The 115,343-nt window shown below is 72.5% G+C and carries 90 protein-coding genes and 3 pseudogenes (1 of these 93 running past the window's edge); 57 read left to right on the forward strand and 36 right to left on the reverse strand.

Features of this window, described 5'->3' with window-relative positions:
* The coding region (locus ACWD4B_RS04990; RefSeq protein WP_451419443.1) for a cytochrome c oxidase subunit I at positions 1-686 on the forward strand (686 nt) is incomplete at its 5' end.
* A 17-nt stretch (positions 687-703) separates the two neighbouring features.
* Positions 704-1,135: a hypothetical protein gene (locus tag ACWD4B_RS04995; RefSeq protein WP_451419444.1), complete on the forward strand. Its 432-nt coding sequence runs from the start codon at positions 704-706 to the stop codon at positions 1,133-1,135.
* A gap of 234 nt (positions 1,136-1,369) precedes the next feature.
* Here the strand turns inward: ACWD4B_RS04995 and ACWD4B_RS05000 are convergent.
* Positions 1,370-1,723 (reverse strand): annotated as a pseudogene (locus ACWD4B_RS05000) (zinc ribbon domain-containing protein); the annotation flags it as partial.
* On the opposite strand from ACWD4B_RS05000, the gene ACWD4B_RS05005 reads away from it, so the two are divergent.
* Positions 1,632-2,357, forward strand: a complete 726-nt coding sequence (locus tag ACWD4B_RS05005; protein ID WP_451419445.1) for an ATP-binding protein — start codon at positions 1,632-1,634, stop codon at positions 2,355-2,357. The pseudogene ACWD4B_RS05000 and the gene ACWD4B_RS05005 overlap by 92 nt on opposite strands.
* Here ACWD4B_RS05005 and ACWD4B_RS05010 read toward each other — a convergent pair.
* The 3 genes from ACWD4B_RS05010 to ACWD4B_RS05020 form a co-directional block, all read right to left on the reverse strand.
* A complete protein-coding gene (locus ACWD4B_RS05010) occupies positions 2,346-3,584 on the reverse strand; it encodes a cytochrome P450 (RefSeq protein WP_451419446.1) in 1,239 nt (412 codons plus the stop codon). The genes ACWD4B_RS05005 and ACWD4B_RS05010 overlap by 12 nt on opposite strands.
* Before the next feature lie 67 nt (positions 3,585-3,651).
* Complete coding sequence (locus tag ACWD4B_RS05015; protein WP_451419447.1) at positions 3,652-5,046, reverse strand: NAD(P)/FAD-dependent oxidoreductase; 1,395 nt, start codon at positions 5,044-5,046, stop codon at positions 3,652-3,654.
* Positions 5,036-5,278, reverse strand: coding sequence for a ferredoxin (locus ACWD4B_RS05020; RefSeq protein WP_451419448.1), 243 nt, complete (start codon positions 5,276-5,278; stop codon positions 5,036-5,038). The genes ACWD4B_RS05015 and ACWD4B_RS05020 overlap by 11 nt, the downstream gene beginning before the upstream one ends.
* Positions 5,279-5,391: 113 nt before the next feature.
* Here ACWD4B_RS05020 and ACWD4B_RS05025 point away from each other — a divergent pair, with 113 nt between their 5' ends.
* The gene (locus ACWD4B_RS05025; RefSeq protein WP_451419449.1) at positions 5,392-7,227 is read left to right on the forward strand and encodes a glycoside hydrolase family 15 protein; all 1,836 of its coding nucleotides are present in this window, start codon (positions 5,392-5,394) and stop codon (positions 7,225-7,227) included.
* On the opposite strand, the gene ACWD4B_RS05030 is transcribed toward ACWD4B_RS05025, so the two are convergent.
* A complete protein-coding gene (locus tag ACWD4B_RS05030) occupies positions 7,187-7,891 on the reverse strand; it encodes a hypothetical protein (protein ID WP_451419450.1) in 705 nt (234 codons plus the stop codon). The two genes, ACWD4B_RS05025 and ACWD4B_RS05030, sit on opposite strands and share 41 nt — an antisense overlap.
* Positions 7,892-8,054: 163 nt before the next feature.
* Here ACWD4B_RS05030 and ACWD4B_RS05035 point away from each other — a divergent pair, with 163 nt between their 5' ends.
* Entirely contained in the window at positions 8,055-8,588 is a 534-nt protein-coding gene (locus ACWD4B_RS05035) for a hypothetical protein (RefSeq protein ID WP_451419451.1), read from the forward strand.
* A gap of 26 nt (positions 8,589-8,614) precedes the next feature.
* Here the strand turns inward: ACWD4B_RS05035 and ACWD4B_RS05040 are convergent, their stop codons facing one another.
* The gene (locus tag ACWD4B_RS05040; protein ID WP_451419452.1) at positions 8,615-9,622 is read right to left on the reverse strand and encodes a 2-hydroxyacid dehydrogenase; all 1,008 of its coding nucleotides are present in this window, start codon (positions 9,620-9,622) and stop codon (positions 8,615-8,617) included.
* Positions 9,623-9,650: 28 nt separating this feature from the next.
* Here ACWD4B_RS05040 and ACWD4B_RS05045 point away from each other — a divergent pair.
* The 4 genes and pseudogenes from ACWD4B_RS05045 to ACWD4B_RS05060 form a co-directional block, all read left to right on the forward strand.
* Positions 9,651-9,788, forward strand: a pseudogene (locus ACWD4B_RS05045) (BON domain-containing protein); the annotation flags it as partial.
* 261 nt (positions 9,789-10,049) lie between these two features.
* The gene (locus tag ACWD4B_RS05050; RefSeq protein WP_451419453.1) at positions 10,050-11,465 is read left to right on the forward strand and encodes a family 2B encapsulin nanocompartment shell protein; all 1,416 of its coding nucleotides are present in this window, start codon (positions 10,050-10,052) and stop codon (positions 11,463-11,465) included.
* A 61-nt stretch (positions 11,466-11,526) separates the two neighbouring features.
* Complete coding sequence (locus ACWD4B_RS05055) at positions 11,527-12,723, forward strand: family 2 encapsulin nanocompartment cargo protein terpene cyclase (RefSeq protein WP_451419454.1); 1,197 nt, start codon at positions 11,527-11,529, stop codon at positions 12,721-12,723.
* A gap of 27 nt (positions 12,724-12,750) precedes the next feature.
* Positions 12,751-13,611, forward strand: coding sequence for a geranyl diphosphate 2-C-methyltransferase (locus ACWD4B_RS05060; RefSeq protein ID WP_451419455.1), 861 nt, complete (start codon positions 12,751-12,753; stop codon positions 13,609-13,611).
* Between the two features lie 65 nt (positions 13,612-13,676).
* Here ACWD4B_RS05060 and ACWD4B_RS05065 read toward each other — a convergent pair whose 3' ends face one another.
* The gene (locus ACWD4B_RS05065; RefSeq protein ID WP_451419456.1) at positions 13,677-14,915 is read right to left on the reverse strand and encodes a phosphatidylserine decarboxylase; all 1,239 of its coding nucleotides are present in this window, start codon (positions 14,913-14,915) and stop codon (positions 13,677-13,679) included.
* Between the two features lie 462 nt (positions 14,916-15,377).
* Between ACWD4B_RS05065 and ACWD4B_RS05070 the strand changes: the two genes are divergently transcribed.
* The 6 genes from ACWD4B_RS05070 to ACWD4B_RS05095 all read left to right on the forward strand — a co-directional run bounded on the left by ACWD4B_RS05070 (position 15,378) and on the right by ACWD4B_RS05095 (position 27,715).
* A complete protein-coding gene (locus ACWD4B_RS05070; RefSeq protein ID WP_451419457.1) occupies positions 15,378-15,824 on the forward strand; it encodes a nitroreductase family deazaflavin-dependent oxidoreductase in 447 nt (148 codons plus the stop codon).
* 482 nt (positions 15,825-16,306) lie between these two features.
* Positions 16,307-23,743 (forward strand): SDR family NAD(P)-dependent oxidoreductase, encoded by a 7,437-nt coding sequence (locus tag ACWD4B_RS05075; RefSeq protein WP_451419458.1) that lies wholly within the window; start codon positions 16,307-16,309, stop codon positions 23,741-23,743.
* The gene (locus tag ACWD4B_RS05080; RefSeq protein ID WP_451419459.1) at positions 23,740-24,501 is read left to right on the forward strand and encodes a thioesterase II family protein; all 762 of its coding nucleotides are present in this window, start codon (positions 23,740-23,742) and stop codon (positions 24,499-24,501) included. The genes ACWD4B_RS05075 and ACWD4B_RS05080 overlap by 4 nt, the downstream gene beginning before the upstream one ends.
* Before the next feature lie 87 nt (positions 24,502-24,588).
* Positions 24,589-25,635: a phosphogluconate dehydrogenase (NAD(+)-dependent, decarboxylating) gene (gnd, locus tag ACWD4B_RS05085; protein ID WP_451419460.1), complete on the forward strand. Its 1,047-nt coding sequence runs from the start codon at positions 24,589-24,591 to the stop codon at positions 25,633-25,635.
* Positions 25,632-27,098: a glucose-6-phosphate dehydrogenase gene (gene zwf, locus ACWD4B_RS05090; protein ID WP_451419461.1), complete on the forward strand. Its 1,467-nt coding sequence runs from the start codon at positions 25,632-25,634 to the stop codon at positions 27,096-27,098. Before gnd ends, zwf begins: the two co-directional genes overlap by 4 nt.
* An 8-nt stretch (positions 27,099-27,106) precedes the next feature.
* Positions 27,107-27,715: a histidine phosphatase family protein gene (locus tag ACWD4B_RS05095; protein WP_451419529.1), complete on the forward strand. Its 609-nt coding sequence runs from the start codon at positions 27,107-27,109 to the stop codon at positions 27,713-27,715.
* A gap of 114 nt (positions 27,716-27,829) precedes the next feature.
* Here ACWD4B_RS05095 and ACWD4B_RS05100 read toward each other — a convergent pair whose 3' ends face one another.
* Entirely contained in the window at positions 27,830-29,833 is a 2,004-nt protein-coding gene (locus ACWD4B_RS05100) for a heavy metal translocating P-type ATPase (protein ID WP_451419462.1), read from the reverse strand.
* 114 nt (positions 29,834-29,947) lie between these two features.
* Between ACWD4B_RS05100 and ACWD4B_RS05105 the strand changes: the two genes are divergently transcribed.
* Complete coding sequence (locus ACWD4B_RS05105) at positions 29,948-30,352, forward strand: ArsR/SmtB family transcription factor (protein ID WP_451419463.1); 405 nt, start codon at positions 29,948-29,950, stop codon at positions 30,350-30,352.
* A 108-nt stretch (positions 30,353-30,460) separates the two neighbouring features.
* Positions 30,461-31,036 carry an HAD family acid phosphatase gene (locus tag ACWD4B_RS05110; RefSeq protein ID WP_451419464.1) on the forward strand — a complete coding sequence of 192 codons (576 nt, stop codon included), beginning with the start codon at positions 30,461-30,463 and terminating at the stop codon, positions 31,034-31,036.
* 133 nt (positions 31,037-31,169) lie between these two features.
* Here ACWD4B_RS05110 and ACWD4B_RS05115 read toward each other — a convergent pair whose 3' ends face one another.
* The 3 genes from ACWD4B_RS05115 to ACWD4B_RS05125 all read right to left on the reverse strand — a co-directional run bounded on the left by ACWD4B_RS05115 (position 31,170) and on the right by ACWD4B_RS05125 (position 34,935).
* Positions 31,170-32,687, reverse strand: a complete 1,518-nt coding sequence (locus tag ACWD4B_RS05115; RefSeq protein ID WP_451419465.1) for a pyridoxal phosphate-dependent decarboxylase family protein — start codon at positions 32,685-32,687, stop codon at positions 31,170-31,172.
* Positions 32,684-34,057, reverse strand: a complete 1,374-nt coding sequence (locus ACWD4B_RS05120) for a diaminobutyrate--2-oxoglutarate transaminase family protein (RefSeq protein WP_451419466.1) — start codon at positions 34,055-34,057, stop codon at positions 32,684-32,686. Before ACWD4B_RS05120 ends, ACWD4B_RS05115 begins: the two co-directional genes overlap by 4 nt.
* Positions 34,058-34,248: 191 nt before the next feature.
* Positions 34,249-34,935: a pyridoxamine 5'-phosphate oxidase family protein gene (locus ACWD4B_RS05125; protein ID WP_451419467.1), complete on the reverse strand. Its 687-nt coding sequence runs from the start codon at positions 34,933-34,935 to the stop codon at positions 34,249-34,251.
* Positions 34,936-35,164: 229 nt separating this feature from the next.
* Between ACWD4B_RS05125 and ACWD4B_RS05130 the strand changes: the two genes are divergently transcribed.
* From ACWD4B_RS05130 to ACWD4B_RS05185, 12 genes and pseudogenes are all read left to right on the forward strand, one after another.
* Positions 35,165-36,568 (forward strand): lysine N(6)-hydroxylase/L-ornithine N(5)-oxygenase family protein, encoded by a 1,404-nt coding sequence (locus tag ACWD4B_RS05130; protein WP_451419468.1) that lies wholly within the window; start codon positions 35,165-35,167, stop codon positions 36,566-36,568.
* A 69-nt stretch (positions 36,569-36,637) separates the two neighbouring features.
* The gene (locus ACWD4B_RS05135) at positions 36,638-36,988 is read left to right on the forward strand and encodes a cupin domain-containing protein (protein ID WP_451419469.1); all 351 of its coding nucleotides are present in this window, start codon (positions 36,638-36,640) and stop codon (positions 36,986-36,988) included.
* Between the two features lie 59 nt (positions 36,989-37,047).
* Positions 37,048-38,691, forward strand: coding sequence for a methionine--tRNA ligase (locus ACWD4B_RS05140; protein ID WP_451419470.1), 1,644 nt, complete (start codon positions 37,048-37,050; stop codon positions 38,689-38,691).
* Positions 38,692-38,712: 21 nt separating this feature from the next.
* Complete coding sequence (locus ACWD4B_RS05145; protein ID WP_451419471.1) at positions 38,713-39,792, forward strand: FAD-dependent oxidoreductase; 1,080 nt, start codon at positions 38,713-38,715, stop codon at positions 39,790-39,792.
* Between the two features lie 23 nt (positions 39,793-39,815).
* Positions 39,816-40,964, forward strand: a complete 1,149-nt coding sequence (locus ACWD4B_RS05150; RefSeq protein ID WP_451419472.1) for an MFS transporter — start codon at positions 39,816-39,818, stop codon at positions 40,962-40,964.
* A gap of 172 nt (positions 40,965-41,136) precedes the next feature.
* A complete protein-coding gene (gene rox, locus ACWD4B_RS05155; protein ID WP_451419473.1) occupies positions 41,137-42,564 on the forward strand; it encodes a rifampin monooxygenase in 1,428 nt (475 codons plus the stop codon).
* Positions 42,565-42,672: 108 nt separating this feature from the next.
* Complete coding sequence (locus ACWD4B_RS05160; protein WP_451419474.1) at positions 42,673-43,221, forward strand: hypothetical protein; 549 nt, start codon at positions 42,673-42,675, stop codon at positions 43,219-43,221.
* A gap of 75 nt (positions 43,222-43,296) precedes the next feature.
* Positions 43,297-44,265, forward strand: coding sequence for a hypothetical protein (locus ACWD4B_RS05165; protein ID WP_451419475.1), 969 nt, complete (start codon positions 43,297-43,299; stop codon positions 44,263-44,265).
* Between the two features lie 20 nt (positions 44,266-44,285).
* On the forward strand, positions 44,286-44,975 hold the full coding sequence (locus ACWD4B_RS05170) for a hypothetical protein (protein ID WP_451419476.1): 690 nt from the start codon (positions 44,286-44,288) through the stop codon (positions 44,973-44,975).
* Positions 44,956-45,834, forward strand: a complete 879-nt coding sequence (locus ACWD4B_RS05175) for an inositol monophosphatase family protein (protein ID WP_451419477.1) — start codon at positions 44,956-44,958, stop codon at positions 45,832-45,834. Before ACWD4B_RS05170 ends, ACWD4B_RS05175 begins: the two co-directional genes overlap by 20 nt.
* A gap of 153 nt (positions 45,835-45,987) precedes the next feature.
* Positions 45,988-47,409: pseudogene (locus ACWD4B_RS05180) on the forward strand (alkaline phosphatase family protein); the annotation flags it as partial.
* A gap of 66 nt (positions 47,410-47,475) precedes the next feature.
* The gene (locus tag ACWD4B_RS05185; protein ID WP_451419530.1) at positions 47,476-48,483 is read left to right on the forward strand and encodes a YVTN family beta-propeller repeat protein; all 1,008 of its coding nucleotides are present in this window, start codon (positions 47,476-47,478) and stop codon (positions 48,481-48,483) included.
* Between the two features lie 148 nt (positions 48,484-48,631).
* Here the strand turns inward: ACWD4B_RS05185 and ACWD4B_RS05190 are convergent, their stop codons facing one another.
* On the reverse strand, positions 48,632-49,840 hold the full coding sequence (locus ACWD4B_RS05190) for an SLC13 family permease (RefSeq protein ID WP_451419478.1): 1,209 nt from the start codon (positions 49,838-49,840) through the stop codon (positions 48,632-48,634).
* Between the two features lie 79 nt (positions 49,841-49,919).
* Here ACWD4B_RS05190 and ACWD4B_RS05195 point away from each other — a divergent pair, with 79 nt between their 5' ends.
* Together ACWD4B_RS05195 and ACWD4B_RS05200 are read left to right on the forward strand one after the other, a co-directional pair.
* Positions 49,920-55,856, forward strand: a complete 5,937-nt coding sequence (locus tag ACWD4B_RS05195) for a WD40 domain-containing protein (protein ID WP_451419479.1) — start codon at positions 49,920-49,922, stop codon at positions 55,854-55,856.
* Between the two features lie 38 nt (positions 55,857-55,894).
* Positions 55,895-56,605, forward strand: coding sequence for a class II aldolase/adducin family protein (locus tag ACWD4B_RS05200; RefSeq protein WP_451419480.1), 711 nt, complete (start codon positions 55,895-55,897; stop codon positions 56,603-56,605).
* 14 nt (positions 56,606-56,619) lie between these two features.
* On the opposite strand, the gene ACWD4B_RS05205 is transcribed toward ACWD4B_RS05200, so the two are convergent.
* Positions 56,620-57,960, reverse strand: coding sequence for an alpha/beta hydrolase (locus ACWD4B_RS05205; protein ID WP_451419481.1), 1,341 nt, complete (start codon positions 57,958-57,960; stop codon positions 56,620-56,622).
* Between the two features lie 107 nt (positions 57,961-58,067).
* On the reverse strand, positions 58,068-58,898 hold the full coding sequence (locus tag ACWD4B_RS05210; protein WP_451419482.1) for a PaaX family transcriptional regulator: 831 nt from the start codon (positions 58,896-58,898) through the stop codon (positions 58,068-58,070).
* Between the two features lie 149 nt (positions 58,899-59,047).
* Here ACWD4B_RS05210 and ACWD4B_RS05215 point away from each other — a divergent pair, with 149 nt between their 5' ends.
* From ACWD4B_RS05215 to ACWD4B_RS05265, 11 genes are all read left to right on the forward strand, one after another.
* Complete coding sequence (locus ACWD4B_RS05215; protein WP_451419531.1) at positions 59,048-59,968, forward strand: SDR family oxidoreductase; 921 nt, start codon at positions 59,048-59,050, stop codon at positions 59,966-59,968.
* Positions 59,965-60,837, forward strand: a complete 873-nt coding sequence (locus ACWD4B_RS05220) for an amidohydrolase family protein (RefSeq protein WP_451419483.1) — start codon at positions 59,965-59,967, stop codon at positions 60,835-60,837. Before ACWD4B_RS05215 ends, ACWD4B_RS05220 begins: the two co-directional genes overlap by 4 nt.
* A 22-nt stretch (positions 60,838-60,859) precedes the next feature.
* Positions 60,860-62,353, forward strand: coding sequence for an acyl-CoA synthetase (locus tag ACWD4B_RS05225; protein WP_451419484.1), 1,494 nt, complete (start codon positions 60,860-60,862; stop codon positions 62,351-62,353).
* A 35-nt stretch (positions 62,354-62,388) separates the two neighbouring features.
* Positions 62,389-62,844 carry a MaoC family dehydratase gene (locus tag ACWD4B_RS05230; RefSeq protein ID WP_451419485.1) on the forward strand — a complete coding sequence of 152 codons (456 nt, stop codon included), beginning with the start codon at positions 62,389-62,391 and terminating at the stop codon, positions 62,842-62,844.
* Positions 62,845-62,861: 17 nt separating this feature from the next.
* A complete protein-coding gene (locus ACWD4B_RS05235) occupies positions 62,862-63,620 on the forward strand; it encodes a CoA transferase subunit A (RefSeq protein WP_451419532.1) in 759 nt (252 codons plus the stop codon).
* Entirely contained in the window at positions 63,617-64,282 is a 666-nt protein-coding gene (locus ACWD4B_RS05240; protein ID WP_451419486.1) for a 3-oxoacid CoA-transferase subunit B, read from the forward strand. The genes ACWD4B_RS05235 and ACWD4B_RS05240 overlap by 4 nt, the downstream gene beginning before the upstream one ends.
* A gap of 4 nt (positions 64,283-64,286) precedes the next feature.
* Complete coding sequence (pcaH, locus tag ACWD4B_RS05245) at positions 64,287-65,051, forward strand: protocatechuate 3,4-dioxygenase subunit beta (protein ID WP_451419487.1); 765 nt, start codon at positions 64,287-64,289, stop codon at positions 65,049-65,051.
* The gene (gene pcaG, locus ACWD4B_RS05250) at positions 65,048-65,611 is read left to right on the forward strand and encodes a protocatechuate 3,4-dioxygenase subunit alpha (protein WP_451419488.1); all 564 of its coding nucleotides are present in this window, start codon (positions 65,048-65,050) and stop codon (positions 65,609-65,611) included. The genes pcaH and pcaG overlap by 4 nt, the downstream gene beginning before the upstream one ends.
* Positions 65,598-66,995 carry a 3-carboxy-cis,cis-muconate cycloisomerase gene (pcaB, locus tag ACWD4B_RS05255; protein WP_451419489.1) on the forward strand — a complete coding sequence of 466 codons (1,398 nt, stop codon included), beginning with the start codon at positions 65,598-65,600 and terminating at the stop codon, positions 66,993-66,995. The genes pcaG and pcaB overlap by 14 nt, the downstream gene beginning before the upstream one ends.
* On the forward strand, positions 66,992-68,152 hold the full coding sequence (gene pcaDC / locus ACWD4B_RS05260; RefSeq protein WP_451419490.1) for a bifunctional 3-oxoadipate enol-lactonase/4-carboxymuconolactone decarboxylase PcaDC: 1,161 nt from the start codon (positions 66,992-66,994) through the stop codon (positions 68,150-68,152). The genes pcaB and pcaDC overlap by 4 nt, the downstream gene beginning before the upstream one ends.
* 121 nt (positions 68,153-68,273) lie before the next feature.
* Entirely contained in the window at positions 68,274-69,617 is a 1,344-nt protein-coding gene (locus ACWD4B_RS05265) for an erythromycin esterase family protein (RefSeq protein ID WP_451419491.1), read from the forward strand.
* Positions 69,618-69,696: 79 nt separating this feature from the next.
* On the opposite strand, the gene ACWD4B_RS05270 is transcribed toward ACWD4B_RS05265, so the two are convergent.
* The 4 genes from ACWD4B_RS05270 to ACWD4B_RS05285 all read right to left on the reverse strand — a co-directional run bounded on the left by ACWD4B_RS05270 (position 69,697) and on the right by ACWD4B_RS05285 (position 75,216).
* Positions 69,697-71,145 (reverse strand): alanine/glycine:cation symporter family protein, encoded by a 1,449-nt coding sequence (locus ACWD4B_RS05270; RefSeq protein ID WP_451419492.1) that lies wholly within the window; start codon positions 71,143-71,145, stop codon positions 69,697-69,699.
* A 158-nt stretch (positions 71,146-71,303) separates the two neighbouring features.
* Positions 71,304-72,335, reverse strand: coding sequence for a GDP-mannose 4,6-dehydratase (locus ACWD4B_RS05275; protein WP_451419493.1), 1,032 nt, complete (start codon positions 72,333-72,335; stop codon positions 71,304-71,306).
* A complete protein-coding gene (locus ACWD4B_RS05280; RefSeq protein ID WP_451419494.1) occupies positions 72,332-73,528 on the reverse strand; it encodes a UDP-N-acetylglucosamine--N-acetylmuramyl-(pentapeptide) pyrophosphoryl-undecaprenol N-acetylglucosamine transferase in 1,197 nt (398 codons plus the stop codon). Before ACWD4B_RS05280 ends, ACWD4B_RS05275 begins: the two co-directional genes overlap by 4 nt.
* A 188-nt stretch (positions 73,529-73,716) precedes the next feature.
* Positions 73,717-75,216, reverse strand: coding sequence for an IucA/IucC family protein (locus tag ACWD4B_RS05285; RefSeq protein WP_451419495.1), 1,500 nt, complete (start codon positions 75,214-75,216; stop codon positions 73,717-73,719).
* A gap of 48 nt (positions 75,217-75,264) precedes the next feature.
* Here ACWD4B_RS05285 and ACWD4B_RS05290 point away from each other — a divergent pair, with 48 nt between their 5' ends.
* Positions 75,265-76,797 (forward strand): IucA/IucC family protein, encoded by a 1,533-nt coding sequence (locus tag ACWD4B_RS05290; RefSeq protein ID WP_451419496.1) that lies wholly within the window; start codon positions 75,265-75,267, stop codon positions 76,795-76,797.
* Positions 76,798-76,860: 63 nt separating this feature from the next.
* On the opposite strand, the gene ACWD4B_RS05295 is transcribed toward ACWD4B_RS05290, so the two are convergent.
* From ACWD4B_RS05295 to ACWD4B_RS05320, 6 genes are all read right to left on the reverse strand, one after another.
* Positions 76,861-77,070 (reverse strand): cold-shock protein, encoded by a 210-nt coding sequence (locus ACWD4B_RS05295; RefSeq protein WP_451419533.1) that lies wholly within the window; start codon positions 77,068-77,070, stop codon positions 76,861-76,863.
* A 284-nt stretch (positions 77,071-77,354) separates the two neighbouring features.
* The gene (locus ACWD4B_RS05300) at positions 77,355-77,897 is read right to left on the reverse strand and encodes a Clp protease N-terminal domain-containing protein (RefSeq protein WP_451419497.1); all 543 of its coding nucleotides are present in this window, start codon (positions 77,895-77,897) and stop codon (positions 77,355-77,357) included.
* Between the two features lie 5 nt (positions 77,898-77,902).
* The gene (locus ACWD4B_RS05305) at positions 77,903-78,148 is read right to left on the reverse strand and encodes a hypothetical protein (protein ID WP_390782274.1); all 246 of its coding nucleotides are present in this window, start codon (positions 78,146-78,148) and stop codon (positions 77,903-77,905) included.
* Between the two features lie 86 nt (positions 78,149-78,234).
* Complete coding sequence (locus tag ACWD4B_RS05310; protein ID WP_451419498.1) at positions 78,235-78,747, reverse strand: DUF1990 family protein; 513 nt, start codon at positions 78,745-78,747, stop codon at positions 78,235-78,237.
* 198 nt (positions 78,748-78,945) lie between these two features.
* Complete coding sequence (locus tag ACWD4B_RS05315; protein WP_451419499.1) at positions 78,946-79,524, reverse strand: TetR/AcrR family transcriptional regulator; 579 nt, start codon at positions 79,522-79,524, stop codon at positions 78,946-78,948.
* A 5-nt stretch (positions 79,525-79,529) separates the two neighbouring features.
* Positions 79,530-79,916, reverse strand: a complete 387-nt coding sequence (locus ACWD4B_RS05320; RefSeq protein WP_451419500.1) for a hypothetical protein — start codon at positions 79,914-79,916, stop codon at positions 79,530-79,532.
* A gap of 88 nt (positions 79,917-80,004) precedes the next feature.
* Here ACWD4B_RS05320 and ACWD4B_RS05325 point away from each other — a divergent pair, with 88 nt between their 5' ends.
* Together ACWD4B_RS05325 and ACWD4B_RS05330 are read left to right on the forward strand one after the other, a co-directional pair.
* Positions 80,005-81,594, forward strand: coding sequence for a serine/threonine-protein kinase (locus tag ACWD4B_RS05325; RefSeq protein ID WP_451419501.1), 1,590 nt, complete (start codon positions 80,005-80,007; stop codon positions 81,592-81,594).
* Entirely contained in the window at positions 81,591-83,165 is a 1,575-nt protein-coding gene (locus ACWD4B_RS05330) for a serine/threonine-protein kinase (protein WP_451419502.1), read from the forward strand. The genes ACWD4B_RS05325 and ACWD4B_RS05330 overlap by 4 nt, the downstream gene beginning before the upstream one ends.
* 259 nt (positions 83,166-83,424) lie before the next feature.
* On the opposite strand, the gene ACWD4B_RS05335 is transcribed toward ACWD4B_RS05330, so the two are convergent.
* Complete coding sequence (locus tag ACWD4B_RS05335) at positions 83,425-84,963, reverse strand: carboxylesterase/lipase family protein (RefSeq protein WP_451419503.1); 1,539 nt, start codon at positions 84,961-84,963, stop codon at positions 83,425-83,427.
* A 229-nt stretch (positions 84,964-85,192) separates the two neighbouring features.
* Between ACWD4B_RS05335 and ACWD4B_RS05340 the strand changes: the two genes are divergently transcribed.
* Complete coding sequence (locus tag ACWD4B_RS05340; RefSeq protein WP_451419504.1) at positions 85,193-85,711, forward strand: DUF3995 domain-containing protein; 519 nt, start codon at positions 85,193-85,195, stop codon at positions 85,709-85,711.
* A 91-nt stretch (positions 85,712-85,802) separates the two neighbouring features.
* Positions 85,803-86,693 (forward strand): DMT family transporter, encoded by an 891-nt coding sequence (locus ACWD4B_RS05345; protein ID WP_451419505.1) that lies wholly within the window; start codon positions 85,803-85,805, stop codon positions 86,691-86,693.
* Positions 86,694-86,728: 35 nt separating this feature from the next.
* On the opposite strand, the gene ACWD4B_RS05350 is transcribed toward ACWD4B_RS05345, so the two are convergent.
* The 3 genes from ACWD4B_RS05350 to ACWD4B_RS05360 form a co-directional block, all read right to left on the reverse strand.
* Positions 86,729-86,911: an RICIN domain-containing protein gene (locus ACWD4B_RS05350; protein WP_451419506.1), complete on the reverse strand. Its 183-nt coding sequence runs from the start codon at positions 86,909-86,911 to the stop codon at positions 86,729-86,731.
* A gap of 120 nt (positions 86,912-87,031) precedes the next feature.
* Complete coding sequence (locus tag ACWD4B_RS05355; RefSeq protein ID WP_451419507.1) at positions 87,032-88,303, reverse strand: xylan 1,4-beta-xylosidase; 1,272 nt, start codon at positions 88,301-88,303, stop codon at positions 87,032-87,034.
* Entirely contained in the window at positions 88,290-89,120 is an 831-nt protein-coding gene (locus tag ACWD4B_RS05360; protein ID WP_451419508.1) for an alpha/beta fold hydrolase, read from the reverse strand. The genes ACWD4B_RS05355 and ACWD4B_RS05360 overlap by 14 nt, the downstream gene beginning before the upstream one ends.
* Positions 89,121-89,785: 665 nt before the next feature.
* On the opposite strand from ACWD4B_RS05360, the gene ACWD4B_RS05365 reads away from it, so the two are divergent.
* The 4 genes from ACWD4B_RS05365 (at position 89,786) to ACWD4B_RS05380 (ending at position 96,150) form a co-directional block, all read left to right on the forward strand.
* A complete protein-coding gene (locus ACWD4B_RS05365) occupies positions 89,786-90,004 on the forward strand; it encodes a hypothetical protein (protein WP_451419509.1) in 219 nt (72 codons plus the stop codon).
* 194 nt (positions 90,005-90,198) lie between these two features.
* The gene (locus ACWD4B_RS05370) at positions 90,199-91,005 is read left to right on the forward strand and encodes an HlyD family efflux transporter periplasmic adaptor subunit (protein WP_451419534.1); all 807 of its coding nucleotides are present in this window, start codon (positions 90,199-90,201) and stop codon (positions 91,003-91,005) included.
* Between the two features lie 8 nt (positions 91,006-91,013).
* The gene (locus ACWD4B_RS05375; protein ID WP_451419510.1) at positions 91,014-93,263 is read left to right on the forward strand and encodes an NHLP family bacteriocin export ABC transporter peptidase/permease/ATPase subunit; all 2,250 of its coding nucleotides are present in this window, start codon (positions 91,014-91,016) and stop codon (positions 93,261-93,263) included.
* Position 93,264: 1 nt separating this feature from the next.
* Complete coding sequence (locus tag ACWD4B_RS05380) at positions 93,265-96,150, forward strand: NHLP bacteriocin export ABC transporter permease/ATPase subunit (protein WP_451419511.1); 2,886 nt, start codon at positions 93,265-93,267, stop codon at positions 96,148-96,150.
* On the opposite strand, the gene ACWD4B_RS05385 is transcribed toward ACWD4B_RS05380, so the two are convergent.
* The gene (locus ACWD4B_RS05385) at positions 96,143-97,870 is read right to left on the reverse strand and encodes an FAD-dependent oxidoreductase (protein WP_451419512.1); all 1,728 of its coding nucleotides are present in this window, start codon (positions 97,868-97,870) and stop codon (positions 96,143-96,145) included. The genes ACWD4B_RS05380 and ACWD4B_RS05385 overlap by 8 nt on opposite strands.
* A gap of 125 nt (positions 97,871-97,995) precedes the next feature.
* On the opposite strand from ACWD4B_RS05385, the gene ACWD4B_RS05390 reads away from it, so the two are divergent.
* Positions 97,996-98,358, forward strand: a complete 363-nt coding sequence (locus ACWD4B_RS05390) for a UBP-type zinc finger domain-containing protein (RefSeq protein WP_451419513.1) — start codon at positions 97,996-97,998, stop codon at positions 98,356-98,358.
* A gap of 107 nt (positions 98,359-98,465) precedes the next feature.
* Here ACWD4B_RS05390 and ACWD4B_RS05395 read toward each other — a convergent pair whose 3' ends face one another.
* On the reverse strand, positions 98,466-99,257 hold the full coding sequence (locus ACWD4B_RS05395; RefSeq protein WP_451419514.1) for an SDR family NAD(P)-dependent oxidoreductase: 792 nt from the start codon (positions 99,255-99,257) through the stop codon (positions 98,466-98,468).
* A 371-nt stretch (positions 99,258-99,628) separates the two neighbouring features.
* On the opposite strand from ACWD4B_RS05395, the gene ACWD4B_RS05400 reads away from it, so the two are divergent.
* Together ACWD4B_RS05400 and ACWD4B_RS05405 are read left to right on the forward strand one after the other, a co-directional pair.
* Complete coding sequence (locus tag ACWD4B_RS05400) at positions 99,629-100,471, forward strand: papain-like cysteine protease family protein (protein WP_451419515.1); 843 nt, start codon at positions 99,629-99,631, stop codon at positions 100,469-100,471.
* 14 nt (positions 100,472-100,485) lie between these two features.
* Complete coding sequence (locus ACWD4B_RS05405) at positions 100,486-101,349, forward strand: hypothetical protein (RefSeq protein WP_451419516.1); 864 nt, start codon at positions 100,486-100,488, stop codon at positions 101,347-101,349.
* 181 nt (positions 101,350-101,530) lie between these two features.
* Here ACWD4B_RS05405 and ACWD4B_RS05410 read toward each other — a convergent pair whose 3' ends face one another.
* Positions 101,531-102,907: a tetratricopeptide repeat protein gene (locus tag ACWD4B_RS05410; protein WP_451419517.1), complete on the reverse strand. Its 1,377-nt coding sequence runs from the start codon at positions 102,905-102,907 to the stop codon at positions 101,531-101,533.
* 214 nt (positions 102,908-103,121) lie between these two features.
* Between ACWD4B_RS05410 and ACWD4B_RS05415 the strand changes: the two genes are divergently transcribed.
* Both ACWD4B_RS05415 and ACWD4B_RS05420 read left to right on the forward strand, forming a co-directional pair.
* Positions 103,122-103,835 carry a GNAT family N-acetyltransferase gene (locus tag ACWD4B_RS05415; protein WP_451419518.1) on the forward strand — a complete coding sequence of 238 codons (714 nt, stop codon included), beginning with the start codon at positions 103,122-103,124 and terminating at the stop codon, positions 103,833-103,835.
* Positions 103,832-106,132 carry an Rv1355c family protein gene (locus tag ACWD4B_RS05420; RefSeq protein ID WP_451419519.1) on the forward strand — a complete coding sequence of 767 codons (2,301 nt, stop codon included), beginning with the start codon at positions 103,832-103,834 and terminating at the stop codon, positions 106,130-106,132. The genes ACWD4B_RS05415 and ACWD4B_RS05420 overlap by 4 nt, the downstream gene beginning before the upstream one ends.
* Before the next feature lie 35 nt (positions 106,133-106,167).
* Here ACWD4B_RS05420 and ACWD4B_RS05425 read toward each other — a convergent pair whose 3' ends face one another.
* The 4 genes from ACWD4B_RS05425 to ACWD4B_RS05440 form a co-directional block, all read right to left on the reverse strand.
* Complete coding sequence (locus ACWD4B_RS05425; protein ID WP_451419520.1) at positions 106,168-106,995, reverse strand: class I SAM-dependent methyltransferase; 828 nt, start codon at positions 106,993-106,995, stop codon at positions 106,168-106,170.
* Positions 106,996-107,187: 192 nt separating this feature from the next.
* Positions 107,188-108,288, reverse strand: a complete 1,101-nt coding sequence (locus ACWD4B_RS05430) for an alpha/beta hydrolase (RefSeq protein ID WP_451419535.1) — start codon at positions 108,286-108,288, stop codon at positions 107,188-107,190.
* Between the two features lie 114 nt (positions 108,289-108,402).
* Positions 108,403-108,759 carry a peptidoglycan-binding domain-containing protein gene (locus ACWD4B_RS05435; protein ID WP_451419521.1) on the reverse strand — a complete coding sequence of 119 codons (357 nt, stop codon included), beginning with the start codon at positions 108,757-108,759 and terminating at the stop codon, positions 108,403-108,405.
* A gap of 87 nt (positions 108,760-108,846) precedes the next feature.
* On the reverse strand, positions 108,847-109,200 hold the full coding sequence (locus tag ACWD4B_RS05440) for a peptidoglycan-binding domain-containing protein (protein WP_451419522.1): 354 nt from the start codon (positions 109,198-109,200) through the stop codon (positions 108,847-108,849).
* A 182-nt stretch (positions 109,201-109,382) separates the two neighbouring features.
* On the opposite strand from ACWD4B_RS05440, the gene ACWD4B_RS05445 reads away from it, so the two are divergent.
* Positions 109,383-110,393: an ArsR/SmtB family transcription factor gene (locus ACWD4B_RS05445; protein WP_451419523.1), complete on the forward strand. Its 1,011-nt coding sequence runs from the start codon at positions 109,383-109,385 to the stop codon at positions 110,391-110,393.
* 37 nt (positions 110,394-110,430) lie between these two features.
* On the opposite strand, the gene ACWD4B_RS05450 is transcribed toward ACWD4B_RS05445, so the two are convergent.
* Positions 110,431-115,343: the 3' portion of a beta-ketoacyl synthase N-terminal-like domain-containing protein gene (locus tag ACWD4B_RS05450; RefSeq protein WP_451419524.1), read on the reverse strand. Its footprint extends 1,282 nt past the window's final position; only the last 4,913 of its 6,195 coding nucleotides appear in the window; its start codon lies off the right edge, out of view — the gene reads right to left on this strand; the stop codon is at positions 110,431-110,433.

Genomic DNA, 115,343 nt, shown 5'->3' on the forward strand with positions numbered 1-115,343 from the left:
TCCTGATCGCGGTCCCGACCGGTGTGAAGTTCTTCAACTGGATCGGCACCATGTGGAAGGGCTCGCTGTCCTTCGAGACCCCGATGCTCTGGGCCACCGGATTCCTGATCACCTTCGTGTTCGGCGGTCTGACGGGCGTCATCCTGGCCGCGCCGCCGATGGACTTCCACGTCTCGGACTCGTACTTCGTCGTCGCCCACTTCCACTACACGCTGTTCGGCACCGTGGTCTATGCGATGTTCGCCGGATTCCACTTCTGGTGGCCGAAGTTCACCGGGAAAATGCTCGACGAGCGGCTCGGTAAGGTGACGTTCTGGACGCTCACGGTGGGTTTCCACACCACATTCCTCGTCCAGCACTGGCTGGGGGCCGAAGGCATGCCCCGCCGGTACGCCGACTATCTCGCCTCCGACGGCTTCACCGCGCTCAACACGATCTCCACGATCGGTTCTTTCCTGCTGGGCCTGTCGCTCCTGCCGTTCTTCTACAACGTCTGGAAGACCGCCAAGTACGGCAAGAAGGTGGAGACCGACGATCCATGGGGCTTCGGCCGTTCCCTGGAATGGGCCACCTCCTGCCCGCCGCCACGGCACAACTTCGCAGTCCTGCCCCGCATTCGTTCCGAATCCCCGGCTCTGGACCTGCACCGTCCTGACGTCACCGCAGCCGAACCGGCAGCCCGCTGAGGAGCGAGGAGAACCACGTGTCCCGGACAGTCCTCGCACTGGGTGCCGCAGTGATCGGCGCGGCCGGCTGCGTCTGGTACCTGCCCGCCGTGGCCGACCTGCGAGCCGGCGACGACCGGCCGCCCGCCCGGCGGACCGCCGCCCTCGCCTGCCTGACGGGGTGGGGAACCCTCGCCGCCGTCACGCTCGTGCTGCTCGCTCAGGCCCCGTGGCGCGTTGCCGGGGTCGTGGCCGCGGTCGGGGCGGTGGTCGCCTCGTCCCTCTCCGTACGTGCCGGGGCGCTGCGGCGGCGTGATCGGCAGGAGGCCGAGAAGTGGGCGGCGTTGCTCGGAGCGGCGTCGGTCGCCGCCTCCGGGCGGCTCCGCCGGGCAACCCTGGCGTGGGGGCTGTCGGGGATGGCCCTGGCGGCTGCGGGAATGCCGTTCCTGGCGAGGCAGCTCGTGCTCTGAGTTCGCAGGTGCCGAGGGTTCCTGCCCGGCCCCACTGCGCAACCAGGGCGCGAGGCCCGGCACGCAGGCGCGGCCCATGGGAGCCGGGCTCGAAACTCTACGGGCTGCGCGCAAACGCGCCGAGGTCGAACTCACCCGGCTCTACAAACAGCAGCGCACGTCGCCCTGGCCCTGCAGCGCAGTCTCGTGACTCCACCCACGACTGTAGTCGCGGGCTTCCTGTGTCGGTGGCTGAGCACCGCCGCAGAGGACCAGCCCGGCCCTGTGCAGGACGTTCAGCGTGCCCACGCGGTCGGCATTCTCCACCAGTCCGCACTTGACGCACTCGAATTCTGCTTGGGTGACGCGGTTCTCCTTCGCGACGTGCCCGCATCCGCCTAACTCAGGCGGGCACGTGCGGGAGGTGTTGCGGGCGTCCACTTCGATCACGCGGCGAGCGGCACTCTCAGCCTTCTGCGCCAGGATTCCGAGGAACTGTCCCCAACCCGCATCCAGGATGCTCTTGTTCAGTCCGGCCTTGGCAACGGCGCCGTTCGCAAGGAACGCGCCGTTCTGCTCGGGGTCGGGCCTGGGCGCGGGCGCTGTGGTCGTCGACGTACCGCCCGGGTCCACGCTTGCCCTGTACACCGACGGCCTCGTCGAAACCCCCGCCACCGACATCGAGCAGCAGATCACCGCGCTCGCCTCGGAGTTGAGCCGTTCCTTCGGATCCGCATGCGGTCTCGAGGCGACGGCGGACCGGGCCCTCGCGGCTCTTCTGCCCGATGTCCCCGGCCACAACGACGACGTCACCCTCCTCCTGGTCCAGCTGCCGCCCGCCCCGCTCGCCTGGGCCTGCACCGAACTTCCGTCGGAGCCCCGCGCTGCCGCCGACGGACGGCGGTTCCTCGCCGTCACCCTCACTGCGTGGAACTGCTCCGAGGCGCTCGACGACGCCCGGTTGCTGACCTCCGAAGTCCTGACGAACGCGATCTGCCACGCCTCCGGCCCGATCCAGCTGCGGGTGCGCAGGGGCATGGACGAACTCACCGTCGAGGTGACCGACCGCAGCCCCCAGCCCCCTCAGCCGCGGCTCGCGGAGGCGGGGGACGAGTCGGGCCGCGGCCTGCTGCTCGTCGACGCCCTGGCGGACAGCTGGGGCACCCGGCCCGTCGACCAGGGGAAGACCATCTGGTTCACCCTCCGCCTCACGGCGACGGACGCGCCGGACTCACTCCTGTAGGCCCTGGAAGGAGATGGGCAGGTGCCGGGGTCCGCGCAGGGCCGGGTTCTGCCGGTACGGGGGCGGGTCCTCCACCAGGGCGGGGTTCCTGAGCCTGCGGGCGAGCGCGCTCAGCGCGAGCTGGGTCTCCAGACGGGCCAGCGGTGCGCCGAAGCAGTTGTGGATGCCGCTGCCGAAGCCGAGGTGCTGGTTGTCCGGGCGCTCCGGGCAGAAGCGTTCGGGGTCCGTGAAGCGCCGGGCGTCGCGGTTGCCCGAGCCGAGCGCGAACAGGATCGTCGCTCCCCGGGGGATGGTGGTGTCCGCGATGTCGACGTCGGCGAGGGCGACGCGCGGAGGCATCAGGTGCACGGGCGGTTCGTAGCGCAGGAGTTCCTCGACGAGCGGGACGGCCAGCGCGGGATCCTTCGCGAGACGCGTGAGGACCTCCGGGTGGCGGAGGAGGGTGAGCATGCCGTTGGTGATGAGGTTGACCGTGGTCTCGTGGCCGGCGACGAGCAGCAGGACGGCGGTGCTGATGAGTTCGACGGGGTTCATCTGCCCGTCCGGGCCACGGTCGTTGGCCATCCCGGAGAGCATGTCGTCGCCCGGGGTGCGGCGCCGCTCCTCGATCAGTCCGCCCAGGTAGCGTCCCAGGTCCGTCCTGGCCTGTTGGCTCTCGCGCATCCTGGCCTCGCGGTCGTCGCCCGTGCCGGGGTCGAGGGCGCCGACGATGGCGTCGGCCCAGCCGTGAAAGCGGGCTTCGTCCTGGCGGGGCACGCCGAGCAGCCGGCAGATCACCGTGACGGGGAAGGGGTAGGAGAAGTCCTCGACGAGGTCGATGCGGTCCTTGCCCCGGAGGTTGTCGATCAACTCGGCGACGGTCGAGGCGAGTTCGCCCTGCATGTCGTACACCCGGGTCGGGGAGTGCGGGGGGCCGAAGTGGCGCATGGCCAGGCGGCGCAGCCGGTCGTGGTCGGGCGGGTCGAGCCGGAGCATGGAGGGCGGGAGGCCGGTGTCCTCCTCCGGCGGCAGTCCGTCGCCGTCACCGTCGCGGGTGAGGATCCTGCGGCTGTCCGAGCTGAGCCGGGGGTCGTGCAGCAGGCTCCTGATCTCGTAGTAGCCGCCGATCAGGAAGGTGCCGTCGTCCTGGCGGGCCACCGGTGTCCTGCGGAGTTCGGCGTAGAGCGGGTAGGGGTCGGCGCGGTTGGCGTAGTCGGTGATCTGCTGGAGCAAGGTGCCCGGTGCCATGGAACGCTCTCCTGCGGGGGTGGTCTCGGCCGGCGGCGCTCCGCCGCCGTGCGGGGGTGCCGCGGTGTCAGGCGCGGGCGGGGGTGAAGCGGACGCGGCGCCCGGTGGGTTCGTAGCCGCTGAGGGTGACGGTGGGCCCGTGGCTGGGCAGCGAAGGGTCGGGGAAGTCGGCGGAGACCGGGCGCAGCCCTTCCGGGCGCCGGTCGACGTTGTCGAACTCGGGCGGGAACGGGGCGCATTCCTCGATCCGCTCGCGGTAGAAGTCGAGCCACTTCGCGTTGTCGAAGGCGACCGCGGCGATGATGCGGCCCTGGTAGCCGTACACGCCGGTGAAGCGGCCCTCGGCGAGCGAGCCCTGGGTGATGACGATCTCCTCCCCCATGGGCGGGACGCCGACGGACTTGATGTTGACGCCGAACTGGGCGGACCAGAAGCACGGCACCCACAGGTGGGCCCGGCGGTCCGGGGTGGCGCTGATCATGTTGTGGGCGGCGATCCCGGCCTGGGCGACCGCGTTGCCCCAGTGTTCGAGGGAGAGGAACTGGTAGCCGAACAGCGGGTGCGGGGTGCGGGCCACGTCCCCGGCGGCGAAGACGTCGTCCGTGACGATGCCCTGGACGTCGAAGGCGCGGCACCCGGCGTCGCAGGCCACGCCACGGGGGCCGGCGGCCAGCCCCGATCCGTCCAGCCAGCCGGTGTTGCGGGTCGCCCCGAGGGCGACGACGGCGATGTCGATGTCGAGTGCGGTGCCGTCGGACAGGTGGGCGCGCCGCAGCCGGCCGACCGAGTCGCCCTCCAGCGAGGTCACCGTGATGCCGCAGCGCAGGTCCACGCCGTGGGCCCGCTGCAGGTCCGCGGCCACCGCGCCGATCACCCCGCCCAGCGCGCCCACCAGCGGCGCCGGCCCGCGTTCGGCGACGGTGACGTCGATGCCCCGTTCCCGGCAGGCGGAGGCGATCTCGGAGCCGGTGAACCCGGCGCCGACGACCAGGACCCGGCGCGGCCCGGCGGCCAGGCGTCGTTCGAGCCGGGTCGCGTCCTCGTCGGTGCGCAGGGCGAAGACGCCGTCGAGGGCGGCCTCGGCCTCGTTGAACCAGGGGCGGGCGCGGACGCCCGTGGTGATCAGGAGGCGGTCGTAGCCGACCTCCTGGCCGTCGGCCAGGTGCACCTTCCTGGCTGCCATGTCCAGTCCCGTGGCGGCCGTGCCGAGCCGCCATTCGGCGTCGAAGGGCAGCCGTTTGGGCAGCGAGGTGGCCTCGGGGCGGACGCGGCCGAGCAGGACCTGCTTGGACAGCGGGGGGCGGTCGTAGGGTTCGCGGGGGTCGTCGCCGATGATCGTCAGCGATCCGGTGAAGCCCTCCATGCGCAGCGTCTCCGCGGCCCGCAGGCCGGCCAGGGAGGCGCCGACGATGACGATGCGCCCGTCGCGCCGGAACGTCCGCAGGGCTCCGTCAGCGGACATGGGACCCTGCCCCTCCGGCCGTGGCCGGCGCCCCGTCCGCCCCGTCCGCCTCGACCAGGATGGCCTGGACGGGGCATGCCTCAGCCGCTCTGAGCACGTTTTCGCGCTGGGCGTCGTCGCACACGGGCGCGTACATCAGCGCTTCCTCGCCGTGCAGGGTGAACACGTCCGGTGCAAGGAACGCGCATTGCGCATAGCCCTGGCACCGGTTGAGATCGACGACAAGTTTCATGACGGACGTGGCCCTTCGCCGCTGTCGTGCTCCGATGCTTTTCGCGAGGTATGTTCCATTTACTGCGCACCTGCGCGGCGTCCGCATGTGGAGCGCCACCAAAAGGGAAGCCCATGCCCGCGCACGATCCCCCGGCGATCCGTGACCACGCCCTCCTCAGCGACTGCCACTCGCTCGCGCTGGTCGGCCCGGACGCGTCCGTGGAATGGGCCTGCTTCCACCGCTTCGACGCCCGCTCGGTGTTCGCGCGGCTGCTGGACCGGGACGTCGGCGGGTACTTCCGCATCGCACCGGCCGGTGTCTTCGAGACGACACGGCGGTACCTGCCCGGCACCAACGTCCTGGAGACGCGGTTCCGGACGCCGACGGGGACCGTCACGGTGACCGACTGCCTGCCCGTGCACGAGGACCCGGGCCGGCCCGGCCGCCCCCGGCGCCGGCCTCCCGGCCATCTGCTGCTGCGCCGCATCCACGGCGAGGCGGGCGAGGTGCCGGTGGAGATGGTCTTCGCGCCCCGCTTCGACTACGGCCTGACCACCCCCTTCCTCGAACCCGCCGCCGACGGCCTGCTCGTGGCGGGCGGCGGGGCCGACGCCCTGCTGCTGCAGAGCGACCTGCTGCCCCTGCTCCCGCACGCCGACGGAACCTGCACCGCCCGGGCCACGGTCGCCCGGGGCGAGGAGCGGTACGTCGCACTGACGCACAGCGAGGCCGGCCGCCTGCAGGTGCACCGGCTGCCCGCCCCCGAACTGCGCAGCCGCCTGCAGGAGACGATCGGTTTCTGGGAGCGCTGGACGGCACGCTGCACCTACCGGGGCCCGTACCGGGAGGCGGTCGTGCGCAGCGCGCTCGTCCTCAAGGGGCTCGTCTACGACCGCACCGGCGCCATCGCCGCGGCCGCCACCACCTCGCTGCCGGAGGCGCCCGGCGGGGAGCGCAACTGGGACTACCGCTACTGCTGGCTGCGCGATTCCGCCGCGATGCTCGCCACGCTGGGGAGCATCGGCTACACCGACGAGGCCCGGCGCTTCGGCGAGTGGCTGCTGCGCACCACTGCGGGCCGTGCCGAGGAACTGCAGATCATGTACGGCATCGGCGGGGAGCGGCTGCTGCCCGAGTTCCGGCTGGAGCATCTGCGGGGTCACCGGGACTCCCGGCCCGTGCGCATCGGCAACGGCGCCTGGAACCAGTTCCAGCTGGACGTCTACGGCGAGATCGTCGCCGCCGCCGGGTACCTGGCGGAGCGGCACGGACCGCCCGGGCCGCGGGGGCTGGCGTTCCTGCGCGAGGTCGTGGAGCTGGCGGCCCGGCGCTGGGAGGAGCCCGACGAGGGCATCTGGGAAGTGCGGGGCGGCAGAAGGCACTTCGTCTTCTCCAAGCTCATGGCCTGGAGCGCCCTCGACTGCGGGATCCGGCTGCTGGAGCGGTACGGCGAGGGCGTCGCGGACGCACGCGACCACGAGCGGTGGGCCCGGGTCCGCGCCGCGATCCGGGCCCGGATCGAGAGCCGCGGGGTGGACCCGCGCACCGGCGCCTTCATGCAGGCCTTCGACTCCCCCGCCCTCGACGCCGCCACGCTGCAACTGGGGCTGCGCGGCTTCCTGCCCTTCGACGACCCGCGGATGCGGGCCACGGTCGACCGGATCGACGCGGAACTCACCCGCGGCGGCCACTGCTACCGCTACCGCACCGACGACGGCCTGCCGGGCGACGAGGGCACCTTCGTCTTCTGCACGCTCTGGCTGGCCAACGCCCTTGCCCGCGCGGGCCGCACGGCCGAGGCCGAGGAACGGCTGGCCCTCGTCCTCGGCTGCGCCAACGACCTCGGGCTGCTGGCGGAGGAGATCGACCCCGGCACCGGAGACCAACTCGGCAACTTTCCCCAGGGGTTCAGCCATCTCGGCGTGATCACCGCGGCGTTGACCCTGCAGAGCCCGTCGACGCGCTGACGCGGGTACGCAGGGTCCGCACAAGGATGTGACCGCTGACGGCCAGCATCCAGACCGGGAAGACGAGTTCGAGGTGAGCGGCGTCGCTGACGGAGAAGAGCAGCACCAGCGCGACGAGATAGCCGAGCCAGGCCAGCCAGCGCGGGAAGACGCCCAGGCGGTGCCCGATCGTGGTCGTGGAGAGCACGAACACGGCGGCCATCCGCGTGAAGTAGCCGGAGAGCAGCGTCAGGACGAGGTGGCGCCCGTACTGCCAGAGCTCGTCCCGGACCGGTGTGGGAGGCTGCGTCGCGAAGCCGGTCACGGCCAGCAGGCTGCCCGCCGTCGCCGCGAGGACGAACAGCATCGCCACGAACAGCAGCCCGCTGCCCAGGAACAGCGTGGCGAAGAACCGGTCCTCGGCCGCGCCGACGTAGTCCCTGAAGCAGCCCATGAACCACAGGAAGAAGACTCCTGCGAACGGCACCAGGGCCAGCGCCGTGGTCAGGCTGCCGCGCTGGGAGGTGTCGGCGAACCAGTCCGCGGCGTCCTGCGGATGCTCCGGCACCGCCAGGCGCACCAGGACGACGCCGGCGCCCAGCAGCAATGCGGAGACGATGCCCGCCACCGCGGCGACGCGTGGTGTCCGCAGTCCCCGCCCCGCCGTCCTTCCGCTGGTCCGCATGGCGTTCTCCTCCGGCAGTCGCTCCCGTGCCGAGCCCTCGTCGTGCAGTGGGTCCCCGCGGGCACGGCCCGGCTACACCCGCACGGGCGACTGTCACTCCCCTGGCCCGCCCTCCCCGCCCGCCCGTCGTGCGCACCGGCGCGTCCCCGGTGATCCTGGGGACGTGACAGGTCTCGCCGACACGGACGGCGGAGCGGACGACCGGGGCCGGCACCGGCGGGAGCAGCCGCGGACCGATTACGGAGGCGCGGTCTACGGCGCGCTCCTGGCCGCCTCCGTCGTGGCCGGCACCGGGGCGCTCGGCCCCTACCGCCGGGTGGGGCTCGTACTGCTCCTGCTGGTCACCGGCCTGGTGTTCTGGGCCGCGCACGTCTACTCCCGCCTCGTCGGCGAGCGGGAGACCTACCGGCACCCGTCCTGGGCCGTGATCAGCGGCGTGGCGCGCCAGGAGTGGCCGATCGCCCAGGCGGCGGTGCCCCCGGCCCTGGCCGTGGCGATCAGTCCGCTGCTGGGGCTGGACCTGGAGGGGACGGCCTGGTTCGCCCTCGCCGTCGCCCTGGCCGAACAGATCGGCTGGGCCGGCGCGGCGGAGGTCCGCGCCGGCGGCTCCCGCCGGCGGGTGATCGCCTCGGGGGTCGTCAACCTGGTGCTCGGGCTGGTCATCGTGATCCTGAAGGCCGTCGTGCACGAGCACTGAAAGACCCGATTCGGATTCCGGCGGGCTCACACGGATGCAGGACGCGGCACCAGGGTGTTCCCGCCGGTCCGCCCGGCGAGATGGTCGGCGATGTTGTCCGCCGTGGCCTGCACGATCTGGCCGACCGCGTCGCGGGTGAAGTACGCCTGGTGCGAGCTGATCAGGACGTTCTTGAAGGTCATGAGCCGGGCGAGGGTGTCGTCGGTCATGACCTCGAGGGACTTGTCGAAGAAGAAGACGCCCGCTTCCTCCTCGTACACGTCCAGGCCGACGCCCTCCAGCCGCCCGGCGCGCAGGGTCTCCACGAGCGCGTGGGCGTCCAGCAGGCCACCGCGGCTGGTGTTGATCAGCACGGCGTCGTCCTTCATCCGCGCCAGCGCCCCGGCGTCGACGACGTGATATGTCTCGGGCACCAGCGGCGCGTGCAGGCTGAGGAGGTCGGATTCGGCGAACAGGCGTGTGCGGTCGACGTATTCCATGCCCAGCGCCTCGCACTCCGGGTTCGGGGCCACGTCGTGGCCGAGCGGCCGCATCCCGAACCCCGCGGCGATGCGGGCGAACGCGGTACCGATCTTCCCGGTACCGAGCACGCCCGCCGTGCGGCCGTGGAAGTCCCGGCCCATCAGGCCGTCGAGGCGGAAGTCGAAGTCGCGGGTGCGGGTGACGGCCCGGGGGATCCTGCGGTCAACGGCCAGGGCGAGCGCCCACGCGAACTCGGCCACGGAATAAGGGGAGTAGCAGGAGACCCGGGAGACGGCCAGGCCCGACCTGCGGGCCGCGTCGAGGTCGATGTTGTTGTATCCCGTGGCCCGTTGCGTGATGAGCTCGGTGCCGCCTGCGGCGAGGGTGCGCAGGACGTCCTCGTCCAGGACGTCGTTGACGCTGCTGCAGACGATCCTGCGGCCGGCCGCCGTCGGCGCCGTGTCCGCGTTGAGGACGAGGTCCAGGCACCGCAGGTCGTGGTCGCAGCCGAGCGCCCGTTCCAGCAGCGGCCTCTCGTCGGTGGTCACTCCGTACGCCACGATGTCCGCCATGTTCCCGTGCTCCTTGCGGTGGGCCACGCTCACGGGGACGGTCGAGGCGCGGAGCATGATTCCCGTCATCGAGCGGTTGTGCCGTTCCGTGGACGGTGTGGTCGCGGTCCACCAGAACCTCACGTACACGGCCGACGACACGGGCGGCGGTTCCCCGGCTCCATGAGCCCGAGATCGATCGACCTTGCGATTCCGTGGGCGCGCACATTCGAACCCTCTCCCTCCGCCATCCCCCGGAGAGTTCGGCGAAGACCCGGGCACGGCGTGCACGCCACCGCAAGTCCCCAGGTGAACAGCCGCAACCGCGATGTCAACAGGCGCAGTTGTCTTACCGGGTTGCGTTCCGCTTCCCGGCACGCCGTAGCCAAGGCTTACCTCATCGGGTTTTCCTACTTATCGCCGAGACGTCCATGGCGAGGGGAACCCCATGACGACACCAGCAGAACGTCAACAGGCCGAAAATCAGGCACAGTTGAGCCTCAGCACGGCAGCAGCCCGCAATCTGGCGACAACCACCAAGTCCATACCGCAGATGCAGGGCATCAGCTCGCGCTGGGTGATCCGCATGCTGCCCTGGAACGAAGTCGCTTCCGGTACATACCGGGTCAACCGGCGGCTGACCTACACCGTGGGGCGGGGGCGGGTGAGTTTCGTCAAGACCGGCGCGGAGGTCCGCGTCGTGGCGTCCACACTCACCGAAGTGCCTCCGCTGCGCGGCTTCCAGGAGGAGAGCCTCCTGACGGAACTGGCCTCGCGTTTCACCCAGCGGGACTTCGAACAGGGCGACGTACTCGCCGAGATCGGGCAGCCGATCGAAGAGGTCTTCCTCGTCGCCCACGGCAAACTCAACAGGATAGGTACCGGCAAGTACGGCGAACCCACAGTGCTCGGCACCGTCGCCGACGGTGACCACCTCGGCGACGAGGCCCTCCGGCAGAACGATCCCGTCTGGGAGCACACGGTCAAGGCCACCACCAGCGGCACCGTCCTCGCCCTGCCCTGGACGGCCTTCCAGCAGCTCCTCCACCGCTCCGAGGCACTGCGCGGCCAGATCGACAGCTACCTCACCACCCACCAGCAGTCGGTCAACAAGAAGGGTGAGGCCGACGTCGAACTGGCCTCCGGCCACGTGGGCGAGCCCGAGCTCCCCGGCACCTTCGTCAACTACGACCTAGCGCCCCGCGAGTTCGAGCTGAGCGTCGCGCAGACCGTGCTCCGCGTGCACAGCAGGGTCGCCGACCTCTACAACGACCCGATGAACCAGGTCGAACAGCAGCTGCGGCTCACCATCGAGGCGCTCCGCGAGCGCCAGGAGCACGAGCTCGTCAACAACCGCGAGTTCGGGCTGCTCCACAACGCCGACTACGGCCAGCGCATCTCCACCCGCTCCGGCCCGCCCACGCCCGACGACCTCGACGAACTGCTGAGCATGCGCCGCAGCACCCGGATGATGTTCGCCCACCCGCGCGCCATCGCCGCCTTCGGCCGCGAGTGCAACAAGCGCGGGATCTACCCCGACAGCGTGCAGGTCGACGGGCACCTGGTACCCGGCTGGCGGGGCGTGCCGATCCTCCCCTGCGGCAAGATCCCCGTCAACGGCGGAGGCCACAACATCTCCTCCATCCTCGCCCTGCGCACCGGCGAGGAGGACCAGGGCGTCATCGGCCTCCGCAAGACCGGGCTCCCCGACGAGTACGAACCCGGCCTCAACGTACGGTTCATGGGCATCAACGACCAGGCCGTCATCTCCTACCTCGTCAGCACCTACTACTCGGCAGCCGTCCTGGTCCCCGATGCCATCGGCCTGCTCGAGAACGTCGAGGTCTCCCGTCACCACGACTGAAACGTCCGCCGCCTCGCCGTTCCGGCGAGCGGGAGCGTAACGGGAACGTAAGGAGACCCGGTTGTCACTGCTGTCCCGCGCCTTCTCCACCACGGCCACCCACGAGCTCGCCGGCCTGGTGACCGCGCTGCTGGCCCACCAGGGGAACGCCACCCCCGCCCTGCTGCCCCCATCACCCCGCCGAGTCCCGGCCGGATTCCCCACCGGACCCACCGGGCTCGGGACGTCCGCCGCCCGGATAGCACCGGCACCGACGGCCGAGCCACCCCGGACGGAGCCCGTACGTCCGGCACCGGGCGGGCAGGTACCCCCGCTGTACTGCCCGCCCGCCCTCCGCGACGACCCCGTCCTCGCGAAGGAGGTGAACGACCGCCTGGTCGCCTGGGCCGCCGACGTGGGCATCTATCCGGACCGGTCGGAGGAGTTGCGAGCCACCGACTTCGGGCGCCTGCTGATGCTCACCCACCCCGACACCGACGATCCCGACCGGCTGCTGGCCGCCGCCAAGTGCGGGCTCGCGGAATGGTCGGCCGACGACCACTACTGCGACGACGCATCCGCAGGAGCCGATCCGCGGGCGCTCGGCCCCCGGCTGTGCGTCGCCAACGCCGCCGTGGACCCCGCCCACCTCCCGCTCCGCTACGCGCCGGAACTGGAACGCGCCCTGCGCGACGACCCCGTCCTGACCGCCCTGCGCTCGGCCCTCGACCACATCGCCCGCTATGCCGCCCCCGCGCAACTCGGGCGGCTCGCCCACGAGATGGCCGGCCTCTTCGCCGGCTTCAACGCCGAGGCCGGCTGGCGCACCGTCGAACGCATGCCCCCGGTCTGGGAGTACCTCGTCAACCGCCAGTGCAACAGCTTCCTGCCGATGGTCGCCCTCGTCGACGCCGTCGGCGGCTACGAGGTCCCCGCCGCCGAGTACTACGCCCCCCGGGTGCGCCGGGCCTTCAGCATGGCCTGCACCGCCGCCACGCTCGTCAACGACCTCTACTCGATGGCACGCGAGAGCACCGGCCCCGGCCTGGAGTTCAACCTCCCGACGGTGATCGCGGCCGAGGAGAAATGCGCACTCGAAGAGGCCGTGCACCGCAGCGTCCTCGTCCATGACGAGCTCGTCCACACCTTCGAGGCCGAGGCCGTCGTCCTCGCCGCCGACGGCTCACCCGCGCTGCGCCGCTTCCTGGCCGGCACCTGGGCCTGGCTCGGCGGCAACCGCGAATGGCACAGCACCACCCCACGCTACAACGCGGCATGACCGCCGCGCAGAACAGAGGAGTTCCCCATGGCCTCGACGATCGGACACACCGCCAAGGTCCTCCGCACCTCCTACCAGAAGTCGGTCGCGGCGTACTGGGACAGTGAGCAGGCCCCCGTCAACCTCCGTCTCGGCGAGGTCGACGGCCTCTACCACCACCACTACGGCATCGGGGACTACGACCCGTCCGTGCTCGAAGGCCCCAAGAGCACCCGGGACCGGCGCGTCGTCGAGGAACTCCACCGGCTCGAGACCGCACAGGCCGAGGTCCTTCTCGACCACCTCGGCAGCATCACGGCCCAGGACCGGCTCCTCGACGCCGGGTCCGGCCGCGGCGGCACCAGCTTCATGGCACACCAGCGCTTCGGCTGCGCGGTGGACGGCGTGACGATCTCCGAGCGCCAGGTCGGCTTCGCCAACTCCCGGGCCGAGGAACGGGGTGTGGCCGACCGGGTCCGCTTCCACTTCCGCAACATGCTCGACACCGGCCTCGACACCGGCTCCCGCCGTGCCGTCTGGACCGACGAGACCACGATGTACGTCGATCTCACCGAGCTCTTCGGCGAGTTCTCCCGCCTGCTGGAGTACGGCGGTCGGTATGTCTGCATCACCGGCTGCTACAACGACATCACCGGCGGCCGCTCCAAGGCCGTCAGCCGCATCGACGAGCACTACACCTGCAACATCCACCCCCGCAGCGCCTACTTCAAGGCCCTCGCCGCCAACGGCCTCGTCCCCATCAACGTCGTCGATCTGACCGCCCAGACCATTCCGTACTGGGAGCTACGGGCGCAGTCCTCGGTGGCGACCGGGATCGAGGACACCTTCCTGACGGCATACAAGGAGGGCAGTTTCCATTACCTCCTGATCGCGGCGGACCGCATCTGACCTCCCCTCACGAGGGATGCGACGGCGCAGGCGGTCACCCCGGGTCCGGGTGACCGCCTGTGGCGTCAGCGTTCCGTCAGGGGTGCGGGGTCGGCGATCGGAGTGCCGTAGAGGCGGTACCCGCCGTCCGTGTTGATGTCCGGCACGTGGCCCTCCTGGAACAGGAGGATGATGTCGGAGCCGCCGAAGAGGAAGTAGCCGAACTCTTCGCCCTTCGGCACCTGGGCACCCTTGGTCATCGTCATGTGGACCGACGAAACCTGTGCCATGCCCACCGGGATCACCGCGACCAGCCCGACGTCGCCGTACGGGGAGCCGGCGGTGTCGATCACGACGACTCCGCGTGCCTGGGTGAATTCGTAGCCGTCGGCGCTGTTGTCCGGGGCGTCGAACTGCCCGTCACTGCCGATGGTGACGTCCAGGTACACGCTGTCGTGGATGGGGAAGCACTCCATCACTTTCCCGGCCACGGGGGTGTGGAAGCGGTGGTACGAGTACGGAGCGAGGAAGTAGTGCACGAACTTGCCGTTCGCGAACTTGTCGCCGTACGCGCTCTGCTTGAGGAGTTCCGGAATCGAGCCGATGGTGTGTGTGAGTTTGAGTCGTAGTGGACCGTCGGACTGTTCGACGACATTGGAGTTCTCGTCGATGTCGTAGGTCGCCTTGTAGGTGCAGTCGGCCGGCATGGTCACCGTGCGGTTGTCCTCCGGTTTGCCGATCGGCCGCAGGCCGGGGTTGAGCTCGCGGGCGAAGAACTGGTTGAAGGTGAGCCAGCCGCTCGGTTCGTTGGGCTTCTGGTCGGGCTGTTCGCCGACCATCGAGTCGTCAATGCGGTAGAGCAGCGAGCGCCTGAACGTCTCGAGGTGCTCGTCGCTGAACGACGCCGTCGTGTCGAGGAAACTCCCCCACGCAGCGACGTATTCGACCAGCCAGGTCTTGAACCATGGATCGTTCTGCACGATCGTGGGTTTTCCATTGCCGACCGGCTGGTCGATGAGGTAGTAGAAGTGGCACAGTCGGTCGAAGACTTCCTGCTGCCCGTGCTTTGCGTCGAGTGTCCAGGCAGCGCTGCGGCCCTGGCTCGGCGCCCACCGGGAGAACGCGTCCAGGTAGTCGAGGTAGCTGGAGACGTCCTGCGGCCAGTCCAGCGCGTCGAACAACTCGGGTTTGAGTTTGTTCTTCTCTGCCGCATTCGCACGCGCCTGCTTGAGCGAATCCGTCAGCAGGTCGGCCAACTCCTTGTGCTCGGCCAGATATTCCCTGAGTTCGTCGATCACCTGGGCCGAGGAGGACGCAGCGGTCATCGTCAAGCTCCTGTCGTCGATGGGATTCCCGCTCTGTCGGCCGCTTTCCGGCCGTGTCGCCGTCCACACGCTTCCAGCGCCGTGGAGGACAGAGGAGTGCAATATTGGACACCGATGTCGCCGGGTGCGGAAAGCTCATGCCGCATCGCTGCGGCAGTTGCGAAAAAACTCCTGACTCGGCCTTGCCGGACACGAGGATGTGACTCAGTGACGCGTGACTGGAGTGAAGGTTGTGCAGTCGTACGTTGCGAGGTGATCAAGTGCCACCAGCGGGGCGTGAACTGACCTGTGAGTCAGTTATGACAGCGGCGAATTCAAGAATCCTCTACCTGACCGAAAGCGGCACTCCGCCGTGGACGCCGACGACGACCGGGCGGGTCCCGGCCATCGTGGGCACTTTGCGTTTCGCCTGACCACCTGTCGGACACCACACTTCATGACCGTGACGATGGGGTGGATGCGATGCCTCTTGAGGGCGAGTACGAGCCGAGTCCGGCGCAGTGGGTGCGCGATCAGGTCGAGCTGTACGAGAGTTCGGGCGGCACGCAAGGGACGACGCTCTGGGACACGGGCCTGCCCGTCGTCATTCTCACGACGCGCGGCGCGAAGAGCGGCAAGGTCCGCAAGATCCCGTTGATGCGCGTGGAGCACGAGGGGCGGTACGCGGCCGTGGCCTCGAAGGGCGGCTTCCCACGCCACCCGGTCTGGTACTTCAACGTCAAGTCCGACCCGCACGTGGAGCTCCAGGACGGGTCCGTGCGCCGGGATATGACGGCCCGTGAGATCTCCGGGGACGAGAAGGCCGAGTGGTGGGAGCGCGCGGTCGCCGCGTATCCGCCGTACGCCGAGTATCAGGAGAAGACCGACCGTGTGATTCCCGTCTTCGTGCTGGAGCCCGTGCGCGGGTAGGACCCGACGTCTCCCGTATCCGGTCGGCGCAGTCAGCACCCCGCGCTCGGCCGGCGGTTCCTCTGCCGTCGGGAGGTCCCCTGTTGTACGGACCGCAGCTACGCTTTCGGCCCCCATCCGGCTCGACGGGCAGGGGCCGCTGGACGCACTGAGCATTCGTCAAGAACGGCTGCCGTGGTCGGACCACCGGACTTGCCCGGCTACGTACCAGCAGTAGTCGGGGCAGTCGACGCCGATCGGGGCGTCGCCGTCGTTCGGCCGGGCAGTCGGGCGGTTCACCTCGGGATTCCAGACGTGCCGGACCGCCTTGACACTCCCTGCCGGCGATCGCCCACGGGAAACCGGGGTCTCAACCACCCCTCCCGGGAAGTTCATATGATTTATGGCTGGTGGCGATCTACGGCCCGCCCACGCCATGGATGCGTCCCCCACCGAGCAGACAGAACGCATGTGCCTGGCCGGCTCGGACTCGGAGGTAGCGCGTGACGGTGTCGGATGATGCGGTGGCGGTGGTCGGGGCGGGGCTGCGGTTCCCTGGCGGGATCTCCTCGCTGGACGGGCTGTGGGACGCCCTGGCCGAAGGCCGTGACCTGGTGGGCGAAGTGCCTCCGGACCGGTTCGACGTACGGCGGTTCTGCATGCCCGGAGAACCAGGGGCGCTGCGGCCCGGCAAGTCGTACACCACCGCGGGCGCCTTCCTCGACGACGTGACCGGCTTCGACGCCGGGTTCTTCGGCATGGCGCCGCGGGAAGCCGCCCGGGTGGACCCCCAGCACCGGCTGGCGCTGGAATGCGCGGTGGAGGCGCTCGACGACGCCGGTATCGACCCGGCGCACCTGGCAGGCGGTGACACAGCCGTGATCGTCGGGGTGGCCACCCATGACTTCGCCGACCTCCAGCAGTACCGGCCACGGGGCGTGAGCCCCTACACGATGAGCGGTGCGGCCAACTGCAATGCGGCCAACAGGATTTCCTACGCGCTCGACCTGCGCGGGGCGTCACTGGTCGTCGACACCGCCTGCTCCTCCGCGCTCAGCGCCGTGCACCAGGCCTGCGAGGCACTGCGCGCCGGACGCAGTCGACTGGCCCTCGCGGGCGGAGTCAACGTGCTCCTCAGCCCGAACTCCTTCGCGGGTTTCTCGATGGCGGCCATGCTCTCGCCGACGGGGCGGTGCCGGCCCTTCGCCGCGGCGGCCGACGGCTTCGTACGTGCCGAGGGTGCCGGGGTGGTCGTCCTCAAGCCACTGGCACGGGCCCTGGCGGACGGGGACCGGGTGCACGGGGTGCTCGTCGCCGGCGGGGTCAACGCCGACGGCCGCACCGAGGGGCTGGCGCTGCCCAGCCCGCGGGCCCAGGCCGCACTGTTGCGCCAGGTGTACGAAGAAGCCGGTATCGCCCCGCGCGAGGTGGCGTACGTGGAGGCGCACGGTACGGGGACGCAGGCCGGGGACCCGGTGGAGTGCCGGGCCCTGGGCGAGGCGCTGGGCCGTCACCGGGAGGACGCCGGGCCGCTGCCGGTGGGGTCCGTCAAGTCGAACCTGGGCCATCTGGAAGCCGCGGCCGGGATGGCGGGGCTCTTCAAGGCGATGCTGGTGCTGCGGGAGGGCCGGATCCCGGCCACGTTGCACGGCGAGCCGGTGAACGAGGCCATCGACTTCGCCGGTCTGGGGCTCGAACCGGCTACGCGCACGCGGCCGTTGGCGGCCCTGGGACGTGGCGTCGTGGGCGTCAACTGCTTCGGGTTCGGGGGCGCCAACGCCCATGTCGTCGTGGCCGCCGCTCCGCCGCAGCCGACGCGGCTCCCGGACGCCGGACCCACGGGACGACGGCTGCCTCTGGTGGTCAGCGCGCGGACCCCGACCGCGCTGGCCGAAGCCGCCGGACGGTGGGCCGATTTCCTGGAGGACGAGGGCGGCTCACGGTCCTGGTACGACGTGGCGTACACGGCGTGCCGACGGCGCGGTCGGCACGAGGAGCGGTTCGCCGTCCTCGCCTCGGACGCGCGGGAAGCGGCCGGGCGGCTGCGGGACTTCGCCTCGGGCGAGGCGGTGCCGGGAGGGGCACGGGCCCGGTCGGTCGAGCGGGGCCGGGTCGGATTCGTGTTCTGCGGCAGCGGCGCGTCATGGCCCGGCATGGGACGCCGACTCCTCGCGGAAGACGCGGCCTTCCGGGCGGAGGCCGAGGCCATGGATGCCGAACTGGCCCCGCTGACAGGCTTCTCGGTACTGGACGCGCTCACCGGGCCCGGCGACGCGCACGACTGGGGAGCCACGGAAGTCGCCCACCCGCTGCTCTTCACCGTGCAGGCGGGCCTGGTGGCCGCACTGGACGCACGCGGAATCCGCCCCCACGCGGTGTGCGGCCACAGCGTGGGCGAAGTGGCGGCCGCCTACGCCGCGGGTCTGCTGGAGCGCACGGCGGCCTGCCGGGTGATCGCCGCGCGGAGCCGCGTCCAGGCCCCGACGGCCGGAGCGGGCCGGATGGCCGCCGTCGGGCTGGGCGCCGACGAGGCCGACGGGCTCCTGCGCGAAGAGGGACTGGCGGGCCTGGTGGTCGTCGCCGGCATCAACGGAGCGCGGGACGTGACGCTCGCGGGGGACGCCAAGGCGCTGCAACGCGTCGGTGAAGTGCTGGACGGACGCGGGGTGTTCGTCCGCGACCTGGGACTGGACTACGCCTTCCACAGCCCCGTCATGGACGGTTGCGAACAGCCGCTGAAGGCGGCCCTGGCGGATCTGGAGACGGAGGACGGGCGTCTGCCGCTGGTGTCCACCGTCACCGGCGATGTGGCCGGGCCACGGAGCACGGACGCCGGGCACTGGTGGCGCAACGTCCGTGAACCCGTACGCTTCTCCGCCGCGATCGACACGCTGACCGGCGAGGGCGTGGACTGCGACGTCCTGGTGGAGATCGGCCCGCACCCCGTGCTGGGCACCTACCTGCGCCGGTTGACGGCCGGCGACGGGCTGCGGCGGGCCGTCGTGCCCACGATGAGCCGGGCCGCTGCCGGTCCCGGAGCGCTGGACACCGCTCAGGCCCATCTCCTGGCGGCCGGCGCGCGCGTCGACTGGGACGCATACTTCCCCCGCCCCGGGCGGGTGACGGAGCTGCCGCCCTACCCCTGGCAGCGCGAGCGGCACTTCCACGGCGAACCCGACTGGTGGCCCGGCCCGGAGGCCGGCTCCCACCCACTGCTGGGCGGCCGGCAGCCGAGCGCCGGCCCGCTCTGGGAGCTGCAGGTCGAACCGCACCGGCAGAACTGGCTGGCCGACCACAGGATCGGCAGCGCCGTGGTGTGGCCCGCCACCGGCTACGTGGACATGGCCCTCTGCGCCGGGCGGGAACTCCTCGACGGCCCCGTCGAGTTGACCGGGCTGGTCATCCCCCGGGCGCTGACCGTTCCGGTGGACGACCTGGCCATGGACGTACGCGTCCAGACCGCCGTCGGCGAGGCCGGCCGGATCACCGTCTCCAGCCGCAGCGGGGAGGACGGGAAGACGTGGATCGAGCACGCCCGCGGCCGGGTGCGCCGACTGGAACGCGACCGGCCGACCGGCCTCGACCCCGTTGCCCTGACCACCCGCATGACCGGCCACCACGGCGGCGCCGAGCACTACGCCCGGTGCGCGCGGTTCGGCATCCCCTACGGACCGGCCTTCCGCGTGCTGACGGACCTGCACACCGGCGACCGCGAGGCGATCGCTCGCTACCACTCCGATCCGCCCGGGGAGGACGGTCATCTCGCGCACCCCGCCGTGCTCGACGGCGCGATGCAGATGCCCATCCTCTTCCGGGGGGACACCGCGACCCTGCCGGAGCCGCTGCTGCCGGCGGCCATCGCCACCGTCCGCTGCTGGCAGCCCCTGCCCGCCACCGGATGGATGCACGCCCGCCTGCACGTCCTGACGGACCACGAAGCGCTCTGGGACGTCCAAGTGGCCGACGACGCGGGAACAGTGGCGCTCGAACTGCTGGGCTGCCGCGCCCGCCGCTACACCGCCGCCCGCCCCACCCGGCCCTCCTCCCTGACCGAGGTGGTACGGGCGGCGCCCCTGCCGGGCACCCCCGCGACACCGTCCCCGCTGCCCGCCCCCAGCGAGGTCCTCAATGCCTGCGAGGAGCCGGCTCCGCACGACCGGAGCAGGCCGGGATTTACGCACCGGCGCCGGCGACTGCTGGAGGTCACGGCGCACTTCACCGCCGAGGCGATGAACGAACTGCTCCCGGGCGATGTGGAGTTCACCCTCGACCACCTGCACGCCGCCGGTGTCGACCGTGGGTACGCCCTGTTGCTGCGCACTCTGCTGGACACCGCCGCCCGGACGGGCACCGTGGAGGCGACCGGGCCCGGACGCTGGCGGCGGACCCACGAGCCGCGCCCCCGGCCGCTGTTCCAGGAGTTCCTGCGGGACTTCCCCGGTGACGCCTCATTCGCGCACCTGAGTGCGGTGTGCGGACGGCACCTGGCCGATGTCCTGCGTGGCACGACGGATCCGCTCTCCCTGCTGTTCGGCGAGGCCGATCCGCTGGTGGCCCGGGTGTACGACGCCACCGCCGAGGCACGCGTCTGCAACCTCGCCGCGCGCCAACTGCTCCGCGGCGCCACGCGTGACTGGCCCGGCGGCCGGCCGCTGCGCGTGCTGGAGGTCGGCGCGGGGACGGGCGGGCTGACAGGCCGGCTCCTGCCCTTCCTGCCGGCCGGGACGTCGCACTACACCTTCACCGACGTCAGTCCGGCCTTCTTCCCCGCGGCCCGGGACCGCTTCGCCGCCTTCGACTTCGTCCGCTACGAACGTCTGGACCTGAACGAGGACCCCGCCGAACAGGGCTTCCCGCCCTCCTCGTTCGACATCGTCATCGCCGCGAACGTCCTGCACGCCACCCAGGACGTCGCATTGACGCTGCGCCGGCTGGCCGCGCTCATGGCCGACGGCGGCCACCTGCTCGCGCTGGAAACGCACGATCTGCCGTTCATGGCACCGGTCTTCGGCCTCCTGCCGTCCTTCTGGGAGCGTGCCGACGCCGCTCTCCGCCCCGACGGCCCCTTCCTCGGCCGGGCGCAGTGGTGCGCTGCCATGGAGCGCTGCGGTTTCCAGGACATCGTCACGCCGCCGGTCCTGCGCGAACACGCGGATTTCACCTCCGTGTTCCTCGCCGCCCGCTCTCCGCGCACCGGCACCACCCGCCGGGCCCCGGCGTCCGCCGAGCCGGGACAGGGCAACGACAGCCGACGCTGGGCGGTCGTCGGCGAGCCCGGTGCGCCGGAGATGCGGGAGGTGCTGGCGGCGACGGTCAGCGCGCTCCGCGCGGAACACGGCTATGGCAGGGTGCGCCTCGTACCGGCCGGGGAGGACGCGGGCGCGCTCACCGGAGCCACGGACATCGTCGTCCCGGCCGACGGGTCCGCGGTGCCGTCCGACGGGCCGGTCCGGCTCACCGAGGATGCCGTCGGACACCTGGGAGCGGTACGCGACCTCGCCCGGGCTCTCCCGGTGGACGACGCGGCGCCCCGGCGCACGGTCTGGCTCCTCACCCGCGCCCAGGGCCCGGACCCGAGCCTCTTCCCGGCGGCCGGCGCCTCCGCGGCGGTGTGGGGTGCGGCGAGGACCTGGGGCAACGAACGCTCCGACCTGACGGTCCGCAAGGTTGGCCTGGCCCTGGCGGGCGCACCGGAGGAAGCCGCGGCCGTCGCCGGTCACCTGCTGCGGGAAATGCGTCACGTCCCTGCGGACGACGAGGTGTTCCTCACCGCGGACGGCAGGTTCGTCCCCCGGGTCGGTCCCCGGCCCGCACCGCTCCCCACGCCGGGGAACACGGCGGACGCCCCCTACGCTCTGACCCTGAGCAACCCCGGACTGCGCTACCGCCTCGCCTGGCGGCCCGCCGTCCTCGACCGGCCCGGCCCGGGCCAGGTCGTCCTCGACGTGGCCGCGGCCGCCCTGAACTACCGCGACATCACCACCGCGACGGGCATGACGCCCGCCCCCTACCCGAACCGCCCCTTCCCGGGCGGGGAGTGCGCCGGCACGGTACGCGCCGTGGGCCCCGACGTCACCCACCTCGCTCCCGGCGACCGCGTCTGCGGGCCGGTGCTCGGCGGTGGCCTGGCCTCGCGCACCCTCGCCGACGCCCACCTCCTGGTACCCGTGCCCGGGCACATGGGCTTCGCCGAGGCCGTCACCCTGCCCGTGGCCTTCCTGACGGTGCACCACGGCCTGGGGCAACTGGCCCGGCTCGCGGCGGGCGAGACCGTCCTGGTGCACAGCGCCGCCGGCGGGGTCGGGATGGCCGCCCTCCAGTACGCGCGGAACACCGGAGCCCGGGTGATCGCCACCGCGGGCAGCACGGCCAAACGGGACCTGCTCCATCTGCTGGGCGTCGACGACGTCCTCGACTCGCGCAGTCTGCGCTTCGCCGACCAGGTCATGGACCTCACCGGCGGCGCGGGCGTCGACGTCGTGCTCAACTCCCTGGCCGGGGAAGCCATGATCCGCAGCCTGGACGTCCTCGCACCGCACGGCCGCTTCGTGGAGCTGGGCATGCGGGACTTCCTGGCCGACAACGCCCTCCCGCTGGCGGCCTTCCGCAGGAACCTCGCCTTCTTCGGCGTCGACCTCACCGCCGTGCTCAACAGCCGCCGGCGGTCGGGACCCTGCCTCGCGGCACTCCACGAAGCCCTGCACAGCGGCAGCATCCGCCCCCTGATGCACCGTACCTATCCTGCCGACGCGGTCCAGGAGGCGTTCGCCCAGCTCCAGCACTCCCGGCACACCGGCAAGATCGTGATCACCTTCGACGGGCCGTCACCCCTGCCCGTCCCGTCCGAGCACCTCGCACCCGACCCGACGGCCACCTATCTGATCACCGGCGGGCTCGGCGGCCTGGGCGCGGCCACCGCCCGGCACCTGGCGGACCGCGGCGCCCGCCATCTGACGCTGCTGAGCCGCCGCGGACGCCGGTCCCCCGAGGCCCCCGCCCTGCTGGCCGACCTCGAACAGCAGGGGGCGGAGGTCACCGTGCACGCCGTGGACGCCGCCGACGAACGCGCCCTGCGGGCCGTGTTCGCGGCCGTCGACGCCTCGGGCCGGCGGCTGGCCGGAGTCGTCCACGCAGCCCTGGACCTGCGGGACACCGAACTGCCCGAGTGCGACGACGAGCTCCTGCGCACCGTACTCACCCCCAAGATGACCGCCGGCCACCTGCTGGACGACCTCACCCGCGACCGGGAGCTCGACTTCTTCGTCGTCTGCAGTTCCGCCGCCGCGATGCTGGGCAACGTCCGCCAGGCCCCCTACGCCGCCGCCAACCTCGCGCTGGAGGCGATGGTGCGCGAGCGCCGACGGGCCGGGCTCCCGGCCCTGGCCGTCGAATGGGGCGTCATCAGCGACACCGGCTACGCCCGGCGCGCCGGCCTCGTACGGCCCGACCTGGGCATGGGCGGGATGACCGCCGGGGAGGCCCTGGCGGAGCTGGACCTCCTGCTCGCCCGCCCGGACACGGACGTGGTCGCGGTCGGCCGTTTCGACTTCGGCGCCAGGATCCGCCTGCTGCCCACCCTCACCGCACCACGTACCGCGGCCCTGGCACCGGCCGACAGCGGCACCGGCACCGTGCGGCTGAGGGAGAACCTGCGGCACGCGTCCCCGGAAAAAGCGACCGCTCTCGTCCACGAAGCACTCGCCGGCCTGGTCGCACAGGTCCTGCAGACCACCCCCGAACGCGTCGAGCTCCACCGGCCGTTGGCCCAGCAGGGCGTGGACTCCCTCATGGCTTCCGAACTTGCCGGGCGGCTGCGGGAGCACCTGGGCCATGAGATCTCCGCCGTCGAACTCACCGGGGCCACCACCCCCGCCTCCCTCGCCACCCGCATGCTCACCCACCTGGCAGGAACGGCCCGACGGCCCGCGGAAGCCCCATGAACACGGCTCCCCAACTCGTCACCCTGGCCTCCCGGCCCGACGCCGCCCTGCGCCTGTACTGCTTTCCGCCCGGCGGGAACGGCCCCGGCTTCTACGCGCCCTGGACCCGGCATCTGCCCGGACCGGACCTGAGCGCCGTGGGACTGCCGGGCCGGGGAGCCCTGTCCGGGCAGTTCTCGTGGACCGACCCGAACCTGGTGACCGCGGCGGTGGCCGGCCTGGTCGCCGAGCAGGACGACGGGCGACCGTACGCCCTGTTCGGTCACTCCATCGGTGCCCTGCTGGCCTGGGAAACCGCACGCCGCCTGCACCGCACCGGGCACCGCCCACCGGCCCTGGTCGCCGTGTCCGCCCTGCCCGCCCCCCATCTCGGCAGCTATGTCAGCACCTTCAGCAAGATCCTGCTCGACGCCCGGAACAGCGTCCCCCACCTGCTCGGTCTGACGGGCCTTCCCGCCGCGTCGGTTGCCGGACCTCCCGAGCAACTCGCCCGGTTCCTCCCGCCCTTGCTCGCCGACGTGCTGCTCATCTGGCACCACCGCCACCGTGACGAAGAGCCCCTGCCGGTCCCGCTGGCCCTTTACGGAGGCGACGCCGACCTCCTCGTCCCTTCCGACCAACTGCCGGCATGGAACGACCTGGTCGTCGCCCCCGCCACTCCCGTCTTTTTTCCCGGACGCCACATGTACCCCGTCGAACAGGTCGAGGCGCTGACCGCGCGACTCGCCCGCGATCTGAGCGCCGCCCTGCCGCCATGACAGGACGGCCACTCGCCCGGATGCGAGCCGGCCCGGGACGACGTGTACTGAAAGGAGAGCTCGCGCCGATACACGGGGAGACCAGCCATGACCACGGACTCGCCCCTGCAGATCGGAATGGTCGGGCTCGGCCGGATGGGCGCCAACCTGGTGCGGCGGCTCATGCGCGACGGCCACCGTTGCGTCGTCAACGACATCGGCCGCGACGCGGTCCAGGCCCTGGAGAAGGAGGGCGCGACCGCGGCCTTCTCGCTCGAGGAGCTGGCCGCGGCGCTGGAGCGCCCCCGCAGCGTCTGGCTGATGGTGCCCGCCGGAGCGGTGGAGTCCACGCTCGACGAGCTCGTGCCCCTGCTGGACGCCGACGACATCGTCGTCGACGGCGGGAACTCCTTCTACCTCGACGACATCACCCGGGCCGGCCGGCTCGCCCGGCACGGCATCCACTACGTGGACTGCGGCACCTCCGGCGGCGTCTGGGGCCTCGACCGCGGCTACTGCCTGATGATCGGCGGCGACGGGAAGGCCGTGACCCGGCTGGACCCGGTCTTCCGTACCATCGCCCCCGGCACCGGCAGCGCCGAGCCCACCCCCGGCCGGACCCGGGCCGGCGGAACGGCTCCCGAGGGTTATCTGCACTGCGGCCCCAGCGGCGCCGGGCACTTCGTGAAGATGGTCCACAACGGCGTCGAGTACGGGATGATGGCCGCCATCGCCGAGGGCCTCAGCATCATCCGGCACGCCGACGCGGGCCTGAGCGGCCGCACCGTCGACGCGGAGACCGCCCCGCTGCGCGACCCCGACGCCTACCGGTACGAGATCGACGTGGGCGAGGTCGCCGAGGTGTGGCGCCGCGGCTCGGTCGTCGGCTCCTGGCTGGTCGACCTGGTCGCCGATGCGCTCGCCCGCTCCCCCGGGCTCGACGCCTTCACCGGCCGGGTCTCCGACTCCGGCGAGGGCCGCTGGACGGTGCAGGCGGCGATCGACGAGAGCGTCCCCGCCCCGTGCATCGGTGCGGCGCTCAACCAGCGCTACGCCTCGCGCGGGCTGGACGAGTTCACCGGCAAGGTGCTCTCCGCGATGCGCAGCGAATTCGGGGGCCACGCCGAGAAGAAGGCGGAGAAGGAGCAGCCGTGACCGGCACCGGCCCGGCCCGTTCCGCCGAGCGGCACGGCCCGCTCCCCGAGGACCACGTCGTCGTGCTCTTCGGTGCGACGGGCGACCTGGCCCGGCGCAAGCTCCTGCCGGGCCTGTTCCACCTCGCCCGCGCCGGGCTGATGCCCGCCCGGTACCGCATCGTCGGCTCGGCGCCGGCCACCGAGGCGCTCGGTACCGAAGAGTTCCGCAAGCACGCCCGGGAGGCGGTCGCCGAGTTCGGCAGCGCCCGGCCCGAGGGCCCGGCCTGGCGGGAGTTCGAGGACGCGCTGTCCTTCGGCGCCGCCGACCCGGACGCCACCGGTCCGCTCCTGGCGGCCGTGCACGAGGCCGAGCAGGCCGTCGGCGGCAGCCCGCGCCGGCTCTTCCACCTGGCGGTGCCGCCGAAGGCGTTCCCCTCCGTGGTGGGCGAACTCGGCTCGTCCGGCCTGGCCGAGGGCGGCAGGCTGATCGTGGAGAAGCCCTTCGGCACGGACCTGGCGTCGGCTCGCGCGCTCGACGCGACCATCCACGCCGTCTTCGACGAGTCCCGGGTCTTCCGCATCGACCACTTCCTCGGCAAGGAGTCCGTCGACAACATCCTCGCCCTCCGGTTCGCCAACGGCCTCTTCGAACCCGTCTGGAACCGCAACCACATCAGCCACGTGCAGATCGACGTACCGGAGCAGCTCACCATCGAGGGCCGGGCCGGCTTCTTCGAGGGAACCGGCACCTTCCGCGACATGATCGTCACCCATCTCTTCCAGATCCTCGGTTTCGTGGCGATGGAACCCCCCGCCGCCCTCACCGCCCGTTCCCTGCGGCAGGAGAAGGACAAGGTCTTCGCCGCCCTGCGCCCCCTGGATCCGGCGCACGTCGTGCGCGGCCAGTACGAGGGGTACCGCGACGAACCCGGTGTCGACCCGCGCTCCGACACCGAGACGTTCGCCGCCCTGCGCGTGGAACTGGACAACTGGCGCTGGGCCGGAGTGCCCTTCTACCTGCGCTCGGGCAAGGCCCTGGGCCAGGGACGGCACATGGTGACGCTCGGCTTCCGCGAACCGGCCCTGCGCATGTTCCCCCTCACGACGCAGGACACCGCCGAGGGCCGCCACAACGCGCTGGTCATCGACTTCGACGACCCCGGCCGTATCACCACCCGCTTCCTCGCCAAGGAACCCGGCCCCGAAATGCGCCTCGGCGAGGCCGAGATGGTGTTCGCGTACACCGACTGCTTCACCACCGCCCACGCCCTGGAGGGCTACGAACGCCTCCTCCTCGACGCGATGCTCGGCGACCAGTCGCTGTTCACCAGCTCCGACGGCATCGAGCGCCTGTGGGAGGCCTCCGCCCCGCTGCTCAGCGACCCTCCGCCGGTACAGTCGTACGCGCCCGGATCCTGGGGACCGGAGAGCGTCCACCGGTTGATCCGCCCCTACCGCTGGTACCTGCCGGAGGAACGATGACCACCGACATGGGCGAGCTGCTGCTGATCCGGCACGGCCAGACCGAATGGAGCCGCACCGACCGGCACACCGGCCGCACCGACGTCCCCCTCACCCCGGAAGGCGAGGCGCAGGCCCGCGCGCTCGCCCCCGTCCTCGCCGCGCGGCGCATCACCGCCGTGCTGTGCAGCCCGCTGCAACGCGCGGTGCGCACGGCGGAGTTGAGCCTGCCGCGCGGGACGGGCGTGGCACTGGAGCCGGGGCTCATGGAATGGGACTACGGCGCGTACGAGGGCATGACCACGGCGCAGATCCAGCAGGCCCGGCCCGGTTGGGACCTGTGGCGCGACGGCGTCCCGACCGACGGCCCCGACCGCCCCGGTGAAACGCTCGCCCAGATCGGCAACCGCTGCGACAACGTCCTCGCCCGCGCCTGCGCCGCACTGGAGGAGACGGGCGGCGACGTCGCCCTCTTCGCCCACGGCCACGTGCTGCGCGCCCTGACCGCCCGCTGGCTGGGGCAGGGGACGGAAGCGGGCGGCCTGTACCGGCTGGGGACCGCCACGCTGTCCGTGCTCGGCACGGAGCACGCACGGCGGGTGATCACCGGGTGGAACATCCCGGCCCGACTTCGGTGAGGCTCTGCGGCGCGTTGCCGGGAGCAATGCGCCGCCGTCTCGCCCGTACCGACCGGGTCGACCACGGGTCCCGCACCCGGCACACCATCGAGCTCGCACCCCTGCTGGAACGGATCACTGCACGCCACCGGGCCACCCGCCCCACGACTGCCCGTCGCGGGCGCGGCGCCAGGCGGCGTCGGCCAGCAGGCGCAGGCCGTTGAGACCGACGATGACCGTCGAGCCCTCGTGCCCGGCGACACCGAGCGGCAGGGGCAGAGTGCCCACCAGGTCCCAGACGACCAGGCCGGTGATGAACACCGAGGCGATGACCAGGTTCTGCACCACCAGGCGGCGGGCGCGGCGTGAGAGAGCGACGACCGTGGGGATGGTGCCGAGTTCGTCGCGGACGACGACGGCGTCGGCGGTCTCCAGGGCGAGGTCGGAGCCGGCCCGGCCCATGGCGATGCCGGTGTGGGCAGCGGCCAGGGCGGGGGCGTCGTTGACGCCGTCGCCGACCACCAGCACCTTGCGTCCGGCCTTCGCCAGCTCGTCGACCGCCGTGACCTTGTCCTGGGGCAGCAGACCTGCGCGGACGTCGGTGATGCCGACTTCCTCGGCGAGGCGGGCGGCGGCGCGTGGGTTGTCGCCGGTGACCAGCACGGGTGCGGTGCCCGTCAGCGTGGCGAGAGCGGCGACGGTCGCGGCGGCTTCGTCGCGCAGGCGGTCGGCGATGCCGAGCACGCCGACCGGGATGCCGTCGACCTCGACGAGGACCGCGGTGCGGCCTTCCTGTTCCAGCTGTGCGGCCAGGCCGGCGGCAGGGTGGTCGTCGCGTCCGTCGAGCAGCCGGGCGGGGCTGCCGACGGCAACGGCCTTGCCGTCGACGGTGGCGGTGACGCCGGTGCCGGGAGCGGAGGCGAAGTCCTCCACCACGGGGGTGGTCAGGCCACGGGTGCGGGCGGCGTCCACGATCGCGCGGGCCAGCGGGTGCTCGCTGGGGTGCTCGGCCGCCGCCGCGAGGAGCAGCAGGGCCTCCTCGTCCGGACCGGAACCGGGCAGGGGGCGGATGTCGGTGACGCGGGGGGTGCCTTCGGTGAGGGTGCCGGTCTTGTCCAGCGCCACCTGGTCGACCTGCCCGAGCCGCTCCATCACCACGGCGGTTTTGACCAAAACGCCGTGACGCCCGGCATTGGCGATCGCGGAGAGCAGCGGCGGCATGGTCGCGAGCACGACCGCGCACGGTGAGGCGACGATCATGAAGGTCATCGCCCGCAACAGCGTGGGCTGGAGTGCGGCGCCGAAGAGCAGCGGCAGCGCGAACAGGGCCAGCGTGGCGGCGACCATGCCGATGGAGTACCGCTGTTCGACCTTCTCGATGAACAGCTGGGTGGGGGCCTTGGTCTCGGAGGCCTCCTCGACCATGGCCACGATCCGGGCGATCACCGAGTCCGACGGATCCCGCTCGACCTTCACCCGCAGGGCACCGGTGCCGTTGAGGGTGCCGGCGAACACCTCGTCCCCGGTCTCCTTGGTGACCGGGAGGGGCTCGCCGGTGATGGTGGCCTGGTCGACCTCGCTCGCCCCGTCCAGCACCCGGCCGTCTGCCCCGACGCGTTCACCTGGCCGGATCAGGATCGTGTCGCCGATGCGCAGGTCCGCACTCGGCACCGTCTCCTCGCTGCCGTCGTCGGCGACGCGGGTCGCGGTGGCAGGGGCGAGGTCGAGCAGACCGCGCACCGAGTCCGCGGTCCGGGCGGTGGCGACCGCTTCCAGGGCGCCGGAGGTCGCGAAGATGACGATCAGCAGCGCGCCGTCCAGCACCTGCCCGATCGCCGCCGCGCCGATCGCGGCCACGACCATCAGCAGGTCCACGTCGAGGGTCTTCTCGCGCAGGGCCTGAAGGCCCGCCCAGCCGGGTTCCCAGCCGCCGGTGAGGTAGGTCAGCGCGTACAGCGGGCCCCACGCCCACGCCGGGGCACCGAGCAGTTGCAGCGGCAGGGCGATCAGGAACAGCACCAGGGCAGCGGCCGCCCACCGCGCTTCGGGCAGGGCGAGGATCCGGGTACGGCGCCGGGGCGCTGCCACGTCACGGACGGTGTCGACCACCGGGGACGGACCGGTGAGGGTGGAGGTCATCGCAGCGGTGATCCTTCGTTCGCATGCGGGAGGGAGAGCGGGTCCAGCCCTTCCAACATACAGGAACAGATGAACATCGATTCATGCATTCATTCGGGCCGGTAGCATGAATCCATGGGTCATGGAGCCGCTCCCGCGAAGAACGCCGTCCCGCGCGCACGCCTGGACGCGACCAATGCCGCACAAGTGGCCAATACGCTCCAGGCGCTGGCCACTCCGTCCCGGCTGTTGATCCTCGCCCGCCTGCGCGACGGCTCATTGCCTGCCACGGAACTCGCCGCCGCGGTGGGCATGGAGCAGTCCGCCTGCTCCCACCAGCTGCGCCTGCTGCGCAACCTCGGCCTGGTCACGGGCACCCGCAAGGGCCGCTCCGTGGTCTACGCCCTCCATGACAACCACGTCGCAGAGCTCCTCGACCAGGCCCTCTACCACGTCGAGCATCTGCGACTCGGCCTTGCCGACACTCCCGTTCAGGCCGCCGAGCCGGAGGACGGTGCGGTCACCGTGCCGAACTCCTGACAGTCGGCCTGCACTTCTTCACATATGTGACACCTGTGATTCGCCCGTACGTCCTTTCGCGATGTTGATCTTTGAACGGCACGCCGTTCACCGGAAGGACCTGGATCGATGTCCGTCATGAAGTCCCGCATAGCCGCTCTCGCCGCGCTGGCAGCCGTCACGCTGCCGGCCGCTTCGCTGGCCGCCGCCACCGCGGCGCAGGCCGCTCCGGCACGGGCGGTGCCCGGTTACCAGACGTGGCAGGGCGACGTGGAGCAGGCCGTCGCCCCCGTGATTCCGTGGCTGGAGCACCGTGTCGGCGAGGGTGTCGAGAAGCCGGCCATCGTGCTGGACATCGACAACACCGCGCTGGAGACGTACTACCACGCGGGCCGGGCGAACAAGCCGGTGCTGAAGGTGGCCCAGTGGGCGAACGAGCACGGTGTGGCCGTGCTGTTCGTCACCGCCCGTACCTCCTCGTCCTCTGCGCAGCAGCAGTTGGAGGACGCCGGCTACCCCGTGGACGCCGTCTGCACGCGCGACCACGGGGAGAGCAAGGGCGAGGGCAAGGCCCGCTGCCGGGAGGAACTCACCGGGGACGGCTACACGATCACCGCCAACATCGGCAACCGCTCGACCGACTTCGAGGGCGGCTACTTCGAGAAGGGCTTCAAGCTGCCCGACTACAACGGCCAGTTGTCCTGACCGGACGGTCCCGCGCCCCGTAAGGGGCGCGGGGAACTGCGCGACCAGCCACGACACGCCCGCAGTCGACTTCCCCAGGGGCCTCGCCCCGACCCCCGGGGCGGTGCATCAACTGCGGGCCGGTGGGCGCCCCTTACGGGGCACAAGGATCCGCCGGACACGCCTCCTCGGCCTCCCCGGCCTCGACGACCATGCGCAGCAACGCATCCACCTCGGCCGGGGTGGTGTGCGGGTTGAGCAGGGTGAGCTTCAGCCGTACCCGGCCGGGGCCCTCGCCGGGGAGTTCGGTGCGGCCGACCACGGCCCTGCCCTCGTGCAGCAGGCGCCGTCGCAGCGCGGCGTTGATCCGGTCGGTCCCGGCCGGGTCGGCGGAGGCCGACCGGTAGCGGAAGACCACGGTGGTGAGCACGGGGGCCGTGTGCAGTTCGAGCGCCGGATGCTCCTCGACCGTCGCGGCCGCGTGGCGGGCGAGGTCGTGGCAGGCGTCGACGAGCCGGCCCAGGCCGGATCTGCCCAGCGTCCGCAGCGTCGCCAGGATCTTGAAGGCGTCGGGGCGGCGGGTGGTGCGCAGGGACAGTCCCAGCAGGCTGGGGTAGCCGGCCTCCTCGTCGTCGGCGGGGTTGAGGTAGACGGCCCGCCGGGCCAGCGGGGCGTACGTCTCGGCCCGGCGGACCAGGAACACCCCGGCCGGGGCCGGCTGCCAGCCCAGCTTGTGCCAGTCCAGGGAGACGGAGTCGGCCCGTCCGAGGCCGTCGAGCAGGGGGGCCAGGCGGTCGGACAGCAGGGCGCCGCCGCCGTAGGCGGCGTCCACGTGCAGCCATGCGCCGTACTCGGCGGCGAGATCGGCGATACGCGGCAGCGGGTCGATGCCGCCGGTGTCGGTGGTGCCCGCCGTCGCCACGACCGCCACCGGGATCTCGCCCTCCGCGACGGACTGCTTGAGGCACTGCTCCAGCGCGTCGGGGTCCATGCGCAGGTCGGCGTCGACGGGGACGGAGACCACCGCCGCCTCGCCGAGGCCGAGCACCGCGGCCGCCCGCTGCACGGAGAAGTGCGCGGCCGCGGAGGCGAAGAGACGGGGCGTCAGATGACTTGGCACGCCCGCCAGTTCGGTCGGGCGGCCGCTCTCGCGGCTCAGTTCCCGGTCGCGGGCGAGCATCAGGCCCATCAGGTTGGACTCGGTGCCGCCGGAGGTCACCACGCCCGCGGCCTGCGCCGGGTCGTAGCCGACCAGGGCGGCGAGCTCCCGCACCAGCGCGGTTTCCAGTTCGGTCGCGGCGGGCGCCTGGTCCCAGGAGTCCTGGGAGGGGTTGAGCGCGCTGACGGCCAGGTCGGCGGCGACGGCCACGGCGAGCGGCGGGCAGTGCAGGTGGGCGGCGCAGGCCGGGTCGGCGGGGTCGGCGCTGCCCCGGGCGAGCAGGGTGGTGAGGTGCGCGAGGGCGTCCGTATCTCCCTGCGCAGCAAGGGAGTCGGCCACCTGGGCAGCCACGCCGGCGGGTCCGCCCGCCGGCAGCGGGCCGTTGCGGTGCCGTGCTCCTTCGGCGAGGGAGTCGAGGACGGCGGCGAGCAGGGGGCGCAGGGCGTCGGGGCCGTGGACGCCTCCGGCCAGGGCCGGGGCGTCGGGGATGCCGTGGTGAGCGTGTGCGGTCACGGCCGGCCGCCCGTCGTGGCCGCGGCGGCCTCGGCGATCGCGTCCGTCAGGCGGTCCAGGACCGCCTCGGCCTGCTCGTCGGTGATGGTCAGGGGCGGCAGCAGGCGGAGCACGGCGTCGTGCCGGCCGCCGAGTTCGACGATGAGGCCGCGGGCGAGGCAGCCTGCGCGGACCCGGGCGGCGAGCTCGGGGGCGGCGGGGTGTGCGCCGCAGGCGTCCGGCGCGCCGCCGGGGTCGACGAACTCGACGCCGATCATCAGGCCTCGCCCGCGGACGTCGCCGATCACGGGGAGTTCGCCGCGCAGCGCCGTCAGCCGTTCCGTCATCCGGGCGCCGACGACCGCGGCGCGCTCGGCCAGACCGGCCGCGGCGATGTGCCGCAGGGTCGCGGCGCCGGCCGCCATGGCGAGGGTGTTGCCGCGGAAGGTGCCGGTGTGCGCTCCGGGCTGCCAGCCGTCGTAGTCCTCGTGGTAGACGACGACCGCCATGGGCAGGCTGCCGCCGATGGCCTTGGAGAGCACCATGACGTCGGGCACGATCCCGCTGTGCTCGACGGCCCACATCGCGCCCGTGCGCCCGGCCCCGGTCTGGACCTCGTCGACGATGAGGGGGATGCCGCGCTCGGCGGTGATCCGCCGCATCTCGCGCAGCCACCCGTCGGGGGCGGGGATGACGCCGCCCTCGCCCTGGACCGCTTCGAGGATCATGGCGGCGGGCGGCAGCACGCCGCCGGACGGGTCGTCCAGCAGCCGCTCCACGTAGGCGGCCGACAGCTCGGCGCCGCGTTCGCCGCCGACGCCGAAGGGGCAGCGGTAGGCGTAGGGGTAGGGCAGGCGGGTCACTTCGCCGCCGGTGGGCAGCGGTTGCTTCACGGCGACGTTGCCGGTCGCGGCGAGCGCGCCGGCGGTCATGCCGTGGTAGGCCCCAGTGAAGGCGAGCACGCCGCGGCGGCCGGTGGCGGTCTGGGTCAGCTTCAGTGCGGCCTCGACGGCATCCGTGCCGGCGGGGCCGCAGAAGTGCACCTTGGCGCTCTCGGCGAAGTCCCGGGGCAGGTTCTCGAAGAGGGCGCCGGTGTAGTCGTCCTTCTCGGCCGTGGCCAGGTCGAGCACGTGGAGCGGGGCCCCGCTGTCGAGGGTGCGCCGGAGGGCGTCGAGCACCACGGGGTGGTTGTGGCCGAGGGCCAGCGTCCCCGCGCCGGAGAGGCAGTCGAGGTAGCGGCGGCCGTCCGCGCCTTCCACCGTCATGCCGTCGGCACGGACCGGGACGATGGGGAACGTGCGCGCATAGGTCCGCGCGGCGGACTCACGGGCGTGCTGGCGGTGCAGGACGGCGTCCCGGGTGTGGTGGGGGGTGCCGGTGGCGAGGGTCATCGCGGTAACTCCTGGGAATCCGGGCAGGGGTGGGCGCCCGGTGAGCGAGGTGCGAGTTTGCGGGGCAGGGTCTGCGCCCCGTAGGGGCGCGGGGCTGTTGACATATGCGGCTCCGCCGCGTGGGCGCGACCAGCCACGACGCGCCCGCAGTCGACGTTCCCGAGGCCCCGGCCCGCAAGGGGCGCAACGCCCTAGAACGGCCTGTGTTCCCGGTCGGTGAGGTGGGACGGGGCACCGATGCCGTCGGCCAGCGCCGGGTCCGGTTCCAGCGCGCCCCATTGCTGACGGAGCGGCAGGACGCCTGCCCAGAGTCCGAGTTCGGCGTCGGGGCCGTCACCGTCGTCCGGCGGTCCGGTGCGGATCTTCACCGAGGCCTCCGCCAGATCCAGCGCGAGCAGAGCGGTCGCGGCGAGTTCCTTGCGGCTGGGCCGGCGCGCGTAGTCCCACTGGCCGGGGGTGACGTGCTCGGTGAGACGGCGCAGGCCCGCGAGCTTCTCCTCGGGGTCGGTGACGAGCCGGGGCACGCCGTAGACCATGGCGCTGCGGTAGTTGACCCCGTGCTCGAAGACGGAGCGGGCCAGTACCAGGCCGTCGACGTGGGTGACGGTCACACAGACGGGTGCCTGCGGCGAGGCGACCAGGCTGCGGCTGGCGACCGAGCCGTGGAAGTAGAGCGTTCCGGCGGTGGCCCCGTACACGGTCGGCACCACCATGGGAGTGCCGTCCACCACCACGCCGAGGTGGCAGAGGAATCCGGCCTGCAGGACGGCGTCGAGATCGGCACGGCTGTGGCTGCCCTGCTCGCGCAGGCGTCGGTGCCGGGTGCGTTCGGTCTCGGGGAGGACGTCGGGCGGCACGTTCGGCGCCTGCTCGGTCATATCGCGGCTTTCTCATCGGTGCGACTCGAACGAACCGTTCGAAGACGAGCGTCAGATTGCCTGCACCGGGGGCGTTTTGGCAAGGGAGGTCCTGATCACCCGGTCCGGTACCGGGCATGAACCCAGTATTTGATCAAGTAGCCGTGGAACGCTTGCCATTGGGACGCGACTGCGCAAGGGTGTGCGAACGGAACCCGCCTTATGACGCCTTGATGACGAAAGTACGGGGATGACGACAGAAACACACCCCGCAGCAGAGCCGCTCGACCTCCTGGGCGTGGGAGTCGGCCCGTTCAACCTCTCGCTCGCCGCACTGGCCGACGGGGTCCCCGGCCTGCGCACTGCGTTCTTCGACCGGAACCACGAGTTCCGCTGGCACCCGGGCCTCCTGATCGAGGGCACCACGCTCCAAGTCCCCTTCCTTGCCGACCTCGTGAGCCTGGTCGATCCCGCCAGCCCCTGGTCGTTCCTCGGCTACCTCAAGGCCACCGAGCGGCTCTTCCCGTTCTACTTCGCCGAGAAGTTCCACATCGACCGGGCCGAGTACGACGCCTACTGCCGGTGGGCCGCCGAGGCACTTCCCCACTGCCGCTTCGGCCACCAGGTCGACGCCGTCGCGTGGGACGAGGAGCGCCAGGCGTTCGCCGTCGACCACACCTACGAGAGCGCGGGCGGCGAAGAGGTGTCGGCGGGCCGGGAGTTCACCCGGAACCTCGCCCTCGGCATCGGAACGGAGCCGTCCGTTCCTGCGGTATTCCGTCCCCTCGTGGCCGACGCGGCAGTCACCGCCCTCCACTCCGCCGACTACCTGACACATCGCCAGGACCTGCTCGCCAAGCGGCACATCACCGTCGTCGGTTCGGGGCAGTCCGGCGCCGAGGTCTTCCTCGACCTGCTGCGCGCCCGCCCGGCCGGCGCCGAGGGCATCCAGTGGATCAGCCGCTCCCCCGCCTTCGCGCCCATGGAGTACTCCAAGCTGGGCCTGGAGCAGTTCACCCCCGACTACACCCGCTACTTCCACCGCCTGCCCGAGCAGACCCGCGACACACTGCTGCCCGCACAGTGGCAGCTGTACAAGGGGGTCAGCGGGGACACCCTCGGCGACATCCACGACGAGCTCTACCGGCGCACCATCGGCGGCGGCTGGCCCGACGCCGTGCTGCGCCCCGCGACGGGCGTCGTCGGCGCCCGCAGCCTGGACGGCCGCATCGAGCTGGAGCTGGAGCACACCCAGGAGGGCGGCCGCGAGACCCTCGTGACCGACGCGGTCGTCCTCGCCACCGGCTACGCCGAGCGCCCCGCCGACGCCCTCCTGCGCGGCCTCGACCCGTTCCTGGTGCGGGACTCCGCCGGACGGCCGGAGGTCGACGCCGACCAGCGGCTCGTCCTCGAAGGCCCCGTCCGCGGCTCGGTCTTCGTCCAGAACGCCGAGCGGCACACCCACGGCGTCGGCGCACCGGACCTCGGGCTCGCGGCCTGGCGGTCGGCGGTCATCCTCAACGCGCTGACCGGCCGGGAGGTCCACCGCCTGCCGTCCCGGACCGCCTTCACCACTTTCGGGATCCCCCCGGTCCCCGGCCCGGCCGGCGCCGGCGCATCCGGCCGCGCGGCGGGGTCCGCCGCCCGGGCCTGACCGCCGCCCGGGCCCCGGCCACCGCCGGGCGCGTCCGCACCCCGTCCCACCCGAGAACCCGGAGCAGCCATGCTGATCAGAAAAACGGGCGACGACCAGCTCGTCGACGCCTACGGCATCCGCTTCCAGCAGATCTACCCCCACGGCGGGGAGGAGCTGGCCCCCTGGGGCGTAGGCCGCGCCGTCGTCGAGCCCGGAGGGGCCACCGAGCCGCACAGCCACGACGACCACGAGATGTTCGTGTTCCTCTCCGGGCGGGGCGTCCTCACCGTCGACGACGAGGAGTGCGAGGTCGGCCCCGAGGTCACCGCCCTCCTGCCGGCCGGCAGCCTGCACCACGTGCGCAACGCCAGTGACACCGAGCGGCTGGTCTTCCTCTCGGTGTACTGGCCCGTCCCGCACGGACCGATCGACCTCTGATCCACCCTGTGCCGACCCGGGCCGCGCGCCCCGGCACCCCGCTTCCGACCGGAGCCCACATGCCCTCCTTCACCCTGGTCACCGCAGCGCCTCCCACCCCCAACGGCGACCTTCACCTCGGCCATCTGTCGGGCCCGTACTCGGGCGCGGACATCCGGATCCGGGCCCACCGGCTCCTCGGCGGGGAGGGCCTGTTCCTCACCGGCTCCGACCTCCACCAGAGCTACGTGCCGACCAAGGCCCGGCGCGACGGCAGCGACCCGCTGGAGATGGCGGAGGGCTTCGCCGACGAGATCGCCCGCATCTTCGACTCGGCCGGTTTCGCCCCCGACGTCTACGTCCGGCCCTGGCGCTCGGAGCTGCACACCGACCTCGTCCGCGAGTTCTTCGCCCGCCTCCACGCCCGGGGAGCGCTGCAGGTCCGCACCGAACAGGCCCTGTTCTGCGCCGACTGCGACCGCTACCTCTTCGAGGCGCACCTCACCGGCAAGTGCCCGCACTGCGGCGCCGGCAGCGACGGCAACTCGTGCGAGAACTGCGCCCTGCCCAACCGGGTCACCGACGTGATCGCCCCCGTGTGCAACGCGTGCGGCGGCCGGCCCGTGGAACGCGCCGTCGAGCGGCTGGTCTTCCCGCTCAGCGAGTACGCCGAGCGGCTGCGCGCCTTCCACGCGGCCACCGCGATGAGCCCCCAACTGGAGGCGCTGTGCGCCGACATGATCGACCGGGGGCTGCCGGACATCCCGGTCGGCCACCCCACCGACTGGGGCCTGCCCATGCCCGTCCCCGGCTTCGAGGACCACCGCATCTACGTCTGGGCCGAGATGATGCCCGGCTACTTCGCGGAGCTGGCCGAGGCCCTGCGCGCTGCGGGCCGGGACCCCGAGGAGTGGCGCACGGTCTGGAACCACCCCGAGACCGGGATCGTCCAGTTCTTCGGCTTCGACAACGGCTACTTCCACGCCCTGCTGCAGCCCGCTCTGCTCATGGCCTACGACCCCGACTTCCAGCTGCCCGGGGCGCTGGTGACCAACGAGTTCTACCAGCTGGGCGCGTCCAAGTTCTCCACCAGCAGGCGCCACGCCATCTGGGCCGACGACCTGCTGGCCGCGGTCCCCGCGAGCACCGCACGGTTCGTCCTCGCCCATGACCGGCCCGAGAACGAGCGGACGTCCTTCACCTGGAGCCGCTTCCACGAGCTGGCCGACCAGGAACTCGCCGGACGCTGGCAGTCCTGGCTCACCGGGCTGTTCACCCGGCTCGCCACCCAGGCCGACGGCGCGATACCCGCCGGTGCTCCGCTGCCCTCCCAGGAGCGGTTCCTCCGCCTGCTGGAGGGCATCGCCGAGCAGTGCCTGGAGGCCTACTCCCCCGCCGCCTTCTCGCCCCGCCGCGCCACCCGGCTGCTGTGCGAACTCGTCACCTGCGCGCAGGACTTCGCCGCCGCCCAGAGCCGCACGCGCGACGCGGGACGGACCGCCGGCGCACTCGCCGCAGAGGCCGCCGCCGCCCGCCTGCTCGCCCAGCTCGCCCACCCGGTCATGCCGGAGTTCGCCGAACAGCTGTGGACCGCGCTCGGCGAGACCGGCACCCCGCACTGGGACGGCGTGCGCCTGCCCGCCGCCGGGCAGCGCGTCGAGACCGGGGCCCGCTTCTTCGAGGCGCTGCCCGCAGACCTCGAAGAGCAGGTCATGAAGCCGTGACGGGGTCCTGGTGAGCTTCGAGTGAGCAGAACGGCCCTGGTGGTCGGAGCGGGCGTCTTCGGCCTCTCCGTCGCCCGCGCACTCGCCCTGCGCTCCTGGTCCGTACGGGTCGTCGACCCCAACGAGCCGGGGACGCAGGGCCCTTCGAGCGCCGAGACCCGCATCCTGCGCTGCGCGCACGGCGCCGACTCCTGGTACACGGAGCTGGCCCACCGTGCAACGGCCGCATGGCGGGCGCTGGAACGGGAGTCCGGCCGCCGGCTCCTGCTCCCGACGGGGGTGCTCACCCTCGGCCCGCCGGAGGACGACGCCTGGGAACGGGCCGCCGCCGCGCACCTCGCCCGCCTGGGCATCCCCGCCGACGTCCTGCCGACGGCGGCCGTCGGCCACCGCTTCCCCGGCTTCGCCACCGGCTCCCAACCCTCCGGCGGCACGGCCCTGTTCGAGCCGGAGGCCGGGGTGCTCCTGGCCCGCCGGGCGGTGACCGCACTCGCGGAATCCGCCGCCGAGCGGAACGCCGTGCTGCTCAGGGCCGCGGCCCGCCCCGACGGCGGCACCGCCGTCGTCGAGGGCGAGCCCTGCCGCACCGACCTCACCGTCTGGGCCGTCGGCACCGCGCTGCCCGCGCTCTTCCCCGGGCTGACCACTGTCCGCCCGGTGCGCCAGGACAGCTGGTACCTGCCGCCCGAGGGCCCCTGGACGGCGGGCGCCGGCCGACCCGCCTGGCTGGACCGGGCCCACGGCTGCTACGGCATCCCCGCCGTGGGAACCCACGGCGTCAAGGTCGTCCCCGACGTGGAGACGCCGCCCGGTGCCCCGGCCGACCCCGTTCCCGCCGACGCCCCGGAAGCGCTCCGCACCTACCTCCGTACCCGCCTGCCCGATCTCGCCGGCTCCCCCGTCACCCACCGCGAGGTGTGCTCGTACGCGCTCACCGCCGACGAGCACTTCCTCCTGGACCGCCATCCGGGCCGCTCCGACGTCTGGATCGTCGGCGGCGACTCCGGGCACGGCTTCAAACACGGCCCCGCATGGGGCGAGTTCGTCTGCGACGTCGTCGAGGGCCGGCGTGCGGCCCCGCGGCGCTTCGCCCTCCGCTGACGCGCCCCACCCCGGAGAAGCCTGTGCCACCCGTCCTGTGGATCCTCACCGCCGCCGCGTTCACCGTCGGCACGGACGCCTATGTGATCGCCGGGGTCCTGCCGGACCTGGCCTGGGACCTCGGGGTCACGGTCGGTGCGGCGGGCCAGCTGGTCACCGTGTTCGCCGCCGTCTACGCCCTGTCCGCTCCGGTCGTCTCCTCGCTCACCGCCTCGCTCTCCCGCCGGAGCGCACTGGCCGCCGCGCTGGCGGTGTTCACCGCCGGGAACGCGCTGACCGCCGTCGCCCCCGGCTACGGGCTGGTCGTGCTCGGCCGGATCGTGGCGGCCGCCGGTGCGGCCGGGTTCACGCCCGCGGCCTCGGCGGCGGCCGCGGACCTGGTGCCGCCCCGCCACCGGGCGAAGGCCCTGGCCGCCGTGATCGGCGGGATCACCACCGCCACCGCACTCGGCGTACCGCTGGGCACCCTGGCGGCGGGGGCGCTCGGCTGGCGGGCCACGCTCGGCGGTGTGGCGGTGCTCGGCCTGGTGGCACTCGTCGGCGTGGCCGCACGGCTGCCGGCCCTGCCGCCGGGCACCCGGTACACGCTCGCCGAGCGCTTCGCCGGGCTCAGGAACCCCGCGGTCCTCGCCGTGCTCGTGGTCTCGCTGTTCACCGTCACCTCGGAACAGGTGGTCTACACCTACATCGGGACCGCCCTGGCACCCGCCACCGGGGCCCGGGCCGGCGTGCTCGCCGCGCTCCTGCTCGTCTTCGGCCTGGGCGCGCTCGTCGGCAACGCGGTGGCGGGCTGGGCCACGGACCGGTTCGGCAGCCGGATCACGCTGCTGCTCGCGGTCGGCGGGATGACCGCGGACCTGGCGCTGCTGCCCTGGTGGTGCCGGAGCCTGCCGGCCGCGGCGGCGGCGATGTGCTGCTGGGGGCTCACCGCCTGGATGTACGTCGTCCCCCAGCAGCACCGGCTGCTGTTCCTCGCCCGCCCGGGCGGACCCCTGGCCGTCGCCCTGCACAGCTCCGTGCTCTACCTGGGCATGGCCGTGAGCGGCGCGCTGGGCGGCGCGGTCCTGCAGTTCGGCCCGCCGCCCTGGCTCGCCCTGCCGGCCGTGCTGCTCGGCGCACTTGCCGTGGGGGTCGCGGCCGTCGGATACGGCAGAGAGCCGGGATCCGCATGAACACTCTGCAGGAACGACAAAGGCAAGGAGCACTACCGCTCCTTGCCACTCTCAACTTATAGCGTACTAGGGGCCTTGCGGCAAGGCCCCGGTCATGGCGCAGAATCTCCGGCCGAGGCCAGAAACGCACAGAGCGGCTGGCCCGCGTTCGACCTGTTCAATGGGGGATTTTGTGATCGACGTGATCGTGGCCGGCGGCGGACCGACCGGCCTCATGCTGGCCGGCGAGTTGCGACTGCACGGCGTGCGCGTGGTCGTGCTGGAGAAGGAAGCAGAGCCGGCCGCGTTTGTCCGCGCGCTCGGCCTGCACGTGCGCAGCATCGAAGTGATGGACCAGCGCGGTCTGCTGGAGCGGTTCCTCGAGAACGGCCGGCAGTACCCGCTCAGCGCGGGCTTCTTCGCCGGCATTCCCAAGCCCGCGCCCGAGCTGGACACCACGCACTCCTACGTCCTGGGCATACCGCAGCCCGTCACCGACCGTCTGCTGGCCGAGCGTGCCACCGAGCTCGGCGCCGAGATCCGGCGCGGCTGCGCACTGGCCGGGCTGAGCCAGGACGAGGACGGAGTGACCGTCGAGCTGAACGACGGTACGCAGCTGCGCTCGCGCTACCTCGTCGGCTGCGACGGCGGCCGCAGCACGGTGCGCAAGCTGCTCGGTATCGGCTTCCCCGGTGAGCCCACCAGGGTCGAGACGCTGCTGGGCGAGATGGAGGTGGGCGTTTCCCCGGAGACGGTGGCGGAGGTGGTGGCCGAAGTCCGCAAGACCCAGAAGCGGTTCGGCCTCGGACCGTTCGGGGAGGGTGTGTACCGCGTCGTCGTGCCCGCCGACGGACTGGCCGAGGACCGCACGGTCCCGCCGACTCTCGAGGAGTTCAAGCAGCAGCTGCGGGCGGTCGCCGGCACCGACTTCGGCGTGCACTCGCCGCGCTGGCTGTCCCGGTTCGGCGACGCCACCCGGCAGGCCGAGCGCTACCGCGTCGGCCGGGTGCTGCTGGCCGGCGACGCCGCGCACATCCACCCGCCGACCGGCGGGCAGGGCCTCAACCTCGGCGTCCAGGACGCGTTCAACCTCGGCTGGAAGCTGGCCGCCGAGGTCGACGGCTGGGCTCCGGAGGGGCTGTTGGACACCTATCAGGCCGAGCGGCACCCGGTGGCCGCCGACGTGCTGGACAACACCCGCGCGCAGATGCATCTGATGTCCACCGAGCCGGGTGCCCAGGCGGTGCGTCGGCTGGTGTCGGAACTGATGGACTTCGAGGAGGTGAACCGGCATCTGACCGAGAAGATCACGGCGCTCGGGGTCCGCTACGACTTCGGCGAGGGCCACGACCTGCTCGGCCGGCGGATGACGGACATGAAGCTGCAGCAGGGGCGCCTCTACGAGCTGATGCACGGCGGCCGCGGGCTGCTGCTCGACCGGACCGGCAGGCTCTCGGTGGAGGGCTGGGCGGACCGCGTCGACCACGTCGTCGACGCCGCCGACGAACTGGACGTGCCCGCAGTGCTGCTGCGGCCGGACGGCCACGTGGCGTGGGTCGGCGAGGACCAGCAGGATCTGCTCGGCGGGCTGTCCCGGTGGTTCGGGGCTGCCGCCGCCTGAGCGCGCAGCGCTTCATGACGTAACCCCCCTTCCGGCGCGCTGTTTCCGTCCGCCTCCTCGGGCGCAGTATCGAGAGAGGGGCACGGCAGAGGGCCGGAGGGGGACGTCATGACGGTGATCGTGGGGCTCGTGCACAACGGGCGGGTGCATCTGGGCGGCGACTCGGCCGGTGTCGCCGGCCTCAGGCTCACCGTCCGCCGGGATCCGAAGATCTTCCGCAACGGCCCCTACGCCATGGGCTTCACCACCAGCTTCCGCATGGGTCAGCTGCTGCATCACGCGTTCAAGGCACCCACGCCCAAGGGCGACCTGGACCGGTTCATGACCACCGTGTTCGTCGACAGACTGCGCGCCTGCCTCAAGGACGGCGGCTGGGCGCGCAAGGACTCCGAGCAGGAGCAGGCCGGGACGTTCCTCGTCGGCGTCCACGGCCGCCTGTTCGCCGTCTACGACGACTATCAGATAGCCGAACCGGCCGACGGATACGCGGCCGTGGGGTGCGGGGGCGAGTTCGCACTCGGCGCCCTGCACGCCACCGCGGGCCTGGACCTCAAGCCCCGCGAGCGGCTGGCGATGGCGCTCGCGGCCGCCGGCCACCACAGCGCCGGGGTCTCCACGCCGTTCAGCTACGTCACCGCGCGCAAGGGCCCCTCCTGAGCCGGCAGGTGTCCTGCTCTCTACCCCCTCCCCTTCGCCCCCTCCTACGATGAAGTCCTCCCGGGGGAAGGGTTGTTGACGTTGACAGTCGGAAACGGCGGGGCCGGTCGGCGCGTCGAGCATGCCGTCGCCTGGACCATCAAGAACCTGGACGCGGTCGTCGCCATGGGCGCGGCCCTGGTCATCGGCCTGATGGAGATCTTCGATCACCATCTCGGGCCGGGCATAGGCTCCGGGGCGACCCTGCTGGTGCTCGGCGCACTGGTCTACGGCAACCTCGCCGAGCGGCGGCACCGGATGGCCGACATCCGCGAGGCCACGACCGGGGCGCAGCGGGCGATCGAGGACCTGGTCATGGTGAAGTCGCTGTCGGGCGGCGATCTGGAACGGGCGCTGGACCGGGCCCGTCAGACCACCGAGCGCTGGGTGTTCAAGGGCGGGACGGGGACGTATCTGCGGGCGGTGACCCTGCCGGTCTGCGTGCAGCAGGCCCGGATCCACCGCCGCCCCCTGTCCATGAAGATCGACATCGTGAATCCGTCCGACGAGCGGGCGTGCGCGGCGTACGCGCGGTTCCGGCAGACCTTCGCCCACCGGCTGGACTTCATGCCGTCCGACCCCTGGAGCGTCGACCGGGCCCGGAAGGAGTCCTTCGCCACGGTGCTCGCCGTCTGCTGGTACCGGCAGCGGCTGGACACCCTGGAGGCCGAGGTCTATCTGTCCTCGGGCGTTCCGACGCTGCGGTTCGACCTGTCCGACTCGTGCCTCATCATCACGCAGGACGATCCGAGACGGGCCAATCTGCTGGTGGAGCGCGACCGGCCGCTGTACGACTACTACGTCACCGAGCTCCACCAGAGCCGGGAGCAGGCGGCCACCGTCGATCTGCGCCACGCCGAGCCGCTGAGCGAGGAGCCCACCGTCGACGAGGCCCACCGGCTCTTCGAGAGCATCGGACTGACCCTGCCCACGGCCTTCTCCGACCCGGATGTGGGCGAGATCATCGACAAGGCGCTGCATGCGGAGAACCCCTACCGGAGGTGACCTGCGCAGCGGGAGGCGCCGTGGACGACCGATCAGTGGACCACCGGCTCTTCGATCAGGCAGTGGACGGCCGGTGCGGAACGGGGCCGCTGGTCCGGGCCGCCCGTTCCGTGCTCGGCGACATCGCCGCCGGGCGGCGGGAGATGCGCGCCGTCCGGCATCCCCTGGGCTTCCTCTGCTTTCCCGTGGAGCGCGACGGCGGCTGCGGCGTCTGCATCCACGTCTTCGGCGCCGACGCGCACGGGACGCACAAGGCAACATCCGCACTGACCACGTCGCCGGTGCATGCCCACAGCTGGGACCTGACCAGTTGTGTGCTGTACGGGCAAGTGGTCAACGTTCCGGTGCAGGTGACGGATCATCAGGAGCAGCCGACGCACCGCGTCTTCGAGATCGTCAGCGATCCCGCGGGAGTCGACGAACTCCGGCCGACGCCCCGCCTGGTGACGCACGAGCCGGGCGTGGCGCAGACCAGTGGCGCCGGAGAGGTCTACACCCTTCCCGCCGGGGAGTTCCACACCACCCTCGTGTCCGGCCGGAGCGCCGCGACCGTGCTGCTGGGCTGCTCCCGGCCGGGCGGCCGTGACCTCTCCCTCGGGCCGCTGCATGGCGCGGGGCACCGGGTGGTACGACAGCAGTGCGACGCCGAGCAGTCCGCCCGCACCGCGGGCTCCGTCCTCAGGAGGATCCATGCTCCTCACCGCCGATGATGCGCAGGACCCGCCGCTGCCTGCATCCCGCTTCGCCGCCGAGCACCGGCTGGCGGTGAGCGCCGCGCGCGAGGCCGGCGCGCTGCTGCGCGCGCACCTCCGGGGCGAGGCCGCCCAGCAGTACGCGGTCCGGTCCAAGGGGTCTCTCGGGGACGTCGTCACCGATCTGGACACCATGGCCGAGGACGTCATCGTGCAGCGGATCCGGGCGGGCTTCCCGCACGACCGGATCCTCGCCGAGGAGGCCGGGGAGCTGGCCGGTGCCGCGGCCAACGGCCGTACGTGGCTGGTGGATCCGCTGGACGGCACCAACAACGTGGCCATCGGACTGACCGCCTGCGTCGTCGGCATCGCCCTGTGCGCGGACGGCGTGCCCGTCGTCGGCGTGGTGCACGACCCGGTCACCGGCAGGACGTGGTCCGCACTGCACGGTTACGGGGCCCGGGGGCCGCACGGGCCCCTGCGGGTCGCCTCCCGTACGCCCTCGCCCGCCGGGCCCCTGCTGGGCTGGACCCAGGGGTACGGGGTGGCCCGCGACGACCCCCTGGCGCGCACCCTGCGGGCGGGGCTCGAACGCAACTCCCGGCGGCTGCTGCAGCTGTGGGCTCCCTTGCTGACGTGGTCCATGCTGGCCCGCGGCGACATCGACGGGTTCGTCGGCTACCGCGCGGAGGCCGTCGACCTGCCGGCCGGGGCACTGCTCGCCATGGAGGCGGGCGTCGAGATCCGCACCCTGGACGGGGGGCCGTTCCCCGGCGGTGTCACCGGTCCGGACACCGACCGCAGCTTCGTCGCCGGGCGGCCGGAGGACATGTCGTATCTGATCGGCCTGGTCAACGGCTGCCGCATGAACTCCTGACGACGAGGCGCTGCTGAACTGCAGGAAGCCGATGACGAGTTCGGGGAAGTGATCCGGCCGCTGCCGGGATATGGGACGCGTGTGCCCTCTTGTGCCTGAGAGCTGCGTGGTGTGTGCTGGCGCGCGTCCCGATCCCCGGCACCGAGGTGGACCATGACCGAGCTCTCCCGTCGGCGGCTGCTCTCATCGACACTGGGCGGCGGCGGCCTCGCCGCCGCACTCACCCTGCTCCCGCCCAATCTGAGACGCGCCATGGCGGATGCGCCCGGACGGCTGGAGAAGCTGGACGACATCGAGCACGTCGTGATCCTGATGCAGGAGAACCGGTCGTTCGACCACTACTTCGGCACGATGCGCGGGGTCCGGGGCTTCGACGACCCGCACGCCGTGACCCTGCCCGGCGGGCGCTCGGTCTTCTACCAGCCGGACCCGGCCAACCCCGACGGCTACCTCCTGCCCTTCCACCTCGACACCCTGAACACCAGCTCGCAGGCCATCCCCTCGACGAGCCACGCGTGGACGGTGCAGCACAGCGCGGTCAACGGCGGCCGGATGGACAACTGGCTCCCCGCGCACCGCAAGGCCGACGGCGAGCGGAACGGCCCGTACACCATGGGCTATTACCGGCGCGAGGACATCCCCTTCCACTTCGCCCTGGCCGAGTCCTTCACCCTCTGCGACGCCTACCACTGTTCGGTCCTCGGCCCGACCTGGCCGAACCGGCTCTACCACTGGACGGGGACGATCGACCCGAACGGGCGGCACGGCGGTCCCGTCATCAGCAACTCGATCCCGTCGCCCTTCCGCTGGACGACCTACCCGGAGCGGCTGACCGAGGCGGGCGTGTCCTGGCACGTCTACCAGGAGGAGGACGACTACGGCTGCAACCCCCTGGAGTTCTTCCAGGCCTTCCAGGACGCCCGGCCCGGGGATCCGCTCTACGAGCACGGTCTGACCATCGGCCCGGCCGGTGCGTTCGAACGCGATGCACGGGCCGGTCGGCTGCCCACCGTGTCCTGGATCATCCCCACGTCCCCGCAGTGCGAGCACCCGGACTACCTCCCCGCAGCCGGTGCCGACTACCTCGCCGGGCTGCTGGACGCCGTCGCCGCGAACCCGGACGTCTGGCGCAGGACCGTGTTCATCATCAACTACGACGAGAACGACGGCCTGTTCGACCACGTGGTCCCGCCGCTGCCGCCGCAGGGCACGCCGGACGAGTTCGTCGGCGGACAGCCGATCGGGGGCGGCATCCGGGTGCCGTGCATCATCGTCTCGCCGTGGACCCAGGGCGGGTTCGTGGCGAGCGAGCCCTTCGACCACACCTCCGTCCTGCGCTTCCTGGAGCGCCTCACCGGAGTGCGCGAGCCGAACATCAGCGACTGGAGACGCCGGACCTTCGGCGACCTCACCTCCGCGCTCGGCCTGCCCGGTGACCGCGCCTTCCCGCCGCTGCCGCCGACCAGGGACCGGTTCTGGGACGCGGAGCACAACGTCGCCACACTGCCGCCGGTGACCATCCCGGGCGAGGACCAGAGCCCGCCGCACCAGGAGGAACCGGACGCGCGCACGAGATCCACGCCCGCCCCGGCACCGCGCGGCAGAGCGAAGAGCCTGATCGGCGCCCCCCGCCCGTACACCATGAGCCGCATCGTCGAGAACGCCACCACGCACAAGGACGACTTCCCGCACGGCACCGCGGGAACCGACTTCCCCGGCACCCAGGACGCGGTGTCCGGGAACGCCCCGCGCACGGGCCCGCACGTCTACACGGCATGCATCGTCAGCAACACCGTCTCCGTCGTCGACGCGGCGAGCCACAAACTCGTGGCCAGCATCTATGCCGGCACCAACCCCTTCGGCGCGGCCAGGACCCCCGACGGCAGCAAGGTCTACATCAGCAACTCCGGCGCGAGCAACGTCTCCGTCCTGGACACCGCGAAGGGCCGCATCGTCACCACCGTCCCCGTGGGTCTCTTCCCGCACGGGGTGGCGGTCTCCCCGGACGGCGCGTACCTCTACGTCGCCGCCACCGGCCCGGCCACCGGAGCCGACGGATCGCGCTCCCTCTCGGTCGTCGACACCGGCTCCGACAAGCTCAGCGACACCTGGGAGACCGGTCTCGCACCGCGCTGCGTGGCTGCCGGTCCCGACGGGCGGACGCTCTACGTGACCTGCTCCGACGGCCTGTCCGTGATGGACGCCGAACAGGGCGAGGTCCGGCACACGTTGACCGACCAGGCAGAGGCCAACGGCGTGGCCGTGCACCCGGACGGACAGCACGTCTACGTCGTCAACACCCTCCAGAACACCCTGTCCGTCGTCGACGCCGCAGGCGGGCGGACCGGCGAACGCATCCGCGTCGGCAAGACCCCCTGGCAGGTCGCCGTGAGCCCGGACGGCTCGCGCGTCTACGTCACAGGCGCCAACGACGACACCGTGACCGTGCTCGACGCCCGCACCCACCGGGTGATCGCCACGGTGCGCGTGGCCCACGTACCGACGGGCATCACGGCCGTCGGCGACACGGTCTGGGTGTCCACGAACGCGTCCAGCACGGTCGACGCGATCGACGCGAGGACGCTGAAGGTCGTCGGCAGCGCTCCCCTGGGGCTGGCCGCCTCCCCGAGCGGACTGGTGGTCGCCTGACCGGACGCGCCCCGTAAGGGGCGCGAGGAACTGCGCGACCAGCCACGAAGCGCCCGCAGTCGAAGCTCCCGGGGCTTCGCCCCGGACCCCTGGGGTCGTGCGTCGTCCGCGGGCCGGTGGGGGCTTGTCGCGCAGTTCCCCGCGCCCCTTACGGGGCAACCGCCAGCGCCACGGTGCCCGCCAGTACCGCCCCCACCCCGAGCACCGCGCCGGTGCCCATGAACCGTCCCAGCGGCACCTCCACCCCCTGCGCCCGGCAGCGTTCGAACCACAGCAGGGTGGCCAGCGACGCCCACGGGGTGATCACCGGGCCCGCGTTGGTGCCGACCAGCAGCGCCAGGAGCTGGTCGTGGTTGGCCGGCGGGACGGCGGACTCGCCGGCCAGGTAGACGGGCAGGTTGTTCAGGACGTTGGACATTCCCCCGCCGACCGCCCCGGCTCGGAACATGCCGAACAGCCCGCCGTCGGAGCCCACCGCCGCGGACAGCACGCGGTGCAGTCCATGGACGTCGAGCGTCTCCACGACCAGGAACAGCCCCGGAACGAGGACCAGCAGGCGCCACGGAACCAGGGACAGGCGCAGCGCCGCCCGCTGCCGCACCGCGTACACCGCGACCACGACCGTGGCGGCCGAGGCGGACGCCGCCCACAGCGGGACGACGTCGAGCAGGAGCACCAGCAGGAAGGCGGCGCAGGCCGCCCCGCAGACCCGGAACACCACCCGGTCGGCGGGCCGGTACGGCTCCGGCGGCACGTAGATCTGCGCCCCCCGCCTGCCGGGCCGCCAGTAGAACAGCCACAGGCAGCCCATGGTCACGGCGATCACGGCGAGTTGGGGAGCCCACATCCGGGCGGCCAGGCCCATGGGGGTGAGTGCCACCCGGTCCGCGGCCAGCAGATTGGTCAGGTTGGACACGGGCAGCAGCAGGCTCGCGGTGTTCGCCAGCCACACCGTCGTCATGGCCAGCGGCACCGCCGCGATCCCCACCCGCGAGGCCAGCGCCAGCATGACCGGGGTCAGCAGCACCGCCGTCGTGTCCAGGTTGAGCGTCATCGTGGTCACCGAGGCGAACACGACGCACAGCACGAACAGCACGCCGTAGCTGCCCCGGCCCGCGCGGGCCACGCCCGTCGCCACGACGTCGAACACACCGGCCCGCCCGGCCAGTTCGGCCAGGACGATCACGGTGCCGAGAAATGCCAGCAACGGGGCTATTCTCTCCATCGCGTCCCGCGCGTGCTCCGTGGGCAGCGCGCCGCCTGCGAGGCACAGCAGACCGCAGAGCAGGATTCCCCCGGCCAGCCAGTCCAGCCTGTGGAGACGCTTCAGGGAGGCCAGGGCCCGGACAACATACATGGTCAGAGCATCGCACGGGTGTCGCACGGGCATCGCACGATCCGGTGACCCACGACTTCACGACCCGTACCATGGAGACATGGCCCAGGGGCGTGAACAGGCGGCACAACAAGGGTTGTTGGACTTCTTCATCAGCTACTCCCCGGCCGACGAGCGCTGGGCGACGTGGATCGCCTGGACCCTGGAGGAGGCCGGCTACCGCACCGTCGTCCAGGCCTGGGACTTCGTGCCCGGAACCAATTTCGTCGACTTCATGGACCGCGGCGTGAGCCAGTCCGCGGCCGTGATCGCCGTGCTCTCCCGCCACTACGAGAACTCCCGTTACGGCCGCATGGAGTGGCAGGCCGCCCTCCGCGCCGACCCGGACGCCCCCGACCGCAGGCTGATCACGGTCCGCGTCGAGGACATCCCCGTCGAGGGCCTGCTGGCCACCATCACCTATGTCGACCTGGTCGGCGTCCAGGAGGGTGCGGCCGCCCGCGATCTGCTGATGACCCGGGTCGGCCAGGCGCTCGCCGGACGGGCGCGCCCGGACCGGCACCCCGGTTTCCCCGGCGGCCCGGCCGAGCCGCCCGCCCCGGTCCCGGCCCCGCACCCCTCGTCCGGTCCGCAGCCCGGCGGCCCGGGCTGGCCGGGGCGGCGCCGTCCCGCCGCACCGCCAGGCTACCCCCTGGCGGCCGACGGCGGCCACGCCCGCCAGGCCGTCTCCGTCCTGCACCTCGCCGGCCCCGGGTTCGGCCGGGGGGCCGACCCTGCCGGGCTGCAGGCCGCGGTCTGGGGCGACCTCGTCGAACTCACCGACGCGGGGGCGCCCGCGCCCGACCTGCTCGTCGTCACCGGGGACCTGACCGCCTCCGGCGGCCCGCGCGAGTGCGACCAGGCGCTGACCTTCCTCACCGGGCTGCGCGCCCGCCTCGGCCTGGCCGCCGACCGGCTCGTGGTGGTGCCCGGCGAGCAGGACGTCAACCTGGCCGCCTGCCGCGCCTACTTCAGCACCTGCGAGGCCGACGAACTGCAGCCCAGGCCGCCCTACTGGCCGAAGTGGCGGCACTACGCCCGGCTGTTCCAGGAGCTCTACCAGGGCCTGGACGCCGTCTTCGACGCCGACCAGCCCTGGAGCCTGTTCCCCGTGCCGGCCCTGCGCACCGTCGTCGCGGGCCTCAACTCCTCGATGGCGTACAGCCACCGGCCGGACGACCAGTACCCCTGGCTCGGTCCCGAGCAGGCGGCCTGGTTCGCGCAGGCCCTGCGCCGCTACGAGCAGGACGGCTGGCTGCGGCTGGGGGCACTGCGCCATCCGCCGGAAACCCACGGGCGGCTGGACGCCGGACGGGGCGCCGCCGCGTCCCCCGGCGGCCCGGAGCACGGCCGGACCGGCGAGCGGGGGCGCCGTCAGGGTGCGGCCGTGCTGCGCGACACCGACGCCCTCGCGCGCCTCGTCGCCCCGCGCCTCCATGTGCTGCTGCACGGCCCCCACGGCACCCCGCGGACCGCGTCGGGCCCGCCCACCGCCGCTGCGTTGCCGCTGGCGGCGGGCGAGCTGCCGGTCCTCGGCGCCTCCGCCCCGGGCCGGTACCAGTTGCTCCGCATCACCTCCGAGGGGCTCACCCGCTGGCCCGGCCGGCCGCCCTGGCAGTGGGAGACGTCGTGGCGCGGTGCCGGGCACGTCTTCGGGCCGCCGCGCCCGTCGCCCCTCTCCGCCGCCGAGGAGCCGGAGCCGTCGGCGGACCCCGACCCCTCGATGCCGGCCGGGAGCGAGGACACGGAGCCCGAGAGCCGTGCCGTGCAGAGCCCCTTGGACGCCCTCGTCGCACGGGTCTCCGAGGTCTGCCGCGTCCGCTACGAGGGCGTCCACCTCCGGCGCGTCCCCGGCGACGCGCCCGGGCTGCTGGCCACCTGGACCGAGGCGGGCTTCGTCCGGCAGCAGCGCATCGCCGTCCGCACCGGCGCCCTCGGGCCCGAGGAGGCGCAGCAACTCGTCGACACGCTCCGCGCATCGGGCACCGACACCGACGCCGTCCTCGTCCACGAGGGCCCGCCGCTGCCCCCCGAGGTGCGCGAACTGGCCCGTCGCCGCGGCGTCCTCGTCCGCAGCTTCACCGAGTTCCAGGGCCTGCTGGATCTCCGCGACTACGTGGCGGCGCAGACCGGGCGGATCGGCGCCGACCCGCAGTACCCGCCCGGCCTCTATCTGCCCCAGCGCTACCGGGAGATCGAGCGGCCGGGAGCCGTGGAGCGGGACGCGGTCGTGGACGACCTGCTGCAGCTGCTGGAGGCCGAGCACGGGCGCTTCATCCTGCTGCTCGGCGAGTTCGGCCACGGCAAGACGTTCGCCCTGCGGGAGCTGGCCCGCCGCCTTCCGGCGGAACTGCCGCACCTGACCCCGCTGTTCATCGAGCTGAACACCCTGGACAAGGCGCACTCGCTCGACGGCCTCGTCGCCGCCCACCTGGCCACGCACGGCGTGGACAGCATCGACCTGCGCGCCTTCCGCTACATGCTCCGGCAGGGCCGGATCGTCCTGCTCTTCGACGGATTCGACGAGCTGGTCCGTCACGTCAGCTACGACCGGGCCGCCGATCATCTCCAGGTGCTCCTCGACGCGGCCGCCGACAACGCCAAGATCGTGGTCACCAGCCGGACCCAGCACTTCAGGTCGCAGGCACAGGTGCTGACCGCGCTCGGCGAGCGCGTCGGGCTGCTGCCGCAGCGCCGGCTGCTGGCGCTCCAGGAGTTCAGCCCCGAGCAGATCCGCGCCTACCTGGCCGCCCGCTACGGCGACGACGTGGCCGCCGACCGGCGCGTGCGGCTTCTGGAGGCCGTTCCCGACCTGCTCACGATGTGCCGCAACCCGCGGCTGCTCAGCTTCGTCGCGGGCCTCGACCACGAGCGGCTGCGGACCGTGACCGGTGCCGGGCGCGCGCTGAGTCCCGCCGGGCTGTACGAGGAAGTCTTCACCGCGTGGCTGGAGTTCGAGGAGCGGCGCGGCCGCGGCGGCCGGGGCGGCCCTCCCGGGCTCAGCCTGGACCAGCTGTGGCGCGCGGTGACGACGCTGGCCCTGCGGCTGTGGGAGAGCGGCGAGAGCGGACTGCGCATGGACGAGCTGACCGATGTGGCCACCGCGCTCACCGAACTGGCCGACAGCAGGCTGTCGGTGCCGCAGGCGGCGCACGCGGTCGGTTCCGGGAGCCTCCTCGTGCGCACCGACGAGGGGCAGTTCCGCTTCATCCACGGCTCGGTCGTCGAGTGGCTGGTGGCGCGCGAGGTGGCGGCCGGCCTGGGCGGGACGGACGAGGGCGCCCTGGGGCTCCTGACCCGCCGTCCGCTGAGCCAGCTGGCCGTCGAGTTCCTGTGCGACATCGCCGACCACCGCACCGTCCGCGAGTGGGCCGAACGCACCCTGGTCGACTGGCCGGACGCGGGCGGAGAGGCGCAGGGCACCGCCAGAGCCAACGCGATCAAGGTCCTCAGCCGACTCCGCGTCCCCGCCCACGCGGACCTGCGCGGCGCCCTGTTGGCCGGCGAGGACCTCTCCTACCGCGACTTCTCCGGCGTCGACCTCACCGGTGCCGACCTGACCGGGGCGAGCCTGATCGGCGCGGGCCTGTCCCGCGCCGTGCTGCGCGGTGCCCGGCTCGCGGGCGCCCGCCTCGCCGACGCCGACCTGACCGGCGCGGACCTGCGCGACGCCGACCTGCGCGGCGCGCGGCTGATGCGGACCACCCTGCACGGGGTCCGGGTGGCCGGGAGCCGCTGGTACCAGTCGGCACTGATCAACACCGCGGCCGACCAGGAGCTGCTGGACAGCCCCGAGCTGCGGTTCGCCTCCGTCGCGCCCGGACTCCCCGCCGAACCCGGCCTGCGGCCCTCCGCGGTCGGGGTGCCGTACGGCTACGGCATGCGCACGGGACGACTGCCCGAGCCCGTCGCGTTCAGCCCCGGCGGCGAACTCCTCGCCCTGGGCAGCGACGACGGCGGGGTCCTGGTGTGCGACGCGGCCACCGGCACCGCACTGCGCACCCTCCAGGGCCACACCGAACGGGTCTACGCGGTGAAGTTCCGCGGGCAGGTACTGGCCACCGGCGGGGCGGACGGCGTCGTACGGCTGTGGGACCCGGTCTCCGGGACCTGCCGCCACGAACTGGACGTGCACCGCGACGGGGTGTGGCCCGTCTCCCTCGACCGGTCCGGCACCCGGCTTGCGACCGGCGACCCGGAGGGCACCGTCACCCTCTGGGACACCGCCACGGGAGCCGTCGCCCACCGGCTCCCGGGCCACCGGGCGCCCGTCTACACCTCGGTCTTCAGCCCCGACGGCACACTGCTCGTCACCGGCGACGCCGACGCGGCGGTACGCCTGTGGGACACCGCGACCGGCCATCTGCTGGGCGAGCTCAAGGGCCACCAAGGGGCCGTCTACCGCGCCGCGTTCAGCCCGGACGGGACGCTGCTGGCCACCGGCGACCGGGGCGGGAACGGCCGCCCGGGCACCGTGCGCGTCTGGAACGTCGCGGACCGGCAGCTGCTCCACCGGCTCGCGGGCCACACCGGCCGGGTCTACACCCTCGCCTTCCATCCGGGCGGCCGGCTGCTGGCCAGCGGCGACACCGACGGCCAGGTGCGGCTGTGGGACCCGGTGGCCGGCAGCGCCGTCGGCGATCCCGTCAAGAGCCGGGGCGGAGCCGTCTATCAGGTCGTCTTCGACCCCACAGGCGCGCTCCTCGCCGCGGGCGACAGCGACGGCGAGGTCTGCCTCTGGCAGGTCTCGATCGACTCCGACACCTGGTCCGTCACCCCGCTGCGCCGACAGCCCGACGAGCACCAAGGATCGGTCTGGGCCTGCCTGTTCCGCCCCGATGGCGGCACCCCGGACGGCAGCCCGCTGCTGGTGTCCGTGGGCAACGAGGGCGTGGTGCGCATGTGGGACGCCTCCACCGGACAGGGCCGGCGCATCCTGCGCGGCCACGGACGGAAGGTGACGGGGCTGGCGTTCAGCGCCACGGGCCACCACCTGGCCGCCTGCGGCAACGACGGCGTCGTACGACTGTGGGACACCACGACCGGGTGCCGGGTGCGTGAACTGTCCGGCCGGAACGACCGTTTGGTCTCGGCCGTCTTCCACCCCCGCGGCTCCGTGCTCGCGACCGCCAGCAGCGACGGCGACGTCTACCTGTGGAACGTCGCCACCGGCGAGTACGAGCGCGAACTCGACGCCGAGACCGACCACGTGTGGGCCGAGGCCTTCAGCGGCGACGGCGAGCTCCTCGCCACCGCCAACGACGACGACACCGTCCGGCTGTGGTACCGCAGCACGGGCACCCTGGTGACCAACCTCGCCCAGCACCGGGGCCGGGTCCGGTCGATCGCGTTCCGCAAGGACGGCTCGGGCCTGGCCACCGGCTGCGACGACCGGTACGTGCGCCTGTGGGACTTCGCCGCCGGCCGCCTCGTGGCCGAACTCGGCGGGCACAGCGACCGCGTGTACGCGGTGGTCCACGGCCCCGGCGACGCGTGGCTGGCGAGCGCCTCCTGGGACGGCCAGGCCATCGTCTGGCGCGAGGGCACCGCCGTCCACCGGCTGCGCGGCCACACCGGCCGCCTGTGGACCGCCGCGGCCCACCCCACCCGCCCGCTCCTGGCGACCGGGGGCGACGACCGCGTCGTGCGCCTGTGGAACCCCCTGACCGGCACGGACGCCGGCCGCCTCACCGGCCACACCGGCCGGATCCTCGCCCTCGCCTTCAGCCCCGACGGCTCCCTGCTCGCCGGCGGGGGCGCGGACGGCACGGTCCGGCTGTGGACGGTGCCGGAGGACGGCACCCCGTCGGCACGAGCCACGCTGATCGGGGTGGAGGGCGGCTGGGCGGCCCTGACACCGTCCGGCGGCTACAAGTTCGACGGCGACATGGCGGGCGAGTTCTGGCACGTGGTGGGCATGTGCCGCTTCGAACCGGGCGAGTTGGACGACCACGTGCCGGGTGTACGGCGGCTGGGCGTGGACGACGTGATTCCGTAGTGGTCGGATGGGAGACCTCGCCATCGATCGGAGGCCCCATGGACAACACCATTCACCCTCTCGCCGAACTCACCGCCCTCGGCAGCCGGGCGCTGGCGGCGGCCGGCCACGGCGACATGGTCTGGGGGCACTTGGCGCTGCGCGACGACGAAGGCCGCGGGGTGTGGATGAAGGCACCCGGCTGGGGGCTGGAGGAGATCCGCCACGACCGGGTGCAACTGGTCTCCTGGGAGGGCGACGTGCTCGTCGGTGCGGGTGCGCCGCACCAGGAGTATCCGATCCACACCGAGATCATGCGGGCCCGTCCCGAGGTCGGGGCGACCGTGCACACCCACGCGGCCGCCGTGAACGCCTTCAGCGCCCTGGACGTGCCGCTCCGGCCGATCAGTCACGACGCCGTGCTCTTCGCCGAGCACGGGCTGCCGCGGTTCACGGCGACCGCCAACCTGGTCAACTCCCCCGGACTCGGCCGGGCGCTGGCCCGTGAACTCGGCGCGGCACGCGCCTGCTTGATGCCGCAGCACGGACTGGTGGCGGTCGGCCCGGACGTCGCGCACGCGGTGATGACGGCGGTCCTGCTGCACCGGGCCTGCGCGCTGCAGCTCACCGCCCTGGCCGCCGGCGGGATCCGGGACTTCACGAGCCATAAGAGGAGTGTGGAAAAGGCCTCCACGGTCTGGTCGGCCCAGCAGATCGAGGCGGGCTGGCGCTACTGGGCGCGGCAGGCCGCCGACGTGCCGGGCGTCTGACGCCCGGTCCGTGGTCAGGGGGCGACCAGCCGGCCGGGGCGGTGGTCGGTGAACGCGGTGGTGCCGACGGGCTGGTCGGCGGTCAGGGTGGCGGCGTCGGTTGCGGGCCAGTGGCCGCTGTCGATCCGGCGGACGAGCGCGTGCAGGCCCGCGAGGATCTCGTTCGGGGTGAAGGCGCAGTGGCCTTGGCGGGCGACGAACGCCTGCCGCAGCAGTGGGGCGTTGCCGGTGGCGCGGACGCGGGCGGCGAAGGCCGTCTCCTGTTCGGCGGGGGCGAGGGGGTCGGCGGCGGTGTGCAGGTCGAGCAGCGGCACGGCCAACCGCCCGTCCGCCGTGGAGTTTCGGCGCATCCAGCGGGCTGCGGCCGGATCCGCGCGGTGGGCGGGGGCCCGGGACAAGGTCGCCAGGTCGGCGGCCAGGTCGAGGCCGGCTGCCCGGTAGAGCGCGCGGACTTCGCGATAGTGGGGTGAACCGGCCAGCAGGGCACGCCAGTTCAGTCCTTCCGTGGAGCCGCTGTCGCCGCCTGCGGCCTGTTCGACGGCGTAGCGTGCTGTCATGACGAAGCCGAGCTGTCCGGCCGCGAGCCACTGGTACTGCTGTGCTTCCTGTCCGGCCGGGTCGTCGACGTCGGGCGGGTCCTGGTCCGGGGCCCAGGCCGGCAGGTTGAGGTAGGCGGCCGCCAGGGCGATGCGGGCGCGGCCCTGCGGGGTGCGCTGGGCGGTCCCGGCCGCTGCGGTCAGGGAGTTGGCGGCGGTGGTGGCCGCCGCGGCGTCGGGGTAGTCGGTCAGGGTGATCCGGTCGGCCGGGGCGAGCAGCGCGGCGAGGGCCGTCTCGCCGGCGAGTTGGTAGGTGTTCAGGTCGATGCCGCCGGCGACCAGTCCGCACAGGCCGAGTGCGCCCGCGATCCGGCCGTGCGCGTCGCCGGCGATCCGGGCGTTGACGAGGCCGCCCATGGACTGGCCGACGGAGATGGTCCGTCGGGGGCTGCCGACGGCGGCGGTGAAGGCGTCGAGGGTGGCGAACTGGTCGCGTTCCGCGCTGCCGAGGGCCCACTGCGATCCGTGCGGGTCGTAGGAGGAGCCGGCGAGCGCGTAGCCCTCGGCGAGCAGGGCGGCGCCCGTGGCCGTGCCGGGGGCGTCCTGGGCCCGGATCGGTCCGTAGCCGTGGCTGTACAGCAGCAGTGTGCCGTTCCAGTGCTGCGGGATGTCGGCGACCCAGCCCGCGCCGTCGGCGAGGGTGCCGGTGCGGTGTTCTGCGGCCGCCCCGGTGCGGGCGGCGACGGGCGGGGCGGCGGTGAGAGCGAGGGCGAGGGCGGCACCGCCGAGGGCGATGCGGCGTGCGAGGCGTGTGCGCATGGCGGAGTGCTCCTGGGTGCGGTGGGCTGGGAGGAGCGGTACGTGTCGCAGCGATGCGCCGGCGCGGCGGAGAGCGCGTCGAATGTAGGTCGTACTCTCGGCAGCGGTCAAGAAGTTGCCGGGAAAGTCGGGGCAGGGATGGTGTCCAGGACCCGTTCCGCTTGCGTGCGGGCCCCGGCCGCGCAGCGCCGGGCGAGGGTTTGGAAGAGCCGCTCGGCGCGGATCGCGGGCCAGTCCGCCGGCAGGTGCTCGGCGGGCAGGCGGGGGTCGCGCCGGACCAGTTCCAGCCAGTCGGTGTGCAGCAGCAGTTGCCCGCTCAGCGGGTCCTCGCCCAGGGCACCGGGCCGGTCCCAGCGGTCCAGGAAGGTGCGGTACTGGGCGGCGATCGCGGCGGTGTCGAAGGCGGACTCCACCACCTGCCCGGCCTCCGTCGGCGCCAGCACCGTGCCCCGGAAGACCCGGAGACGGTCGTCGAGCGCGAGGTCCCCGAGCAGCGCGGCCACGTCCACCACGCCGGGGGCCACCCACAGCCCGCTCTGCAGGAGTCCGAAGCCGCCCCAGGTCAGACGGGAGCGCAGGTCGTGCCGTTCGCGCCGCCAGGCCTCCGGCAGGGAGTAGCCGACCAGGGTCCACTGCCCGTCCCAGTCGCGGTTGACGGCCCCGGTGCGCCAGATGCGGTCGTGGCCGTCCTGAAGGACCGTCACTGCGCGCGGAGTGAGGGCGAAGTACGCCTTGCGGCCCCTGCGGTGACGCTCCAGCAGCCCCCGGCCGACCATGCGGGTCAGGGTCGATCGGACCGCCTCCTCGGTGACGCCGACCCGGGCGAACACCTCGATCACGGAGCCGGAGGACAGGGCGGCGTCCCGGCCGAGCACATGGATGCCGAAGAAGTTCAGCATCAACGACTGGGGGCGCGGGGCGGGTTCGAGGCTGGTCACGCGCACAGCGTAGGCGGCGCCGCGGCCGCCGTGCGGGGCAGGCCGAAATATTCGGCACATGATTGACGGCCTACGCGAAAAGTGCCTAACGTGAATGCCTCCCTCCACCCTCCCTCCACCCCCAGTCGAGGAGCGCTCCCATGCAACTCATGCATCTGAACGGGAAAGTGGCCGTCGTCACCGGCAGCGGACGCGGGTTGGGCCTCGCCTATGCCAAGGCCCTCGCCGCAGCCGGCGCCGCCGTCGTGGTCGACGATGTGGACGCGGACGCGGCAGCCGCCGCCGTCAAGGAGATCGAGGAGGCCGGGGGCCGGGCCGTTGCCGAGGCCGCCGAAGTCGGCAGCAGCGAAGCGGCCGAGGCCCTGGTCGCCCGCGCCGTGGACGCCTTCGGACGGCTGGACGTGATGGTCACCAACGCGGGCGTCCTGCGCGACCGGGTGCTGTGGAAGATGACGGACGACGACTTCGACACCGTCGTCCGGGTCCATCTGCGCGGCACGTTCACCTGTGTACGGGCGGCGGTACGGCGCATGCGCGAGCAGGGCGGGGGCGGCCGCATCCTCGTCGCGGGCTCGCCCGCCGGGCAGCGCGGCAACTTCGGGCAGACCAACTACGCCGCCGCCAAGGCCGGCATCGCGGCGATGGTGCGCACCTGGGCCATGGAACTGGCGCGCGACGGCATCACCGTCAACGCCGTGATACCGGTCGCCGCGACCGCCATGACCCGGACCATCCCGGCCTTCGCCCCGTACGTCGAGGCGCTGGAGCGACACGGCACCCCGCTGCCCGACGCCCTGCGCAAGGGCGAGGGCTTCGGCACCCCCGAGGACGTCGCCCCGCTGGCCGTCTTCCTCGCCTCCGAGGCCGCCGCCGGCATCACCGGCCAGTGCATCGGCATCGGCGGCGACAGGCTCGCTCTGTGGTCCCACCCGCAGGAGACCGCCGTCGCCTACGCGGACGGCGGCTGGAGCGCGGAGGCGATCGCCGCCGCCTGGCCGGTCTCCGTCGGGCGCACCCCGGAGACCTACGGCATTCCGGCGCCGCGCACCGTGCAGGAGGCCTCTCGGTGAACGTCGACGAGCTCGTCGCCATCGACGTGCACACCCACGCCGAGATCTCCTCCCACGGGCGGGCCTCCCTCTCCGACGAGCTCGACGCCGCGGCCGGGACGTACTTCAAGGCCGCACACCGCCGCCCCACGCTCCCCGAGATCGCCGCCCACTACCGCGAACGCAGCATGGCCTGCGTCGTCTTCACCGTGGACGCCGAGGCCGCCACCGGCACCCCGCCCGTCCCCAACGAGGAGGTCGCCGAGGCCGCCCTGCAGAACCCCGACGTCATCATCCCGTTCGCCAGCATCGACCCGCACAAAGGCTGGGCCGGCGTGCGCCAAGTGCGCCGTCTGGTCGAAGAGTTCGGCATCAAGGGCTTCAAGTTCCACCCCATCCTCCAGGCGTTCCGCCCCAACGACCGGCTGGCCTACCCGCTGTACGAGGCGATCGAGGAGGCGGGCGCCGTCGCCGTCTTCCACACCGGCCAGACCGGCATCGGCGCCGGCGCGCCCGGAGGCGGCGGCATCCGGCTGAAGTACGGGAATCCGATGGACGTCGACGACGTCGCCTCCGACTTCCCCGGCATGCCCATCATCCTCGCCCACCCCTCCTTCCCCTGGCAGGACGAGGCACTGGCGGTCGCCACCCACAAGCCACAGGTGCACATCGACCTGTCCGGCTGGTCCCCGAAGTACTTCCCGCCGCAACTGGTCCGCTACGCCGACAGCCTGCTGCAGGACAAGGTGCTCTTCGGCTCCGACTACCCGCTCATCAGCCCCGACCGCTGGCTCGCCGACTTCGCCGCGCTGCCGCTCAAGGACGAGGTCCGCCCCAAGATCCTCAAGGAGAACGCCGCCAGGCTGCTCGGCCTGGACCGCCACCAGTGAAACCGACCAGGGGAGTCATGCGTTGCAGCACCACGGCATCGGTTCCTGGCCCGCCCGGCGGGCCCGCAGGACCCCGCACCGCACCGCCCTGCTCCACGAAGAACACTCCACCAGCTATGCCGAGCTCCACGACCGCTCCACCCGCCTCGCGCACCTGCTGCGCGCGCACGGCATCCGCCAGGGCGACCGGGTGGCCTTCCTCGGCCCCAACCACCCCGCCTTCCTGGAGGCCCTGTTCGCCACCGGATCGCTGGGCGCCGTCTTCGTCCCGCTCAACACCCGCCTCGCACTGCCGGAACTGCGCCACCAGCTCCAGGACTCCGGCAGCCGGCTGCTGCTGAGCCTGCGGCACCCGGCGGCATCCGAACTCGACGACTGCACCGAGGTGTTGGAGGCCGAGGGAGAGACCTACGAGACGCTGCTGGCCGGATCCCGGGACGAGCCGGTCGAGCAGCCGGTGGGCCCCGACGACCTGTGCATGATCATGTACACCTCGGGGACCGGCGGCCGCCCCAAGGGCGCCGTGCTCACCCACGGCAACGTCCTGTGGAACAGCCTCAACGTCCTCGTCGACAGCGACCTCGCCACCGACGAGGTCACCCTCGTCAGCGCACCGCTCTTCCACACGGCCGCGCTCAACATGACCTGCCTGCCCACCCTCCTCAAGGGCGGCACCGCCGTCCTCGATTCCGCCTTCGACCCCGGGCGCACCCTGGAGCTGATCCAACGGCACCGGGTCACCGGCCTGTTCGGCGTCCCCGCCATGTACGACGCGCTGGCCGCCGCCCCCGGCTGGGACACGGCCGACCTCGGCAGCCTGCGCACCCTGATGTGCGGCGGCGCACCCGTCCCGGACCGGACCATCCGCCGCTACCTCGACCGCGGTCTCGCCTTCGTCCAGGGCTACGGCATGACCGAGACCGCGCCCGGAGTGCTGCTGCTCGACCGGAACGACGCGGCCGGCCACGCCGGTTCGGCGGGCGTCCCGCACTTCTTCACCGACGTACGGCTGGTCGGTCCGGCCGGTGAGCCGGCCGCGCCCGGGGAGCCGGGCGAGGTCCTGGTCGCCGGGCCCAACGTCACCCCCGGCTACTGGGGCCGCCCTGCGGAGAGTGCCGCCGCCTTCCGCGACGGATGCTGGTTCCGCTCCGGCGACCTCGCCACCGTCGATGCCGACGGCTACTTCCACCTGGTGGACCGGCTCAAGGACGTCTTCATCTCGGGCGGCGAGAACGTCTGCCCCGCCGAGGTCGAAGCGGCGCTGCTGGAACACCCGGCCGTCGCCGAATGCGCGGTCTTCGGCGTCCCCGACCCGACCTGGGGCGAGACCGGCCGCGCCGTCGTCGTCCTGCGCCCCGGCGGCACCGCGTCCGCGGAAGAGCTCACCGCGCACCTGGACGGCCGCCTGGCCCGCTACAAGATCCCCAAGTCGGTGGTCTTCACCGACGCCCTCCCGCGCAACGGCGCAGGCAAGCTGCTCAAGCGCCTGCTCCGGGCCGCCCACGGACAGCACTGACCACCCCCTCCCCCCTTCTCCGGAGAGGCTCCGCCATGCCCCGTACCGTCAACGGCATCACCGAACTCCTCGCGCTCACCGGCACCGACCTCGGCCACAGCGACTGGCTGGAGGTCGGCCAGGAACGCGTCGACACCTTCGCGGACGCCACCGGCGACCACCAGTGGATCCACGTCGACATCGAACGCGCCAGGAAGGGCCCCTTCGGCGGCACCATCGCCCACGGCTACCTCACCCTCGCCCTGCTCATCCCGCTGTGGAACCGGCTGCTGGAGGTCCGGGGCGTCGGCATGGCCGTCAACTACGGCCTCAACAAGGTACGTTTCCCCGCTCCCGTCCCCGTCGGTTCCCGGATCCGCGCCCGCGGCGTCATCGCCGCCACCAGGGGCGTCCAGGGCGGCGCGGAGGTCACGGTCGACCTGACCGTCGAGGTCGACGGACAGCCCAAGCCCGCCGCCGTCGCCCAGGCCGTCTACCGCTTCGCCGCGTGACGGACGTGAGGGAGATGGTGGACAAGGCAGTGCCCACCGCCGCGGAGGCAGTGGCGGACATCGAGGACGGCGCGTCCCTCGCCGTCGGCGGATTCGGCCTCGTCGGCGTGCCGGACACCCTGATCCGGGCCCTGTACGGGCAGGGTGCCGGTGGACTGAGCGTGGTCTCCAACAACTGCGGCACGGACGGCCACGGCCTGGGCATCCTGCTCGCGGCCGGCCGGATCCGCCGGGTGACCGGCTCGTACATCGGCAACAACGCGGAGTTCGCGCGCCGTTATCTCCACGGCGAGCTGGACGTGGAGCTCACCCCGCAGGGCACCCTCGCCGAACGCCTGCGGGCCGGCGGCTGCGGCATCCCCGCGTTCTACACCCCGGCGGGCATCGGCACCCAGGTCGCCCACGGCGGGCTGCCCCGGCGCCACACCCCCGACGGCCGCGTCGCGGCCGTCTCCCGGCCCAAGGAGGTCCGCGAGTTCGACGGCCGCCCCTACGTCCTGGAACACGCCATCACCACCGACTTCGCCCTCGTCCGCGCGGCCCGGGGCGACCGCCACGGGAACCTGGTCTTCGCCAGGACCACCCGCAACTTCAACCCCCTCGCGGCCATGGCCGGGCGCATCACCGTCGCCGAGGTCGAAGAGCTCGTGGAACCGGGCGAGTTGGACCCCGACCACGTGCACCTGCCGGGCATCTTCGTGCAGCGCGTGGTCGTACTGACGCCGCAGCAGGCGGCGCACAAGCCCGTCGAGCGCAGGACGGTGCACGCCGCATGAGCTGGACCAGGCACCAGATGGCGGCCCGTGCCGCCCGGGAGCTGCAGGCCGGCTCGTACGTCAACCTCGGCATCGGACTGCCCACGCTCGTCGCGGACTTCCTGCCCGAGGACGCGGGTGTCGTCCTGCACGCGGAGAACGGGCTGCTCGGCGTCGGCCCGTACCCGGACGAGGACGCCGTCGACCCGGACCTCGTCAACGCGGGCAAGGAGACCGTGACGGCGCTGCCGGGCGCGGCCTTCTTCGACTCCGCGCTCTCCTTCGGCATGATCCGCGGCGGTCACATCGACACCGCGGTCCTCGGCGCGATGCAGGTCTCGGCCCACGGCGACCTGGCCAACTGGTCGGTCCCGGGCAGGACGGTCAAGGGCATGGGCGGCGCCATGGACCTCGTGCACGGGGCGCGCCGCGTGATCGTGCTGACGGAGCACACCGCCAAGGACGGCTCCCCGAAGATCGTCGAGGAGTGCTCGCTGCCGCTCACCGGCCGGGCCTGCGTGCACCGGATCATCACCGACCTCGGCGTCCTCGACGTCACCGGCACAGGACTGGTCCTCGCCGAGACCGCACCCGGGGTCGACGCCGCCGAGGTCGCGCGCCGGACTGCGGCACCGGTGACGCCAGGCCCCACGCTCTCTCCCGGGCTCTCCCCCGAAAGGTGACTCCGTGCCTTCAAGGCCTCCCACCCAGCAGGACATATCCCACGAGATCGACCAACAGGCCCAGGCCTACGCGGCTTCCGGCACCGTCCGCCACCATCCCCCGCGCGACTACCCGCCCTACCGCAGCAGCCTCCTGCGCCACCCCCGGCAGCCGCTGGTCCCCCTCCGGGACCCGGAGGCCGTCGAACTCTCCGGCCCGGTCTTCGGCGCCACCGACGTCACCGAGGCCGACGCCGACCTGACCCGCGGGCAGGCCGGGGAACCGCTCGGCGAGCGCATCACCGTCACCGGCCGCGTGCTCGACCGGGCCGGACGCCCCGTCGCCGGACAGCTCGTCGAGATCTGGCAGGCCAACGCCTGCGGCCGCTACGCCCACCGCCGCGACCGGCACCCCGCCCCGCTCGACCCCAACTTCACCGGTACCGGGCGCTGTCTGACGGACCGTCAAGGCGGCTACCGTTTCACCACGGTCAGGCCGGGTGCCTACCCCTGGCACAACCACACCGGCGCCTGGCGGCCCGCCCACATCCACTTCTCGCTCTTCGGCGCCGCGTTCACCCAACGCCTGGTCACCCAGATGTACTTCCCCGGCGACCCGCTCCTGCCCTACGACCCCATCCTGCAGTCCGTCACCGACGCCGCCGCCCGCTCCCGCCTGATCGCCGGCTACGACCACGACCTCTCCGCGGCGGGGGACGCGCTCGGCTACCGCTGGGACATCGTCCTCGACGGCCCCGCCGCCACCCGCACCGAGGGAAGCCGCCCATGAGCCCTCTCCCCACCCCTTCCCAGACCGTCGGCCCGTTCTTCGGCTGTGCCCTGCCCTCCCCCGACGGCCACCACGTCGCCTCTGCCGGGCACCCGCAGGCCATCACCGTGCACGGACACGTCCGCGACGGTGCCGGAGTACCCGTCCCCGACGCGCTGTTGGAGTTCTGGCAGCCCGCGCCGGACGGCAGCCGCAGCGGCGCGCCCGGTTCCCTGCGCCGCGACCCTGCCACGGGCGGCCACGCCGGGCGCGACGGCGTGACGTTCACCGGTTTCGGCCGCGTCGCCACCGACGCCGACGGCCACTACGCCCTGCACACCCTGCCGCCGGGCGGCGTGCCGTACCTCTCGGTGTGCGTCTTCGCCCGCGGCCTGCTCCACCACCTCTTCACCCGCGCCTACATCACCGGGCATCACCTCACCCACGTCGAGCCCCTGCTGACGGCCTTGCCCGCCGAACGCCGGGCGACGCTCCGGACCCGGCCGGAGGGCGCCGGCCTGCACCGCTTCGACATCCGGCTGCAGGGCGAGAAGGAGACGGTCTTCCTTGCCTTCGACTGAGCCTTCGACCGACGCCCCTGTGCCTTACCCGGCCGACGACCTCGGCCTCCTCACCCCTGTCGCCGCAGGAACCCCGGTGGCCGCCGCCACCGGCGACGCGGCGGTCCTCGCCGCCATGCTGGAGGCCGAGGCCGCCCTGGTGCAGGCCCTGGCCGACCTCGGCCTCGCACCCGGCACGGCCGCCGAGGCCGTCACCGCCGCCGCCCGCGAGCTGGACGTCCGTACGATCGCGGCGCGCGCCGGCTCCGGCGGCAACCCTGTGCTCCCCCTGGTCGCCGACCTCACCGCCGCCGTCGCGGCGCGCGACCCGGACGCCGCCGCCTCCGTGCACCGGGGCGCCACCAGCCAGGACATCCTCGACACCGCGCTGATGCTCGTCGCCGCCCGCGCCCTGGACCTCACCCTCGCCGACCTGGACCGTACCGCGGTGGCGCTGGCCCGGCTCGCCGCCGCGCACCGGGACACCGTGATGCCGGGACGCACCCTCACCCAGCACGCCGTGCCGATCACCTTCGGGCTCAAGGCGGCCGGCTGGCGCAGCCTCGTCCGCGAGGCGCAGCGCCGCCTGGCCGCGACCCGCGCCGCACTCCCCGCCCAACTCGGCGGTGCCGCAGGCACTCTGGCCGCCTTCCACGCCCACGCCGAGGCGACGGGCACGGCTCCCGACCCCGGCCTCGGCCTGCGGCTGATCGCCGCGTACGCCCGGCGGACCGGGCTCGCCGAACCCGTCCTCCCCTGGCACACTTTGCGCACTCCCATCGCCGACCTCGCCGCCTCGCTCGCCTTCACCGCGGGCGCACTCGGCAAGATCGCCGCCGATGTGCTCGTCCTGTCCCGCACGGAGACCGGCGAGCTCACAGAGGCCGACGGCGGCGCGTCCTCGGCCATGCCGCACAAGTCCAACCCGGTCCGCGCCGTGCTCATCGCGGCCACCGCCCGCCAACTCCCCGCACTCGCCGCCGTCCTGTTCGGCGCCCTCGCAGCGGAGGACGAACGGCCGGCCGGAGCCTGGCACGCCGAGTGGCAACCCCTGCGCGAGGCCCTGCGTCTGACCGGAGCCGCCGCCCGGCACGCGGCCGAGCTCACCGAGAACCTGCGCGTCCACCCGCACCGCATGCGGGAGAACCTCGACCGGACCGACGGCCTCCTCGCCGCCGAGCGCCTCGCCGTGGCCCTCACGCCGCTGATCGGCCGCAGCGCGGCCAGGAGCGCGCTGGCCCGGGCCGCGCGCCTGACCGCCGCCGAGGGCTGCGGCCTCGAAGAGGCCCTGCGCGCCGACCTCTCCACGAGAGAACTACCCGACCTGCCCGAACTGGCCGACCATGCAGGCTACTTGGGTGCCGCCCGAGCCCTGACCGACCGAGCCCTCGGGGAACACCTGTGAACCGCGGCCTCCTCCACCACCGCATCGACGGTCCGCACGACGCCCCCGTACTGCTGCTCGGCCCGTCGCTGGGCACCTCGCTCGCCGTATGGGATCCGCAGCTTCCCGGCCTCGCCCGCCGGCACCGGACCGTACGCTGGGACCTGCCCGGGCACGGCGGCTCACCGGCCTCCCCTCTCGGGCCGGACGCCACCGTGCACGACCTCGCCCGCCTGGTCCTCGACCTCGCCGACTCCCTCGGCACCGAACGCTTCGCCTACGCCGGGATCTCCCTCGGCGGCGCGGTCGGCGCCCACGTGGCCGCGCACCGTCCCGAGCGCGTCACCTCCCTCGCCCTGATCTGCTCCGCCGCCCGCTTCGGCACACCGTCGGCATGGCACGAACGCGGCCGCCTGGTACGGAAAGAGGGCATCGACACCCTCGCCGCCTCGGCACCCGCCCGCTGGTTCACCCCGGCCTTCCGGCAGACCGCCGCCGCCGAGGCCCTGGTACGGGACCACCGGTCCGTCGACCCGGCCGGCTACGCGGCCTGCTGCCGCGCCCTGGCCGCCGCCGACCTGCGTGCCGAACTGCCCCGCATCACCGCCCCGACCCTGATCGTCGCAGGCCGCGAGGACCGGGCGGTCCCCCCGGACCGGGCCCGCGAACTGGCCGACGGCATCGCGGACTCCACCCTCGTCGAACTCCCCCGCACCGCCCACCTGGCCACCGTCGAACAGCCGCAGGCCGTTCTCACCGCTCTGCACCACCACCTCACCGGGTCCCTTGAGTCCACGGCAGCGGGGACGGCAATGCGCCGCGCCGTCCTCGGGGACGACCACGTCGACCGGACGACCGCCACCACGACCCCCTTCACCGCACCGTTCCAGGACTTCATCACCCGCTACGCGTGGGACGGAATCTGGACCCGCCCCGGCCTGGACCGCCGCACCCGCAGCTGTATCACCCTCACCGCCCTCGTCGCGGGCGGCCACCACGAGGAACTCGCCCTGCACATACGGGCTGCACTGCGCAACGGCCTCACGCCGGAGGAGATCTCCGAGGTACTCCTCCAGACCGCCGTCTATTGCGGCGTGCCTGCGGCCAACGCGGCCTTCACGATCGCCCAGCGCGTCGTGGAGCGGTGGGATTCCGGCCATGGCCGAGGAAATCGGTGATGATCCCACCGCGGCGGGGGCTGTCCCCAGGAAAGCACGGGGGCCGGCCCCAGGGCGCGGCCGCGTCGTCGGCGCGATCATCGTTCTCGGCTTGGAACATGCGAGTTGAGGAGTGATCGGTATGACCGGGCAGATACGGCGACGGCCGCTGCTGATCGCGGCGGCAGCCGCAGTGGGGTCGTCACTGACCCCCGCAACCGCCCACGCAGCCCGGAGGGCCTCGGCACGGCCCGGTGACCAGGACCCGGTCCGCGCGCTGACGCAGGCGGCCCGTCCGCTGCGGTCGACGGAACCGGGGTCGGACACGACCGACCTGCGGCCCCTGGGGGCGATGATCGGCGACGCGAAGGTGGTGGGGCTGGGCGAGGCCACGCACGGGTCGCACGAGTTCTTCACCATGAAGGAACGGGTCTTCCGGTATCTCGTCGAGGAGAAGGGCTTCACCACCTTCGCCCTGGAGATGAGCTGGCCCGCAGGCTTGCGCCTCGACGAGTACGTCCAGAGCGGGCGCGGGGACGCACGCCAGGTCGTGAAGGAGGCCCTGGGCGGATCGCCGTGGGAGCGCGAGGAGTTCCTGCACCTGATCGAGTGGATGCGGGACCACAACCGCCGGCATCCCGGCCACCGGGTCCACTTCATGGGCGACGACATCGGATATCCCAGGGTGGGCGACGACCTCTTCGAGCGGGTGACGGGCTACGTCCGGCGGCACCATCGGGACCTGCTGCCGCGCTTCACCGAGCTCTACACCGGCCTGCGCCCCCTCGACGACGGCGCCGCCTACCTGCGCAGGCCGCTGCCGGAGCGACAGCGGCTGGCGGCCAACGCCCAGCAGGCCCTGGAATTGCTGGAGGCCCAACGGGACGCAGAGGGCGACGAGTTCGCGTGGACGGTGCAGCACGCCCGGTTCCTTGCCCAGACCGCCAGGTTTCTCGCCTGCGACCTCGAGGACGCCGCGGCGATACCGGCCGCGATGATCTACCGCGACCGGGTGATGGCCGAGAACGTCGCCTGGTGGCATCGGCACACCGGTCACCGGATGCTGCTGTCCGCGCACAACGGGCATGTGGCATACGTGCCCGACGACCCCGAGACGCACCCGAGGGCGCAGGGCGGGTTCCTGCGCGAGGCGCTCGGCAAAGGCTACGTCCCCATCGGATTCACCTTCGGCCAGGGCTCCCTCCTGGCGCAGGACAAGAGCCTTGTGGGCCCGTGGAAGAAGTTCACCGTGGGTGCGGCGGATCCCGGCACCAGTGAGTACACCCTCGACCAGGTCCGTCACACCGATTACTTCCTCGACATCCGCACCGCCCCGGCCGCGGCCCGCGCATGGCTCGACTCCGCCCGTCCCAGACGCAGTATCGGCACCGAATACCCCTGCCCCCTCGCCGATGTCCCGATCGGCCCGTCCTTCGACGTCCTCATCCACCTCCACCGTGTACGGGAGGCCGACAAGCTGCGTTGAACGGGACCGGCCGACCACAGGAAAAGTGCGGTGCACGATCGCGCCCCGAAGGGGCCGTCGCCCGCCCTCCCCACGGGTGTCACACCGGCGCCTTCTCGGGGGAACGGTCCGGCCGGGCCTCCCAGCACTCCACCCCCTCCAGGTCCGGCAGCCGGTCGCGGGTGAACACCGGGTCCAGGCCCAGCCGTCGCTGCGCGAGGTAGTCGTCCAGCAGGCGGAAGGCGATCGCCGAGAGGGGGAGGATGGCGAGGAGGTTGATCAGGGCCATGAGGCCCATGAAGACGTCCGCGAGGTTCCACACGACGCTCACCGACCCGAGCGCGCCGAGGAAGACGACCACCAGGACCAGGGCGCGGTAGGCGGGCAGCACCCAGCGCCTGTCGGTCATGAACTCGATGTTGGACTGGCCGTAGTAGTAGTTGCCGATCATCGAGCTGAAGGCGAGCATGAAGACGACGAGCGTCAGGACGTGCCCGGCCCAGCCGCCCAGGGTGTCGGTGAGGGCGCTCTGCGTGAGGTCCGCGCCCTGGCGTCCGCCGAGTTCGGGGTTGGTCGTCAGGATGATGAAGGCCGTCATCGAGCAGATCAGCAGGGTGTCGAAGAAGACGCCCAACGCCTGCACCAGGCCCTGCTTGACGGGGTGGGAGACCTCGGCGGCGGCGCCCGCGTTGGGGGCGGAGCCCAGGCCCGCCTCGTTGGAGAACATGCCGCGCCGGATGCCCTGCTGGATGGCGGCGCCGATGCCGCCGGCCGCCAGCTCCCGGAAGCCGAAGGCGCCGCCGACGATGTCGCCGAACACCCGCGGCAGGTCACCGAGGTTGAGCAGCACCACGGCGCTGCCGAGCAGCAGGTAGACGACGGCCATCACGGGGACCAGCACGGTGGTCACCGAACTGATGCGCTTGACGCCGCCGAAGACCGCGAGGCCCAGAAGTGCCGCCAGCAGCAGGCCGATCGCCGGGCCGAACCACTCCGCCTCGGAGGCGGGCAGTGAGGCGGTGGCGACGCTCGTGATGGTGTTGGACTGGACGGCGTTGAAGACGAAGCCGAAGGTCACGGTGATCGTGACGGCGAAGAGGACGCCGAGCCACCGCCTGCCCAGGGCGCGCTGCATGTAGTACGCCGGGCCGCCCCGGTAGGAGCCGCCCGCGCCGCGCACCTTGTAGAGCTGGGCGAGGGCCGATTCGACGAAGGCCGAGGCGCCGCCGATGACGGCCATCACCCACATCCAGAACACCGCGCCCGCGCCGCCGAGCGTGACGGCGGTGGCGACACCGGCGATGTTGCCGGTGCCGACACGCGCAGCAGCGGAGATCGTGAACGCGCCGAAGGACGAGACCGCCTTGCCGCCGCCCTCCCCCGGCTGCGGTTTGCCCCTGAGGACGCGCAGCATCTCGGGGAACAGACGTACCTGCACCGCTTTGGAGCGGACCGTGAAATACAGACCCGCGCCGATCACCAGCGGGATCAGCAGGTAGGTCCAGAAGACGTCGTTGACGTCGACGATGAACGAGTCGATTGCGCTCATGGGGCGTCCTTCGGGGCGTCCGGAAGCAAAAATTCCGTTAAAGCTTCGGAAAATTATTGCTTCGCGTGGAGGTGTAGACCAGAGGGTCCGGCTGTGACGAATCGCATATATGGCCCGATACATCCGCCTCCACCCCTTTACGCCCCCCTTACGCCCCCTTACACCTGGTAGCGCTGCGGTGCGAACAGGTGGAGGTTGTCGGCGACCCAGGCCGAAGTGCGCTTCAGGCCGTCCTCCAGGGAGACCTGCGGTTCCCAGCCCGCCCACTCCCGGGCTCGCGAGTTGTCGGAGAGCAGCCGCTGCACCTCGCTGCCCGCGGGCCGCAGCCGCGCCGGGTCCACGACCACCTCGGCCTCGTGTCCGGACGCGGCGATCAGTGCCCGGGCGAGATCGCCGATGGCGATCTCGCGTCCCGTGCCCAGGTTGACCACTTCACCGAGCGCGCGGTCGCAGTCGGCCATCGCCATGAAACCCGCCGCGGTGTCGGCGACGTAGGTGAAGTCGCGCGTGGGCGTCAGCGAGCCGAGCTTGATCTCCCGTGTGCCCGAGTGGAGTTGGGCGAGGATGGTCGGGATGACGGCGCGTGCCGACTGGCGGGGACCATAGGTGTTGAACGGGCGCACGACCGTGACGGGCAGGTCGAAGGCGTGCCGGTGCGAGAGCGCCATCATGTCCGCGCCGATCTTCGAGGCGGAGTAGGGGGACTGCGGCTGGAGGGGGTGGTCCTCGCTGATGGGGGCGGTCAGGGCGGTGCCGTAGACCTCGCTGGTGGAGGTGTGCACCAGGCGGCGCACGGAGTGGCGGCGGCAGGCTTCGGCGATGTTCTCGGTGCCGACGACGTTGGTCTGGACGTAGGCGCCGGGCGAGTCGTAGCTGTAGGGGATGCCGATGAGGGCGGCGAGGTGGAAGACCGTGTCGCAGCCGGCCACGGCGTCCATCACCCGGCCCGCGTCGCGGACGTCGCCCGCCATCGTCTCGACGGGGCCGGCGGGGCCCAGGTGATGGGCGAGGTGGCCCTTCTCTGCGTACGGCTTGTAATGGACGAACGCCCGGACGTTCGCGCCCTGTTCGACGAGCAGGTCGACGAGGGTCGAGCCGATGAAGCCTTCGGCGCCGGTGACCAGGACCGTACGGCCCTTCCATGCGGTGTGCGGCGTGCTCGTGCGTGCCGTCGTGGCCTGGGTGTTCATGCGGACTCCTGGAACGGGTTTGCGGTGCGGTCGGACTGGGGGTTCGCGGCCAGGTCGATGACCTTGGCGGCCAGCAGGTCGGCGGCCCGTGCATGGGTGCCGGGGTCGGCGGCGTGGCTCATGGCGGCCAGCCGGGCGGGGTTGTCGAGCAGCGGGGTGACGAGGGCGTCCAGGCTCTCGACACCGGTCTGCGCGTCGGGCAGCAGCAGGGCCGCGCCGACGTCCGACAGGACGCGGGCGTTGTGGGTCTGGTGGTCGCCGGGGGCGTGCGGGTACGGGACGAGGACGGCCGGCATGCCGATGGTGGCCAGTTCCGCGACGGTGGCCGAGCCGGCCCGGCAGACCACCAGGTCGGCGGCCGCGTAGGCGAGGTCCATGCGGTCCAGGTAGGACACCGCCTCGGCGACGGCGTCCCCGCCCTGCGCGGCGAGCCGGGCCCGCGTCTCGTCCAGGGCCGCCGGCCCGGTCTTGATCAGAATGCGCAGGTCGGTGCGGGACCGCCGGCGGGCCGCCAGCCCGACGGCGGCCTCCGTGAGCCGTGCCGCGCCCAGGCTGCCGCCGTTGACCAGCAGCATCCGGGCGTTCCCGGGTATGCCCAACTCCCGCCGCGCCTGCGCTCGCAGTGCCGCGCGGTCCAGGCCGGCCAGCGGTCCGACCAGCGGCATGCCCACGGTCTCGGCCCGTTCACCGCCGGTCAGATGCTCGCGGCTGCGGTCGAAGGCCAGGGCGATGTGCGGGGTGAGCCGGGCGGCGAACTTGTTCGCGCGGCCCGGCACCGCATTGGACTCGTGCACCAGGCTCGGCAGACCCGCCATCCGTGCCCCCACGATCACCGGGGCACTCGGGTAACCGCCCATACCGACTGCCACGTGGGCACCCTGCTCGCGCAGGATCGTCCGGCACTGGGCACCGGACTTCAGCAGTGCAGCGGGCAGCAGATAGCGTCTGGCGCCCAATGACCGGTCGAACGGAATCATGTCGACGGTGTGCAGCCGATAGCCGGCCTTGGGAATGAGCGCGGTCTCCAGTCCGCGCTCGGTCCCGACGAAGGAAACGACCGCATCGGGCACGGCCCTTCGCAATGCGTCGGCAAGTGCAAGGCCTGGATAGATGTGTCCACCGGTGCCGCCCGCACCGATGACGACGGAAAGAGGGGCGCTGTGGGTCGGAGCGCCGGTCCGGTCTGTGCGCATACCCGGCACACTTGCAGGGGAATTTGAGAGGAATTTAAGAGGCCATGACCCGCTCGCCGGCTCCTACCGAAGTGGACTCCGAAAGCAGACACGGCGATTCACCGTATGACCGCCCCGGTCCCACTTCGTCGAAAGCACTGTGCCGACAGCACTGTTTCGACGACGATCGGCGAACGCTGTCGAGCGCGTCAGCCCGGCCACGACGTCATCGGATTGGGCAGCAGCGCCCACCGGTCCCGTCCCGGCTCCAGCCGCATCAGCGTGAGCGCCTTCACCGGCAGCCGTTCCTCCCGGAGCGCCCGCAGGTCCTCGGTCGGGGCGAGATCCCGGGTGGCCTCTTCAAGGAGGGCGCCCAGTGCCGGGGCGTCCCCGGCCAGCGGGCCCAGCGCGCCGGTGACCAGGCAGCCGAAGACCTTGCGGCGCAGGACGCAGGGATCGTCGTTGAGCAGCCGGCCGGTCAACGGCGGTGCCGGGAAGCCGTGCCGGGCCAGCCGGGCCGGGCTGATGCGGATGTCGGCGAGGTCGCGGTAGACCAGCCGCCGGGTCCGGCCCTCGGCGTCGACGACGGCGAGGAGGTTCTGTCCGTGCCCCTCCACGGCCACCCCCAGGTCGAGCAGTTCCAGGCAGACCCCGAGGGCCAGCCGCGCGAACCCGGTGATCCGCTCCCGCCGTTCCGCGGGCGCGAGCGGCGCGAAGAGCGCGGGCAACTCGGCCACGGGCACGACCTGTTCCCCGGCGCCTGCGCAGGCGTACGGCGACTCCCGCAGCACCGCCGCCAGATCCGGGGTGCCGGCCCCGGCCGCCGCCAGCGTGCGGGCGATGTGCAGCCGGCCTTCCAGACGGTCCGCGACGCGCGCGGCGACCTCGGAGGTGGCCAGCGCGTTCTCCACCGAGTAGGCGGAGATGTCCCGCACGGCGGAGGTGATCTGGGTGCTCAGAGCGGTCTTGACGTGCACGTCCCCGCCGAGGTCGAGCGAGCGCAGGGCCAGCAGCGGACGGGCCTGCGGCCCGGGAAGCAGGGTGCGGCCGGTCAGGACGTGCCGGGCCTGCCAGGGGTGCACCGGGATCAACACGGCCTCGCCGTCCCGCAGTTGCCGCGGCCACGGGCCCCGCACCGTGGCGCCCGTGACGGGTGCCAGCCGCAGGCTCACCACCGCCCGGTGCTCCGGCGCGTACGCCAGCTGCTCGGCGGCCGAGAAGCCGGGCCGGGACCGGCAGGTGGGGTGGTAGGGATGGCCGTCCGGCGACCGCTGCTCCCACTCCCACGGAGCCCCGGGCGGGCCCACGGGACGGGACGCCGTGCGGGACAGCGCCAAGGAGGCGACGCTGTGGTCCAGTTCGGCGGCCAGCCGCTCCCCGCCGGGCACGGCCAGGGCCGTCAGCAGCCGGGCCGGATGGTCGTACGGGCGACCGTCCAGTTCCAGGACGGCGACCTCCGTGCCCGTCGCCCAGGGGTCCGACGGCGGACCGTGCAGCCGCCGCCCGTCGGCCAGGTGCAGCGTGACGGCGTCGCGCCCGACGGCCCGGTCCGCGACCCAGGGCAGCGGCTCGTGGACCAGCCCCCGCCACAGCCGCGCCAGCACCGCCGCCCGCGCCACCGGCAGCACGGCCTCGTACGCGGCCGCCAACTCCGGGCGCACGTTGTCCAGTTCCTTCGCAAGGTCCCGCTCGGCATCAGTGCGACACACGCGCGTGTCCTACCGCATTCGAACACCTCCCACACATACTGACGGGCGATGAATGATGCAGCCCGGACAGCCGACGCACTGGCCGTCGCACCGTTGCTCAACTGCCTGCTCCGAGAAGCAGCCGCACCCGCCGGGCAACCGGCCGCCGGCCGCGCCGTCCACCGCCTGCGCGTCAGCGGCCGGTTGCTGCGCGTCCGCACCGGCCACCGGCCCTCCGCGCCCGAACTATGGACCGGCACGGCCTGGCAGCCCCTGTGCCACTCCGGCCTCGTCGAGGTGGCCGTGCAGGAGATGCGTGCCGTCACCGGGCGCTCCAACGCCGCCCTGGCCGCCGAGATGGCCGCCAGCCGGGCGGCCGTGGAGGCCCTCCTCGCCGCCCGCGCCCGCACCGCGCCGCCCGACGATCCGTGGCTGCGCTCCGAACAGGCGCTGGTCATGGGCCATCCCTACCACCCGGCTCCCAAGGCCCGCACCGGCGGCGGCCCGCCCGGCACCTGGCTGCGCTACGCCCCCGAGGCGTACGCCCGCTTCCCGCTCGTCCTGCTGGGCGTGCGGGAGGACGCCGTGATCGACGACGGCGACACCTGCGCCCTGGACGCCCTGGGCCAGGCCCCGGCCGGATACCGTCTGCTGCCCGCCCACCCCTGGCAGCTCGGCCTGACCCGCCACCTGCCCGCCGTGCGCACCGCCTTCGCCGAGGGCCGCCTGGTCCGGCTGGGCAGCACGCCCTGGGAGGCCAGGGCCACGTCCTCGGTCCGCACGGTCCACGTCCCCGGGAGCCCCGAACGCCCCGGGCGGGCCCGGGACCTGTTCCTGAAGTTCAGTCTGGAGGTGCAGATCACCAACGACGTCCGGCGGATACGGCCGCACGAACTCCGGCACGTGAGCCGCACCGACCCGCTGGTGGCCGCCGCCTTCCGGGCCATGGGAGGCCCCGCGGCCTGGCTGGGCGAGCGCGGGCACCGCACGGTCCGCGGTCTGGAGGAGACGTTCCCCGTCCTCGTCCGCGACGGCCTGGACGGCCACCTGCTCCCGGGCACCACGGCCGTGCTGGCCGCCGCCCTCCCGGAGGGCTTCGACGGCAGTCCCCTCGACCGTATCGCCGACCCGCTGCCCTGGTGGTCGGCCTACCTGGACCGGGTCGTCCCGCCCGTGCTGGAGGCCTGGACCCGTCACGGCGTCGCGGTCGAGTGCCACCTCCAGAACACCCTGATCGCCGTCGACGCGGACGGCACCCCCGTCCAGGCGCTCTTCCGCGACACCGAGGGCGCCAGAGTGATCCCCGAAACGCCCCGCGCGGCCGCTGCGCAGCGCCTGGCCTACTGCCTGGTGATCAACAACCTCACCGAGATCGCGAACGCCCTGGCCCACCGCTTTCCCCGGTCCGCGGACGCGCTGTGGCCCCTCGCGCGGCGGGAGTTCGCGCGGTACGGGAAGGAGCGCGGTCTCCCGGGGGCCACCGCGCTCCTCACCACACCGACGGTACCGGGCAAGGCCAGCCTCCTGTCCCGGTGGATCGACGCGGACGGCACCGACCCCTGCTACCTCCCGATCCCCAATCCCCTGGCCGTGCGGCCGTGAGACGGCCCGCCGCCGTGCAGGCCGAGGCCTGCACGGCACTGCGCGTGCGTCGGGAAGAGGCGCCTACTGCTCGAGGACGATGACGTTCTCGGCCTGTGGCCCCTTCGCTCCCTGCACCAGGTCGTATTCGACTCTGTCGTTGTCCATAAGGGATTTGAAGCCGTGGCTCTGAATCGCGGAGAAGTGCACGAAGACATCCGGCCCGCCGTCGTCCTGGCTGATGAATCCGAATCCCTTGTCCGCGTTGAACCACTTCACGGTCCCTGTCGCCATCGCACGTCCTTCACGCTGGGTGTTCACTGCTCGATCTGTGCTTCCCCTGAATTCATGTCCGTCGGGCGGCCTGCGTCAAGTCCGCCACGCCCCGGAAACCTTCGGGGGCGGTCACGAGATCGCGGGCCGGACGCAGGGCGCGGCGCTCCACGGCGGCACGGCGGGCCGGGTCGCCGATGGTGGTGAGGTCGGCGGGGCGGGCGAATCCGATGACGCGGCGCAGGATCTCGGCGCCGCAGAAGCCCGGGGTCTCGGGGGCGGCACGTCCACTGCCTCGCGCAGGGCTACGAGGCTTGCGGCGTCACGCGGTTGAGGACCGACGTGCGCAGGGCGGCCGGGTCCACGTCGAGTGCGGTCAGGACCGTGAGGGCGAGGCCTTCGCCCTCCGCGACGAGGCCGAGCAGGATGTGCTCGGTGCCGATGCGCTGCTGCCCGAGGGCGGCTGCCTCGTGCAGGGTCAGTTCCAGTGCCTTCTTGGCGTGCGGGGTGTAGGCGGGCCGCGGGAAGTGGAAGGCCCCGGGGCCGAAGGTGTCGTCGGCGCGACGCTGGATCTCGGCGACGTCGATGCCGATCGAGGCGAGGGCGTCCTTCGCCGCCTGGCCGCCGGTCGCGGTCACCCCGGACTCCTCCAGGAGCCGCACGACCTCCTGGCGCGTCTGCGCCAGGTCCACGCCGTGCTCGCGGAGCACTTCGCCTGCCGTGCCCGCAGTCTGGGCCAGGCCGAGCAGTATGTGCTCGGTGCCGATGAAGTCGTGCCCCAGGGAAAGAGCCGCATCCTGGGAGGCCACCACGGCCCGCTTGGCGAGCTCGGTGAATTGATCGAACACGTTGTCTACTCCTCCTTGCCCATGGCCTTGCGCCGGCCTGCGTGCTTCTCGTGGACCGACTGCCTGCTGACCTGCAGTGCCGTCGCGACGGCCTGCCATGTCCAGCCCTGTTCCCGGGCGTTGTCCACGTGCAGGCGTTCCAGTTCCTCCAGCAGACGCCGCAGCGAGACGACGGCCTGCAGCCCGATGGCGGGGTCCTTGTCGGTGACCTGGCCTGCCAGTTCGGCGGCCGGTGAGTCCTCGGCGCTCATGGTGTCAGGATTGCCTGACAGCAAGGACGTGTCAAGACACCCTGACAATCGCCGGTCAGAACTTCAGAACTGTGACGCGTTACGGATCAGGCGGCGCCGCCGACCCTGTCGCGCAGGGCGCGCCCGCAGGTGCGTGCATACGCCCGCTGGAAGGCCGGGACCAGCGGTCCGGCGGCCCGGGTGTACCAGCGCGCCGGGCGGCTGAAGGCGGTCACCGTCAGCCGTACGTCCTCGGCCCCGTCGATGGTCACGACGAACGACTCCTCGCCGCATTCGGGGTGGCCCTCCAACGTTCCGTAGGCGAAGCCGGCCCGTCGTTCGTCCCGTACGGTCCACACCACCTCGCAGGGCGCGGCGATCCGCAACGGGCCACGGGCCAGGACGGGGGTCACGGCGACGCCGGGGGCGGCGGGCGGCGTAGCGGTGGCGATGCGCACGCCGGCGGCGCGGTGCATGGTCCAGTCGAGCACCGCGTCGGCGGCGGCCTCGAACACCGCCCGGCCGCGGCCGAGATGGGTGGTTTCGCGGAGGTGGTGGTAACCGTCGGGCAGCCGGTGCAGCCGGGTGGCACCCACCTCGGGGTAGCTGAAGGTCGTCATCGGCTCTCAGTATGCCGACCGGGCCCGGCGGGCGTGTCCGGTGGACCTTCGCCCCGTCAGGGGCGCGGGGAACTGCGCGACCAGCCACGACGTGCCCGCAGGTGACGTGCCGTCCCCGTTCCCGGGTGAGGTGCATCGGCTGCAGGCCGTCGGTGGCTTGTCGCGCAGTTCCCCGCGCCCCTCATGGGGCGACGACCTTCACTCGGGCCGCACCGCGCGGTCGTAGAGTCCGACCAGTTCGTTCGCGCACGCGTCGGGATCGAGGCCTGCGGACAGCAGCGGAGCCGTGCTGTCGATCGAAGCCCGTAGCGACGCCGCCATGACCTGCGGGTCGAAGGCGCGGAAGACCCCCTCGCGCTGCCCGTCGGCGAACAGCCGGGACAGTCGTCTCAGACCTTCGACGTGGTGCCGCTCATAGCTCCCCAGGCCGCCGTTGAGCAGGATCTGCTGGAGCGCCCGCACCTGCGGTGCATGGGCGGCGAGGAATGCGACGTTCGCCCGGATGACGGTGGCGAGCAGTTCGCGGGCGCCGGTCGCGGTGTCGAGGGCGGGCCGCATGAAGGTCTCGGCGTCGGCGACGACCTGGTCGGCGACGGCCGCGAACAGTTCGTCCTTGCCGGCGAAGTGGTAGGTGATCAGCCGTTTGCTGCTGAGCCCGGCCTCCTTGCAGATGGCCTCGAAGGTGGTGGCCTGATAGCCGTGTTCGGCCAGCAGGGCGATCGCGGCGCGGGTGATCTGCTCCTTGCGGGCCGCGGTCGCGGCCTGGCGGGTCGTCATGGCCGTCACGCCTGCCCGCCGGTCCTGGCGTAGGCCCGGCGGACGCCCTTGCGGCCCACCATGACCGCGGCCGTCGCCAGCAGCACGCCGACGACGGCCTGCTCCGCCTTCACCCACACCGGGAAGCCGTCGTGCGGCAGCACGACGATGACCACGATGGCCACCGGGGCGACGGTGGACATCAACCGCATGCGCAGGTAGGCGGCACGGCTGCCGCGGAAGGCCCGTCCGGCCAGCGCGATGAGCACTGCGGAGATCACGACGACGATGATCCCGCGGACCCACACGGCGGCGCTGCCGCCGACGAGCGCCGCCACGCCGAGCGTGGCGAGCGAGACGACCAGGACGGCACGGAAGAGGGCGCGCACACGCCCGTAGAGCTCGTTATCCATGCGGATAAATTTATCCGAACGGATAACAGATGTCACTGAGTAAGATCCAGCCAGCCTCAGGGGAGGCCAGGGGGAGGAACGATTCGGCATGCACATACTCGGAACGGACGGCCCGACGCACGTGGGGCCGTTCCGGACGGTCGGGGTGCTCGGCCAGGGCGGCATGGGACAGGTGCTGCTCGGGGTGGCACCGGACGGGCGGCTCGTGGCCGTCAAGCGCATCCATGCCGATCTGGCGGAGGATCCCGGGTTCCGCTCGCGGTTCCGGCGGGAGGTGGACGCCTCGCGGCGGGTGTCCGGCGCCTACACCGCGCCGGTCGTCGACGCCGACCCGGACGCGCCGACGCCGTGGCTCGCCTCGCTGTTCCTGCCGGGTCCCTCGCTGAGCGAGGCGCTGGACGCGGGCGGGGCGCTGCCCGAGGAGGCGGTGCGGCTGCTCGGCGCTGGTCTCGCGCAGGCCCTGGACGACATCCACCGGGCGGGGCTCGTGCACCGGGACCTCAAACCGTCGAACGTGCTGCTGACCGAGGACGGCGTACGGGTCGTCGACTTCGGGATCGCCCGCGCGGCCGACCACGAGACGAAGCTGACCCACACCGGCGCGCTGATCGGCTCGCCCGCGTTCATGTCGCCCGAGCAGGTCCGGGGTGAGCAACCGGGCCCGGCGAGCGACGTGTTCTCCCTGGGCGTCACGCTCGTGACGGCCGCAACGGGCCGGACCCCGTTCGCCGGGGACTCGCCGTTCGCGCTCATGCACGCCGTCGCCCACGACCTCCCCGACCTGGACCCCGTACCGCCCCCGCTGCGCCGCATCGTCGAGCCGTGCCTGGCCAAGGACCCGGCCGCACGACCGACACCCGCGCAACTCCTTCAGCTGATCGGCCCGTTGACCCCCTCCGCACGCCCCTGGCCGGAGACCGTGTACGGGCAGATCACGGAACGCCGGGCCTGGGCGGACCGGCTCGCGGCCACGCCCGCCCCCGCCTCCGTACCCCCTCCCCCGCCCGCCGCACCGCCGGCAGCGCCTCCCCCGCCGCCGCGCCGCCGCCCCCGGTGGCGGACCCCCGCGATCGTGACGGGCGCGGTGCTCGCGACGGCGGCCGCCACGGTCCTGGCGATCGGACCGGACAACGTCTACTACACCGCCTTCCCCGAACCCGTGCCGACCCCCGGCTCGACCCCGCTCGCGCAAGTGCGGGACAAATACACCAAGTCGGTCCCGACCTGCAATCAGGTCGCCAGCAGCATGAAGGCCCCGTCCTCCTTCGGCAGACCCGGGGGCAATTTCCCCGACAAGGTGTTCCAGTACCGCGACGGCGAAGGGCACACCCATCCGCAGACCGCCTGCGCCTGGGACACCCGCTCCGGCGACCGGATCGACATCGCCTGGGATCTCTACCCCTCCCGCCCGGGCGGGCCCACCGGTGCCGAGCAGGCCAAGGAGCACTACGAGGGCTTCTACATGCAGGGCAAGACCCCGCGCGATTCCGGGCTCGGGTTCGTGGAGGAAGGCATGTGGCTGAAGGACTCCGACGAGAACAGCTGCGTGCTGTACGCCCGGGACGTCAACCTGGAGCTGTTCGTCGCGGTCAAGGGCGTCCACTACCCGAAGGGCGGCTGCGAGGACCTCGCGAAGGACATGGCCCGCCAGAGCGTGGCGGCGGTGAAGTCCCTGTGAGCGCACCGCAGTCCATGCCCGGCACACCCGAGAAGGCCGGGCCGTACATCCTCCTCACCGAGCTCGGCCGGGGCGGCATGGGACGCGTCCTGCTCGGGCTCGCACCGGACGGCCGGCCGGCGGCGGTGAAGCTGGTGCACGCCCGGCACGCGGCCGACGCCGGCTTCCGCTCCCGCTTCCGGCGGGAGGTCGAGGCCTCGCGGAAGGTGTCCGGCGCGTACACGGCGGCCGTTCTCGACGCCGACGCGGACGCCGAACAGCCCTGGCTCGCCTCGGTGTTCGTGGCCGGCCCCTCGCTGGGTACGGCCGTGGAGCGTGCGGGCGCACTGCCGGAAGGGGCCCTGCACCGCCTGGCGGTGGGCCTGGCGACGGCCCTGGACGAGATCCACCGGGCCGGCCTCGTCCACCGCGACCTCAAGCCCGAGAACGTCCTGCTCGCGGAGGACGGCGCCCGGGTCATCGACTTCGGCATCGCACGGGCGGCGGAGACCGGGGACGCCACCGAACTCACGGGCACCGGCTGGGTGATCGGCTCGCCCCCGTTCATGTCGCCCGAGCAGGCGGAGAGCCGCGAACTGACCGGGGCGAGCGACGTGTTCTCGCTCGGCGCGGTGCTCGTCCTGGCGGCGACCGGCCGCAGCCCCTTCGCCGGCCCGTCCGCCCTCCAGACGCTCTACAACGTCATCCACACCGAACCCGACCTGAGCGGTGTGCCCCATTCCCTGTACGGGATCGTCGCCCGCTGCCTGGCCAAGAACCCGGCCGACCGGCCCACGCCGGCCGAACTGCTCGCCCTCCTGGGCCCGGTGGCCCCGGCGTCCCGGCCCTGGCCGCCCGCCGTTCACCGGATGGTCGACGAGCAGCGGGCCCGGGTCGAGGGTCTGCTCGACGGCGACCCCGAACGGACGGCGCTCGTGCAGGGCCCCGGCCCCGCCGCCCCGCGGACGGCCGTGCTCACCACCTACGACACCCCCGCCCCCGCCCGGCCGCCCCGCAACCGGCGCCCCGTGGCCTGGGTGACGGCGGGTGCGGTGCTCGCGGCAGGACTCGGCGCGGGCGCCTACCTGCTCCTGCGCGACGACGGTGGCAGCGGCACGCCGGACAAGTACGTGACGATGCCGGTGTGTTCGGAGGCCGTGCCCAAGCTCCCCTTGCGGGGGGAGCGGAGGAAGGACAAGGACGTCGCCCGCGAGGACCTGAGGACCGGGCAGACCGATTGCTACTGGTACGACAGGGACCAGCCCCAGCCGGACGGCTGGAACTTCTACCCCAACGCCGTCGTCTCGTGGGAAGTGTTCCGCTCCGACTCCGGCAAGAACGGCACGGAGAGCCAGCGGAAGGACTTCACCGACGGCGCGAGGTTCGGGCGGCGCGAGACCGGCCTCGGCTTCGGCGACGGGGCCTACTGGTCGGACTCCGCGGCCGAACGGAAGAGCTGCCAGCTCAACGTCCGCGACGGCAACCTCGCGATACGGGTCTACCTCGACGGCGCCAAGCACCCCGCATGCCAGACGGAGGCCCGGGGTATCGCGCGAGCCGCGCTGGCAGCCATGCCGCCGAGAGCGGACTGATCCGGGTCGGCCCAGGGCCTGTCCGGCGGATGTTCGCGCCCCGTCAGGGGCGCGGGGAACTGCGCGACCAGCCACCGACGGCCCGCAGCCGACGCACTACCTCTGGGGTCCGGGGCGCAGCCCCTGGGGGCACCTCCCAGCGGTAGCTGGGGGAACCTCGACTGCGGGAGCGTCGTGGCTGGTCGCGCCCACGCGGCGGAGCCGCATGATGTAACAGTCCCGCGCCCCTGACGGGGCGCGAAGATCCGCCGGACGCGGCCTAGCCGCCGATCAGTGGCAGCACCGGGAAGGGGCAGTCCTGCCAGAGCAGGCGGGAGGTCTCCTCCGGGTAGGCGGTGACGGCCGATGGCGCGTCGAAGACCTGGGTGAGGCGTCGTCCGGCGTCGTACGCGGGCCAGCCGGGGTCGCCGTGGACGGCGAACGACGTCCACGCGGTGCGCATCCGCGCGGACAGCTCCTCCGCGGCGGCGGACGGGCTCTCGCCGAACAGCACGGAGGGCTGGCCGCTGCCCAGGTTGCCGAACACGAGGGGGATGTCGAGGCCGTGGCAGGCGCCGAAGGCACCCTCCATTCCCGGGGCGGGCCAGGCCAGTTCGTACAGGTGGGCCCGGCCGCCGCCGGCGGCCTGCGCCTCGGCGAGGTGGAGGCTCGGTATGCGGAACAGCCAGTCCGAGCTGACCAGTTCGAACAGCTCTCCCGGGTCTGCGGCCGGGAATCCGTCGCGGTACCGGCGCGCGCCGTCCGGGCCGGGGGCGAGGAGGCGCAGAGCGGTCTCCGCCTGCTCGTCCGTCACCTTGCCGAGCATGCCCTCGACCACGGTGAACAGCCGCTGCTCGTCGCGGGTGTGCCCGACGATGATGTCGACGTCCCGGCCGGCGCCGTCCGCCAGGGCCTGCCAGGGCGTGACGGGCAGCACGTCACCGTCGACGACGGGCGAGAACAGGACCGACTTGTACGCAGGCTGCCCCCAGCGCTCCGCGAACGAGGCCGACTTGGCGGCGACCGCATCACCGGCCGCGGGCAGCCGGTCCGGGGCCACGGTCGACAGGTCGGCCACCGTGGGGCGCAGCCCCAGCTCGGCGGCACAGACGGCGGCGATGTCGGCAGCGAGCTCCGGCGAGAAGAACGTCCCGCACACGCTCTGCGCGACGGCCCGGTGGAAGAGGCCGGCCGCGCGCGGCATGGCCAGCAGCGCGGCGATCGACCCCGCACCGGCGGACTGGCCGAAGACCGTGACCCGGTCCGGATCGCCGCCGAAGGCCCGGATGTTGTCGCGCACCCACTCCAGCGCGGCGAGCTGATCGAGCAGGCCCCGGTTGGCGGGCGCGCCGTCGAGCTGCGCGAAACCCTCGATGCCCACACGGTAGTTGAGCGTCACCACGACGAGACCGCCCTCCCGCGCGAGGCGGGCCCCGTCGTACTCGGGAAGACTCGACATGCCGATGATGTAGGCGCCGCCATAGATCCACACCATCACCGGGAGCCCCGCTCCCGCGTGCGGCTCGGGCGACCAGACGTTGACGGTCAGCCAGTCGTCGCCCGCCGCGTCCCGCGACAGCGCGTCCATGCCGAAGACCCCGGCCTGCGGGGGCGGCGGGCCATACGACACGGTCTTGCGCACGCCGTCCCAGCCCCTGACCGGCTGCGGTGCGGCGAACCGGAGCGCGCCCACCGGCGGCTCGGCGAACGGGATGCCGCGGAAGACCGCCACGCCCTCTTCCGTACTGCCGCGCACCGCCCCGGCTGCGGTGCGGACTTCGGGCTCGGAGCCGGTCGGTTCGGATGCGGCAGTCGTCATCTCGGTCCCTTCGCAGACGGGGAGAACATCATCCCGCCGAGGGCATCACGAAGGCCAGCCATTTACGGGGCAGTAGGGGGCGTGGGGCGTGCCCGGCGCCCGGCACGGCCGCATCGGCCGCCACCGGCGAGGTCCGACTCCGGGGCGAGCACGACTCCCCCGGACAGGGGACCGGAACGGACCGGCCGGACGATTCGCACGGCATGCCCGACCGGCGAACGTGGACCGCATGGACACCGAGACCCGCACCACCACCGGCTCCCGTGAAGCCGGCCTTCGCCGCTCGATCTTCCGGGCGGCCGCCTATGCGGCGGCCGCCTGGGCCACCGCCTTCTCCCTGGTCCACGTGTACTGGCTCCTCGGCGGCCGGATCGGTCTGCCGGCCGGTCTCTCCGTGCTCGGCAACACCCCGCTCCTCGTCATCGACATCCTTGCCGTCCCCCTTTGCGCCGTGGCCGCTGCCCTGGCCCTGGCACTCGTCCGGCCCTGGGGCACACGGTTCCCGGCAGGGCTGCTCACCGTCGGCGTCCGGGGCACTGCCGCTCTGCTGCTCCTCCACGCCGCACCGTCCGTCCCGGAGTGGGTGGCCTTGGCCGTGGGCGCCCGTACGGCCTCCGGTCTCGACGCGATGGACCGGTTCTCGACCTTCGTGTACGAGCCGTTCTTCATGACCGGCGGGCTGCTCTTCGCCCTCGCCTCCCTCGGCCGCCGAGCGACGGCGTCGGCCCGGGCGGGCGCGGCCGGGTGACCGTGCAGGCCGCCCCGGTGGTGCGCCGCGCGGGCCCGGTGGCGGCTCTGTCATCGTGGGCCGTCGACCGCCTGCGACCGGAGGGAACCCCGTGGCCGCCGTGCTCACCGTGCTGTTCGCCGTCCTGGCCGCGGTGAGCAACGCCGCGGCCGTGGTGCTCCAGCGGACGGCCGCCCGTACCGCTCCCCGGTCGGACGCCTTCAGCCTGCGGCTGATGCGCCACCTGCTGCACCGTCCCGTGTGGTTGGGCGGGATCGCCGCCGTGATCTGCGCGGCCGTCTTCCAGGCCCTCGCGCTCTCGCTGGGCTCGCTGTCCCTGGTGCAGCCGATCGTCGTCAGCGAGCTCCCCTTCGCCCTGCTGATCGCCGGCCCCGTGCTGCGCCGCCGACTGCCCGGGTACGGCTGGGCCGCCATCGCGGCGGTCGCCGGGGGCCTCGGGCTGGGGCTGGCCGCCGCCGCGCCCAGTGGCGAGCACGTGCACGTGGCCGCCGCGCGGTGGCTGGCGGCCGTGGTGGCCGCGCTCGCCGCGATGGCGGTGTGTGTCGTCGCCGCGCTTCCGCGCCCCCGGGGCAAGGCCCGCGCCGCCTTGTTCGCCGCCTCCGCCGCCGTCGGCTACGCGCTGACCGCCGCCCTGATGAAGGACGCCGCGGTCACCTTCGCCCGGCAGGGCGCCGCTGCCTTCTTCACCGCCTGGCAGGCCTACGGCTTCCTGGTGATGGGCGCCGTCTCCCTCTTCCTGCTCTCGAACGCCATGGAATCGGGGCCGCTGCTCGCCTCGCAGCCCGCGCTCACCCTGGGCGATGCGCTGGTCAGCGTCACCCTGGGGCTCGTGGTGTACGAGGAGCACGTGCGCACCGGGTGGTGGCTGGTCCCGGAGGCCGTCGGGGCGCTCATGATCACTGCAGGTGTGCTGGTGCTCCCCCGCGTGGAGTCGCAGGCCCTGCCGGACCCGCCGGGCGCGGCAGGGCCGCGCCCGGGGTGACCGGCGGACCCGGGCCACCGGTCGCATACGGTGCGTCAAGGGGTCAGCATCCACTTCTGGTTGGGCAGGCCGTTGCAGTCCCAGATGCCCAACTGGGTGCCGTTGTCGGTGTTGAAGCCCAGGTCGTCGAGGCACTTGCCGGTGAGGACGTTCTTCAGCGATCCGTCGGCCCGGCCCGCTCCCCCTGGACACCGCCGCCGGCACCGACGCCGCCGCATCCCGACTCGCCGACGTCTCCCGCGCGTTCGCCCGGCTGGGCACCTCACCCGGACGGGAGGCGGCCGACGCGTGACGAGCCGTTTCGGGTGGCGATGCCGTCGGCAGGGGCGTACTCCGGGCTACACCCGGTCCAACCACCGCACCTCGTACGGCGAGAGGGCCAGCATCCGCCCGTCGACCCGGGCCGCGACCGGCCGGCGCTCGGTGTTGACGACGAGCACGGCCGTCTCGTCGGCGAGCACCTCGATCCGGGCGCCGAATGCCGCGGCGGCGGCGACCGGCCGGAAAGCGGTGCCAGGGGGGAATTCCCGGGCGAACCGGGCCAGCAGCCGCGCCATGGGCAACCCGTCGCCCCCGTCGTGCAGTTGGGTGCTCCGCCACAGGCAACCGGGGCAGTCGTCCCCGGTCCGCTGCGGATTCCAGTAGAAGGCGGCCGCCGCGCCGCCCTCCGCCAGCCTCATCAGCGCGGTGGCGTGCACGGCGGTGCAGTGCCGCTCGCTCCAGCCGTCCCGGCCGCCCGGCCCGTCGTCCTCGGCGGGCGGCTCGACGTACCATTCGGCCCACCACACCGGGAGCCCGGTGACGCTCCTCAGCCAGCGGGTGACATCGGCGAACTTCCCGGTGGCGGCGAACTCGTCGGGGACCGTCCGGTGGCCCTCACGGGTGTAGCTCGCTCCGTCGACGACGACGAAGTCCGCGCCCGCCTTGTGCGCGTTCCAGTAGTGGACGACATCGACGGAGCGCCGGTCGAGCCCGCCCCAGGGGCCGCGCACCTCGGGTGAGCCGTCCTCGTCGCCGGGCGGATCGTGGTCGACGACCACGTAGGGACCGCCGACCAGGTTCTCCGGGTTCTGCCGCTTCAGCTCCTCGTGCACGAGGTTGTACAGATCGGTGTACCCCTCGTAATTCCAGCGGCGCTTGCGCTCGTCGTAGAAGCCCTTCAACTCGTTCCACACGAGGAAGTGCCGGATGTCCGGATACCGGCGGGCGACCACCCCCGCCAGCCGCGCGAAGTCCGCGTAGTGCCCGGGATCGGGCGCGGCCTCCAGCCGCGACCAGTCGGTACGCCCCTTCCGGCCGCCCTTCATCCAGTCGGGGGCACCGCACAGGGTCAGGACGGGGAGCGCGCCGGTGGCCCGCATCAGCGCGACGCGCTCGTCGAGGGCCTGGAAGTCGTACCGTCCGGGCGCCGGTTCGGGGTTCTCTGCGCCCCAGCCCATGATGTGCTGGTTCTGCGGCAGGGGCTGCGCGGAGAGCAGGGCACCGACCCTTCCGGTGGCGTCCGGTGTGCCGTGGTCCGCGCTGTACCGGGTGTGCGTGAAGCCCCAGCCCGGCTGGAGCGCCGCTGCGCGACGGTCCACGCCCGGCCCGTCCGCGTCATGTCGTCGCACGACATCCGAGACTATCCGGGACCGCCCGTATCCGGTCCAGGAACGACCGGACTTCCGCGGCGAACACGTCCGGAGCGTCCAAGTGGAGCCAATGTCCGCAACCGGGCAGTTCGACCAGATCCGTGTTCGGCCGCTCGGCCGCCATGCGCTGCGCCGTGGACGCGGTGAGGATGAAGCTGTCGCCGCCGCGCAGGAGCAGGGCCGGCTGCGCGGAAGCCGCCCACTGGGCGGAGAAGTCGCCGGTGAGCGCCCGTTGGGAGGCCATCATGTCGTCGGCGTCGAAGAGAAGTCCCCAGCCGTCGTCGAACCGGGCCGCGCTGTCGAGGAAGTACGAGGCATCGGGGATGCCCTGGGCTTCCATGGCGCCCTTGAGGGCCCGGCGGGAGGGGCTGCGTCGGGGCCACGCGGTGACGTCCAGGACGGGGCGGGTCTCGGGTTCCTGGTTGAGGACGGTCATGTCGGCGATCACGAGCGCCGAGACCAGCTCGGGGTGTTGGTGGGCGAGCAGGAAGCCGATCGCGCCGCCCATCGAGTGCCCCAGGACCACTGCGGGCGCGAGGTCGAGGGCCTGGAGGAAGGCCGCGGCGTCGGCGACGTAGGCATCGGGTGTGGAGTCGCCGCCGTTGTCCGAGAGTCCGTGCCCGCGCTGGTCGAGCGCGACGACGCGGCAGCGCCCGGCGAGCGCGGCGGCCAACGGGGCGAAGATCCGCCCGCGCCCGAAATGACCGTGCAGGGCCAGCAGTACGGGGCCGGGGCCTCCGAAGTCCAGATAGGCGAAGCGGCGGTTGCGGAGCCGGACGAAGGACTCCACGGGCATCGGCGGCCTCCCTCGTGCGCTCTTTTCCGAACATCGGGCAGCCTAGGGCCTGTCCGGTGGATCTTCGCGCCCCGTAAGGGGCGCGGGGAACTGCGCGATCGGCCACGACGCGCCCGCAGTCGATGTCCCCAGGGCTTCGCCCCGGACCCCGAGGGTGGTGCGTCGGCTGCAGGCCGCCTGTGGCTCGTCGCGCAGTTCCCCGCGCCCCTACGGGGCGCTGACCGGGGGCCACCACGGCTTGTCACACGGCCACCACCGTGCGTCGCTTCAAAGAATCTTTACAACTGCGATGCCAGATCGCACCCTCCCCTCGGCCACCCCACAGAATGCCGGTTATGCCCGGCACACTTGATGACGCTGTGTCCGGCTATGTTCCGGGAACGGGACGGAGGGCGCGAATCTGTTACTCGATCTTGTGAAGAAGTCGCACCGATACGGCAAAGGAATCGGAAAGTTGCCTGTTCGGACGGTGCGCTCCCGCGCCCGCATTCAGCAACACGGTTGGCCGTGCCGCCCGTTCGCGTGCTTATATCTGCGGCACCGCGGCGACCTTTTGAACGGCGGTCGATTTCGGCCGGGTTGTCGCGGGAGGCGGTGGGACGGATTTTCCGTTGTCCACCGTCTTTTTGAGAAAGAGTCAGACGAACGAAGGGCGCGCACACACCATGCGTAACGACATCGAGACCCGCGAGATCGACGACACCGAGCTGGACGCCATTGCCGGTGGCGTCGCGATCTCCGGTGGTCTTCTCGGCGCCGTGACCGGCGACGTTCACAACGTGGTCAACACCGTGACCTCGCTGAACACGGTGGGCGCCGCCAAGGCCCTGCCCGGCGAGGTCGAGGGCATCGTCGGCCTGAACGTCGGCGTCGCCGGCCTCTGAGCGTGAACTCCGCCACCGGACAGCAGGGTCCGGGGAGTTTCACGGCCTGACGGTCGCGTCCGCGCTGCCGTGAGGTGTCGCAGGAAACCCATGAGCCCCGGAACCACTCCCCTGTTCCGGGGTTCATGGCTGTTTCCCCACGTTCCCCAAGCAATTCGACAACCCTGTCGAGAATGCAGTCGAAGGAATGGTTCGTGCAGTTCCGCCAGAAGGCGCTTTCCAAGCTGCAATCGCCCGAAGAACTTGATCTGCCCGTGCACTTCGCCCGCCCGCAGGGACGTCTCGTCCTTGCCGTCACACTCCTGGTGATGGCCGCGGCCGGGGTCTGGGTATTCACCGGATCGGTGTCCTCCAGGCTGAGCGCACCCGGCATCCTCGCCCACCCAGACGGCAGTTATCTGTTGCAAAGCCCCTACGCGGGACAAGTCACCGCAGTCCTCGCCAAGGAGGGCCAGTTGCTCTCCGCGGGCACCCCGCTCGTCGAGGTTGCCACGGACCACGGCACCCGGACCGTGCGGGCGGTGGCCCGGGGGCGGGTGACCACGTTGGCCGCCAGGACGGGCAGCGTCCTGGCCACGGGCGCGGACGTGGCGATCGTGGAGCGCGTGCAGAACCCGGACGACCCGCTGGTGGCCATGCTCTACCTGCCCGGCGACAGCGGCGGGACGATCTCCCCGGGCGCCCCGGTCGACCTGACGGTCCAGTCCGTCCCCCGGGAACGGTTCGGCATGCTCCGCGGCCGCGTCGAGGCCGTCGGCCACGCCCCCCAGTCGCAGGCGCAGATCAGCAGCTTCCTCGGCGACGCACGGCTCGCCGCGCAGTTCTCCCGGCAGGGCGACCCCGTCGCGGTGCTCGTGCAGTTGGAGCGCTCCTCCGCCACGAAGTCGGGCTACCGGTGGACCTCCGCCGACGGGCCCCCGTACCCCCTCGGCCCGACCACGCCCGTCACCGCCGCCGTCCACCTCCCCGCGCAGCGGCCCGTCGACTGGCTGCTCCCATGACCGCTCCCATGACCGCGACACAGGACAACGCCCCGCTGCGCACGTCCGCTCCCGGCCACCGGCGCCGCCGGGGCGCAGCCGCCGTGTCCGTGCCCAGGGGCAGGACGCCGCGGCCCGTACGCACCCCCACCGTGCTGCAGATGGAGGCCGTGGAGTGCGGCGCGGCCGCACTGGGCATGGTGCTCGGCCACCACGGCCGCTTCGTCCCCCTGGAAGAGCTGCGCATCGACTGCGGCGTCTCCCGGGACGGTTCGCGCGCCGGCAACCTCCTCAAGGCCGCCCGCGGCCACGGGCTGAGGGCCAAGGGCATGCAGATGGACCTGGCCGCACTCGCCCGGCTGCCCGCCCCGGCCGTTCTCTTCTGGGAGTTCAACCACTACGTCGTGTACGACGGCATGGGCCGCCGCCTGGGCCGCCGCGGCGTGTACGTCAACGACCCCGCCAAGGGCAGGCGTTTCGTTCCCATGGAGGAGTTCGACACCGGCTTCACCGGCGTCGTCCTCACCTTCGAGCCCGGCGAGGGGTTCCGCCGCACCGGCCGCAGACCCGGCATCCTCGCCGCTCTGCCCGCCCGCCTGCGCGGCACGTCGGGCACCATGCTCGCCGCCGTGCTCTCCAGTCTCCTGCTGGTGGTCGTCGGCGCGGCGGTGCCCGCGCTGAGCCGTACGTACATCGACACGTTCCTCATCGGCGGCCGGACCTCCCTCACCGGCGTGCTCCTCGCCTCGATGGCGACCGCCCTGCTGCTCACGGCCACCCTCACCGCACTGCAGCAGGCCAACCTCCTGCGCGGGCGCATCATTTCCTCCACCCTGGGCAGCGCCCGCTTCCTGCGGCACCTGCTCAGGCTGCCGGTCACCTTCTTCGCCCAGCGCAGTCCCGCCGACCTCGTCCAGCGACTGCAGTCCCACGACGCCGTGGCCGAGACCCTGGCGAGGGACGTGGCCGCCGCCGCGGTGGACGCGGTGGTCGTGGTCCTCTACGCGGTGCTGCTGTGGACGTACGACCCGCAGCTCACCGTCGTCGGCATCGGCATCGCGCTGCTCAACGTCGTCGCCCTGCGCGTGGCCGTCCATGTACGCGCCACCGGGACCGAGCAGTTGCGCGCCGAGAACGCCCGGCTCGTCAACACCGCCTACAGCGGCCTGCAGCTCATCGAGACGATGAAGGCCACCGGCGGCGAGAACGGTTTCTTCCGCCGGTGGGCCGGACGGCATGCGGTCACTCTCGACGTGCAGCAGCGGCTCGGGGTGCCCAGCGCCTGGCTCGCGGTCGTCGCCCCCACGCTGGCGGCGCTCAACAGCGCGCTCATCCTGATGATCGGCGGCCTGCGGGCGGTGGAAGGGCATCTCTCGGTCGGTCTGCTGGTCGCCTTCCAGGCCCTGGTGACCGGCTTCACCGCCCCCATCGCCCGCCTCAACGGCGTGGCCGGGCGCGTCCAGGACTTCGCCGCCGAGGTCGCCCGCCTCAAGGACGTCGAGAACTTCCCCGTCGATCCGGTCCATGCGCGGCGCGAACCGCCCGCCGGCACCCGCCGCCTGACGGGCCACGTCGAACTGGACGCCGTCACCTTCGGCTACAGCCCGCTGGACGCTCCCCTGCTCAAGGACTTCTCCCTCTCGGTCGGCCCCGGCCGGCAGGTGGCGCTCGTCGGCGGCTCGGGCAGCGGCAAGTCCACCGTCTCCCGGCTCGTCTCCGGCCTGTACGCCCCCTGGGAGGGCGCCGTCCGCATCGACGGGATGCGGCTGGAGGACATTCCGCGCGGCGCGCTGGCCGCCTCCGTCTCCTTCGTCGACCAGGACCTCTTCCTCTTCGAGGGCACCGTCCGCGACAACGTCGCCCTGTGGGATCCGTCCATCTCCGACGAGGCCGTCGTCGCCGCTCTGCAGGACGCCGCCGTCCACGACGTCGTGGCCCGGCGCCCCGGCGGCATCCACAGTCGCGTCGAACAGGACGGCCGCAACTTCTCCGGCGGCCAGCGCCAACGCCTGGAGATCGCACGGGCGTTGGTCCGGCGTCCCAGCGTCCTCGTCCTGGACGAGGTGACCAGCGCACTCGACGCGGCGACCGAGCAGATCGTCATGGACAACCTGCGGCGGCGCGGCTGCGCCTGCGTGGTCATCGCCCACCGGCTGAGCACGGTGCGCGACAGCGACGAGATCGTCGTGCTCGACCGCGGCACGGTCGTCGAGCGCGGGCGGCACGAGGAGTTGCTGGCCGCGCAGGGCGCGTACGCCCGACTGGTCAAGGAGCACTGACGTGACCTCTCCCCACTACGCCACGGCCGCCGCCACCGACCCGGTCGTGGAGGCGCTCGGCGGACTCGGCACGGCCGTCGACTGCGCGGGGCTGCGCAGCCTGTCCCTGGAGGGGCCGCACGTCCTGTGGCTGGTCGTGGACGGCGAGCTGGACCTGTTCGCGGTCGATGCGGTGCAGGCCGGCCACTGGCACTTCCTGGGCCGACTGGCAGCGGGCACACTGCTGTTGGGCCCGGCCCAGGGCCCCCGGCACACCCTGCTCGGACGGCCCGTGCACGGCTGCCGGCTGCGCCGCGTGGAACTGCGCGAGCTGGACCGTCCGTCGTACGACCGCGATCCGTACCGACACGATCCGTACGGGCACGGCTCCTACGGACACGGTGCGTACGGGCACAACTCGTACGGGCACGACCCGTACGGGCATGCCTCCCACGGTGCCGTCGGCGGGGCGCCGAGTCCCCTGGAGAACGCCTTCGCGCTCGGCGTGGGACGCGGCCTGCGCGCGCTCTACCAGGAGGGCGCGGCCGACGACGACGTCCTGTGGATGCAGATCTCCCCCGGCGACGTGCAGTACGGCGCCCTCTACGAAGGGCACGACACCGCCGGTGTGCTCCTCGTCGACGCGGTGATGTGGCAGGGCATGGTCGACCAGCAGTACCGGCTGCTGTACGCCCTGGACGACCGGATCGAGGAACTCGAACGCGCCCACGAGGACCGCGCGGCGGCCGGTGTCGAGGCCGGCGAGGCCGCCCGCGCGCAGGCCGACCGGGCGCTGCTGGCCTCCATCGGCCGTTCCCGTGGCAGCGCACACCGCGACACGGGGGACGACGCGACGTTCGCCGTGTGCCGCCTGGTCGCCGACGAGGCCGGCATCACCCTGGCAGGGCCCGGCGACAGCGGCGCCGCCGGCTCCGGGCCCGTGGACCCCGTCGAGCGCATCGCGCTCGCCTCCCGGATCCGTACCCGCGCCGTCAGGCTCGACGGCCGCTGGTGGCGCGAGGACAACGGGCCCCTGGTGGGCCGGCGCGCGGACGACGAGACACCGGTGGCGCTGCTGTGGCGGCGCGGGGGCTATCAGGCCGTCGATCCCGCCACCGGCACACACGAACGCGTCGGCAAGGCCGACGAGGCCGCCTTCGCGCCGCGCGCCGTCATGTTCTACCGCCCGCTGCCCGACGGCGAGTTGAGCCTGCTGCGGCTGCTGCGCTTCAGCCTGCGCGGGACGGCGCGGGAGCTGCGCTCCCTGCTCCTGGGCGGGCTGGTCGCGGTGGGCCTGGGCGCGCTCGTGCCCGTCGCCACCGGCAAGGTGCTCGGCTCGTACGTCCCCCAGGCCGCGAACGACCTCATCGTGCAGACCTCTCTGGCGCTCGTCGCCACCGGTGTCGTCTCGGCCGCCTTCATGCTGCTGCAGAACATCTCCGTCCTCCGTCTGGAGGGCCGTATCGAAGCCACCCTGCAACCCGCCGTGTGGGACCGGCTGCTGCGCCTGCCGACGCGGTTCTTCACCGGCCGCTCCACCGGCGAACTGGCCGGCGCGGCCATGGGCATCAGTTCCATCCGGCGCGTGCTGTCCGGCATCGGCTCGGTGACCGTGCAGGCGAGCACGGTGGGGGCGGTGAACCTCGTCCTGCTGCTCGCCTACAGTGTGCCGCTGGCGCTGGCGGCGATCGCGATGCTGCTCGTGATCGCCACGGCCTTCCTGGGTCTGGGACTGTGGCAGCTGCGCTACCAGCGGCAGTTGATCGGGCTCGAGGACAAGCTCAACAACCGCGCCTTCCAGACCCTGCGCGGACTGCCCAAGTTGCGGGTGGCCGCCGCCGAGAGCTTCGCGTACGCCGCCTGGGCGAAGGAGTTCGCCCGGACCCGGGTGCTGCAGCAGCGCATCGGCCGGATCAAGAACGTCGTCACGGTGCTCAACGCGGTGTGTCTGCCGCTGTCCACGCTCGTGATGTTCGTGCTGCTGGCGGGACCGGCGCAGGGCAGCATGTCCGCCGGCGCGTTCCTCACCTTCAGCACCGCCGTGACGATGCTGCTGTCGTCGGTCACCCAGCTGACCGGTGCGCTCCTTTCGGCTGCCGCCGTGCAGCCGATGTTCGAGCGGGTCGGGCCGCTCTTCCGGGAGACCCCGGAGGTGAGCGGCTCCAGTGTCCGGCCGGGAACACTGAGCGGCGCCCTGGAGGTGCACAACCTGAGCTTCCGGTACGCCGATGACGGCCCGCTCGTCCTCGACGACGTGTCGTTCCGGGTGCAGCCGGGCGAGTTCGTCGCGATCGTCGGGGCCAGCGGCTGCGGCAAATCGACCTTGCTGCGCCTGCTCATCGGCTTCGACAAACCGGCAACCGGCAGCGTCCTGTACGACGGCCAGGATTTGGCGGCCCTCGACCGGGCCGCCGTCCGCCGCCAGTGCGGCGTCGTCCTGCAGAACGCCCAGCCCTTCTCGGGGTCGATCCTCGACTGCATCCGCGGGGCCGAGAGCTTCTCGCTCGAAGAGGCGTGGGAGGCCGCCGAGTCGGCGGGCCTGGCCGACGACATCAGGGCCATGCCCATGGGCATGCACACCATGCTGTCCGACGGCGGCGGTGCCGTCTCGGGCGGTCAGCGCCAGCGCCTGATGGTCGCCCAGGCACTCGTCCGCAAGCCGCGCATCCTGTTCCTGGACGAGGCGACCAGCGCGCTGGACAACGAGACCCAGCGCATCGTCATCGACTCCACCCGGGCCCTGCGGGCCACCCGCATCGTGATCGCCCACCGGCTCTCCACCGTCATGGACGCCGACCGGGTCGTGGTGATGTCGGAGGGCCGGATCGTCCAGCAGGGAACGCCTGTCCAACTCCTCGCCGACACGGCCGGTCTGTTCCACGAGCTGGTGCGGCGGCAGATCACCTGACGTGGCCGCTCGAACGCCGGTCCGTGGCGGTGAGGGAGTTGTGCACGGCGGAGACGACGACGGAGCCCTCGCCGACGGCGGAGGCGACGCGCTTGACGGACCCGGAACGCACGTCGCCGACCGCGAAGACGCCGGGCAGGCTGGTCTCCAAGCCGGCCGGCTGCCCGCCGTCGGGATACGCCCGGCGGTCGGTGACCTGCGTTCCGACGCGGACGAACCCCTTGTGGTCCGTGTCCAGACAGCCGCTCAGCCAGTCGGTGTTGGGGGTGGCTCCGAGCATCAGGAAGACGTTGGCAATCGGGTGGGTCTCCGCGGAGCCGGTCCGGTTGTCGGTCCACTGCACCCGGCTCAGGTGCTCCTCGCCGTCGAGGCCGGTGAGTTCGGTGTGCGGATGCACCACGATGCGGTCGGTGGCCTCGATACGGTCCTGGAGGTAACGGGACATGCTCCCGGACAGGCCCGGACCGCGGATGAGCATGTGGACCCTCCGGGCGTGCCGGGACAGGAACACGGCTGCCTGGCCGGCGGAGTTGGCCCCGCCGACGACCACCACGTCCTCGTCCTCGCACAGGCCGGCCTCCGTGGGGGTGGCGGCGTAGTGGATGCCGTTGCCCTCGAACCGTGTCAGACCGGGCAGGTCCAGACGGCGGTAGCGCGCACCGGTGGCCACGACGACCGACCGGGCCTGCACCTGGGCGCCGTCCTCCAGCGTGACCGTGTAGGGCCTCCGGCTGCAGTCCAGGCCCACCACCCGGCGCGGCAGGACGATGCGGGCACCGAACTTCTGCGCCTGCACCTGGGCGCGCCCGGCCAGTGCCTGGCCGGTGACCCCGGTGGGGAAGCCCAGATAGTTCTCGATCATCGAGGAGGTGGCGGCCTGGCCGCCGGGCGCCTCGGCCTCCAGCACCACGGTGCGCAGGCCTTCCGAGGCGGCGTAGACCGCGGTGGCCAGTCCGGCGGGGCCGGCGCCGACCACGGCCAGGTCGAACACGGCGGTCGGGTCCAGTGTCTCGGCGAAGCCCAGGTGCTGTGCGAGTTCCCGGTTGGTGGGGTTCTCCAGGACCCGGTCCGGCCGGTAGACCACCACCGGCCACACCGCGCGGCCGTCCAGACCGTAACGGACCAGCAGTTCGCGGGCGTCGGGCCCGCCCGCCGGGTCGACGACGGTGACCGGGTAGCCGTTGCGCTCCAGGAACCGCAGCACCCGCAGCGTGTCGGCGGTGGCAGGCGGGCCTGCCACCAGCACGGTGGCCTGGCCGTGCTGGATCAGGCCGAGGCGGCGCAGGATGAAGGCACGCATGACGATCTCGGCGATGTCCGGTTCCGTGGCCAGCAGCCGGCGGAACTGCGGACGGTGCAGGCGCACGACCCGGCCGTCCTCGCCCATCCGGCCGTTGACCAGGGTTTTCCGGTCGTTGAACAGGTCCAGTTCACCGGTGAACTGGTAGGGGTCGTGCACGGTGATGACCTGGCACGTGCCGTCGAGGGCCCGGTGGTAGACCTCGATGCTGCCCTCCAGGACGAGGAAGAAGTCCGCGCTCAGGTCCCCGCGCCGGAACAGCGGGGCTCCGGCCCGGAGGTCCTCGACCTGCCCGAAGCAGCGGGTGCGGGCCACCTGCTCGTCGGTGAGCCGGGGGAAGGTCTGCGCGATCCGCTGGTAGGGATCCGTCGTGTCCACGGCGGGCCCGGCCGGAATCCGCGCGCTGCTGTTCGTACTCATCAGCCTCACCAGCCCCACTGCTGCTCCAGGCCCCTCCAGTGTCCCTCTGCCCGGCACATCGCGTGTGCGGTGCGCGGGGGACGGAGCAACAATGGGGATGCGCGGCGCTGCGAAGGAGACGGATCATGCCCGACGACCGTGGCATTCCCGGCATCGACCCCTCGGTGCCCCCGGGCGGGGACGGCTGCGCCGAGTGCCTGGCGGACGACGGCCCCGGCTGGTGGTTCCACCTGCGGCGCTGCGCCGCCTGCGGCCACATCGGCTGCTGCGACTCCTCCCCGGCCCAGCACGCAAGCCAGCACGCGCGCGAGGCCGGCCACCCGTTCCTCACCAGCTTCGAGCCCGGGGAGGACTGGTTCTGGGACGCCGGGACCGAGCAGTTCTACGACGGTCCCGACCTGGCCCCGCCGACCTGCCACCCCGCCGACCAGCCCGTCCCGGGACCGCAGGGGCGCGTACCGGAGGACTGGGAGCAGCGCCTGCGCTGATTGGCCGCGCCCCGAAGGGGCGCGGGGCGCCTACATATGCGGCTCCGCCGCGTGGGCGCGACCAGCCACGACGAGCCCGCAGTCGACGCACTGCCCCCGCGGAGCGCTCACCGTTTGTCGCGCTGCCCCTCGGCAAGCTGTGCGGTGATCCTGTCACCGCCGAAACGGCCCTGGACGGCGGCTGCCAGGCCGGGGGCGACGCCGCCGACGAGGGTCGCCAGGCGCAGGCTCAGCGGGGCCACGTCCACCTCGGCGAGGTTCTGCTCGACGGCCCGTACGGTCGCGCGCGCCACGTCCCGCGGTGAACGTGTGCCGATTCCGCGGGGCAGGGTCGCGCCGGAGTCGGCGAACATGCCCGCGTCCCTGATGAAGCCGGGGAACACCGTCGAGACACCGACGTTGTGGGGCCGCATGTCCTCGCGGAGCGCGAGGGCGAAGCCGCGCATCCCGAACTTGGTGGCGTTGTAGAGGGATGTCTGCCCGGACGCGGCCTTTCCGGACAGCGAGGAGATGAAGACCAGGTGGCCGCGGCGCCGGGCGGCCATGCGTTCACCGGCCAGCTTCGCCATCACGATGGGCGCGCGGAGGTTGACGTCGAGCGCGCGGTCGATCTGGTCGATGGAGTAGTCGGACAGCAGACCCGCCCCCGGCAGCGCGGCGTTGGCCACGAGCACGTCGATCTCGCCCGCCTCCTGCAGGAGTTCCCCGATCGCGTCCCGGTCGGACAGATCCGCAGGAATGGCCCGGCCCCCCAGTCTTTCGGCCAGCGGCTCGAGCACGTCCGTGCGGCGCCCGGTGAGCACCACCTCGCCGCCGCGGGCCGCCAGGCCCACCGCCAGTGCCCGCCCGATGCCGCCGGTGGCCCCGGTCAACAACACCTTCGCGCCGCGCAGATCCATGTCTCGTGCTCCCGTCGGAGTGATCGTGGGTGACAGTGCCGCCACTCAGGGCCAGTGCACACAACCGGATTCATCCGTTCCAAGATAACGATCTCATTAAGCAACGGAACGGAAAACAGCGGGACTTGGATCGGACCATTTGTTTCCGGCCGGTAAGGCTGCTGACTCCGGAGTCAGTTGCCCGGCGTCCACTCCCTCCCGCCTCATCCTCGGACGCCTCGGCCGCATCCCGCCTCGAAATCATGACTGCCTGACGGCACATCTGTTCTGGCACACTTCCCGCCACCCCCTCGCCCCACACAGGAAGCGCACAGATTCAGCACGGCCTCAGTACGTCTCAGTACGTCTCAGCACGACCAAGGAAACCCCCCATGCACAGATTCCGCATACCAGCGCGCAAGAAGGCGCTGCGTTCCGCCCTCATAGCCACCCTCTCCGGCGGGCTGCTGATGGCCTTAGGTCCCCAGGCCCAGGCCGCCGCCACCGGAACGGTCGTCGGCGGGCAGGGCAACTTCGCCACCGTCAACCAGCGTTCACAGCCGTCGCTGTCCGCCGGCGTCACCGGAACCTCCCGGCCCGGCGACCGCATCCCCATGGCGTGCCGCACCACCGGCGACGTCGTCGAGAACAACTCCCGCTGGATCTGGTCCGGCAGCTACTACCTCGCCGACGCGTTCATCCGCGAGGACACCGGCGGCCTGCCGGTCTGCGGCACCAGCCGCCCCGCCGCCCAGAAGGTCCTCAACATCGGCATGCAGAAGCAGGTCCGCGACCAGTGGTGCTGGGACGCCTCCGGCCTGACCATCGCCAACTACTGGGGCTACACCAAGTACAACCAGTACGACTTCTGCCGCCTGGCCGCCCAGGGCAACGGCGGCCTCGACTGCAACAACCGGCCCGCGACACTCGGCGACATGGCCAACGGCCTCGCCAACATGGGCTTCCGCAACAGCGGCCGCGACCTCTACCGCAACGCGTCCTTCTCCGAGACGCAGAACGAGATCGCCAACGGGCGTCCGTTCGCCGTCCGTATCGGCTGGACCTCCGGCGGCGGCCACATGAACGTCATCTACGGCTACGACGGCAACAGCAACATGATCGCGGTCGGCGATCCCTGGCCGAGCACGCAGACCTACACGTGGTGGGACTACTCCACCTACTCCGGGAACAACTCCTTCCGGTGGACCCACACGCGTACCGGCATCCAGGGCTGAGGAGACCACCGACCATGTACCGTACGACCAGACGCGCCATCACCCTGTGCGCGGCCACTGCCGTCGCCGCCCTGTGCGCGGTCGGCCCCGCGCAGGCCGCCGACGGACCCGCCGCGCCCGCCGCCTCCGACTACGCCGCCGCCCAGCAGGTTCTGCGCTCCGACCAGGTCCACTCCACCGTGTCCCGCTTCCTGACGGCCACCGGACACCCGGCCCCGGCCGCCGGCGCGGACGGCGGGACGGCCGGGGGCGACCGGCGCGGACTCGCACAACAGCCCGCTGCGGCACCGCACTTCGACCTCGACAAGCCGGTACCCCTGTACGAACTCGCCCCCGAGTTCGTCACCGGCAAGACCAGGCCCACCGCCGGTACGGCACTGCGACTGTCCGGCCTCGCCTCCCGCGTCTCGGCCGCCGACGGCCACCAGGCGGCCGTGTTCCTGATGCCCAGGCCCGGCAGCGGCTCCTGGCACCTGGCCGGCATCCGCGACGGCGAGGCGGACATCGGCGCCGCCGAGCGCGGCACCGAGCAGGCCCGCACGTTCCTGGAACCGCAGCTCCACGCCTGGTACCGGCTGACGGGCGCCGGGACCGTCGAACCCCTCAACAAGGAGGCCTCCACAGCCCTGCAGGGCGAGCCGCACGTCACGCTCGCCGCCTACCAGCAGCTCGTCGCCAAGCGCTACGGCGACAAACTCGCCGGCTCGTCCTACGACCGCAAGGGCCTGGCCGGCGGCTACGCCCTGGCCGAGGATGCCGGGCAGCGGCCCGACACCGCCACCTCCACCTCATGGCTCCCCGCCGCCTTCGGCACGATCGCCCTCGCGGCTTCGGGCACAGCCGTGGCGGTGCTGCGCCGCCGGCGCCGAGCGGCCTGACGCCGCCCGTCGACAGGACCGGCCCCTCCCTTCGACGGGGGGGGCCGGCCGCCGCCGGTGGGTGAGAAGGCGAGGCGCGCAGGTCGTAAACGAGCAGCACAACGCGTGCCGGTTCGATCGTCCAGGGCACCGGGGCGGCACGGATCCGGGCAGCGGCTCCTCGCGTCGTTCCAGGCGTTGCTCAGGTGGACGTGCCACTGGCAGGAACCGGTGGTTGCGAGAAGCGCCATGAGCGCTGCAGGCGGGCCCGGGCGTCCCGGCTGTAGGGGCACTGGGGGCGCAGGTTGAGGCGTTCGCTCAGCAGGGTGCGGGCCAGGTCCTGGCGTCCGGCGTGCAGGGCAGCCTCGACCAAAGTCCTCTGCACGGCGTCCCGTTGGGCGTGGCTGCCGCCGAAGCCGTGGAGGCGGTGCCGTACGGGCACGAGCAGGTCGACCGCATCGGCGTAGCGCCGCTGCCCGTACGCCACGAGCGCCCGGCACACCGGCAGCCCGATCTCCGCGGTCATCGCGACGTTGGACGGCTCCGGACGACCGGCGCCGGCGCCGGCGCCGGCGCCGCGCAACCATGCTTCGCGGTCTCGGACGAGCCGTTCGGCATCGGAGATGCGGTCGGCTCCGACGTAGGCCATGACGGCGTGGACGTCGTTGAAGGCGTAGTAGGCGCCGTCGCGTCGTTGCGCCCAGGCGTCGGCCAGTGCGGGCCAGCGGTGACCGGTGTCGGTGCCCGCCAAGTACAGCCGCCAGAGCAGCGATGCAGCGTCCAGGAGTTCCATGGCCGCCCCGGCCGAGCCCTCGTGGTGCACGGCGTCGTCGTAGACGGCCAGGACTCCGTCCGTGCGGCCGGTAGCCAGCAGATAGAGCGCGTAGTGCCACCAGTTGTGCACGTTGAGGTAGTTGCCGGTCGACCAGTCGTCCGTGCGGGCGTCGAGGTAGCGGATGCCGTCCTCGTGCCGCCCCTGCATCTCGTAGGCGTGCACGACGGCGTGGATGCCCCAGACGTCGCGCGCGTTGCGTTCCACGGCCTCCAGGCCGACGCGCTCGGCCTGGGTGTAGTGCCCGGCCTCCTCCAGGCCGAACGCGTACATGCCCTGGAGCAGGCCGTAGTGCGGATCGTCGGCGTCCCAGGCGGACAGGGCACCGCCGATGCGGTCGCGCAGCAGCGTGGCGTTGCCGGTGAAGAAGTCGATCTGGTGGCCGACCGCGAGCGCGAGGGCGTCCTTCGGGTACGCCACGACGAGTTCGGCGAGGATGCGCCCCGCCTGGTGCATGTCACCGCCCAGCCAGCAGGAGGCCGCTTCGACGTGCATGCGTTCCCGCGGGGTCAGGTCGGCAGGAGGCACGTCCCGGCGGTGCGCCTCGAAAGCCGTGGCCGCCTCGGCCGCGTCCTTCTCCTCCGTGCCCAGCAGGCCGAGGTACGTCCGGAAGACGTTCCCCATGACGGACCGGGGCGAGGCCTGGAGCACCGCCCCGGCCTCGGCGGCGACTTCCTCGCGGAAGTGGAGCAGGCTGCCGAGGGCCTGCTCGTAGTGCCGCGCCGCATCGGCATCGGTGTACGTCATCGAGTGAGCATGCCGGTCCGTGACCACTCTGTTCTGCCCTCCTGCCGGGGCCGTCCCTGCCTCACGGCCGAGCGTACCGGCTCGGGAACGCACCATCAGGGCGGCGCACATGACCGAAAATCACGTGGTCGGCCGCAGGGCGGACCCGTAGTTTTCGGCCTTGCCCCGAGCCGTGCCGCGCTCCGGGCCGACCCCACGCTTCGAGGTATTCCCGATGCACATCCGGCTGCTCGACGCCCTGTTCGACGAACCCGCCCATCGTGCCTGTCTCGATGCGCAGCAGCGCGCCTATGCCCGGCTCGGCTACGAGGCGATGACGCAGTACGGGGGCACGGATGCGCGCACCACTCTCGACCCGCTGAGCTGTCTTGCGGCGTTCGACGACGTGGGAAGGCTCGTCGGCGGAATCCGCATCCACCGGAGAATTGCGGGTCGGCTGCCCTCCGAAATCCACCTCGCGAGCGAGGAGTTCGACCGGGCCTTGGCGGACGGGCTGACTGCCGGGGAGTCGGTGGCGGAGATCTGCGGCTTGTGGGTGGAGAGCGACTGGAGCGGTCGCCATCTCGGCACCCTGCTGGTCGTCGTCGCCACCGTGACGGCACAGAGGCTGGGGGCGACCGTGGTCTGTGGCAGTTGCGCCGCGGAACGCGTCAGGGCCTACGAGTGGTGCGGCTACCGCTTCCGACACGACCGTCCCTTGCCCGACAGGCCGTTTCCTGGGGTCACTTCGTACTACTCCATCGACAAGGTCGAGGCCGTCCGCCGCCGCGAGGAGCGGCTGACCGAGGCGATGACGCTGCTGAGCTGCGCCCTGGACCGGGCTCCCTGCATACCTGCCGACGTGATCCGCACGGCAGCCGAACGGCTCGGCCTCCGGCTTTTCACCGCCCCGCAGTTGTCGACGACGGCACCGACAGGCACCCGATGAACCTCGAAACCCGTCTCGACGCCCTCACCGAGCCCGCCGACGCCACAGCTCCGTGGCGTCCCGAGTTGTACGCACCGGCCGATCCGGAGCAGCATTCCGCCCTGGCCGAGCTGCTCGAACACGGTGCCGTCACCTCGGTACGGGACACGCTCGCCGAACAGCTGGCGGAACTCCTCACCGCCCGACGGCCCGATTGGCGGCCGGACAACGACGAGTTGGCCTCGGCGGTCGCCGGTCACCTCGGGGGACGGCGTCCGGCGATGTACGGCACGTGGGTGTGGTACCCGTGGTCGCGGCAGCTCGTCCACGTTCTTCCCCGGGCCGAGTACCGCGAGCTCCGGCAGTCCCGCAACCGCTACAAGATCACGGCAACGGAGCAACGTCTCCTGGCGCAGAAGACCCTGTCCGTGATCGGCCTCTCGGTGGGTGCCGCAAGTGCGGTCACCCTCGCCCAGGAAGGCGTGGGCACCCGGTTCCGGCTCGCCGACTTCGACAGCCTCGCGTTGTCGAACATCAACCGGCTCCGCGCCTCGGTCGCGGAGATCGGCCTGCCCAAAGTCGTCATCGCCGCACGGCAGATGTACGAGATCGACCCCTACCTCGACATCGCCGTCTGGCCGGACGGGCTGACCGAGGAGAACGTCGATGCATTCCTCGTCGGAGGCGGCCGCACCGACCTGCTCGTCGAGGAATGCGACGACCTGTACCTCAAGATCCACGCCCGTGAACGCGCCCGTGCGCTCGGAATCCCCGTCCTGATGGAGACCAATGAGCGCGGCATGCTGGACGTGGAACGGTTCGACCGCGAACCCGGCCGCCCGCTCCTGCACGGGCTGCTGGACGATGTGGCGGCCGCCGACGTCAAGGCCATGTCGACCCGCGAGAAAGTCCCCTACGTCCTGCGGATCCTGGGGCAGGACGAGCCCTCCGAGCGTTTCGTCCCCTCGCTGGTCGAAATCGGCAGCACCATCTCCTCGTGGCCCCAACTCGCCTCCGGAGTGGCCCTCGACGCCGCGCTGGTCACGGATACCGCGCGCCGCCTCCTCCTCGGCCGGTTCACCGCCTCGGGCCGCTATTTCGTCGATCCCGGCGACCTGATCCGCGCAGGAACGCAGGCCCCCGTGACCGCACCGGTTCCCGCACCGGAACCCGCCCCGGAAGCGGTCCCCGCCACACTCCTCCTGCCCGATCCCGGAAGCGACGCCCTGGGCGAGGAGGGGATCCGCCGCCTGGTCGCCCACGGAATCCTGGCACCGTCCGGTGGCAACAGCCAGCCCTGGCAATTCACCGCACGCGGCGGTGAATTGGACTGCCGCATCGACGACGCACAGCCACCGACCCTGCTCGACTTCGAAAGGTCCGCCACCCACCTGGCCATCGGTGCGGCAGTGGAGAACATTCACCTCGCCGCCCAGGCCTCGGGATGGGCCTGCCATGCGCGCACCTTCCCCGATCCTGCCGACCCCGGCCTCGTCTGCCGGCTGGCCTTCTCCAGAGCGGCCCACACCCCGCGCCCTGCCCTGTTCGACTGGATCGAGCAGCGGACCACCAACCGCAATCCCGGTCCGGACCGCCCGCTCGCCGAGGCGCACGCCGCAGCACTGACGGACTGCGCCACCGAGAACGGCACTCGGCTCCATCTCGTCACCGACCGCCCCCAGTTGGACGAAGCAGGCCGCATCCTGGGGGCGGGCGACCGGCTGCGGATGCTCTCCCCACAGCTGCACCGGGACATGATGGGCGAACTGCGCTGGGGCCCCGAAGAGGCACAGCGCACCCGGGACGGCCTCGATGTCACCACGCTCGGTCTCGACGACGTCGACCTCGCCGGCGTCCACATGGCCCGGCACTGGTCGAACCTCGCCCTCATCCGCCGGATCGGCGGCGGTGCGGCATTCGAGGAAGGCGCCCGCAAGGCCGTTGCCGCCTCCTCGGCCATCGGCTGCCTGACCGTCCGGGGTACGGAACCCCGCGCCTACGTCCACGGCGGCCGCGCGCTGCAACGCATCTGGCTCACCGCCACCTCCCTCGGCCTGGGGCTCCAGCCCCTGTCCTCCCTCCTCTACCTTTTCGCCCGCGCCGAACGAGGCGGCGGCGCCGGGCTCGACGCCTCCGAGACGGACACCCTGCGTACCCTGCGCACCAGGTTCACCGCCATCGTCCCCCGCAGGCCGGACGAGGCCGAGCTCCTGCTGTTCCGGCTCACCTACGCCGCACCTCCGGCTGTCCGGTCCCTGCGCCGCGACGTCGACGCAGTGCTCCGCTTCGACACGACGAGCCCACAGCGCGGTGCGTGACGACGAGCCCGTCCGTGGCACGGCCGGGCTCGTGGTCACCGAGAAGATGGGACCGTTCGCGACACCCGCAGCTCCGTCAGATACCGCTTGGTGACCCGGCCTCCGTACCGCGTGTCGATCAGTGCGGCAATGCACCCCAGCAGCCCCTCCCTGGCCTGCGGCGGCAATGCCCGGTGGCCGGAGTAGGTCCGCAGCACGTCCAGGTATGCGGCTGTGGTGTACGTCAGGTCCCACTCGTAGCGCCGGAAGGCGACGGGGCCGAACCGACCGCTGCGTGCGACCTCGTCCGCGTACTCCGAGGTGTCGACGTCCTTTGCGGCAGGAAGCCGCAGCCCCGGAGGGGTGGCCGGGTCGAAACGCTCGTAGCAGTCCTGGACCTCGGCGAAGAACTCCTCGCTGCCGCCCGCCACATGCTGACTGTCGACCACGGCGAGGGCGCCACCGGGCCGCAGCGCGTCGGCGGCCTTGACCATCCGCACTGCGGGATCGATCCAGTGGAACGCGGTCGCCGACACGACCACGTCGAACGGCTCCTCGGGCAGCGGCCAGGTCTCGAAGCCGGCCGTGACGACCTTCACGGCCCCGAACCGGTCCAGTTTGCGCCGGGCGACGGCGGCCATGTTCGCGCCCTGTTCGACGGCGGTGATCCGGCACCCGCGTTCGGCGAGCGGCAAGGTCGCCTTGCCGGTGCCGGCCCCGACTTCCAGGACACGGCAGCCGGGGCCGGTACCGGCCGTCTCGGCGAGGTCGTCGAACAGTTCAGGCGGATACCCGGGCCTGGCCCGGTCGTACAGCTCGGCGTCCTCGTCGAAGGTCCGGCTCAGGCGGACACGGTGCGTTGCGTCAGGGGTGCCGTCGCGCATGGCAGCATGCTAAGCGTGACGCGCCCCGTCAGGGGCGCGGTGAACTGCGCGATCAGCCATCGACGGCCTGCAGCCGACGCACCACCCAGGGGTCCGGGGCGAAGCCCCGAGCACCTCGACTGCGGGAGCGTCCTGGCCGGTCGCGCAGTTCCCCGCGCCCCTGACGGGGCACGAAGATCCGCCGGACACGGCCTAGCGTGCCGAGGCGAACGCCGCCTCCAGGCGCGGGACGTAGTCCGTGAGGTCCTGCGTCCAGCAGCCGCTGTCGTGGCCGCCCTTGCAGGTGGTGCCCCAGCCCGATCCGTTGCCGTAGTTCACGTAGTGGACCGGGTATCCACGCGCGTCCAGGGCGTTCTTGGCGTGCACCGTCGCCGACTCCGCCCAGAACTCCGCGTCGGCGGGGCTGCCGTTGCCGTTGCCGGTGTAGAGCGCGACGCCGATGCCGGCGTCGGCCAGGATGCCCATGTGGGAGGAGGGGTCCGCCTCGTTCCACAACCGGTCGGCGTTGAACACCGGGTACGGCGAGCCGAAGACTGCGTCGCCGGCCACCGCGGGACCGAAGTCGAGGGCGCAGGTGGTGCCGGAGCTGGAACCGCAGAACGGTGCGCCGGCGTTGGTGAGGGTGGCGACGACGGCGCCCCGGATGACGAGGTGGTTCACCGAGAGGTCATCGGCGCCGGAGAGCGAGGCGACCTGGCTGAAAAGGTCCGGGTGCCGCTGGGCGTAGTGCAGGGCGCCGAAGCCGCCCATCGAGATGCCGGCGACGGCCCGCGCCTTCTTATCCGCAATGGTGCGGAGGTTGGCGTCGATGAACGGGAGCACTTGGCCGATGTGGAAGGTCTCCCATTTCTGCGCACCGGCTGCGGAGTTCTGGTCGCGCCAGTCGGTGTACCAGCCCCGCCGGCCTCCGTCCGGGATCACTGTGATCATCTTCTGGGTCGCGGCGAGGGCGGGGTAGGCGAGGCCCGGGTTGGCCGGGTCGTCGGACGCGCCGTGCAGGAAGTAGAGGACCGGGTAGCGCTTCGCGGGCGCGGTCGCGTAGTCGTCCGGCAGCAGGATCCGGATGCGGTGCTCCCCGGCGACCGCGGCGGTCCGCACGGTGATCACGAAATTGGTGGCGGTTCCGGTGGCCTCGCCGACCTGGGTCAGTCCGGAACCGTCGGTCATCCTCGGCGGGGCCGCCGGGGTGTCGGCGTGGGCGGACGGCGCGCCCGATATGAGCGTGCCCGACACGAGAAGGGCCGCGGCCGTCGCGGCGACGGCCGCCTTCGCGCGCACGGCCCGTTCCCTCATCTGCCGCCCGATGGGCTTGTGGATCTTCATGGGGTGAGTGTGATTCAGCCATCGGGCCGGCGGGGAGTCGCTTTTTGGAAAATCTCTTCCACTCGCCTTCCGCCGCGTTACCGCTCAGCACACGGGAACGCCGCTGTCGGCAACACGCTCGAGCTCGTACCAGGTGCGCGGGCCGAGCACACCGTCCGCCCCCAGGTTGTCGCACCCCTGGAAGCGGAGCACCGCGCTCCGTGTCACGGGTCCGTACACCGGCTCGAACGGCGGGGCGAAGTCCGTCAGGTCGTGGCCGAGATAGCACTGGAGCTGGAGCAGCACCGGGCCGGTGGGACGGGACGACCACTCCCCGGTGTAGTTGCACACGTGGGTTGCGGAGGGCGCCCGCTGCGCGGCGGCGTGGGCAGCGCCAACGGGCAGGAGGGCGGCGGCGAGCAGGGCGGAGACGGTGGTGGTACGGATGCGCGGGCGTCTCATGGCGGTCCTCCGACGGCGATGAGGTGAATGACCTGGTGCAGCGGCCGCCCCGCCGAGCGGAGCGGCCGCCTATGGTGACCTTCGAAGTCACTTGTGGCAGTCGATGTCGCTGCTCCACCAACGGTCCAGCTGGGCCCAGGTGTTCGGGCCGATGATGCCGTCCGCGGACAGCCCGGCGCACTGCTGGAAGGCGACGGTCGCGCTTCTGGTGCCCGACCCGAAGATGCCGTCGACCGTCACGTGCCGGTCCAGGACGCTGTTGAGCTGGCACTGGGCCTGCTTGACCGCGGCACCGGTGTCCCCCTCCGACAGCATGGGCTCGGCATTCGTGTAGGCACAGGTGAAGTGGGCCGGGGCCGCCACCGCAGTCGTGCTCAGGGCGCCGACTCCGACCAGCGATCCGGCCAGGACCGCGGCCGCCGCGAAGGGACCGATCCTCATGGTTTCCTCCCCTGGAGTGGAACGAGTGGAACGACTGCAGCGAACGAAACGATGCAGTGCCGTGCAGGTCCCAGCCTCACCGCCTTGTCACGTGATGTCGTCCACTTTCGGGCTGGCCCGAAGAAGGGCGGATGGCCACAATCTGCATGTCTTCCGGGCGACATCACGGAGGGGAGCCTTCGTTGACCTATCGCATCCACTTCACCGTCGAGGACATGGCCCGCGTCCGCGTCGACGACGCACCGCGCCCCCTGCTCGAACTCGGCGTCGCGTTACGGGTCCTGCAGTTCCCCACCCGGCCGCTGCACCTCAGCGCCTGGCGGCACGCCGTCCTGACCCGGCTCCCGCCGCAGGCCCGCATGGTGGTGGACCTGCTTCCCCCGCACGGATGGGCACCCGACTTCCTGGTGCCCGGCTGGGCCGGGGGCCCGCAGGAGCTGCTGGAGAAGGTGCGTTCGGTGCCCCTGCAGCAAATCACCGACGAGGTCCGGCTGTTCGCCGAACGTCAGCCGCTGCCCTCCTGGGCGCACCGTCTCGGTGACGACCCCCTGCTGCTGCAGCAGCTCTACGACAGCCTGGCCGTCGTGCACGAGCACACGATCGCACCGTATTGGCCCCGTATCCGCGCGGACATCGCCGCCGACCGCGCGGTGCGCGCCCGCCACCTGCTCCGGGGCGGGGCCGAGCAGTTGCTGGCCGGGCTCAACCCCCGGCGCATGCGCTGGAACCCGCCGGTCCTGGAGGTGGACACCGCCTCCAGGGCGGATGCCGAGCTGTATCTCGGCGGCCGTGGACTGCTGCTCGTCCCCTCGATGTTCAGCATCCGGGCCCCGGTGCTCGACCCCTTGGCGGAGCCGCAGCCCATGCTCACCTACCCCGTGCACCCGGCACCGGATGCCCCTCCCCTGTTCCCCGCCGCACCCCCGTCGGCAGCCGGGCCCGCGACCCTGGCCGCACTGCTCGGCCGCACGCGGGCCGCCGTCCTGCACACCATCGCCGAGCGCCCCGGCTGCACGACCACCGAGCTCGCCGCGAGCACCCGCATCGCACCGGCCAGCGCCAGCGAACATGCCACGGTCCTGCGAGAGGCAGGGCTGATCACCACGATCCGCGATCGGCACACCGCGCTCCACTCCCCCACACCCACCGGGCTCGCACTGCTCAACTCCTCGCCGGCGCACCGGACCGCATGACGCCGGCCGGACAGCCGCCGCTTCGGATGCACCGGCTTCACACCGGCCGGGCAGGGACCAGGACCGGTTCGGCCGGCGGGCCGAAGGACACGACGACCTTGCCCGTGTGCCCGGAGTACTGAAGTTGCTGGAACGCCTCTTCCACCCTGGCAGCCGGATGGACGGAATGGGGCAGTGGGCCGTACGCGCCGGAGGCGATCCGCTCCGTGAGGTCGCGGGCCGTCTGCTGCCTCCGTACGGAGTCGAGCACGGCGCTGCCGAGGTCGAAGCCGATGACGGTGAGGCTGCGCCGGAAAGGACGCAGCACCAGGGGGTGCGCGCCGAGTTCGATGAAGCGGCCGTGGGGACGCAGCAGGTCGAGGCTCCGGGCGACGGCTTCGCCGCTGAGGGAGTTGACGACGACGTCCACTCCCTGTCCACCCGTCAGTTCCCGTACGTGCGGGGCGAATTCGAGGCCGCGGGAGTCCAGGACGTGCTCGACGCCGAGTGTGCGCAGCAGGTCGCGCTCGGTCTCGCTGCCGGCTGTGGCGATGACGTGCGCGCCCAGGCCGCGGGTGCACTGCAGGGCGGCGAGACCGACGGCCCCGGCGCCTCCGTGCACCAGGACCGTCTCGCCGGGCGCCGGGCGGGCCTGGTGGACGACGGTGACGTGAGCGGTGGTGAAGGCCACCGGAAGGGTCGCCGCTTCGGTGTGGCTCATGCGGTCGGGGATGCGGATGACGGAGTCCGCCGCGGTGACGGTGTGGGAGGCGAGCGCTGCCGGCATGATGCCGCAGACGTCGTCGCCGACCGCGGGCGAGGACACCCCCGGCCCGACGGCCCGGACGATGCCGGCGCCCTCGATGCCCAGGCCACGGTTCAAGGGCGTGCCGTCGTCGGCCTCCGGCGGCAGCAGTCCGTCGGCCCGCAGGAGATCGCGGTGGCCGAGCGCGACGGCCCGCATCTCGACCAGGATCTCGCCGGGCCCCGGTACGAGCGGCTCGGCCTCCCGCCACACCAGACGACGGGACGGGCCCGGCATGTGGACGTCCAGGACGTACGGCGTGCCGGCGCGGACGGGCACGGGCTCGCCGTCGGGACGCGTGGTCTCCTGGAGGACGAACCGGCCGCGCCGGGTGAGGACGATCTCGTCCTCACCGGTGGGCGCGAGCAGTTCACGGGCCAGGCGACGGGCGTCGGCGGCCGGGTCACCACTGCGGTCCAGGGAGATCCGGCGCAGATGCGGACCGGGCTGCTCGTCGGCCGGACGACCTGGTCGGTCCGGCGCGGAGAACGGTCCGCCGGGCCGGGTGATCAGCCACACCTGCGGGTGCACTTCGTCCGGCAGCGCGGCACGGACGGCGGCCAGGACCCGCAGGGCGACAGCGCGAGCAGCCGTCCGGGAGACCGTGCCGTCGGGCCCGTCGAGAAGGAAGGCGACACCCAGTTCCCTTGCCTCGCACGGCAGTTGAGCTGTCCAGACGGCAGCATCGTCGTTTGCGACGACCGTTCCGACGCCACCCAGCAGGTCGCGCAGGGCGTCGCCCGTCGGCGTGTCGGTGGGGTTTTCGACGGCAACGACCCACGAAGTGCCGGGAGTCGGCTCCGGCAGGGCGGGCTCGGGCACAGGTGGCCGGTCGGCGGCGGCGAGGAGGACGGAGCGTTCCTCGATGCCGATGCGCGCAGTGCCGGTGAAGCCGCATTCCCCCAGCAGTCGCATCCACCGGTCCCAGGGCAGCAGCCGGTGTTGCGGGCGCAGTGCGCGGTCGCTGCGCTGCCAGAAGACATCGGTACTGCCGTCCAGAAGACCGAGCCGCTGCGCGTGGTGCGGTTCCGTGGCGAGCAGCAGGCCGCCGGGGGCGAGCAGCATGCGGAGGCGGCGCAGGGCCGCGGTCAGGTCGGCGGCGGTGTGCAGGGCGTCGTCGGCGACGACGAGGTCGAACTCCCCGCCGTGGAAGCCCTGGGCGACGGGGTCGGCATCCAGGTCGAGGACGTGGTGGTCGACGAAGTCGCAGTCGGCGAAACGGTGTTCGGCGCGGCCGAGGCGGCTGCTGTCGCTCCCGGTGCAGGTGTAGCGGGTGCGGTCGGCCGGGAGCAGGGGCAGCAGGGCCGCGGTGAGGGCATGTGTTCCGGCACTCAGCTCCAGGACGCGCAGGGGACGGTTCCCGGGCCAGCGCCGGACGATGTCGCGCATGACGGTCCGGGCGACGTCGTGGGTGAAGCGGTGTGCGGGGGCGGTGGAGCGGAGTTGTTCGTACGCGGTGTCGTCGAGCGGTCCGGCGGTGTTGCGGAGGGCTTCGGGGAGCCGGCGCAGTTGCCGGTTGAGCAGGACGGTCTCGGAGTGGAAGGCCGGGTGGTCCTCGACCAGGCTGCGCAGCAGGGTCATGTGCCGCGGTGCGGTGTCCGTCAGCCGCCAGTAGCCGTCACGGGCGGGCTCGACGAGGCCGTGCCGGACGACGAGAGGGAGCATCAGCCGGACCAGCCGCCGGTGCCGCGGCCGGAGTCCGCGCGCGACGAGGTCGGTGATGCGGAACGGTGCGCCGGGGCCGGCGTCGGCGAGCAGCCCGTCCAGGGCCGCGCGCCAGCAGTGGGCTCCGGTCTCCTCGACGGCGGCCGTGAACCGGCCGTATCCCGTGTCGTCCAGGGCCGTGCGCAAGGCGGCGGCCCGGTCCGCGGCGGCCGCCATCAGGTCCGGCGGCAGGGGCAGCGGGGAGGGGGCGGCCGGGCTTGCGGGGAGCGGGGCGGCGCGCAGGACCGCGTGCCGGACCGCCGAGGGGACGTGATCGGTGTGGTGGATGTGCCGGGTGCGGCAGCCCTCGATCTCCACGGTGACGGTGCCGTCGGTGTCGGCGTAGGTGATGTCCCAGCAGGACTCGGTCCCGGTGCACCTGCGCCGGCGCAGGTGCACGAGGCCGGCGGGTGAGGGGGTGCGCCAGACCCGTACCGCGCCGAACGCCGACGGAAGGTGGAACCGTCCGTCGCCCGTCCCCTGTCCGGCGAGGGCGACGGTGGCCTGGAGCGGGGCGTCCAGCACCACGGGGTGCACCGTGTACGGGCCGCCCGGTTCCTCGTACGCGTAGGAGGCCAGCAACTCGTCCGTTCCGACGTGCAGTTCGCACAGCAGCTGGAATGCCGGCCCGATGTCGAGGCCGATGCGGTGGCAGGTCCGGTAGTGGTCGGGCCCGGCCACGGTGCGGGGGCAGCGACTGCGGATCGCGTCGGGGTCGATGGGGGCGGGGGCCGTGCCGGTCAGGGTGCGGACCTGGGCGCGGACGAGGGGGTGGCAGGTGGTGCCGCGGCCTTCGCTGCTGCTGATGGCCAGTGTGCCGTCGTCGGGGGTGACGGCGGTCTGGAGCGTGACGCCGCCGGGGTCGGGCCAGCCGAGTTGCAGCGGTCCGGCGATCTCCAGGTGGCGCACCTCCACGGGCCGGTCCAGTGCGCGGTGTCCGGCGGACAGGGCCGTCTCGACGTACGCGGCGGCGGGCATGAGTACGGTTCCGGCGGCCCTGTGGTCGCCGAGCCAGGGCACCAGCTGGGGCTCGACGGCGCCTTGCCACAACGGGTGCGGTGCCGGGAGGCGTTCGCCGAGGAGGGGGTGGTCGAGCTGCCCGGTCCCGCTGGTGCGGAGGACGAAGTCCTGCGGGGTGCCGTGCCAGTACCGTTCGTGCTGCCAGGGGTAGCCGGGCAGGTCCGCCACGCGGCCCGGGCGGGGGAAGTGCATGCGCCAGTCCACGGCGGCGCCCGCCGCGACGAGGGAGGCGACCGCGGTGGCCGTCTCGCGCGGGCCGTCACCGTCGCGGTGGAGGGTCGGGATGCAGATGGCGCCGGTGCGCCGCAGGTGGGGGTGCAGCACCGGGTGCGGGCCGATCTCGACGACGATGTCGGCCGCGTCCGCGAGGAGGTGGACCACGGCGTCGGCGAAGCGGACCGGCTGGCGCACGCTGTGCCACCAGTAGCGGGCCGTCAGCTCCTCGCCGGGCAGTGGGGCTCCGGTGACGGTGGAGACGAAGGGGATCCGGGCGGCGGCGGGGGTCAGTCCGGTCAGGGCCGTGCACAGCCGGACGGCGATGGGGTCCATGGCGCGGCTGTGGAAGGCGTAGTCGAGGCCGAGGTCGCGGAAGAGGACCTTGCGGGCCTTGAGTTGGAGTCCGAGGGCGGCCAGCGCGTCCGGGTCCCCTGCAATGGTGACGTCCCGGTCGCTGTTGATTCCTGCGACCTCCAGGGCGGTTCCGTAGGGGGCCAGCACCTGCCGGGCCTCGGGTTCGGACAGTCCGACGGCGGCCATCCGCCCGGTGCCCACGGTGGCGGCCTGGGTGCGGCTGCGTTCGGCGACCACCTGGGCGGCCTGGTCCAGGGTCAGGGCGCCGGAGACGAGGGCGGCGGCCGCCTCGCCGGCGCCGTGCCCGGCGACGGCCGCCGGGCGCATCCCGTTGGCCGCCAGTACGGCGACCAGCCCCATCTGCACGGCGAACAGGACGGGTTGGGCGACTTCGGTGCGCAGCCAGCGGGGTGCGACGGGATGGGTCAGTTCCTTCGCCACCGACCAGCCCAGGTGCGGGGCCAGGGCGGCATCGGTCTCCTCGACGGCGGCGGTGAAGACGGGGTCGGTGTGCATCAGGTCGGCGGCCATGCCGGGCCATGGGGAGTCGTTGCCGGAGAAGACGTAGGCCACCGTGTCCCGTTCGGCCTTGCGGACCTCGGCCGCGGCGGAGGGCGCGTCCGTGAAGAGCCGGTCCAGCCGGTCCGCCGCCTGCTGCGGGCCGACGGCCAGGACGGCGGCGCGGTAGGGGTGGGCGCTGCGGCGCAGGGTGGTGGTGTGGGCGAGGTCGTAGAACTCGGCGTCCGTCGCCCGGCGCAGCCGCGCTGCGACCCGTGCGGCCAGTTCCTGCAGCGCCTCGGGCGACCGGGCGGAGACCACCACCGGTACGGGGCCCGCGCCGTGCTCCTGCTGGACGGGCAGGCGCGGAGGCG

The sequence above is a fragment of the Streptomyces sp. NPDC002536 genome (assembly GCF_053594995.1).

What these genes read in the sequence shown, in the direction of transcription:
- ACWD4B_RS05015 (WP_451419447.1), bottom strand. Translation starts at nt 5,046, where the DNA reads ATGTCCGCTGACGGAGCCCTGCGGACGTTCCGGCGCGACGGGCGCATC.
- ACWD4B_RS05400 (WP_451419515.1), top strand. Translation starts at nt 99,629, where the DNA reads ATGCACAGATTCCGCATACCAGCGCGCAAGAAGGCGCTGCGTTCCGCC.
- ACWD4B_RS05185 (WP_451419530.1), top strand. Translation starts at nt 47,476, where the DNA reads ATGAGCCGCATCGTCGAGAACGCCACCACGCACAAGGACGACTTCCCG.
- ACWD4B_RS05040 (WP_451419452.1), bottom strand. Translation starts at nt 9,622, where the DNA reads ATGGCGGACATCGTGGCGTACGGAGTGACCACCGACGAGAGGCCGCTG.
- ACWD4B_RS05100 (WP_451419462.1), bottom strand. Translation starts at nt 29,833, where the DNA reads ATGACCTCCACCCTCACCGGTCCGTCCCCGGTGGTCGACACCGTCCGT.
- ACWD4B_RS05320 (WP_451419500.1), bottom strand. Translation starts at nt 79,916, where the DNA reads ATGGATAACGAGCTCTACGGGCGTGTGCGCGCCCTCTTCCGTGCCGTC.
- ACWD4B_RS05435 (WP_451419521.1), bottom strand. Translation starts at nt 108,759, where the DNA reads ATGAGACGCCCGCGCATCCGTACCACCACCGTCTCCGCCCTGCTCGCC.
- ACWD4B_RS05215 (WP_451419531.1), top strand. Translation starts at nt 59,048, where the DNA reads ATGCATCTGAACGGGAAAGTGGCCGTCGTCACCGGCAGCGGACGCGGG.
- ACWD4B_RS05410 (WP_451419517.1), bottom strand. Translation starts at nt 102,907, where the DNA reads ATGACGTACACCGATGCCGATGCGGCGCGGCACTACGAGCAGGCCCTC.
- ACWD4B_RS05425 (WP_451419520.1), bottom strand. Translation starts at nt 106,995, where the DNA reads ATGCGCGACGGCACCCCTGACGCAACGCACCGTGTCCGCCTGAGCCGG.
- ACWD4B_RS05070 (WP_451419457.1), top strand. Translation starts at nt 15,378, where the DNA reads ATGCCTCTTGAGGGCGAGTACGAGCCGAGTCCGGCGCAGTGGGTGCGC.
- ACWD4B_RS05280 (WP_451419494.1), bottom strand. Translation starts at nt 73,528, where the DNA reads ATGCGCACAGACCGGACCGGCGCTCCGACCCACAGCGCCCCTCTTTCC.
- ACWD4B_RS05190 (WP_451419478.1), bottom strand. Translation starts at nt 49,840, where the DNA reads ATGTATGTTGTCCGGGCCCTGGCCTCCCTGAAGCGTCTCCACAGGCTG.
- ACWD4B_RS05365 (WP_451419509.1), top strand. Translation starts at nt 89,786, where the DNA reads ATGCGTAACGACATCGAGACCCGCGAGATCGACGACACCGAGCTGGAC.
- ACWD4B_RS05440 (WP_451419522.1), bottom strand. Translation starts at nt 109,200, where the DNA reads ATGAGGATCGGTCCCTTCGCGGCGGCCGCGGTCCTGGCCGGATCGCTG.
- ACWD4B_RS05230 (WP_451419485.1), top strand. Translation starts at nt 62,389, where the DNA reads ATGCCCCGTACCGTCAACGGCATCACCGAACTCCTCGCGCTCACCGGC.
- ACWD4B_RS05430 (WP_451419535.1), bottom strand. Translation starts at nt 108,288, where the DNA reads ATGAGGGAACGGGCCGTGCGCGCGAAGGCGGCCGTCGCCGCGACGGCC.
- ACWD4B_RS05080 (WP_451419459.1), top strand. Translation starts at nt 23,740, where the DNA reads ATGAACACGGCTCCCCAACTCGTCACCCTGGCCTCCCGGCCCGACGCC.
- ACWD4B_RS05135 (WP_451419469.1), top strand. Translation starts at nt 36,638, where the DNA reads ATGCTGATCAGAAAAACGGGCGACGACCAGCTCGTCGACGCCTACGGC.
- ACWD4B_RS05140 (WP_451419470.1), top strand. Translation starts at nt 37,048, where the DNA reads ATGCCCTCCTTCACCCTGGTCACCGCAGCGCCTCCCACCCCCAACGGC.
- ACWD4B_RS05200 (WP_451419480.1), top strand. Translation starts at nt 55,895, where the DNA reads ATGGACAACACCATTCACCCTCTCGCCGAACTCACCGCCCTCGGCAGC.
- ACWD4B_RS05095 (WP_451419529.1), top strand. Translation starts at nt 27,107, where the DNA reads ATGGGCGAGCTGCTGCTGATCCGGCACGGCCAGACCGAATGGAGCCGC.
- ACWD4B_RS05395 (WP_451419514.1), bottom strand. Translation starts at nt 99,257, where the DNA reads ATGGATCTGCGCGGCGCGAAGGTGTTGTTGACCGGGGCCACCGGCGGC.
- ACWD4B_RS05275 (WP_451419493.1), bottom strand. Translation starts at nt 72,335, where the DNA reads ATGAACACCCAGGCCACGACGGCACGCACGAGCACGCCGCACACCGCA.
- ACWD4B_RS05265 (WP_451419491.1), top strand. Translation starts at nt 68,274, where the DNA reads ATGACCGGGCAGATACGGCGACGGCCGCTGCTGATCGCGGCGGCAGCC.
- ACWD4B_RS05110 (WP_451419464.1), top strand. Translation starts at nt 30,461, where the DNA reads ATGTCCGTCATGAAGTCCCGCATAGCCGCTCTCGCCGCGCTGGCAGCC.
- ACWD4B_RS05160 (WP_451419474.1), top strand. Translation starts at nt 42,673, where the DNA reads ATGACGGTGATCGTGGGGCTCGTGCACAACGGGCGGGTGCATCTGGGC.
- ACWD4B_RS05340 (WP_451419504.1), top strand. Translation starts at nt 85,193, where the DNA reads ATGGACACCGAGACCCGCACCACCACCGGCTCCCGTGAAGCCGGCCTT.
- ACWD4B_RS05375 (WP_451419510.1), top strand. Translation starts at nt 91,014, where the DNA reads ATGACCGCGACACAGGACAACGCCCCGCTGCGCACGTCCGCTCCCGGC.
- ACWD4B_RS05205 (WP_451419481.1), bottom strand. Translation starts at nt 57,960, where the DNA reads ATGCGCACACGCCTCGCACGCCGCATCGCCCTCGGCGGTGCCGCCCTC.
- ACWD4B_RS05390 (WP_451419513.1), top strand. Translation starts at nt 97,996, where the DNA reads ATGCCCGACGACCGTGGCATTCCCGGCATCGACCCCTCGGTGCCCCCG.
- ACWD4B_RS05195 (WP_451419479.1), top strand. Translation starts at nt 49,920, where the DNA reads ATGGCCCAGGGGCGTGAACAGGCGGCACAACAAGGGTTGTTGGACTTC.
- ACWD4B_RS05050 (WP_451419453.1), top strand. Translation starts at nt 10,050, where the DNA reads ATGACGACACCAGCAGAACGTCAACAGGCCGAAAATCAGGCACAGTTG.
- ACWD4B_RS05405 (WP_451419516.1), top strand. Translation starts at nt 100,486, where the DNA reads ATGTACCGTACGACCAGACGCGCCATCACCCTGTGCGCGGCCACTGCC.
- ACWD4B_RS05310 (WP_451419498.1), bottom strand. Translation starts at nt 78,747, where the DNA reads ATGACGACCTTCAGCTACCCCGAGGTGGGTGCCACCCGGCTGCACCGG.
- ACWD4B_RS05130 (WP_451419468.1), top strand. Translation starts at nt 35,165, where the DNA reads ATGACGACAGAAACACACCCCGCAGCAGAGCCGCTCGACCTCCTGGGC.
- ACWD4B_RS05020 (WP_451419448.1), bottom strand. Translation starts at nt 5,278, where the DNA reads ATGAAACTTGTCGTCGATCTCAACCGGTGCCAGGGCTATGCGCAATGC.
- ACWD4B_RS05060 (WP_451419455.1), top strand. Translation starts at nt 12,751, where the DNA reads ATGGCCTCGACGATCGGACACACCGCCAAGGTCCTCCGCACCTCCTAC.
- ACWD4B_RS05125 (WP_451419467.1), bottom strand. Translation starts at nt 34,935, where the DNA reads ATGACCGAGCAGGCGCCGAACGTGCCGCCCGACGTCCTCCCCGAGACC.
- ACWD4B_RS05335 (WP_451419503.1), bottom strand. Translation starts at nt 84,963, where the DNA reads ATGACGACTGCCGCATCCGAACCGACCGGCTCCGAGCCCGAAGTCCGC.
- ACWD4B_RS05240 (WP_451419486.1), top strand. Translation starts at nt 63,617, where the DNA reads ATGAGCTGGACCAGGCACCAGATGGCGGCCCGTGCCGCCCGGGAGCTG.
- ACWD4B_RS05315 (WP_451419499.1), bottom strand. Translation starts at nt 79,524, where the DNA reads ATGACGACCCGCCAGGCCGCGACCGCGGCCCGCAAGGAGCAGATCACC.
- ACWD4B_RS05420 (WP_451419519.1), top strand. Translation starts at nt 103,832, where the DNA reads ATGAACCTCGAAACCCGTCTCGACGCCCTCACCGAGCCCGCCGACGCC.
- ACWD4B_RS05030 (WP_451419450.1), bottom strand. Translation starts at nt 7,891, where the DNA reads ATGCGGACCAGCGGAAGGACGGCGGGGCGGGGACTGCGGACACCACGC.
- ACWD4B_RS05325 (WP_451419501.1), top strand. Translation starts at nt 80,005, where the DNA reads ATGCACATACTCGGAACGGACGGCCCGACGCACGTGGGGCCGTTCCGG.
- ACWD4B_RS05025 (WP_451419449.1), top strand. Translation starts at nt 5,392, where the DNA reads ATGCCCGCGCACGATCCCCCGGCGATCCGTGACCACGCCCTCCTCAGC.
- ACWD4B_RS05105 (WP_451419463.1), top strand. Translation starts at nt 29,948, where the DNA reads ATGGGTCATGGAGCCGCTCCCGCGAAGAACGCCGTCCCGCGCGCACGC.
- ACWD4B_RS05290 (WP_451419496.1), top strand. Translation starts at nt 75,265, where the DNA reads ATGAATGATGCAGCCCGGACAGCCGACGCACTGGCCGTCGCACCGTTG.
- ACWD4B_RS05385 (WP_451419512.1), bottom strand. Translation starts at nt 97,870, where the DNA reads ATGAGTACGAACAGCAGCGCGCGGATTCCGGCCGGGCCCGCCGTGGAC.
- ACWD4B_RS05305 (WP_390782274.1), bottom strand. Translation starts at nt 78,148, where the DNA reads ATGAGCGCCGAGGACTCACCGGCCGCCGAACTGGCAGGCCAGGTCACC.
- ACWD4B_RS05360 (WP_451419508.1), bottom strand. Translation starts at nt 89,120, where the DNA reads ATGCCCGTGGAGTCCTTCGTCCGGCTCCGCAACCGCCGCTTCGCCTAT.
- ACWD4B_RS05295 (WP_451419533.1), bottom strand. Translation starts at nt 77,070, where the DNA reads ATGGCGACAGGGACCGTGAAGTGGTTCAACGCGGACAAGGGATTCGGA.
- ACWD4B_RS05175 (WP_451419477.1), top strand. Translation starts at nt 44,956, where the DNA reads ATGCTCCTCACCGCCGATGATGCGCAGGACCCGCCGCTGCCTGCATCC.
- ACWD4B_RS05350 (WP_451419506.1), bottom strand. Translation starts at nt 86,911, where the DNA reads ATGCGGCGGCGTCGGTGCCGGCGGCGGTGTCCAGGGGGAGCGGGCCGG.
- ACWD4B_RS05415 (WP_451419518.1), top strand. Translation starts at nt 103,122, where the DNA reads ATGCACATCCGGCTGCTCGACGCCCTGTTCGACGAACCCGCCCATCGT.
- ACWD4B_RS05270 (WP_451419492.1), bottom strand. Translation starts at nt 71,145, where the DNA reads ATGAGCGCAATCGACTCGTTCATCGTCGACGTCAACGACGTCTTCTGG.
- gnd (WP_451419460.1), top strand. Translation starts at nt 24,589, where the DNA reads ATGACCACGGACTCGCCCCTGCAGATCGGAATGGTCGGGCTCGGCCGG.
- ACWD4B_RS05010 (WP_451419446.1), bottom strand. Translation starts at nt 3,584, where the DNA reads ATGGCACCGGGCACCTTGCTCCAGCAGATCACCGACTACGCCAACCGC.
- pcaG (WP_451419488.1), top strand. Translation starts at nt 65,048, where the DNA reads ATGAGCCCTCTCCCCACCCCTTCCCAGACCGTCGGCCCGTTCTTCGGC.
- ACWD4B_RS05120 (WP_451419466.1), bottom strand. Translation starts at nt 34,057, where the DNA reads ATGACCCTCGCCACCGGCACCCCCCACCACACCCGGGACGCCGTCCTG.
- ACWD4B_RS05005 (WP_451419445.1), top strand. Translation starts at nt 1,632, where the DNA reads ATGCTCTTGTTCAGTCCGGCCTTGGCAACGGCGCCGTTCGCAAGGAAC.
- ACWD4B_RS05065 (WP_451419456.1), bottom strand. Translation starts at nt 14,915, where the DNA reads ATGACCGCTGCGTCCTCCTCGGCCCAGGTGATCGACGAACTCAGGGAA.